This window comes from Streptomyces solitudinis (genome assembly GCF_036323765.1).
Classification (GTDB): domain Bacteria; phylum Actinomycetota; class Actinomycetes; order Streptomycetales; family Streptomycetaceae; genus Streptomyces.
This window is the reverse complement of sequence record NZ_JAZDCW010000002.1, coordinates 1-115,343: the sequence shown is the minus strand read 5'-3', so window position 1 is coordinate 115,343 and position 115,343 is coordinate 1. Positions and strand designations below refer to the sequence as shown.

Below are 115,343 nucleotides of genomic sequence, written 5' to 3'. Positions count from 1 at the left end.
TACCCGCCTGTGCAGCGCGGGAGACAGTGAACGGCCCCCATCTCGCACCGAGGTGGGGGCCGTTGCCGTACCCGGGCGTGACGAAGCGTCCCTGCCGGCCCGTCCCGCCGGGACGGGGCTGCGTACTCGGCCGCCACGTCGATGCTGGCGCGTAGGAGACACAGTGCCGAGGAGGAACATCCCCGCGTGTGCGGGGAGCAGAACGACAGGCCGTTCCAGCGGCCGATCACCCAGGGAACATCCCCGCGGGTGCGGGGAGCAGCAGCGTGCGGCTTCGACCGACGCGTGCGGCCAGGGAACATCCTCGCGGGTGCGGGGAGCAGGCGCTGTACCACTACGTCACCGCGCAGCGCCCGGGAACATCCCCGCGGGTGCGGGGAGCAGCCCATCATCACCGGCTCGCGCCGGCCACGGTCGGGAACATCCCCGCGGGTGCGGGGAGCAGAAGATCCCGTGGACGCGGCTGCCCGTTTACGGGGGAACATCCCCGCGGGTGCGGGGAGCAGTGGGCCGGTGTCTTCTGCGTCATGCGTGCATCCGGAACATCCCCGCGGGTGCGGGGAGCAGGAACTGAACGCCCTGCTGGAGGAGTGCGTCCAGGGAACATCCCCGCGGGTGCGGGGAGCAGGCAGTGCCAGCGGGTAGCGCGCACGGCGATCGGGGAACATTCCCGCGGGTGCGGGGAGCAGGCGCTGGCGAGGAGTTCGCCCAGCTCGGTGTCGGGAACATCCCCGCGGGTGCGGGGAGCAGTGGCGCTGCGTGCGGTCATGGTGCTCTCCATCGGGAACATCCCCGCGGGTGCGGGGAGCAGCGGTCGCGGCTTGGCGGTGTGTTGCCCGTGACGGGAACATCCCAGCGGGTGCGGGGAGCAGTCCAAGGCGCGGGCGTTGTCGTCCGGCCCGCCGGGAACATCCCCGCGGGTGCGGGGAGCAGTCGCCCGATGTGCGCTTCCATCACGAGGCGGTGGGAACATCCCCGCGGGTGCGGGGAGCAGCGAGTCTCTCCGGACCGGCCGGCCGTGGTCGTGGGAACATCCCCGCGGGTGCGGGGAGCAGGTCCCGCCGGGCTGGTACAAGCTGAACGTGCCGGGAACATCCCCACAGGCGTGGGGAGCAGCGTGCGGTGCTGGCCGCCGTAGAGCGTGCCCGTGGGAACACCCCCACAGGCGTGGGGAGCAGACGAGGTCTTTCCCTTTCGCTTGGGTGAGTCGAGGAACACCCCCACAGGCGTGGGGAGCAGCGCGACCCGTGGGACCTGTCCGAGGTGCGCACGGGAACACCCCCACAGGCGTGGGGAGCAGCGACCGACGAGCTGAAGTACCTCTACTGCACGGGAACACCCCCACAGGCGTGGGGAGCAGGACCTCAAAGACAACGCCGAGGACGGCGGCTGGGAACACCCCCACAGGCGTGGGGAGCAGACCGCCTGCCCCGGCACCGCGAGGATCACCCAGGGAACACCCCCACAGGCGTGGGGAGCAGGACCCGGACGACGTCGGGGGGTGCCTCGTGAAGGGAACACCCCCACAGGCGTGGGGAGCAGACCGCCAAGGCGCGCGCTGCCCACCTCGACCGGGGAACACCCCCACAGGCGTGGGGAGCAGTTGTAGATCCGCTTGTTCGCCACCCACGACGCGGGAACACCCCCACAGGCGTGGGGAGCAGGTCGACGTCGCGCCGGTAGTCGTCCCGGGTGCGGGAACACCCCCACAGGCGTGGGGAGCAGGCCATGCAGGCGAGGCAGTCCGACGACTTCAAGGGAACACCCCCACAGGCGTGGGGAGCAGCGCGAACCACTCCCACCTGGGGACCGCCGCCAAGGAACACCCCCACAGGCGTGGGGAGCAGTCTGCACGCCGGCCGGGGACGGGTCGGCGGTCGGGAACACCCCCACAGGCGTGGGGAGCAGGACGCTACTCCGACACTTTCAGCCACACAACAGGGAACACCCCCACAGGCGTGGGGAGCAGCCTCGTCGATGTCCTCCACCGCAAGGCCGAAGAGGAACACCCCCACAGGCGTGGGGAGCAGAGCGGGCGGCGACCCGCTCGTATTCCAGGTCGGGGAACACCCCCACAGGCGTGGGGAGCAGTGGATGCCCTGGTGCTGTGGTCCGCTGCTGCCGGGAACACCCCCACAGGCGTGGGGAGCAGGGCCTTCTCCTTCTCCAGGCGCATCGCGGCGCGGGAACACCCCCACAGGCGTGGGGAGCAGGGAACCCTCCAGTACGAGCTTCACCACGGCCTGGGAACACCCCCACAGGCGTGGGGAGCAGCACTCGCCCCCTGCCGGTCAGGCTCACGAGCCGGGAACACCCCCACAGGCGTGGGGAGCAGTCCAGCTCGGCATCTCCGGACCCCGCAAGGGCGGGAACACCCCCACAGGCGTGGGGAGCAGGGTGCCCGGGAATCTCTGCGTCTGCTTGAGGCTGGAACACCCCCACAGGCGTGGGGAGCAGGTCGCCACGACCGGGTTGTCGGCCTCGGCCGCGGGAACACCCCCACAGGCGTGGGGAGCAGTCGTCCGGCGGTTCCTGGTCCCGGCGGCTCACGGGAACACCCCCACAGGCGTGGGGAGCAGTACGAGTACGCCAGGGATCAGGCGCTTTTGGAGGGAACACCCCCACAGGCGTGGGGAGCAGCCTGCCGGAGGACGGGGGCGGGGCAGCATGAAGGGAACACCCCCACAGGCGTGGGGAGCAGACACTGGGACCCGGCTGAACGTCGGAGACAAGGGGAACACCCCCACAGGCGTGGGGAGCAGATCAGGTCCAGCGCTTCCTTGAGGGCGGTGCCGGGAACACCCCCACAGGCGTGGGGAGCAGAGCGAATCCGCAGGTCACAGGACCGAGATCCGGGGAACACCCCCACAGGCGTGGGGAGCAGCGCCGTCCCCGCTCCCTGGTGCAGCCGCCGCTGGGAACACCCCCACAGGCGTGGGGAGCAGTGAGCAACGTCTCCGGTTCTCGTGGTGTCGAGAGGAACACCCCCACAGGCGTGGGGAGCAGCTTCGCAAACGACTCCGGGGACACCTCGCGGGCGGAACACCCCCACAGGCGTGGGGAGCAGGTAGTTCGACAGGTCGCCGAACACCATCACGTAGGGAACACCCCCACAGGCGTGGGGAGCAGAGGGCGTGAGCTGGGGTTTTATCGGCGGGGGCGGCGGTTTTTACTTACTTCTTGAGAAACCGGCATTGCGTGCATATCGGGTGTTCCTGGAGTCGTGGCGTGGTGTCAGCGGTTGCCGAAGCGGCGGCGTTTCGAGGCTTTGCTCCAGCCCTGGCGTGGCAGCGCCGGGGGAGGGACGTCGCGGGGGGACGGGCGGTGGATGAGGGTAAGTCCTTCGTGGTCGGTGGGGTGCCAGGCGTGGTCGTGGGTGCGGAACGTGAAGCCCTGTTCGTTGTCGGTCTGGTAGACGAGCAGGGCGCGTCCCTGGCCCGCGTAGGTGCGGACCTCCTCCCACAGCAGGTCGCGGATGCGGGCCGAGGGGGCGCCGAGGAAGACGCCGGGGGAGATCTCCAGGAGCCAGCGGGTGAGGAAGCCGCGCAGGCCCGGCGGGCAGTTGGCGAGGACGATGACGGTCACCAGATCGGCTCGTCCCCGTAGTTCCGGCCGCCGGTGACGTGGGTGTCGTCGTCGGTCTGGAGCGTCACGCGGTCCTGGCCGTCGCCGGTGTCGCGGGTGCCGTCGTAGCGCAGGAGGTCCTTGATGTCCCGGACGCAGCGGTCGAGCAGTTTCGTCTGGCGGACGCGGTCCCGGACGGCCCGGCGGGTCCGTGAGGCCATGTCCTCCTCCCCCTCGGCGGCCGCGTCGAAGGCGGCGGGGATGCCGATCTCCGTCTTGTACAGGTCGGCTACGTCGTAGACGAAGGACCGTTCGTGGCCGGAGTGGACGAAGCCCAGGGCCGGGGAGCAGCCGAGGGCGGCGACGACGGCGTGCGCGATGCCGTACATGCACTGCCCGGCTGCCGTCACGCCCTGGTTCGGGGCGTCGGCGGCGAGGAAGTCGTCGGGCCGGTACTCGCGGCGCCGCCAGGGCACGCCGGTGCGGGCGGCCTCCCGCCGGTAGCAGTCCTTCACGCGGCGGCCCTCCATGGTCAGCAGGTCCTGGCGGGTGCGGCCCGCGGTGTCCTCGCCGGGGAACCGCATGCGGTACATGGCCCGCGCCACGTCCAGGCGGGTGCGGCGGTTCGCCCAGGCCGTGGCCTGGGCCTCGGCCAGTCCGGAGGAGCGGCTCAGGGCGCGCCCTCCCGCGTAGAAGCGCACGCCGTGCTCGCCCGTCCACACCACCGCGGCTCCGCACTCGCCGAGGACGGACATGGCCTGGTGCGTGACCCGGGTGCCGGGGCCGAGGAGGAGGGTGCCGATGGTGGCGGAGGGGATGTGGGTGGTCCCCTCCGCGTCCGTCGCGGTGATGGCGTTGTCCTCGCGGTGCACCGTGCACCGTTCCAGGTAGATGAAGGAGACTCGGTCACCGATGCGGCCGAGTTCGTGGGGCGAGGAGGCGCCCCGGCGGCTGACGGTGCTCATCGCGGCCCGGCCGGGGCGAGGGTGAGGAGGCCGCAGCCGTACGCCTTCGCCTTGCCCAGGCCGTGGGTGAGGACGCGGCGGAAGACGGCCGGGTCGGTGACGCGCAGCCGGCCGTCGAAGGTGACCCGGGTGAAGCGGACGTCGTTCCTGCCCCGCTCGGCGGGTGGGCGGCGGAACTGGAGCGGCACCTGGTCGCGGACGACCAGTTCGTACGCGTCGCCGTGTTCCGTCAGCCGGAGGTCGGCGGGTTTGCGCACGACCTCGAACCCGGACTTCTCCTGCCGGTCCAGCAGCCACTTCATCTGGTGGCGCGGCGTGCGGTGCGCGGCGCGCTTCGTGGGCGAGTCCGGGGCGTCCTGGGCCCGGCGGATGTTGTGCACCGGGTTGGCCGTGAGGCGGAAGGCCCAGGTGTCGCCTTCCGTGAGGGCGTCCAGGAACTCGGCGTAGGCGAACGTCGTCCACCCCGGTGTCTCCAGCGTCGGCCAGCCCGCCTGCTCCACGAGGTGGGTGAGGTCGGGACGGTCGGGGCTGACGATGTAGAGCGTGGTGTCGGCGTCGTGGTCGCGGTCGATCCGCCACAGCGCCCGCGGCCCCTGGCCCTCCCGGGGCTGGGGCCCGGGGAAGGACATGTTGACCGCGCCGTGCATGAGGTGCGGCGAGCCGATGAGCCGACGTGCCCCGGAGCGGGCGGTGTTGACGCGGAAGCGTGTCAGGTACATCAGGTGGTCCTCGAAGACGTGTCGGCCGCCTGCGCGTCCCCTCCCGGCCGGGCGGGCGGCGGGCCGGAGGGGACGGGCGCGAGCGCGGCCGTGGGATCGTGGGAGGGCGGCGGCGCGGTCCGGCCGGTGCGGACACCGCGCGGTCCGTAGCGGCGGTGGCGCGGGTCGAAGCTCAGCGGGGTGTCCCGGACCGAGAACTCCGGCGTCCCGCCGGGCGGGCAGTCGGTCAGCAGCTCCAGCGACGCGTGGTCCCCCGGGCCGCCGCGCTGCCCGGCCGCCTGCCGGGCGTGCCAGTCGGACGCCTGCCACTCGGCGTTCCGCAGCACCTCCTCCAGCGTCCCCTCCGCCGGTCCGCCCATGTCGAGCGGCCGGGACGGCGGGCAGGAGCGGCGGCCGAGGTAGGGCAGGAACTGCGGTTCGAGCACGGCCCGGTGGAGGCGTCCGAGGAGGTCCGCGTCGCCCTCCACGCCCGCCACGAAGACGGCGTCGGCCAGGTAGAACCGCTCCGAGACGGGCATCGACTTGCCGGAGTCGGCGTGGTGGGCGGTGTGGTAGTCGCGCAACCGCGAGCCGGGCTGGTCGATCCGCACGCCGAAGCGCAGCGCCGCCAGGTCGGAGAGGTCCGCGTCGCGCGGGCGGCCCTGCGCGGCGGCGAGCAGCCCGAGGACGCCGCTCTTCGTCGGCGCGTTCTCGGTGCCGCGCCGGGCGAACCGGGACGCGGAGCCCCACGCCTGGAGGGGCCCCGCGAGCCGCAGGAGCAGCACGCTCACGCTCCGGCTCCCAGCTGTGCGGCGACGGCCTCCCGCACGTCCGCCAGCAGCTCGGACAGCGTGACCTCGGTGCCGAGGGCGGCGAGCGGCTTGGTGTCGGCGCCCACCCGCATCACCCACGTGCGCGTGCTCTCCGGCTCGTCATACGCCCGCTCCAGCTCGGGGACGTGCTGGGCGAGGCGCTTGCAGCTCTCGGCGAGGAAGCCGCCCGACTCGCCCCGGCGCACGGGCTCCTCGAAGGCGTCGACGAAGCTGACGGGCCGCCGGGTGCGGAGCTTGACGATGACCGCCGCCGGGAGCGTGTGGTTGCCGAACGTGTTGATCTTGCCCGTCGGCAGGGAGTTGACGAAGGCTTCGACGAAGGCCGCCGTCGCCTTCTCGGCGGGTGTGGAGGGCGACTCCCCGTCACGCAGGCCGAGGCCGAGGTTGCGGTGCAGGGCGTCGACGTCCACGGCGGCGTAGCGGTAGAGCGTGGCGGAGTTGAAGTCGATGGAGCCGATCATGCCCGCGCCGGACTCGTCCTCGGTGTTCCGGTCGTCCACGGCGGTGTAGTAGTCGGACTCGATCTCCGTGCGGTGGACGCCGATCGCGTGGGCGACCTGGGTGGCCGCGTCCACGTTGAGGTCGGAGGAGTCCGCGACCATGCGGCCGAAGAGGGCGATGTCGACCGAATGCCGGGTGTCGACCGCCTGCCGGGCCCTGCTCTTGTTGTCCTTGTCCTTGAGGAACTTCTTCAGCGCCGGGAGGTCCCCACCGGGGCCGCCCTCCACCGCGAGGGCCGCGAGGGCGTCGAGCTGTCGCTTGCTCAGGAACATGAGGTACGCGGACTCGGGGGCCGCCGCCTTCTCCCCGTCCTCGTCACCGGCCTTCGCCTTCCGCTTCGGCACCTCGATCTTGGAGCCGGTGGCCGTCTGCATCATCTCGGCGGCCAGCTCCACGGCCAGCGACGCGTCGAGTGTGGAGTCCAGCGCGGTGATCCGCTCGGCCAGCGCCTCGGCCACCTTCTTCGTGCGCACCCCCAGTTCGGAGGCGGGCAGCAGGTCGTCGAACGCCTTGCGCGTCGCGCGCTTCCACGCCTGGCTGGACACCCGGGCGCGCCGCACGCCGCCGTAGGTGGCGGTCTTGGGCGTGCCGGTGTCGTCACGGTTGAGGTTGCTCGGCGGGACGGTCTGGAGGACGTGGACGTCGAGGATGGTGCGCGTCACGGGCGTGTTCCGTTCCTGTGCGTACTGGTGTCAGTGGGGTGTGCGGTGCCGTGCGGGGGCTGGTGCGGGACGGGCCGGGGCGGTCACTCGCCGGAGTCGTCGGCGTCGCCGTCGTAACCGGGGAGCGGGTCGTCCGGCGCCTGACCGGCTTCGGCGTCCCGGGGGCCGCGGGTGTAGGACAGGTGGAACTCGCGTCCCCAGGCGCGGCGGACGTCGGCCTGCCGCTCCTCGTCCTGCCACAGCCACAGCTGGTGGGCCAGCCGACCGTAGTCGAGCGGGATGCGCGCGCCGCGCAGCAGCAGCACCATCTCCCGCAGCCGCACGGCGAGCGAGTCGAAGGAGGACGAGGTCCCGATCCGCACGAAGCGCTTGCGGAGGGTGTCGTGGACGGTGTCCTCCGGGCGCGGCGCAGGCCGTCCGCCCCCGAGGGCGTCCGGGCCCGCGCCGTCGCCGGCGGCCCCCCGGCCGTGTTCCGCGAGACGCCGGACGGCCCGGCCCAGCGGCCAGTCGCGCACGTGCATGTCCGCGTCGTGCACGGACTGCTGGTGCAGCGCCCACAGCGTCACCGCGACGTGCACCGCCTCCTCCTCGCGGCTCTCGCGCGTCTCCGCCCGGCGCGCCTCCTCGCGGGAGAAGTGCCGCAGCGGTGCGGCTCCCGCCTCCTCCCGGAGTTCGGCCAGGTACTCCAGGCCGTCGATGCCCCAGCCCGCCGGGGCGTCGTGCGCGCGATGCCCGGCGCCGCGCCGCAGCCGTGCCAGGGCGGCCACCGCCGCCGGGTTGTCCCTGCGGTAGAGGGCCTGGAGCCGGCCGACGCAGCGGGCGGTGGCCAGCTCGGGGCGGCTGCGCTCCGGGGTCTGTGCGGTGTTCACGGGGTGGCCTCCGTCGGGGTGGCGTGGTCACGCGGGGCGGCCCGGGGCAGGACCCGGGCCAGCCGCTGGCGGAAGTGGAGCTGGGCCCAGGCGTCGTCGATCCAGCGCTTCCCGAGCCCGGGGACGTCCGCCTTCCGCCCCTCCGAGGCGGCCGAGCCCGCGGCGTCGAGCAGTTCGCCGCCGATGCGGACGATGTGACCGCGCGCGGTGTCCCGCCACTGCTGCCGGGCCGCTTCCGGGTCGGTGTGGCGGGCCAGCTCCGCCAGCCACCGGCGGTAGGGGCCGTCGAGCGCGCCGAAACCCCGGTCGCGGGCGGCGTTCACGGCGCCCTCGGGATCGGAACCGGCGGCGCGGGCCAGGTTCGCGGCGAGGTGCCCGAGGGCAGCGACGGCCTCGTCCGCGTCCTCCACGGCGTCGATGGCCGTCTCGCCGTACACCGAGTTCTCCTCGTGCAGCACGACGACGGGCATGAGGACGGAGTCGTCCACGACCTCGTCCACCACGGACTGCTGCGTGCCGTAGACGGCCCCGACCGTGCGGACCCGCAGTAGGGCACCGGGGTCCAGCTCGCCTTCCGTGGTGAGCATCGCCAGCCAGCGGACGATGCCGGAGGGCAGCTTCTCCGGGGGCTCCCCGCCCCTCTCGCGCGGGGTCCGGTCCGGGAGGAGGCTCGCGAGCCCCCGCCAGGCCGACCGGTTCGGATCGTGCTGCCGGGGCATGTAGACCAGCGCCCGGCCCTGCTTCTTCTCCTGCGCGGGGCTGCGCCGCCAGCCCGACATGGGCTCCAGCTTCCAGGGCGCGTGGAGGGCCAGCCGGTCGCCGTAGCCGAGGACGACGCCGGTGACCGCGCCGTCCTCGTGGTGCAGGCGCACGCGCCGGGACTGCCAGGTGTAGAGGTCGCGCAGGCCCTTCGGCGTGCGCGGCCCCGAGGCGTCCCCGGTGGCTCCGGGGCCGTAGGGCGGGTGCCGCCAGGCCGGGCGGTCGTCGGTGTGCGACCCGTCCCCGCCGGGCACCTCGATGATGTCCTCCTCCAGCGGGACGAGGTTGAGCAGCAGCGTCTCGCGCAGGGTGTTCCCCTCGGCGTAGACCCCGCCCAGGTCACCGGCCGAGCCCACGCCCAGCGGATACACCTTCCCGGCCTTCGCCCGCTCGTCGCCCGCCATGGCGGACTTGATGCCCGAGGGGTCGAAGGCGTGGGTGTGCACCAGCCAGCGGGCCGCCTCCGCGTAGGAGAGCCGCTCCACGCCGGGACGCCGCATGGCGAAGAACGGCTCGCCGTTGGGGACGTCGGCGACGATCCGGTTGAGCGAGGCCACCTCGTCCTTCGCCGTGCGCAGGTCCGCGACCTGGAAGAACGGCGTCTTCGGGTGCAGCAGGCCGAAGCGGTCCCGGTGGGCGTCGAGGTAGCCGGGGACAGCGTCGAAGGCCGTCTCCGGCGCCGCCCACAGGCTCCCCCAGTCCTCCAGCTCGGCGGGGCCGTCCAGCGCGTCGTACAGGACCGCCAGCAGCAGGCGCAGCAGGGCGAAGTCCTGGGTGGGGACGTCCCCCACCAGCCGCCGCACCTCACCGGCCCGGGCGAAGACGTCCCGCAGCGACAACTCCCCGGTGCGGCCGTCGAGGTACTCGACCGGCAGCCAGGGGGAGGTGACGAGGTCGAAGGAGGGCGGCCCCGCGGGAGCCGCCGGAGCGGAGGGCGCCGTCATGCCGCCTCCCCGGCGGCCGTCCGGCGCGGTGAGCGTGGCCCCGGACGCTCCGTCGGCCGGGATAACCGGTGCCCCACCGGCCGGGTCGTCGGCACGGGCGCCGTTGCCCGCTGGTCGTTCACGTTCGTCTTCCTCCTCGACATGCGCTGTGTTCTGCGGACGCGGCGAAGCCGTCGCGGACGCGTCGTCCGGCAGCACCCGCAGCCCGTCCACCGCGCTGTAGCGCAGCACGAACCCTGACAGACGGGTCTGACACTCCCCGTCCAGCACGAGGAACAGCTCTCCGGCGAGCCACGGACACTCCTTGACCTGCCAGGCCGGGACACCGAACCGCTCCAGCTCCGCGATGGTCGCGTCGATCACCCACGGCTTGCAGAACTGCCAGGGGAGCGTGAGGGCGCTCGCGGCGACCGCCTCCGCGGCCCGCCGGTCCGGGGCGAAGTCCGTGGGCAGCTCCAGCCCGCCCCGCCCGCCGTCGAGCCACGGCACGGTGGTCAGACGGCCGTCCCTCATCCGCTGGATGACCAGGACCTCCAGGCTCTCCTGGCTGTCACGCACCTGCGCCCGTCCGGTGCGGGTGTCGTCCACGTCCCCGGCACCGGCCCCCAGCCAGCCGAGGACCGGACGGCCCGCCCGGCGCACCGGCCCCAGCAGGAACGCACCGGCCCGCTCCTGCTTGCCCTTCAGCGCCCGTGCCTCCTCGGCACGGGCCGCCTCCAGGGCCTCGGCCCACGGCGCGGGCCCCACGTCGCCGTCCCCGTAGGCGGCCTGCACCAGCGGACTGATGCCGTCCGGCAGGATGAGCGGCGCACCGTCCAGGTGCGGTTCCAGCACGGCCAGCGCCCGCAGCAGGGCGTACCGCTGGTAGACGGCCTGCGAGCCCCGCACGGGCTCGGGCGGCACGGCCTGCCAGTCGGCCACACCCGTCACCAGGCAGCGGGCCCGCGCCAGCCGCGCGGGCCGGGGCCGCGGGTGCCGGTGCAGCCGTCCGATGCGCTGGAGCAGCAGGTCCACGGGGGCGAGGTCGGTGACCAGCAGGTCGAAGTCGACGTCGAGTGACTGCTCGACCACCTGGCTCGCCACGACGACGTGCGGCCCCGCGGGCCGGTCCCCGTCCGGCCCGAACCTCTCCCGCAGCGCGGCGTCGTTCGCCGCGCGGTCGGCGGCCAGGAAACGGGAGTGGGCGACGGTCACCGCCCCCTCCCCGAACCGCTGCCGCAGCACGTCCGCCACGTCCAGCACCCGCGCCACGGTGTTGCGCACGACGAGCGCGCAGCCGCCGCCGTCCAGTTCCTCCGCCAGCCGGTCGGCCAGGAGCGCCGGATCGTCGTCCAGCCGCTCCACGGCCACCAACGTGCGGCGCTCCGACGCGGTCCCGGGCCGCGCGGACAGACGCGGCGCGCCCGGCGCGACGGCGGTGATGAGCGGATAGGCGTCGTCCGCCGCGTCGTCCGCCGTGTCCGCCTCCCAGCCGTCCGGCCCCGCGTAGGCGGCGGCCAGGGAGCGGCGGCGCCCGGCCGGAAGCGTCGCGGAGAGCAGCACCACCGGCACCCGGTAGGCGGCGAGCCATTCCAGGACACGGTCGAGGTACCGGTTCATGTAGGCGTCGTACGCGTGCACCTCGTCGATGACGACGACCTTGCCCGCCACCGCCAGGTGCCGCAGCGCGAGGTGACGGCTCTTGAGCCCGGCGAACAGCACCTGGTCGATCGTACCGACGGCGAACGAGGCGAGCAGCGACTTCTTCCGGCCGCGCAGCCACTGGTGGGCGTGGAGCCCGGCCGGCTCACGGCCCTGCGAACGCCTCACCCCGGCCTCGTCGGGCAGGTCCGGTTCGACCGCGGCGATCGTCCGGCGCCCCTCCCGCATCAGCCCCGCCCACACGTCGTTGAGCGCGGCCTTGGCGTGCGCCAGGACGACGGACCGGGGGCCGTCGAGCGGCAGGTGGTCCAGCCAGGCCAGCAGGCGCGGGAACATGGCGTCGCCGGTGGCCCGCGTGGGCAGCGCGACGAGGCAGCCTCCCGCGCCCGTCCTGGCCGCGAGGATCTCCGCCGCGGCGAACGCCGCCTCCGTCTTGCCCTCGCCCATGGGGGCCTCGATCATCAGCAGCCCGGCGGCGGGCATGCGCCGCGCCATCCGCACGGCCTCCACCTGCACCGGCCTCGCCCGCGCCCCGCCGGGCAGGTCGAACCGCTCCGCGAACAGCTCGTCCGCCGCCTGCTCCGGCTCCTTCGGGGCCCACGGCTGCGGCAGGTCGAGCCCCCGCCACGCGGCGTCCAGCCGACGCGCCTCACCGACCGGCCCGGCGGGCCGCCACGAATCCGGGTCGTAGGGGAACAGCTCGGCCGCGCTCGCGATCCAGTCCGAGAGGATCACCACGGCCGTGAGCACCACCTGCGCGGGCTGCGGCAGCCGCACCTCCCGCCACGCAGGCAACCGCTCCGTCACCCCGGCCAGTTCGGCGCAGCCGTCCATCAACTCGCGCTGGAACCGCCGCCACCGGTCCGCGCTCTCCCCGGTGTGCCCCAGCAGCCTCGGCCGGAGCTGGAGGTCGTGGAGCTGCTGGTGCTCCGGCGGCGTGCCGTGGTGCCCCCCGGCCACGACGGCGAACTGCCCCGACGCCCGCCCGCTGAACCCGTGCCGCTCGGCCAGCCACTCCTGGAGCAGCACCTGCCCCGCGAGCCCGTGCGGCGCCCGCCGCCGGTCGGCCCCGAACTCCCGCTGGTACGGCATGTCGAGGCCCGCGTCCCGCATGTCCTGCGCCAAGGACTCCACCTGGCAGGCGAACGCGGGCGTGGCCTTGCCCGTGTCGTGAGACGCCGCCAGGAACACGACGAGCCGCCGCGCGTCCGCCTCGCCCTCCGGCAGCGCCTCGGCCACCAGCGCCCTGACGCTGCCGGGCACCCACGCGTCCCACAGCTTTCCCGCCACCGCCGCGCTGTCCGCCATGTGCCGCCACAACGGCAGCCACCCGTCGGTCTTCCGGTCGTGCTTGGCCCACGCCGTCCGCGCGGCGCGCGAGAGACGGGGGAAGGGAGCACTGTCTACGGAGACCATGAACGGAGCCTTCTTGTGGTTCTGCACCCAGGCGGTGTGCGGTCGGCCGGGGCCACCGCGGCAGAGGTGGCCCTGTGGTGGGCATCTACAGCGCGGCGGGGCCTCGCGTGGGGAACGCGGCATCCAGCGCCGGGTGCCGTTAGAGCGGACGTCGCGTCGGACTTTACTACTTTTCGCAGTGCCTCTGTCACTGCTTGACGCATCCCGAGCCGGGCCGCCCGCACCGGTGCACATCCAGGAGGGCGCGCGACGCTGTGTCCGCAGGAGGCGCGGCAGGTCAGGGAGAGCGCGTCCCGCCGCGTGCTGGAATGGCGGGCCTCACGTCGGCCGCTCGCGGAGCATTGTCGCCCGCCCCACAAACGACTGTGGCAATCCTGCCAGACCGAGACGACTCAACGTAGCCGTGTGTTTACATAGTCTGGGGCTCGCGGCACGTGAATCCCTTTCACGTGTAAGGGGAGTGACGGGCGGTGCGTGGGAGGTCAACGGCGTGACAACGGACGTGGAAGCAAGCTCCGCAGATCTGCGTGAACGCATGGTGCGAGGTCTCGTTGCACGTGGGACGATCGAGTCCCCAGATGTCGAAGCAGCGTTCCGGACGGTGCCCCGGCATCGCTTCGTCCCCGAGGTAATGGCGGCGGATGCGTACGAGGCGCCGGAGGCCGTCTTCACCAAGCACGCTACCGACGGCCGACCGGTCAGCTCCGTCTCCGCACCGTGGCTGCACGCGCGCATGCTGGAGGCGGCCCGCCTGGCTCGCGGGATGCGGGTCCTGGAGATCGGCTCAGGGGGGTGCAACGCCGCACTCCTGGCCGAGATGGTCGGCCCGGGCGGGTCCGTCACCAGCGTGGACATCGACCCGGACATCACCGGCCGGGCGCGTCGGCTGCTGGACGAGACGGGATACACCCGCGTTCGCGTCCACACCGGGGACGGCGCGAAGCCGTTGGCCGACGCACCGCCCGGAGGCTGGGACCGCATCATCGTCACCACAGGGTCCGCCGACCTACCCGACGCGTGGTTCAGCCAGTTGGCCGACGGGGGCCGCCTGGTCGTTCCGCTCCGCTTCCGCGGTCTTGCCCGCACCTTCGCCTTCGCCTGGGAAGGCGCACACCTGCGGAGCTACACCACCATCGTCTCCGGCTTCCTCGCGATGCAGGGGCAGAGCGCGCACGCGCCGCGTGTGGTGCAGCTGGCCGATGCCGAGGTGAGGCTCACGGTCGACGAGGGGCAGCCCGCTGACGACCTGGCCCTGCGAACAGCGTTCTCCGCTTCCCGGTGCGAGAAATGGAGCGGAGTGCACCTCACCGGCTCGGAAGGGCTGCTGCCGCGTCTGGACGTCTGGCTCGCCGGAACTCTGGCCCCGTACGGGCGACTCCGCGCCACGCAGGGCGCAGCCGAGCGCGGGCTCGTCGGATGGGTCCTGGGCACCGGCGCAGCCGCCGTCTGGAACGATGAGTCACTCGCCTATCTCGCCCTCCGCAACGCCCCCGCAAAACCGGGATACTTCGAACTCGGCGCCATTGGTCACGGCCTCGACCGGGAAGATTTGGCCGTAACCCTGACCGATGCCCTGGCCCGCTGGGACGCAACGGCGCGCGGCTGCGGGGAACCCGTCGTGCGCGCCTACCCCCGCCGAGGAACCGAGCATCCCGGCGGCGTCACGATCGAGAAGCCCAGCACCCGGCTGACGGTCTCTTGAACCAGTGCTCGGAAACCAGTGCTCGGACCGGCCCGCCCCGGACCAGCCCGTATGACGTCTCGGGAGCAAAATCCGGGGACCTATTCCAACAAGGAGAACGGAATGACGCTGCCCACGGCACCACCGCCACAGGAGTTGGCGGACGCTTTCGATCTCGACCTGCAACAACGCTCTATCGGTGAACAGTCCGTCTGGGTGGGCGGCGGTGAGGAGGAAGGCGACACCACGGGTGACGGCTGCGGCGAGTCCCCGCCCCAAGGCCCGACCACCGGCTGCTGAACCACTTTCAGTACCCATGGCCGGGTGCTCGTGCACCCGGCCATTCTCCTTGCCCTCTCGGGCCCCGCCCCGGACGACTGGTGGTGCGATGTCCCGCAGGCTCTTCTTCGCTCAGCCCCTCGCCATGGCCCGCGTGCCCCTCCGTCCTTACCAGGGGCCCAGCCCTTCGGGTGACGGCTTGCTGGCGGAAGGCCTGTTTCTCGCCAGCCGCAGTGCCGAGCAAGCCGCAGCCAACGACGGGAAACGCGCTCGAACCACGTTGAGGGCCTACGACATTCGCTCGCGTTCCCGCACAACACCGCACGGAGTTTTCACCGGTGTGGCCGTGGCGGCCCTGACCTCACGCACCACCACACTGCGACTCAAGCAGCCGCACCGAACCATCACCACGCCCAGCCCGGCATGGCTGACGGCAGTGGCCGAGCGACTGCTCGCGGAAGAACCCGCACTTCTCACGGCACTGACACTGACCACCACGAATCTAGCCAGTCGGCGCGGCGACCGGCTGGAAGCCGAGCACCCGGCACAGCACGGCGCCGAACTCGGAAGTGTCCGGGAGACCGAGGTCTCACGCTGGCTGATGCAGACGTGTACCAACGGAGCACGGGCCGATGACGTACTCGCCCAACTCACCGATCGCTATCCCACAGCAAAGCCAGCGGACATCTCCCGTGCCGTGCACGACATGATCGAGGCCGGGCTGCTGCTGTGCGACGTTCTCCCGGCTGACCTGCGTGACGACCCGCTCCAGCACCTGCTTGACCGCCTTCCCGCCGGGGCGTCCGCCTCCACGAACCTGGAACGGCTCCGCATGCTCATCTCCGAGGCTGACGCCCACCCTCCCGGAACATCACGTCGACGCGCTCTGCTGACAGCGGCACGCAAGCAGGCAGACGCCCTACACCTCACATCCCGCCCCTTGACCGCCGACACCTTGGTGAACGCCGAGATCGCCCTGCCCCCGTCCATTGGCGACAGCGCTGCCCTGGCCGCATCGGTGCTCTGGAGCATCGGCCACCGCAAGCCACCACTGACTGACTACCACCAGCGGTTCCGCGCCGCGTACGGCCAACACCGGCTCGTCCCGCTGCTGGAGGTCCTCGACCCCGTGACCGGGCTAGGACCACCCCTGCTGGACGACGCGATGGGCGCCGATGAGGAACTCGGTGCTGCCCGCACCGCCGCGCTGGCCGCTCTGCTGTCCGACGCCTTGTGCACGCAGGCCCACGAGATCGCCCTCCAGGATCACCACTTGGAGCAGCTCGCCCATGACTCGGCGCTGCCACCGCCACGGACCGCTGAAATCCACATCCAGCTCCTCAACGGTCCCGGCCAGGACCTGCGCATCGCTGTGTGTCCCGGTACCGGTTCCCAGGATGCCGGCGCCGCATTCGGACGCTGGGCACGCTGGCTGCCCGCCCTCACCCCTGCCGAGCCCCACGACGACGGAACCGGCCCGATGATCGCCGAGATTGTCTGCCGTACCCGCACCGCTGCCCCCGGCGCCCTCGCCACGGAAACCAAGGCCGCCCCCTGGCGCATCCCCCTGGGTGTTCCCACCCGGCCCGGTGACCTATTGCCCGAAGACCTCGCCGTCACCACCGCAGGTGAACATCTGCTGCTGTGGTCCACCCGGAACCACCGCCCTGTCGCACCAGTCCTTTATAGCCGCATCGCCCCGCGTCTGCTGCCTCCCGCAGGCCGCGCCTTGTACTTACTCGGCCACGCCGGGACCCGCCCGTGGCACCCGTGGAACTGGGGACCGCTGTCCAGCTTCCCCTTCACACCACGCGTGCGCTACCGGAACATCCTCCTCGCCCCGGCCCGCTGGCAGGTACCCGCTGCGCTGGCTGTCACTGCTGGCAACCGCCAAAGCTTCGCCGGTGAACTGGAAACGTGGTGTCGCCAGGCTCGCCCCACCCCACCTGACACCGTGGTCGCTGCGGAAAGCGACCGTCACCTCCCGCTCCTCCTGCGCGACCCAGATCAACGCGAGGTCCTGCGCCGCAGCATCCACCGAGGCACCCGCACCCTCCTCGAACCTCTCGGCCCGCCGGAAACGCTAGGCGTTCTCCCCGGGCCCAACGGCGAACGCCATCTCGTTGAACTTGTCGTAGCCCTCAACCGCCGCCGGGCACCACGAGCACCAGCCACCCCGCGTCGGGCCCTTCGCGCCCCGTACACCGGCCGCCATCTGCCCGGCAGCAGCTGGCTCTCGGCGGCACTTCCCGGACCCACCGACCTCCACGACGCAGCGCTGCACGAACTTGCCCCGTTGCTGCAACGCATCGCCGCCGAAGCCGGGGTGCACCGCTGGTTCTGGCTGCGCTACACCACCCCCGCGCTCGGCGCCCACGTGCGCCTACGTTTCCATGGTGACCCCGCCACTCTCACCTCATGTGTACAACCTCAGCTGGCCCACGCGGTAGCACGGTTACGCCGCCGCGGCCTGTGCAGGAGCATGCATTTGGAGCCCTACGATCAGGAGATCGAACGCTACGGCGGACCACAAGCCATCTCTGCCGCCGAGCGCTTGTTCTGCGCCGACAGTCACCTAGCGCTCCTCGCCCTCTCCCATACCGAGGACGAACGCCTTCTCATCGCTGCCGTTTCCGCAGCCGACATCGCCGCCACCCTAGCCCCCGACCAGCCCAGGCTTGCGCTCAGCCCCGGCCGCCTCACCTCCGCCGAGCGCCGCCACCGCGACATCCTCCGCCCCGCCGTACGCCAGGGCGCCAGCACCCCGCTGCCCCGGTCACTGACTACCGCTCATGAGGAGCGCCACGACACCCTCGTCGCCTACCGCGACACCCTTCCCCCACAGGCAGTCGCTCAGTGCGCCTTCGACGTCATCCACATGCACGCCAACCGGGTCCTCGCCGTCGATCCAGGCCGCGAACGCCTCGCCCGGACCCTGGCTGCCGACCTCCTCCACCGGCCATGAGCGCTGACATCCGCACGCGGGCCGCCGCCAAGGCCACAGCGATCGCCCAGAGCCTCCGCGAACCGGGAGCCGTCACCGCTGCCGTCTCCTCACGAGCCGCACATACCCTTTGCTACGGGCTCGCGGGCACCGCACTTCTCCACGCCTGCCTCCAGGACGCCGCAACCGCCGTGACGCACTGGAACGCCGCCTCCCGCGCCCTCGGTACCGCTCCACCCGACGGCATCCACACTGGACCGGGTTCCCTCGCCACCTCCTTGATCATCGGTACCGCCTATCTTCCCAAGCCCGGCCCTCACCACGAGTTCGTGCCTCGCGCCACCAGTTGGCTCTCCGCCCGTGCCCAGGCGCTCGCCCACCACCAGGAGGCCAGCCCGCACGGGTGGACATGCTGGGCCGTCTACGATGCGATCAAGGGACTCACCGGCATCGGACGTATCCTCCTCGCCGCCCACGCAGCGGGCCATCACGCCGAAGCCAACGACGGACTGCGCGCAGCCCTCACCACCCTCACGCGCATGATACTCACCAGTCAGGGCAACCGCCCGGGCTGGTGGCTCCCCGCGCACGCCCACCCCCCGACCGTCCGCGTACCTACCTCCGGCGCCGCCACCACCGGCCTTGCTCACGGCATTGCCGGGCCCCTGGCCCTCCTCGCCATCGCCCAACGTGCCGGCCACACCGTCTCCGGCCAACGAGAGGCCATTCGCGCCGCCGCCCACTGGCTCCTCACCTGGGCAGATCCGGGCTCTTCCTGGCCGCCCTACATCAGTGGAGCCGAACTTGACACTGGACCAGGGCCCGGCACCAGCGACGTACGCGGCCGGAAGACTGCCTGGTGCTACGGCATTGCCGGAACCGCGACAGCCCTCACACACGCATCCCGTGCTCTCAACGACTCCGACCTGTGGGATACCGCGAGGACCGCCCTGGCACACATCGCACCGTACCCCGGGCAGTGGGACACGGAAGGTACCGCCATATGCCACGGCAGCGCCGGAATACTCCTGGCTAGCAGCCGCTGCACTCCCCACCTCGCCGACACCGTTGCGAACGCCTCCTTGACGATGACCTCTGCCACACCCGGTTTCCTCAACGGTAACGGGGGATCTGCCCTGGCTCTGGCCGACTATGCCGGTCTTCTCGCGCATCCGCAGTCAGCCGCCTGGGACGCCATTCTGCTTCTGTCCTGACACCTCCCGCGTGCGGTGTAAGGACCGCAACTTTCCGTCACGATATGCGGGAACTCGGCACTTCGTGCTTACTGGGAAGGGCAGATCCGCGCCGAGTGGCATCCCCTGCACCGACGGGGGAACACCCCCGCAGGGTGCGGGGACGAGGCGAACATCAGCCCTTGGGCGGTCTGCTCCTCGGGAGCACCCCCGCAGGTGCGGGGACGAGGGGTTTGACGTGACGAATGACCGTTATAAACCGGGAACACTCCCGCAGGTGCGGGGACGAGCCCGAGGGCATGTCACCGCAATCCGTCGAGGCGGGAACACTTCCGCAGGTGCGGGGAGGAGCGCGCGAGCTTCGAGGTCGGCGACGACTGGGAGGGAACACCCCCGCAGGTGCGGGGAGGAGCAGCAGCAGGCCCGCGTGCTGGCCCCGGCGGCGGGAACACCCCCGCAGGTGCGGGGAGGAGGCTCAGCCCCCGTCCGCCGCGGGGATCTCGACGGGAACACCACCGCAGGTGCGGGGAGGAGGCCGTACTCCAGCACCCCACCGCCGGGCCGCTGGGAACACCCCCGCAGGTGCGGGGAGGAGAGCTGGTTTTGCGTCCCGCCGGGCCACGGCTCGGGAACACCCCCGCAGGTGCGGGAAGGAGCCGTTGTCGCGGACGGCGACGGCCGTGCTCACGGGAACACCCCCGCAGGTGCGGGGAGGAGCACAAGAAAACCGCAGGTCAAGAACCTGACCGTGGAACACCCCGCAGGTGCGGGGAGGAGATTTCAGGCGGGGACTGCGGCGGCGCGTCCCAGGGAACACCCCCGCAGGTGCGGGGAGGAGAATCTGACGATGGACGGTGCCCGCCTCGAGCGGGGAACACCCCCGCAGGTGCGGGGAGGAGTCAGCCCTCACCACCCTTCCGAGCCTCCAACAGGGAACACCCCCGCAGGTGCGGGGAGGAGAAGCCGTGCCGGTCTGCGAGGTCGGTCAAGGAGGGAACACCCCCGCAGGTGCGGGGAGGAGCCCAGGCCCGTCTCCAAGTCCGTCACGCGGGCGGGAACACCCCCGCAGGTGCGGGGAGGAGAAGACGGGCCGGGGACGGAAGTCCGTGACCCCGGGAACACCCCCGCAGGTGCGGGGAGGAGGTCGCCGGCATCCCCGGCGTCCGCGCCCGCTCGGGAACACCCCCGCTGGTGCGGGGAGGAGTCTCGTCGTCGACGCGGATCACGCGGCCCGGGGGGAACACCCCCCGCAGGTGCGGGGAGGAGACCTGCTCCAGCTCGACGATCGCGGACTGGATGGGAACACCCCCGCAGGTGCGGGGAGGAGCCACGGATCGCCGTGCCCGCGGGCTATCAGCCGGGAACACCCCCGCAGGTGCGGGGAGGAGCGCCTGTACCGGCACCGCGGTATCGACGCCCCGGGAACACCCCCGCAGGTGCGGGGAGGAGCCGCGCGGCCCCGGTCGGAGCGGTTCGCCGTCGGGAACACCCCCGCAGGTGCGGGGAGGAGGGGCGTGAGCTGGGGTTTTATCCGTAGGGGCAGCGGTTTTTACTTACTTTGAGGGAAACCGGCATAACGGGCCTTTCGGCTGGTGTTGGCGGTTGTCGAAGCGGACGGACGCGTCGATGACGCGCACCGGCCACCGGAGCACCCGCAGTGGCCCTTCCGGAGCTGGAGCCCGGCAAAGGGTTGTTCACCGTGCCGTGCATGAGGTGCGGTGAGCCGACGGGTCCGAAGCGGACGGTGTTGACGCGGAAGTGTGTCAGGTGCATCAGATGGTCCCCGAAGACGTGTCCGCTGCCTGCGAGTTCTCTCCAGCCCGGGAGAGTGCATGGCCGTCTCCCGGCTCCGCGACTCCCGGCCGAGGGTCCACGGTGACTGACAGCTTACCGAGAAGAACGGCCCGGCAACCTGCCTGTGCCGTGAAGGCGGAAGCCGAGGCAGCGGCCCGCCCACCGGCTGACGGGCCACGGGACGCCCATGCATATTGCGGGCTCGTGTATGGCGCCGCCGGGCGGCGTGCTTGAGGCACGTACCGCCTGGCGGCGCGGTGTGGATCACTTAGCTGACGGGGATTTCAGGTCGGTCCCGCTGATCCGGAACCACCTCGGCCCCGGCCCTGGCCGTCGGGCCAGGGCGGTTGAGTCGGCAGGCGCCGGACGCCAAGCCGCGAGGTGGGCGTTCCATCCTGTGCGCACGGCGGGCCATCAGGCGAAAACCCTGGTCAGGGTCTGTTCCGTCAGCACTCGATGATGTTGACGGCCAGCCCGCCGCGCGCGGTCTCTTTGTGCTTGACGCTCATGTCGGCGCCCGCGTCGCACATCGTTTTGATGGTGTTGTCGGGGGAGACGTGGTGGCGGCCGTCGCCGCGCAGGGGCATGCGGACGACCGCTAGAAGCACCTGCGTCCGGTCCGGCGGCCACCGCCCGTCTCACCTGACTGGAACAGCGTCCGGCGCCGGTTGTATTGGTGCCGGACACCGACCGCGTCAGCCGCTGCACCTCCGCGGCTTCGGCCACATCACCAGCACGGTGACGACGACCACGATCCACCACACGTGCGCCGCCTCGGGCGGTGCCGCTGAGCAGGCCGCGATGAGGGCCATCAACAGCCCGTACCGACCCTGCGTCTGCGGTAACCCGTCGTCTGGGCTGCTGTTCCCGTTCGTCATTGACGCGATCCTCCTGCTGAGAGTTGCACATTGGCGGGTGCCGTCCCTGGGAACGGGAGGGCGCCGGCCTCGGCTGTGTGCTGCGAGGCCCCGCGAGGCCGCCTGCCAGTGCGAGCAGCTTAGGAGACGAGACATTCTGTCGGCAAACGTTGTTGCGTCCTCCATGAACAGGGTAGACGCTTACAGTTTCAGAAGAAGGACCTCCTCGCGGGTACGGGCAGCCGCAGGACGACCCCCTCGGGGCCGATCGCTGGGAACATCCCCGCAGGCGTGGGGATCAATGTTGCTCGGTCAGTCAAGGTAGACGCTTACAGGGAACATCCCCGCGTACGCGGGGAGCAGGTATGGGTCGTCGGGGTGGGTGGTGGCGGTCCGGGAACCCTCCGCAGGAGTGGGGGAACGGGCCGTTGGCTGTTCCTGCACTCTTGCCCGCGTCGTCGGAACACGCGGCAGACCGAAGTACGGGAACCATCGTAGGTGTCTGCTGTACCGCCTCGCCGGAGCGGGTCAGCACTCGATGATGTTGACCGCCAGACCGCCGCGGGCGGTCTCCTTGTACTTCACGCTCATGTCGGCGCCGGTGTCGCGCATCGTCTTGATGGCCTTGTCGAGGGAGACGTGGTGGCGGCCGTCGCCGCGCAGGGACATGCGGGCGGCGGTGACGGCCTTGACCGCGGCCATGCCGTTGCGTTCGATGCACGGGATCTGGACGAGGCCGCCGACCGGGTCGCAGGTGAGGCCCAGGTTGTGCTCGATGCCGATCTCGGCCGCGTTCTCCATCTGTTCCGGGGAGGCGCCCAGGACCTCGGCGAGGCCGCCGGCGGCCATGGAGCAGGCCGAGCCGACCTCGCCCTGGCAGCCGACCTCGGCGCCGGAGATGGAGGCGTTCTCCTTGAACAGCATGCCGACGGCTCCGGCGGCGAGGAGGAAGCGGACCACGCCGTCCTCGTCGGCGCCGGGCACGAAGTTGACGTAGTAGTGCAGGACGGCCGGGATGATGCCGGCGGCGCCGTTGGTGGGGGCGGTGACGACGCGTCCGCCGGCGGCGTTCTCCTCGTTGACGGCCATGGCGTAGAGGGTGACCCACTCCATCGCGTGGGCCAGCGGGTCGCCTTCGGCGCGGAGCTGACGGGCGGTCATGGCGGCGCGGCGGCGCACCTTGAGGCCGCCGGGCAGGATGCCCTCCTGGGAGCTGCCGCGCGCGACGCAGTCCTGCATGACGCGCCAGATCTCCAGCAGCCCCGCGCGGATCTCGTCCTCCGTGCGCCACGCCTTCTCGTTCTCCAGCATGATCGCGGAGACGGACAGGCCGGTCTCGCGGGTGAGGCGCAGCAGTTCGTCGCCGGTGCGGAAGGGGTGGCGCAGCGGGGTGTCGTCGAGCTTGATGCGGTCCTCGCCGACGGCGTCCTCGTCGACGACGAAACCGCCGCCCACGGAGTAGTACGTCTTCTCCAGCACCGGGCGGCCGCCGTCGTCGTAGGCGAAGAGGGTCATGCCGTTGGCGTGGTAGGGCAGGGAGCGGCGGCGGTGCAGGACGAGGTCGGCGTCGGTGTCGAAGGCGATCTCGTGGGCGTCGCCGATGTCGGCGGCGAGCAGCCGCAGCCGCTTGTCCTCCTCGATGCGCCGCACCCAGGCGTCGGCCTGGGCGACGTCGACGGTGCGGGGCGAGTGGCCTTCGAGGCCGAGGAGGACGGCCTTGGGCGTGCCGTGGCCGTGGCCGGTGGCGCCGAGTGAGCCGAACAGTTCGGCGCGGACGGCGGCGGTCCGGGCGAGGAGGCCGTCGTTCTTCAGGCGGCGCGCGAACATGCGGGCGGCGCGCATGGGGCCGACGGTGTGGGAGCTGGAGGGTCCGATGCCGACGGAGAAGAGGTCGAAGACGGAAATGGCCACGGTGCGGACTCCCTCGTCTGCTCGTGGGTCTCAGCGAGCGCTGGGCGGGGCGGGGCGGGGTGCGGGGGTGGCCGGGACGCCGTCGCAGGGGTGGCGCGTGGCGTCCCGGCCGGTGCGGGCTACTTGGTCAGGCCCGGGTACAGCGGGTGCTTGTCGGCCAGGGCGGTGACGCGCGCCGACAGGTCCTTCGCCTTCGCGTCGTCGAAGCCGGGCAGCAGTGCCTCGGCGATGACGTCGGCGACCTCGCGGAAGTCGTCCTCGCCGAAGCCGCGGGTGGCGAGCGCCGGGGTGCCGATGCGCAGCCCGGAGGTGACCATCGGCGGGCGCGGGTCGTTCGGCACCGCGTTGCGGTTGACGGTGATGCCGATCTCGTGCAGGCGGTCCTCGGCCTGCTGGCCGTCCAGCTCGCTGTCGCGCAGGTCCACCAGGACCAGGTGCACGTCGGTGCCGCCGGACAGGACGGAGACGCCCGCCGCCTGGGCGTCGGGGCGGGTCAGCCGCTCGGCGAGCAGCTTGGCCCCGGCCAGGGTGCGGCGCTGGCGCTCGGTGAACTCCTCGGTGGCGGCGATCTTGAAGGAGACGGCCTTCGCCGCGATGACGTGCTCCAGGGGGCCGCCCTGCTGGCCGGGGAACACCGCCGAGTTGATCTTCTTGGCGTGCTCCTGCCGGGACAGGATGACGCCGCCGCGCGGGCCGCCGAGGGTCTTGTGCGTGGTGGTCGTGACGACGTCGGCGTGCGGCACCGGGTTCGGGTGCAGCCCGGCGGCGACGAGCCCGGCGAAGTGCGCCATGTCGACCATGAGCAGGGACCCGGCGGCGTCCGCGACGCGGCGGAACGCGGCGAAGTCGAGCTGGCGCGGGTAGGCGGACCAGCCCGCGATGATGAGCTGCGGCCGGTGCTCCTGGGCGAGGCGCTCGACCTCGTCCATGTCGACGAGGCCGGTCTCGGCGTCCACGTGGTAGGCGACGACGTTGTACAGCTTGCCGGAGAAGTTGATCCGCATGCCGTGGGTGAGGTGCCCGCCGTGGGCGAGGTCCAGGCCCATGATGGTGTCGCCGGGCTTGAGGAGGGCGAACATCGCCGCCGCGTTCGCGGAGGCGCCCGAGTGCGGCTGGACGTTCGCGGCCTCGGCGCCGAAGAGGGCCTTGACCCGCTCGCGGGCGATGTCCTCGATGACGTCGACGTGCTCGCAGCCGCCGTAGTAACGGCGGCCGGGGTAGCCCTCGGCGTACTTGTTGGTCAGTACCGAGCCCTGCGCCTCCAGCGCCGCGACCGGAGCGAAGTTCTCCGACGCGATCATCTCGAGGGTGGACTGCTGGCGGCGGAGCTCGGCGTCGACGGCGGCGGCGACGTCCGGGTCCACCTCGTGGAGTGAACTGTTCAGAAGCGACATGGGTCTGCGTTCCGTCCCTGGTCGGCCCGGCGGGTCAGGCGCCGGTGAAGTCGGTGTACTCGTCGGCGCTCAGGAGGTCGTCCGGCTCCTCGGTGACCTTGACCTTGAACAGCCAGCCGCCCTCGAAGGGGGCGGAGTTCACCAGGCTGGGGTCGTCCACGACGTCCTGGTTGGTCTCGGTGATCTCACCGGTGACGGGGGCGTAGAGGTCGCTGACCGACTTCGTCGACTCCAGCTCGCCGCAGGTCTCGCCCGCGGTGACGGCGTCGCCGACCTCCGGGAGCTGGACGTAGACGACGTCACCGAGCGCGTTCGCCGCGTGCTCGGTGATGCCGACCGTCGCGACGCCGTCCTCGGCGGCCGACAGCCACTCGTGCTCCTTGCTGTAACGAAGCTGCTGGGGGTTGCTCATGGTTCGGATTCTCCCGGATGAGGGGTGGTGGCGTGGGACGCGGGGCGGGACGGTCAGCGCTGGCGCTTGTAGAACGGCAGCGCCACGACCTCGTACGGCTCCAGGGAGCCGCGGATGTCCACGGCCACCCCGCTGGTGCCGGGCTCGGCGTGCGCGGCGTCCACGTAGGCCATGGCGATCGGCCTGGCCAGGGTGGGGGAGGGCGCGCCGGAGGTGACCTCGCCGACGGGCGTGCCATCGGCGGCGACGACGGGGAAGCCCGCGCGCGGCACCCGGCGGCCCTCGGCGACGAGCCCGACGAGCGTGCGCGGGGCGCTGGCGGCCGTGCGCTCGGCGGCGGCCTCCAGGGCCTCGCGGCCGACGAAGCGTCCGCCGTTGGCCGTCTTGCCGAACTTCACGACGCGCCCGAGCCCGGCGTCGAAGGGCGTGGTCGCGCGGGTCAGCTCGTGCCCGTACAGCGGCATGCCCGCCTCCAGGCGCAGGGTGTCGCGGCAGGAGAGCCCGCACGGGACGAGCCCGGCGTCCGCGCCCGCCTCCGTCAGCGCCTGCCACAGCCGTTCGGCGTCGCCCGGGGCGCTGAACAGCTCGAAGCCGTCCTCGCCGGTGTAGCCGGTGCGGGCGATGAGCGCGGAGACGCCGGCGACGGTGCCGGGCAGGCCCGCGTAGTACTTGAGCCCGTCCAGGTCGGCGTCGGTGAGGGAGGCGAGGACGCCGGCGGCCTCGGGGCCCTGCACGGCGAGCAGGGCGTAGGCGTCGCGGTCGTCGCGCACGGCGGCGTCGAACCCGGCCTGGCGCTCCCCGAGGGCGTCCAGCACCGTCTGGGCGTTGGCGGCGTTGGCGACGACCAGGTACTCCTGCTCGGCGAGCCGGTAGACGATCAGGTCGTCGAGGATGCCGCCGTCCGCGGCGCAGATCATCGTGTAGCGGGCGCGTCCGGGCGCGAGGGCGGAGAGGTGGCCGACCAGCGCGTAGTCCAGCAGTTCGCCCGCCTGCGGGCCGGTGACGGCGATCTCGCCCATGTGGGAGAGGTCGAACAGGCCGGCGCGGGTGCGCACGGCGTGGTGCTCGTCGCGCTCGCTGCCGTAGCGCAGCGGCATGTCCCAGCCGGCGAAGTCGGTCATGGTCGCGCCGAGCGCGCGGTGGACGGCGTCGAGGGCCGTGCGGCGGGGCACGGCGGTGTCGGGCGTGGCGTCAGGCATGAAGTGGCTCCCAGGCAGGGCGGACATGTCCTCCCCATCTGTCATCGGAACCTGAGAGGTTCGCCGCAGGCCCGTTCGGGCCATCGGCTTGCACCTTGGGTGGGACCGGCCCCGCTGTCGGGGCCCGCCCGCTTTTCAGATCTGCCTCGCTCGCGCGGTATCGGGGCCTGAGAGATTCAAGGGAGGACTTGCTCCTTCGGCGCCCCGCCCCCGGGGTGATCCGGGGCGTGGGACTCTCCCGCGCGGGCTCGAACGGCCGGTATGAAGTTCGCGGCCTCATCATTGCACGGCGACGTGCGCCAACGGCACCCCCGCCGGGCCGGACCGCCGTAGGGTAGCCGACGGGAACCGCGGTGTGGCGAACGGTCATCATAGAGGTGGCCGCGAGCGCGACGGCGGACGGCCGCCCGGGGAGGGAGCAGAACGGCATGATCCGGCACACCCAGGTCCCGGTCCCGCCAGCGGTCCCGTCTCCGGCACGCCCCCGGGGAGCCCCCGCGCCCCCGCCGGACGCCGCACCGGACGGCACCCCCGAGCGCGCCCCGGACCGCGTCCTGGACGGTCCGGCGCGGACGTGCCCGCCGCCCGTCCGGGACCTGCGCGCCACCGGGGAGCCCCCGGCGCTGTGCCTGGCCCCCGGGGACCGGGTCGTGGTCTCCGGGCTGCCCGGCAGCGGCAAGTCCACGCTCATCCAGGTGCTCACGGCCCGCCTCGGCGACGCCGCCCTGCCCATCGACTCGCAGGACGTGCGGGAGCACTGGGAGCGGCGGCTGCCCGGCCGCCTGCCGTACGCGCTGTACCGTCCCGCCGTGCGCGTCGAGCACTACCTGCGGCTGCGGCGCGCCCTGCGGACGGGGACGAGCGTCGTGGTGCACGACTGCGGGAACCTGCCGTGGGTGCGCCGCTGGCTGGCCCGCGACGCCCGGCGGCGCGGGCTGCGGCTGCACCTGGTCCTGCTGGACGTGGCGCCCGGCGTCGCCCTGGCCGGTCAGGCCGAGCGGGGCCGCACCGTCTCCCGCGCGGCCTTCGCCCGGCACCGGCGTGCGGTGGAGCGGCTGCTCGCGGAACTGGAGGCGGGACGGCTGCCCGCCGGCTGCGACGCCGCGGTCCTGCTGGACCGGGCCGCGGTGGACGGCCTCCGGCGCCGGACGGACGACTGACCGGCCCCCGGCCGGGGACGCGCCCCCGGCCGGGACGCGCCGCCGGGACGCCGGTCAGGAACGCTGCCGGGTGCCGGACGCGTCGCCGCCGGTGGTGCCGGTGCCTCCGGTTCCTCCGCCGAGCAGCGACCCGATCAGCTTCTGCAGGCGAGCCAGCAGCCCGTCCGCCTGCTCCGCGACCCGTCCCGCGTCGCCCGCCTCGGCGGCGGCGAAGAGGGTGGCCACCTGCTTGCGGACCTCCTCCAGCGTCGTGAGCGCCGCGGCGGTGCCCCGGTCGGGGACACCGGCCGGGGCCGGGCGGGCGCCGCCGGGCCCGGCGGAGGAGTCGCACGGGGGGATGGGCAGGGCGGGCAGCCCCGGAACGCCGGTCGGCAGCGTGATCGGCAGACAGGTGGGCGGCCCCGTCGGGATGTTCTCGGGCAGCCCGCTCGGCGGGCCGGTGGGCACACCGGTCGGGAGGTTCGATGGCACGCCCGTCGGCAGGTTGGTGGGCACGCCCGTCGGCACGGCGGGCGCCGCCACCGCGTCCGCCGGGCGCCCGTCGGCGCGGCCCAGGGCGGCCTCCAGACGGTGCAGTTCCTCCAGGACGTCCTCCCGGTGGTCGTCGGCCTCCTCGCGGGAGAGCCTGCCGTCCGGTGACCGCAGCACGTCCCCGACCAGCTCCGAGACGGAGGAGACGGCGTCGCCGAGGAGGTCGAGCTGCCGGGCCCGGTCGGCGAGCCGGTCACCGCCCGGCACGGCCGACGCGGCGGCGGGCCGCTCGGCGGCGGCTCCGGCACCGGAGGCTCCGGCGAGGGTGAGCGTGCCGGCTCCGGCGACGGCGAAGGCGAGGGCGATGGACGCGGTCCTGCGGGCGCTGGGCATCGGGACGATCCCTTCCGGGGGTGCGACGGAGGTACAGCGCCCACGCTGGAACCGTTCGTCGCGCTGCGCAACCGGAAAGGCGCCCAGCGTGGTCATGCGGGTGACGTGGACACCGCGCCGGCGCACGGCGGCGCCCCGTTAGGGTGCCGTCCATGACAGTGCCGCAGCAGCCCTCCGACCCCGCGTCGCCGCCCGGACACCCCGCCCCGCACGACCGGACGCACGGCGACGGCCGGCCCGGCACCGCGTCGGACCTGCCCGGCGACGGGCCGGACCGGCCCGGCAACGAACTGGAGGAGACGCTCGCCGCCTCCGTGGGCGTCGCCGGTGCGGGCGGGCGGCTGCTGGAGGTGCTGGGCCGCAGCAGCCTGTGGGTGCCCCTCCCCGAGGGGGGCGGCCCGCAGAGCCGGGACCTGGACCTGCCGACGGTCGAACTGGGCGGCGCGCCCTACGTGCCCGTCTACAGCTCCGAGCGGCAGTTCCGGGCGTGCGTGCGGATGGAGATGCCGTGCGGCGTCGTGCCCGCGCGGGAGTTCGCGCGCGGCCTGCCGCCGCAGGTGGGCATCGTGGTGAACCTGGAGGGCGCCGTCGCGGTGCCCCTCCCGCCCGAGGCCGTCGCGGAGCTGTGCCGGGAAGGGGGCGCCGAGCGGATACCCGGCGTGCCGAGCGGGGCGCGGGTGCGGCTGTTCGAACCGGACTGGCAGGACGATCCGGTCGACTTCCTGAACGCCGCGGCCGCCGGGTTCGCCGGGCTGCCGCAGGTACGTACCGCCCGGCGCGGGCTGGCCAGCGTGGAAGGCGGCGCGCCCGCCCTGTTCGTCGGCGTCGAGCTGGACCTGCTGGACCCCGAGGCGCGCCAGGCGGCCCACGACGCCCTCGCCGGGGCGCTGGCCGCGGTGCCGGTGCGGTGGCCGGTGCAGATGGTGCTGCTGGACGCCGCGCAGGACGCCGTCGTGGACTGGATGCGCCAGTGCGTGCGGCCCTTCTACGAGCGGACCTGAGCGCTCCCGTCCCGTGCGGGCCCCGGGACCGTCCCCGCGGGCGCGCCTGAGTACCGCGACGCCGTCGTGCTGAGTACCCGCGCGGGGTAGTCCTGAGTAGGGACGGCCATGCCGCCGCCGGCTCGTAAGCTGGTTGGATGTCGGGGGGCGCGGTCGTGCCCGGAGCAGGGGCCGAAGCGGGTCACAGCGAGGAAGGGCGGCGGACGTGAGCGCCGGTGGAAGCGTCGAGGAGCTGCTGCGCCAGGTGACGCCGGGACGGTACGACGCCTACGAGGCCCTGCTGCGGGGGCTCGCCGACGGCCAGGTCTGGCCGCTGCTGTGGCACGGCGGTGCCGAGGACCCGGCCGCGCAGTACGCGCGCATGGAGATGGCCGGCCACGGTTACGTGCCGTGCGTGACCTCGGCGCGGGAACTCGCCGCCTGCGGCTGGACCCGCGGCCACGAGGCGGCCACCGGGCGGCAGCTCGCCGCCGCCCTCTACCCCGAGCGCTACGGGCTGTGGCTCGACCCGCACGCCCGGGGCGGCGGCGTCGGCGTGCCCTGGCTCGACCTGCGCCGGGTCGCCGTCGGCCTCGACCGGCTCCCGGCGGGGCCGCTGCGGATCAGCGAGCCCACGGTCCGGGCCCCGCAGTTCTACGCGCGGCTGACCCACAACGCGCAGCGCACGCCCGTCGTGCGCAGCCTGCGCCGGGGCTGGGTGCAGCCCGCCCACGGCGCGGCGTTCCTGGCGATCGGGGTGGACCTCTACGATCCGGCGCCGCAGGCGTCGCACACGGCGCTGGACATGGTCCGGGACGCGGCGGGCGCGGTGCCGGAGGGGCTGCCCCTGGCCACCGTGGCGATGTCCGACGCGCACGACCCGGTGGCGATGTGGCTGCGGGCCCACGCCCGGCCGTTCTTCGACCGCGACGCACAGGCCACCGCGCCGGTGGCCGCCCCCGCCCCCGCCCCCGGCTACGGCTACCCGCGCCCGTACTGACCGGCCCGCGCGCCCGGCACCGCCGAGGGCGGATCCTGCACGAAACCCGCACGTCACAGCCTTGACGCGGGGGCGGCAAGGGACACCGTCCGCCCGGTCCGCACGTCCGATTGCGCGGTATCGCCCGGTACGGCGCGGCGCCTGGTCTCAGCTCGGTATCACCGACATGCGGACGGTTCACACCTCTATGGATGCACAGTAATGTGCGGGCGACCAAGACCTTCTGCACCACCACTGACCCCTGAGGTGGACCATGCGTAGAACCAGAACCAGGGTCGTCCGGGCGCTCGCGGCCACCCTCGCGGTCGGAGTGATCACGGCCGGCTGTGCCAGCGAACGCGGCGACGACGGCGGCGGTGGCGACACCTTCGTCTTCGGGGCCGCGGGCGACCCGGCCTCCCTGGACCCGGCCCTGGCCAGCGACGGCGAGACGTTCCGCGTCACCCGCCAGGCGTTCGAGGCGCTCATCGAGCACGAGCCGGGCGGCACCAAGCTCGTCGGCGGCCTCGCCGAGTCGTGGGACAGCGACGAGACCGGCACGCAGTGGACGTTCAACCTCCAGGACGGGGTGACGTTCCACGACGGCGAGAAGCTGACCGCCGAGGCCGTGTGCGCGAACTACGACTACTGGTTCAACTGGACGGGGACGTACCAGAACAAGGCGCTCTCCTACTACTGGCAGACCATATTCGGCGGCTTCGCGGACAACGAGAACGAGGACACGGCCGAGGCGAACTACGTCGGCTGCACCGCCCAGGACGAGCTGACCGCCGTCATCGAGGTCAAGGAGCCCTCCGCCAACCTGCCGGGCGGCTTCTCCCTCCAGGCGCTGGCCATCCACTCCCCGAAGGCCATCGAGGCGTACAAGAAGGACCAGGCCAGCGGCCAGGACGACGCCATCAACTACCCGAAGTACAGCCAGGAGGCGGGGACGCTCGCCGGGACGGGCCCCTTCGAGATCACCGAGTGGGACAAGGGCAACAAGGAGATCACCCTCAAGCGCTTCGACGACTACTGGGGTGAGAAGGCCGGGGTCGAGACGCTCGTCTTCCGCACCATCGACGAGGAGTCGGCCCGCCGCCAGGCGCTCCAGGCGGGCAACATCCACGGCTACGACCTGGTGGCCCCGCAGGACGTGAAGACGCTGGAGGACGAGGGCTTCCAGGTCCCCGTGCGCGGCGTGTTCAACATCTTCTACCTGGGCTTCTCGCAGGGCGCGAACGAGGCCCTGGAGGACCGGGACGTCCGCCAGGCGCTCAGCCACGCCATCGACCGGCAGAACGTCGTGGACACCCAGCTGCCCGAGGGCGGCGTCGTGGCCACCCAGTTCATGCCGGACACCGTGGACGGCCACTCCAAGGACGTCGCCACCTACGCCTACGACACCGACAAGGCCAAGCAGCTCCTGGCCGACGCGGGCCAGGAGAACCTGGCCGTCGACTTCTGCTACCCGACCGAGGTCACCCGCCCCTACATGCCCGCCCCGGCCGACATGTTCGAGCTGATGAAGACGGACCTGGAGCGGGCCGGCGTCACGGTCACCCCGCGCCCGATGAAGTGGGCGCCCGACTACCTGGACGCCACCGAGAACGGCTCCTGCGACCTGCACCTGCTGGGCTGGACCGGTGACTTCAACGACGCCTACAACTTCATCGGCACCTGGTTCGGCGGCTTCGACAAGCAGTGGGGCTTCCGTGACGACACCGTCTTCGGCGCGGTGAAGGCCGCCGAGGCCGAGCCGGACGTGGCCAAGCGGGTCGAGCTGTACAAGAAGGCGAACGAGGCCGTCATGGAGTACGTCCCCGGCGTCCCGATCTCCTCCTCCCCGCCGTCCATCGCGTTCTCCGCGGACGTCAACCCGCCGGAGGTCTCCCCGCTGACGCAGGAGAACTTCGCCGAGGTCACCTTCAAGTGACCGTCCACCACAACTAGCCGCACCACGCGCGAGGTCCGCCCGGCCACGGCAACCCGGTGGCCGGGCGGATGTGCGCGCGCGACAAGAAAGGGGAACAGCGGGGTGTTGCGTCTCGTCGTACGAAGAGTGCTACAGCTCATCCCCACCCTGCTCGGCCTGTCGGTCCTGCTGTTCATATGGCTCAACGCACTGCCCGGCGGTCCCGCCGCGGCGATGCTCGGGGAGCGGGCGACGGAGGGCGACAAGGCACGGATCGAGGAGGCACTCGGGCTCGACCAGCCCGTATGGGTGCAGTACGGGAAGTTCCTCACGCGGCTGGCCAGCCTGGACCTGGGCACCTCGACGCAGACCGGCCAGCCGGTGTGGGACGAGTTCACCCGCGCCTTCCCGGCCACCATGGAGCTGGGCCTCACGGCCATCATCATCGCCGTCGCCGTCGGCATCCCGCTCGGCTACTTCGCCGCCCGCCGCCGCGGCACCTGGCTGGACGTCAGCGCCGTGTCCGGTTCGCTGCTGGGCATCTGCATCCCGGTCTTCTTCCTCGCCTTCATCCTCAAGGCCGTCTTCGCCGTCAACCTCCAGTGGTTCCCCAGCTTCGGGCGGCAGACCACCGGCCTGGACGCCACCGAGGTGACCGGCTTCTACGTCCTGGACGGGCTCCTCACCGGCGAGTTCGACGCCGCCTTGGACGCCGTGCACCACCTGGTGCTGCCCGCGCTCGCGCTCTCCTCGATCCCGCTGGCGATCATCGTGCGCATGACGCGCGCCAGCGTGCTGGAGGTGCTGGGCGAGGACTACGTCCGCACCGCCGAGTCCAAGGGCCTCCAGCAGCGGGTCGTGCGCGGCCGGCACGTGCTGCGCAACGCGCTGCTGCCGGTCGTCACCGCCATCGGCCTGCTCACCGGCGGCCTGCTGTCGGGCGCCGTGCTCACCGAGTCCGTCTTCGCGTTCGGCGGCCTCGGCTCCTTCATCAGAACGGCGATCGACCACCGCGACTACCCGGTGCTGGTCGGCTTCATCATGTTCATCGCGCTGGCCTACGTCCTGATCAACCTGCTGGTCGATCTCGCGTACAGCCTCATCGATCCGAGAGTGCGGGTGCACTGATGAGCACCAAGACCGACAAGATCGACCGGCTCGCGGAGCTGACCGCGACGACCGAGACCGCGACGGGCGCCAGCCTGTGGGTCGTGGCGACGCGGCGGCTGCGCACCAGCAAGATGGCGCTCATCGGCGGCTCCATCATCGCGGTGTTCGTCGTGCTCGCCGTCCTCGGCCCGTGGATCGCCCCGCACGACCCGACGGCGCAGTTGTGGCGCGGCGAGGTCTTCCCCAACCAGAACATCTTCGTCGGGCCGCGCGCGGAGAACCTGCTCGGCCTGGACAACCTGGCCCGCGACGAACTGTCCCGGATGCTCGTCGGCGCGCGGCAGACCCTGCTCGTCGGCATCGTCGCCACCCTGCTCGGCTTCACCGTCGGCGCGCTGGTCGGCGGCGCCTCCGGAGCCGCGCTCACCCTCGGCGGCGCGGTCGGCCGCCGCATCGACAACGTCATCATGCGCGTCATCGACATGATGCTGGCGCTGCCCTCGCTGCTGCTCGCCGTCTCCGTCGCGGCGGTGCTCGGCCAGTCGCTGACCACCGTCATGATCGCCGTGGGCGTGGTGCAGATCCCCATCTTCGCCCGGCTGCTGCGCGGGGCGATGCTCGCCCAGGGCGGCTCCGACTACGTCGTGGCGGCCCAGGCGCTCGGCGTGCGCAAGCGGCGCATCGCGGTGGGCCACGTGCTGCCCAACTCGCTGAGCCCGGTCATCGTCCAGGCCACCCTGAGCCTGGCGACGGCGATCATCGAGGCGGCCGCGCTGTCCTACCTGGGGCTCGGCAACCCCGACGCCGCGCAGCCCGAGTGGGGCGTCATGCTCGCCCAGGCCCAGGAGTTCTTCGAGAGCGCGCCGATGCTGGCCGTCTACCCGGCGCTCGGCATCATCATCACCGCCCTCGGCTTCACCCTGCTGGGCGAGGCGATGCGCGAAGCCCTCGACCCGAAACTCCGGAGCTGATGACCATGCCACTGCTTTCCGTGGACGAACTGACGGTCACCTTCACCGGGCGCGGCCGGCGCGACGTGCAGGCCGTGGCCGGGGTCTCCTTCGACGTCGACCAGGGCCAGGTCGTCGGACTGGTGGGGGAGTCGGGGTGCGGCAAGTCCGTCACCTCGCTGGCACTCATGGGCCTGCTGCCCCAGCGCGGGGTGCGGGTGGGCGGCCGGGCCGCCTTCGACGGCACCGACCTGCTGGGCCTGCCGGCCGCGCGGATGCGGGACCTGCGCGGCTCCCAGCTCGCCATGATCTTCCAGGACCCGCTGTCCTCGCTGAACCCGGTCGTCCCCATCGGCGTCCAGGTCACCGAGATCCTGCGGCGGCACCGGGGGATGAAGGGCGAGGCCGCCCGCAAGGAGGCCGCGGACCTGCTGGACCGCGTCGGCATCCCCGATCCCGCCCGGCGCCTGAAGGAGTACCCGCACCAGCTCTCCGGCGGCATGCGCCAGCGCGCGCTCATCGCGATGGCCGTGGCCTGCGCGCCCCGGCTGCTCATCGCGGACGAGCCGACCACCGCGCTGGACGTCACCATCCAGGCGCAGATCCTGGAGCTGCTCAAGGATCTGGTGGACCAGGAGGGCACCGCCCTGCTGATGATCACCCACGACCTGGGCGTGGTGGCCGGGCTGTGCGACCAGGTCAACGTGCTGTACGCGGGCAAGGCCGTGGAGTCGGCCGCCCGCCGGGAGCTGTTCGCCCGCCCGACCCACCCGTACGCGCACGGGCTGCTCGGCTCCATCCCGCGCCTGGACCTGCCGCGCGGCGAGCCGCTGCGGCCGATCCGGGGTTCCATCAACGACCGCATCGACTGGGCGGACGGCTGCGCCTTCGCGCCGCGCTGCGACCGCTACACGCTGGAGTGCCTGTCCGGCACCCCCGCACTGACCGAGCCGCACACGCCGGGCCACCAGGCCCGGTGCGTGAACCCGGTGATGCCCGAGGGCGCCATCGGCCCTGAGAGGACGGAGGCCGGCCGATGAGCCTGCTCGAACTGGACGGGGTGAAGGTTCACTTCCCGGTGAAGAAGGGCGTGATCTTCGACCGCACGGTGGGACACGTCTACGCGGTGGACGGCGTCTCGCTGTCCGTCACGGCGGGCCAGACCTACGGCCTGGTGGGGGAGTCCGGCTGCGGCAAGACGACGCTGGGCCGGGCCGTCCTGCGGCTGGTGGACATCACCGAGGGCAGTGTCGTCTTCGACGGCACCGACCTGGCGAAGCTGCCGGGCGAGGAGATGCGCCGCCAGCGGCGCCGGCTCCAGATGGTCTTCCAGGACCCGCTCGGCAGCCTCAACCCCCGGCAGAACATCGAGTCGATCCTCGCCGAGGGCATGGCCGCGCACGGCATCGGCGCGGACGCGGCGGAGCGGCGCGAGCGCATCCTCGCCATCCTGGAGAAGGTGGGGCTGCCCGGCAACGCGCTGTCCCGGTACCCGCACGAGTTCTCCGGCGGGCAGCGGCAGCGCATCGGCATCGCCCGCGCGCTGGTGCTGGAGCCGGACGTCATCATCTGCGACGAGCCGGTCTCGGCGCTGGACGTCTCCATCCAGGCGCAGGTGCTCAACCTGCTGGAGGAGCTCCAGGAGTCCATGGGGCTCACCTACCTGGTCATCGCGCACGACCTGGCGGTGGTGCGGCACATCTCCGACGTCATCGGGGTGATGTACCTGGGTTCGCTGGTGGAGGAGGCGCCCAGCGACCTGCTGTACGCCGAGCCCCGGCACCCCTACACCCGGGCGCTGATGTCGGCCGTTCCCGTGCCCGACCCGGTGGTGGAGGACGCCCGGGAGCGCATCCTGCTCACCGGTGACCTGCCCTCGCCGGCGAACCCGCCGGCCGGGTGCCGTTTCCACACCCGCTGCCCGTGGAAGCAGGAGGAGCGGTGCGCCACCGAGCGTCCGGCGCTGCGCGACCTCGGCGACGGGCACAAGGTGGCCTGCCACTACGCGGAGCAGATCGCCGACGGCACGATCACCCTGCCGGACGCGGAGCGGGCCCCGGCCCGGCTGCCGTCCTGAGCCCCGCCCGCGCGCGCTCCTCAGCCCCGCCCGTACGCGTCGTCCGCGCGCGGGCGGGGCAGGTGCAGGCCGAAGTACATCGCGCCGATGCGCAGCGCGAACACCAGCGCGGCCGAGACGGCGGCGGCGGGCGTCGGCGCCACCTCCAGCCAGTCCAGGAGCAGGTAGCACAGCGCGCCCGCGAACGCGGCGGTGGCGTAGACGTCCTCGCGCAGCAGCAGCGGCGGCAGTTCGCCGCACAGGACGTCCCGCACCACCTCGCCGGTGACGCCGGTGAGCACCGCCAGGATCAGCACGGCCGGCGGCGTGACGCCGGACTCGATGGCCGCGCGGGCGCCGATCACGGTCACCACGGCGAGCCCGACGGCGTCCACCAGCAGCAGGGTGCGGTGCGGCAGCGTGCGGAACCGCAGGTAGACGATGGCGGCCACGCCCACGGAGGCGACGACGGTGAGCAGGACCCAGTCCTGCGTCCAGTACAGCGGGTTCCGGTTCAGGATGACGTCGCGCAGGGTGCCGCCGGAGACGGCCGCGGCGAAGGCGAGCACGAGACCCCCGAAGGGGTCCATGTTGGCGCGGTGCGCGGCGAGCACGCCGCTGGCCGCGAAGGCGCCGACACCCACCAGGTAGAGCACGTGGAGCATGGGACGATGATCGCACCACGACTGGCTACCGATGAGTAATAAAAAGTTGTACGGTGCCGCCATGACGCAGGCACCACAGGCCCCCGGCGCCCTCCGGGCGACGAGCAGGGCGACGATCGGCGACAGCGAGTTCGACCGGGACACCCGCGTGGAGCGGCGGGAGGCGGGCCACTACGCCGCCGACCTGCCCGCGGGCTGGGCGATCGGCGACGCCCTCAACGGCGGCTACCTCCTCGCCGTCGTGGGACGCGCGCTCGGGGACGCCCTCGCGCACCCCGACCCGTTCACGGTCACCGCCCACTACCTCACCGCCACCCGGCCCGGGCCCGCCCTCGTGCGCACCGACGCCGCGCCGCCCGGACGCACCCTGTCCGCCGGTTCGGCCACGCTGGTGCAGCGCGAGCCCGACGGCACCGAGACCGAGCGGCTGCGCGTCCTGGCCACCTACGGCGACCTCGCCGCCCTCCCCGGCGACGTCCGCACCAGCGCCGAACCGCCCGTGCTGCCGCCCTTCGAGCAGTGCCCGGGGGCCAAGGACCACCCCGGCGGACCGGAAGCGGGACCGCCCATCGCCGGACGCCTGGACCTCCGGCTCGACCCGGCCACCGCCGGCTGGGCCCTGGGCGCGCCCAGCGGCCGCGGCGAGATCCGGGCCTGGTTCGCCCTCGCCGACGGCCGCGACCTCGACCCGCTCGCGCTGCTGCTCGCGGTGGACGCCCTGCCCCCGACCGCCTTCGAGCTGGGCCTCAGCGGCTGGGTGCCCACCGTCGAACTGACCGCGCACGTCCGCTGCCACCCGGCGCCCGGCCCCGTCCGCGTCGCCATCACCACCCGGAACCTGGCGGGCGGCTTCCTGGAGGAGGACGCCGAGGTCTGGGACAGCGCGGGCCGCCTGTGCGCCCAGTCCCGCCAGCTCGCCCGGGTGCTGACCCGCTGAGGCGGCGCCGGGAGCGGGCAGCGGCGCCCGGGGCCGGGGCGCGGCCGTCAGCCGGTGACGCGCTCCGCGCGGGCGGCGCGCGCCGTCGCCGCGATCGTCGCCGAACCGACGACGCGGGTGCCGTCGTACAGCACGATCGCCTGCCCCGGCGCCACCCCCCGCACCGGCTCCGCGAACCGCACCCGCAGCTCCCCGTCCGCCAGCTCCGCCGTGACCGGCGTCTCCCCGCCGTGCGCGCGGAGCTGCGCGGTGTAGGTGCCCGGGCCCGACGGCGCGGTCCCGCACCAGCGCGGGCGGACGGCCGTCAGCCCGGTGACGTCCAGGGCCTCGGCCGGGCCGACCGTGACGGTGTTGTCCACCGGCGAGATGTCCAGCACGTAGCGCGGCTTCCCGTCGGGAGCCGGATGGCCGATGCGCAGCCCCTTGCGCTGCCCGACCGTGAAGCCGTACGCGCCGCTGTGCGTGCCGAGCCTGCGGCCGTCCTCGTCCAGGATGTCGCCCTCGGACGCGCCCAGGCGGCGGGCCAGGAAGCCCTGGGTGTCGCCGTCGGCGATGAAGCAGATGTCGTGGCTGTCCGGCTTCTTCGCCACCGCGAGCCCCCGGCGCGCGGCCTCGGCGCGGATCTCGTCCTTCGTCGCCCGGGTGTCCCCGAGGGGGAACATGGCGTGCGCGAGCTGCCGCTCGTCCAGCACCCCGAGCACGTAGGACTGGTCCTTGGCCGCGTCACCGGCCCGGTGCAGCTCGCGGGTGCCGTCCCCGCGCACGACGACGGTGGCGTAGTGCCCGGTGCACACCGCGTCGAAGCCCAGCGCCAGCGCCTTGTCGAGCAGCGCCGCGAACTTGATCTTCTCGTTGCAGCGCAGGCACGGGTTGGGCGTGCGCCCCGCCTCGTACTCCGCGACGAAGTCCTCCACGACGTCCTCGCGGAACCGCTCGGCCAGATCCCACACGTAGAACGGGATGCCGATCACGTCGGCGGCGCGGCGGGCGTCGCGGGAGTCCTCCAGGGTGCAGCAGCCGCGCGCCCCGGTGCGGAAGGACTGCGGGTTGGCCGACAGCGCCAGGTGGACGCCCGTCACCTCGTGTCCGGCCTCCGCGGCGCGGGCGGCGGCGACGGCGGAGTCCACCCCGCCGGACATGGCGGCCAGCACCCGCAGCCGTCCGTCCGGCGGGGTGCCGCCGGAGGGGCCGGCGGGCGTGCTGGGGGCGGGGGCGGCGTCGGGGGAGTCAGTCATAACCCCTCCAGGGTACGGGCACGCCCGCGCGGCCCGCGGGGAACCACCCGGACGGCGGCAGCGTTGTGCGGGGACGTGGACCCACCGCGGCGCGGCGCCGCCCGGCGGGGGCAGGGAAGCGGGACGGCACAGGGGGAATCGATGACCGCAGCACCACCCGACCGGAGCAGGCGGGGCGGGCGCCGCGTCAGCCGGCGGGCGCTGCTCCTGGGCGGCACCGCCGCCGTGCTCGGCGGCGTCGGGCTGTCGCAGCGCGACGAGCTGGCCAAGCTGTGGTACCAGGTGCCGGGCAACGAGGTGCCCAGGAAACCGGGCGAGGTCGACTACCCCGGCGCCGACTGGGTGGCCGCCTCGTCGCAGAACTGGCGGCTCGCCAGCCGCCCGCTGGACTTCGCCATCGACCGGGTCGTCGTCCACGTCATCCAGGGCAGCTACGCCACCGCCCTGGACGTCTTCCAGAACCCGCTGCACCGGGCCGCGACCCACTACGTCGTGCGCACCTCGGACGGGCGGGTGGCGCAGACCGTCCGCGAACTCGACGTCGCCTACCACGCGGGCAACCGCAGCTACAACGAGCGCAGCATCGGCATCGAGCACGAGGGGTTCGTCGACCGCCCCGAGGACTTCACCGACGGCATGTACCGGGCCTCCGCCCGGCTGACCGCCGACATCTGCGACCGCTACTCCATACCGAAGGACCGCGAGCACATCGTCGGGCACAACGAGGTGCCGGGCGCCGACCACACCGACCCCGGCCCGCACTGGGACTGGGAGCGCTACCTGCGCATGGTGCGCGACGCCCGGCCGGTGCCCCGCACCGGGGCGAGCGCCGTCAGGGCTGGTACTGCTCGTTGAACTCCTGCTCGCAGTCGCTGATCTCCGACTGCGTGTCGGCCTTGTCGATGCACTCGCGGAAGTTGGTGAACTCGTCGGAGTTGAAGAACGCCACACCCGCCGCGATCATCACGGCCGAACCGATCAGGGCGAGGACGCCCAGGATCAGGCCGATCATCGCCATCGCGCCGTTCGTCGCCTCGCCCCGCTTCTTCCTGCGGTACCCGAGGATGCCGAAGACCAGCGCGAGCAGGCCGAGCAGCAGACCGCCGATGACCGTCCAGAACAGCACGACGGCGGCGATGCCCAGGATCAGCGCGGCGATACCGAGCCCGTTGCGCGGGCTGGGCGGCGGGGAGCCCTGGTGCCCGCCGCCGGGGTAGCCGCCGGAGTCGCCCCCCGGGTACCCGCCGGGATGTCCGCCGTGGCTGCCCTGGCCACCGTACGGCCCTCCGGGGCCCGGGTCCTGCGGGGGCGGGGGGTAGGAAGTCACTGCGGCATCCCTTCGCGTCGGCTCCGTGAGGTCAAGTCGTGATCACGTACCGACTACCCCGCCCCGCCGCCTCCGTAACGGAACACCGCCCGGACCGCTGAGGGCCCGCCGGGACGGCCCGGCCCGCCGCCGTCCGCCCCGGGGCGGCCCAGCGCCGGGTCAGGTCAGCCCCGCCGAACGGGCGCGCTCGACGGCCGGGCCGATGGCGCCCGCGACGTCCGCGACGTCCGCCTCCGTGGAGGTGTGGCCGAGCGAGAACCGCAGCGTGCCGCGGGCCAGGTCGGGATCGGCCCCGGTGGCCAGCACGACGTGGCTGGGCTGCGCGATGCCCGCCGTGCAGGCCGAACCGGTGGAGCACTCGATGCCCTGGGCGTCCAGCAGCAGCAGCAGCGAATCGCCCTCGCAGCCGGGGAAGGCGAAGTGCGCGTTGGCCGGGAGCCGCCCCGCCGGATCGGGGTCACCGCCGAGCACGGCGTCCGGCACGGCCGCCAGGACCGCGGCCACCAGCGCGTCCCGCAGCGCGCCCACCCCCCGGGCGAACGCGGCCCGCCGCGCGGCGGCCAGCTCGGCCGCCACCGCGAAGGCGGCGACCGCCGGGACGTCCAGCGTCCCCGACCGCACGTCCCGCTCCTGGCCGCCGCCGTGCAGCAGCGGCTCGGGGCTGTGCTCCCGCCCCAGCACCAGCGCCCCGACGCCGTAGGGGCCGCCCGCCTTGTGGCCGCTGACGGCCATCGCGGCGAGCCGGGAGGCGGCGAAGTCCACCTCGCACTGCCCGAGCGCCTGCACGGCGTCACTGTGCAGGGGTATACCGGCCTCGGCGGCCACCTCGGCCAGCTCGTGCACCGGCTGGAGGGTGCCGATCTCGTTGTTGGCCCACATCACGGTGGCCAGCGCCACGTCCTGCGGGTCGCGGGCGACGGCCTCGCGCAGCGCGTCGGGACGCACCCGCCCCACGCCGTCCACGGGCAGCCACTCGACGCGGGCGCCCTCGTGGTCGGCCAGCCACCGCACGGCGTCCAGCACCGCGTGGTGCTCGACGGGGCTGGCCAGCACCCGGGTGCGCCGTGGGTCGGCGGCGCGGCGGGACCAGAACAGGCCCTTGACGGCCAGGTTGTCCGCCTCGGTGCCGCCGGAGGTGAAGACGACCTCGCTGGGCCGGGCGCCGAGCGCCCCGGCCAGCCGCTCCCTGGCCTCCTCGACGGTTCGGCGGGCCCGGCGCCCCGACCCGTGCAGGGACGAGGCGTTACCGGTGACGGTGAGCTGCGCCGTCAGCTCCTGGACCGCCTCCGGCAGCATGGGCGTCGTGGCGGCGTGATCGAGATAGGCCATGGTGCGGCAAGTCTACGAGCCCGCCGGGGGCGCACGGCGGTCGCGCGGCAGCGGCCCTCCGCGCCCCGCCTCACCCGGGCCGGGGCAGCGCGTGGGCGTGCCCGGGGTCCAGCAGCGCGGCGAACAGGTCGCCGTGCCGCTCGACGCGCGCGGGCAGCTCCCGGACGCCGAAGGCCAGCGGCTCCCCCTCCTCGGCCCCGGCCACCTCCTCCCAGGTGACCGGCGCCGAGACGGACGGCGTGTGCCCGGCCCGCACGGTGTAGGGCGCGGCGGTGGTCTTGGCCGCGTTGTTCTGGCTGTGGTCGATGAAAACCTTCCCCCTGCGCAGGCCGCGGTCCATCCGGTGCAGCGCGAGCCCGGGCAGCTCGCGCTCGGCCCGCGCCGCCAGCCGCTTCGCGTACGCGCCGACCTCCTCCGAAGGGGTGCGCTCCAGCGCCACCATCAGGTGCAGGCCCTTGCCGCCGGACGTCTTCGGCCACGCCCGCAGCCCGTCGGCGGCCAGCCGCTCGCGCAGCCACCGGGCGACCGCGCAGCACTGCGCGACCGTGGCCGGGGGTCCGGGGTCGAGATCGAGGACGAGCCGGTCGGCCAGCGCGGGCGCGTCCGACCGCCACTGCGGCACGTGCAGCTCGGTGACGAGGTTCGCGGCCCACATCAGCGAGGGCAGGTCGTCGATGACCACCTGCCGCCCGCCCATCCGGCGCGAGCGCGGCACGTCGGCCACCGTCACCCACTCAGGCGTGCCCGGCGGGACGTTCTTGGCGAAGAACCGCTCGCCCTGCGCGCCGTCGGGGTAGCGCAGGAAGCTCAGCGGGCGTCCGGCCAGGTGGGGCAGGAGGACGGGCGCGCACGTCGCGTAGTAGTGCAGCAGCTCGCCCTTGGTGGTGCCGTCCGGGTAGAGCACCTTCTCCAGGTTGCTGAGGACCAGGCGCCGGCCCTCCACGTTCGTCGTCGGCGGCATACCCTGAGAATCCCATGAAAAGCACAGGAACGGGCGGAAAGCGGCAGGTGGCCCGGGCAGTGCCCGGGCCGGTGAGGGGTTGAGGACGTGCGCTCCATCTGGAAGGGCTCGATCTCGTTCGGGCTGGTCAGCATCCCCATCCAGCTCTACGGCGCCACCGAGAACCACTCGGTCGGCTTCCACCAGATCCACACCGCCCACGACTGCGGCGGCCGCATCCGCTACCGCAAGGTGTGCGAGATCGAAGAGGTCGAGGTGCCCTCCGACGAGATCGGCAAGGGCTTCACCGCCGAGGACGGCAGGACGGTCGTGCTCACGGACGAGGACATGGCCTCCCTGCCGCTGCCCACCGCCAGGACGATCGAGATCCTCTCCTTCCTGCCCGCCGAGGACATCGACCCCATCCAGCTCGACCGCGCCTACTACATGGGCGCCGAGACGGCCGCCGCCGCCAAGCCCTACGTGCTGCTGCGCGAGGCCCTCCAGCGCAGCGGCAAGGCGGCCGTCGCCAAGTTCGCCCTGCGCGGCCGGGAGTCGCTCGGGCTGCTGCGGGCGCTGGAGGACACCCTCGTGCTGCACACGATGCTCTGGCCGGACGAGGTCCGCTCGGCCGGGGGCCTCGCACCCGCCGAGGACGTCTCGGTGCGGGACGCCGAACTCGACATGGCGACGACGCTGATGGACTCGCTCGGCGACCTCGACTGGGACGACCTGCACGACGAGTACCGGCACGCCGTCGAGGAACTGGTCGACGCGAAGCTGGAGGGCCGCGAACCGGCCGAGGTCGCCGCCGCGCCCGGCGGCGGCAAGGTCATCGACCTCATGGCCGCGCTGGAGAACAGCGTCGCCGCGGCCCGCGAGGCCCGCGACGGGAAGGACGGCGCGGCGCAGGACGGCGCCGGGCGCGGCGGGGCGGGCGGGGACGGCGGAGGCGGCGGAGGCGAGGAGGCCGCGACCGCAGAGGCCACCGTCCACTCCATCGAACGTCCGGCCAAGAAGGCCCCGGCGAAGAAGACCAGCGGGCGGAAGACGGCGGCGAAGGAGCAGCCCGCGCGGAAGAAGGCGGCCGGGAAGAAGGCGGCGGCACCGAAGGCGGCGGGCCGGGCGGCGTCGGACGGGCGGACCGCGGGGGGCGGGGCGGCGAAGAAGAGCGGCGGGACGAAGAAGGCGGCGCAGGGGAAGAAGACCACCGCGAAGAAGGCGGCCCCGCGCAAACGCGCCTCCTGAGCACCCCGCGCCCGCGGACCGCGGCCCATGCCCGCGGCTCGCACCGTCCGGCCGTCGGCCCCGTACGGGACCTCAGCGCCGCTTGGACGTCACGCGCCGCCCGGACGACACGCGCGCCCGGACGTCAGCACTGCCACAGGAAGGCGGCCCGCGCGCAGGGCCCGCAGACGAAGGCGTAAGCGCAGCCTCCGCCGCCGAAGTTCGCCGCCGTGGTGTGGTCGCGCCCCTCCTCCAGCTGTGCGACGAAGCCCATCGGCTCCCCGCACCCCGGGCAGGCGGGCGTCTCCTCGCCCTGCAGCCACTCGGGCTCCCCGCCCCACTGCCCGAGCACACCCCGCCGCGTCCGGCCCTCTACCTCGGCCCACTCCTCGGAGGCATCGAAGTACGTGGGTGCGTCCACCCGCTCGTACCGCACGCCGCTGACGGCGCCCAGCCGGGTGACCCCGGTGTCCGGCGGCACGGCGGGCGCCACCCCGTCGGCCGGGAGCAGTACCGCCCGGTTGCCCCCGTCCCACGGGTCCCACTGCTCGCACAGGCCCGGCTGCGCGTCGCACATGAAGAGTGCGAGCACGCCGTTCCCGTCGCCGACCGGAGCGTCGAGCCGCAGCTGGGCGAGGAACTGCATCGGTTCACCGCAGTTCGCGCACGGCGGCCACCGGAACCCGTCCGGCACCAGCGGCACGCCGCCGGTCCGCGTCTCCGCCGTGTCCGCCGCCACCGCACCGCCGTACGTCATCAACGTGATCACGCACCCAGGTTAGTCCCCGCGCGTGGCGGCACAGCCCGCCGGTCCGCGGCGGTTCAGGCCGCCTCCCACACATCCGGCCCCGCGCCGCGCCACTCGATGAGGGACCGGTCGTCCAGGGCGAAGTCGTCCTCCGCGAGCCCGGCCCGGCGCAGGAACTCCAACAGGTCCTGCGGGCCGTAGGCGACGCCGAGCCGGTCACCGCTGCGGGTGGTGACCGCCCGGCCGCCGGCGGGAGCGGGGGCGTGCACGATCACGGGCGCTGCCATGCGTCCAGGCTGCGCCGCCCCGCCGCCCGCCGCATCCCCGGGCGGACTATCCGGCCTCGGGCGGGGTGCAGCTCACGTCGTACAGCCTGAGCGGCTGCCCGCCGTCGAGCAGCACGTAGGCCGTGAACGTGGACACCGCCTGGCCCCCGCCCCAGCCCAGCCGGACCGGGGCCCAGCCGACGCCCGCCGACTGCGCGGCCGTCACCTCCCCGACCGCGATGTCGCGCGGAGTGTTCTGGGCGCACAGCAGCAGGTCGTAGCCGGTCGTCCCGGCGGCCCGGCGCTTGAGGCCGTCGGCCACCAGGTTCTTCCGCTCCCACGGGCGCGGGCCGGTGTTGCCGTAGAAGCCCTCGAGGAAGTGGTGGATCTCCTCCGCCGTGTACCGGCCGGCGGACTCCGCCGGGCTGACGGGCGCGGCCGAGGCCGCCCGGTCGGCCCGGCCGGTCCGGTCGGACCCGTCGGCCCGGCCGGCGATGAGGGCGGCGGTGGCGGGGACGGCGGTGGTCAGGGCGAGGGCGGCGGCACATCCCGCGGCGGCGAGCGCGCGCCGTGAGAACGGACGGCCGGGACGGTCGGGTGAACGGAACATACGTCTACTCCGTTTCTGGCAGAGCGCCGGATATGGGCGCTTCGCCGGAGAAGACCCGTTCCGCGCGACGAGGGTTGTGCGGCGGCCCCCGATTCACCCGGACGGGGCCCCTGCCCCGGTACGGCCAGCCCTCCGGCGCGCATGAGCCATGAGCGGCCGTGCCGTGACGACGAGGCCGGGCGCCGTGTCCGGGCCACCGCAGCAGCGGCCGTGGCCGTGCGCTCCCAGCGGCCCGTGCCGGAGTGTGTTTCCCGCACGGGCCGCCGGTGGGGCGGTCAGCCGTCCACCTCGTACCGGCCGGTCTCCAGGAAGTACCGCAGCTCCTCCGGGGTGCCTTCGATGGTCTCCAGGGCGAGCGCGCGGAGGGCGTCGCTGATGGCCGGGTCGGCCAGGAGCCGGAAGACGGCGACGCGGTCGTCCTCGGCCTGGGCGAGGCGGTGGCCGGTTTCGAGGTAGGCGCGCAGGGCTTCGGGGGTGTTGGTGTCGAGGACTTCGTTGATCTCGCGGACGACGGCCTTCCCGGAGTCCGGGTCGGCCAGGAGCCGGAAGACGGCGACGCGGTCGTCCTCGGCCTGCGCGAGCCGGTAGCCCGTGGTCAGGAAGGCGCGCAGGTCCTCCACGGTGCCGTCGAGCGCCTCGCTCCCCTCCCGGTCCACCCCCCTTCCGGCCTCCTCGCGGGCCATCAGGCGCAGGACCGCGATGCGGAGTTCCTCCTCCGACATCTCGTCCACCGGCGTTCCGGACGAAGACGTCACGCTCGCGGACGTGGCCGCCGGGCTTGCGGCGAACGCCGGAGTGCTGAACACCAGGGCGGGCGTCAGGGCGACGGCCGTGACGAGCAGGGCGGCGCGGTGCGTTCTCATGGGTGTGTGCCTCCGTGGCCGGTTTTGTCAGTACGAAGATCATCACAGAGGAGGGCCACGGTGGACGTCGCCGGGACCAGGCAGTCTTCCCCCGGCCTTCGTTGCCGCCCGCCCACCGGTCCGTTGCTAGGCTGCGCCGGTGCCCGTCCTCACCGCCCACGACGCCCGGCTCCTGCACGAGAGGCACGCGCCGGACCCGCTGGCACTGGCCCTCGTCCACACCCACTGCGAGATCGTGGCCCGCATCGCCCGGCAGCTCGCGGAGCGCTCCCCGGTGCCGGTCGACACCGAACTCGTCGAGACCGGCGCCCTGGTGCACGACATCGGCGTGTACCGGCTCAAGGGCGCCGCCTACATCCGGCACGGCATCGAGGGGTACGCGCTGCTGCGCGCCGAAGGGCTGCCCGAGGAGGTGTGCCGTTTCGCCTCCCGGCACACCGGTGTGGGGCTGACGCGCGACGACATCCGCCGCCAGGGCCTGCCGCTCCCGCCCAGGGACTACGTCGCGGAGACGGCCGAGGAGCGCCTGGTGATGTACGCCGACAAGTTCCACTCCAAGAGCAGCCCGCCCAGGTTCGTGGACGCCGCCGCCTACGCCGCCCACGTCGCCCGTTTCGGAACGGGGAAGGCCGCCGCGTTCGCCGCGCTGACCGAGGAGTTCGGCGAACCGGGCCTGGCCCCGCTCATCATCGAATACGGTCACGCCCACGAAACCGCCGCAGACACCACGCAGCCGTGATCCCCGGCCTGGGCGCGCCCCCGTCACCCGCGTGACGCGGTCCGGGGTGCGGGGGGCACACTCGCTCGCGGTCGTGAGACGACGAGCGGGGGCGCCTCCTCCTGAAGGGGCCAGCCGAAGGCGTGCGTGCGACGGTCAGGAGCGTCTGGCCGCGCCCTCGGGCCACACGACGTCCGCCGGCAGCCCCGCCGCGCGTGCGGCCATCACGACGTCCGCCGTGCCGCCCCCCTTGCCGCCCGGCGGCTTCCCGTCCCACACGGCGACGAGCCGTTCGCCCCGCGTCAGCAGGACCGAGTTCGCCGACTCGTACGCCGACCGGTCCGCCGTCGCGTGCGGCATCACCAGTACCTCGGCCGCCGTTCCCACCAGTCGGTCGAACGTGGCAGCGTGGTCCGGCTTCACCTTCCGCTCTCGGTAGTCCTCCGACGGGACGACCGCGACAAGCTGCCCACCGGCTTCGAGAACCGCCTCCGCGAACAGGGAGTCGGAGCCCTTCGCGATACAGGAGAGCCCTACCAGTTCCGCGCCGTGGTATTCGGCGAGCAGCGTCCGCAGCGCCTCCCTGACAAGTGGCACGCTGTCGTCGGTCAGGTCCATGTGGCCAGTTACCGCAAGGGTGGTCACCGGGATCAACTCCTCAGCTCGACAGCAAATCGCGGATACTATCCCGCGCCTGGGCGATGCCCGGCGAGGCGCCGTGGCCCACCTTGTACGGGTAGAGGTCCGCCAGTTGTGCGCGGACCCGGCCGGACTGGGTACGGCGCGCGGCCTCTACTGCCTGCTCCGTGCGCAGTGCGGAATTCCGGTCGAACCGGAGCAATGTAAGACCTTCCCAAGAGCGAGTGGATGGACCGGTACGTGGAGGGCTTGCGGAAGAGCGACGAGAAGGGCCGTGACGCCCTGCAAGATTTCATCGACCAAGGCGCTGCAGAACAGCCGTAGACCGCTCGCAGGAAGTGGAGGGGGAAAGTGCCCGGGGCCTGCCGCCATGGTGGCCTGGGCGCGCGCCACACCAGCGGCCGCCTCCCCCGCCCTGACAGCAGTCCGCAGTGTCACAAGCGGGCAACAGCTGCCGCGATCCGTACACGCACGGTGACAGAAACTCGCACGGTTCCTGCATGCGAAGACTTACCACCGCCACGGCGGCCCTGGCACTTGCTGGGCTGCTCCTCACCGGCTGCACCGATGAAGAGGCTCCCGTCCCCGACCAGACCCCTGCGTCCCGGGAGTCAGCACCCGCTGAGTCTGCCCCTGCCGAAGAGGCCCCTGCTGAGGACGAGGAGGCCGAGACGGCGACGCTCCCCGACATGGTCGGCAAGGGCCTGCAAGCCGCTCAGGACGCCGCTCAGGAAGCGGGCTTCTACGCCCTCACCTCACACGACGCCCTGGGCCGCGACCGCATGCAGGCCATGGACCGCAACTGGAAGGTCTGCTTCCAGACCCCCGGGGCTGGAGAGCACCCGGCGGACACAGAAGTCGACTTCGCTGCCGTCAAGCTGGAGGAGAAGTGCCCCGCCCAGGATGACGTCAGCGCACCGGGCGAGGCCGCCCAGGCGGGCACGATGCCCGATCTCGTCGGCGAGTCCGCAAAGGCTGCTCGCGGAACGCTGCCGACGAACGCCAGCATCATCGTCACCGACGTCTCCGGGCAGGACCGCATGGTCCTCATGGAATCCAACTGGCAGATATGCGCCCAAGCACCGGCCGCTGGTGACCCGTTCGACGGGGATCCGGTCACGCTGGATGTCGTGAAGTTCGAAGAGACCTGCCCCTGACCTATCCCATCGATCTGGAGGGCCCGCGCTCAGCGCCGGTCCCTCCAGGCACGTTCGGGGGTGAGTGCGAGGAGGAGCCCGTGAGCCGCCGCCGTGGCATACGCACCTGCCCGACCCCCGGGCGTCCCGCACTCACCCCCGGGGGCGCTGCACCGGCCTGCGCCGCTCGCGCCCGGGGGAGTGCACGGGGGCGGGGCTACGACACCCGGTGGCCACCCTCGTCTGGCGGGTGATGCGCATGCTCGTGCGCGGCGCGAAGGCGTTGGACGACCTGGTGACGTTCTCCAGGGCACGCATCGAGGCCGGGCGTACCGGCCAGGGCTGGGGCGCTGGCGCGGCTGGCCGCGATTGAGGGGCAGACCCAGGAGACCGCAGACTGCCTGCGGACGGTGGATGCCCGGGTCAACCGCATCGAGCATGAGCTGCATCCCAATGGGGGGGCGTCGGCGCGGGATGCGTTGGACCGGGTGGATCGGCGGATCGCGCAACTCGCCCCGGACCCTGCGCCGGGATCACCGCCCGGTACTGAATGACCTGTGCCCCCGTCTGGCCGTCTGGCCAACAGTGTCGGTCGAGGCCGGGTGGGGGCGCTGTCCTGCCCGAGGGTTAGCCGAAGCTGAGCGCTTCGCTGGGCTCCCACTGGCAGGCGTCGCACACCTGGCCGGTGAGCTCAGCGGCGTCGGTGCGGGGGTGGATGCCGGGCCGCTCGTCGCACTGGCCGCAGAGTGCTGCGCCCGGTGCCTGGGCGGGGGTGGGGCGGCGGGGGAGTGTTCATGCTCGACAGGATGCCCGGTGGCGTGACGACTCGTAGACACAAAGCGGGCCTTGCCCCATAGCCTGGTCAGTGACGAGCTGCACAGGAAAGGGGCAAGGCCGCCATGTCCTCTGATGCTACCCCGCAGAACTCTGCGACCCCCGCAATCGAGCCGATCGCGTTCGGACAGCGACTCCAGATCCTCCGCACCCGACGCGGTATCACCCGCGAAGTCCTGGCCGGGCTCCTCAGCATGTCGCCCTCGTGGGTGAAGCGCGTGGAGAACGGCTCCCTCCAGCCCCCGAAGCTTCCCATGATCCTCCGCATTGCTGAGGTCCTGCGCGTGCGCGACCTTTCAGACCTGACCGGTGTCGAGGACGCTGTATCACTCCCTACGGAGCTCTTCATCGGGCCTGGGCACCAGCGGCTGCCTGCGGTGCGGGCCGCGCTGGACTCCTACCCCTTGACGACCTCCCGCCAGGCACCGCCCATCGACCACCTGCGGGCCCGCCTGTCCAGGGCCTGGTCGTCCCGGCACTCGGCCCCCGAGCACCGCGAGGTGATCGGCGCCCTTCTGCCGGACCTCATCCGGGACGCGCAGCTGACGGCCCGGCAGACAGAGCGGACTGCCGACCGGCGGACCGCGCAGGCGCTCCTGGCGGAGGTGTACGCCCTCGGTCAGTTCTTCCTCGCCTACCAACCGGACTCCAGCTTGCTGTGGCGGGTCGCCGATCGCGGCATGGTCGCCGCCCAGGAGTCCGAGGACCCGCACGCCATCGGTGTCGCCGCGTGGCTGATGGCCGAGGCCCACCGGGACGCGGCCGGGTACGACGCCGCCGACGCGGTCACCACCGAGACACTGCGGTACCTGACACGACACCGGCCGGACGGCGGCGACGACGTGCGCGCGATCGCCGGAGCCCTGGAGGTGGCTGCCGGGTATACGGCGGCCCGCCGGGGAGACACCGGTACGGCGTGGGGGTGGTGGGACAAGGCTCGCGCCTCGGCCAAGGGGCTGGACAAGGGCTACTACCACCCGATCACCTCGTTCTCCCGGACCATCATGGGTGCGCACGCCGTCACCGTCGCCGTGGAGCTGCACGCGGGCGGGGAGTCGGTGCGTCAGGCACGGCGTGCGGACGTGCTGACGATCCCGTCGCGTCCACGGCGTGCCCGGCACCGGATTGAGGAGGCGCGCGGCTACCAGCTGGCTGGACAGGTTGAGACGGCACTCACCACGCTGGAGAAAGCCTTTGCGACTGCGCCGGAGACGGTCCGGTGGAACGGCTACGCGCGGCGGATACTGCTGGAGGAGGCTGAATCACGGGTGCCTGCCCTGCGGCGCCAGGCGTGCGAGTTGGCGGTTCAGGTAGGGGTGCTCGCGGCGTGAGGTAGGGGGCACAATCTGTGCCCCTCCTCTTCGCTCCGGGGTTCTACGGTCGGCGTGACCGTGATCACCCACCCTGGAGTTGTCGTGCAGCCTCTTGCTTCCTGGTCCCCTCCGCCCGGTCCGGACGCGGCCTTCCAGCCGGTAGGCCGCTGGTGGGATGCCGTTCGCGTTCCGGAGACCCTGGCCCGAGCCACACTCGACGAGCTGGGGGACGAATCCGGGGCCGTGATTGAGGATGCTGCCGACCGTATCTGGACGTGGCTCATCGCTCCGGGCGCGGGACTGGCCTGGCCGCGCATCGAGGGCGTGCAGGTGTTCACCGCTGGGCTGGGCCTGTCGATCGAGATCCCGCCGACGGGCGGCCAGCGGGGCGTGCTGTTCTGGCGGTTACTGCCGGACCGCCCCCTGACTGACCCTGACCGGCTCGAAGGGGCGCTGCAGGAGGCGTCCGCTCGCCTGTACGGGCCGCGGACGGTCCGGGCCGTGCGCTGCGGCGGCTGCGGCCGGGACACCGCCGTCCCGGTGCTCGTCGCGGCGGCACCGGCCGCGTCCGGACCGGACCACAGCACCTACGCCTGCCCGGACTGCGCCCCCGCGCTGCCGCCCGGCGTCGGACCGGCCGAGGTGACCGCCCCGTGAGCGGACGCTGCGACGGCTGCGGAACCGATGAGGGCGTGGTGGTCAGCCATGTCGCGGCCCCTTCGGGCCCCGGGTGGGAGCGGACTCTGTGCCCGGCGTGTCTGGCCGCCGAGGGCGAACCGCCGGCCCACTGCAGCACCTGCGGTGCGGCCTGCGACGACCTGCAGCTCTGCAGCGCCCGTATCAGATCCGGGGCGCCGGTGGAATCGGTGTGGGAGTGCCCGCCGTGCTGGTACGGGACGGCCGCCGCGTGAGCGCGGTGGCCCCGCCGGTGAGCCGCGCGCTGCGGCGTCTGGTGGTCACGGGCCGGGTCGTGTGCGTGTGCCGCCCGGCTCCGCCCCGCACCGCCGCGGCCGACGACACCGGCCTCGCGCTGGTGCGGCCGTACGTCGCCCGGGTGCCCCGGCTCGGCGGCGCACCGCCGGCGCCCGAAGGGTGCGGGCCGTGGTGACGCGCCGGGCGGCGGCCGCGGAACCGCTGACTGCCGGGCAGCGGGCGGCGGACCGGGCGTGGGGGGATCTGCTGCGGCACGGCCGTGGCTGTCCGGCGTGCCGCCGCCCCGGCAGCGGGTACCTGTCCGGACGGGCATGCGGCCTACGAGGCGTGGCGGGCCGCCCGGGTACACGGTGCGCCGCCGCCGGGTGGGCCGCCGTACGAGCGGATCGCCCGGGACGGCCTGAGCGACGCGCAGGTGCGGGCGGAGGCGTGCGTGCACTGCGGTGTGCTGCTGGGGGCCGACGCGGTCGATGCGCCGCCGCAGCGGTGGCGGTGGCACGGCGACATCAGCTTCTGGTTCCCCCGCGCCTGCCCCGGATGCCGACCCAGCGCCCCCTAGGCCGGGTCGTCGGCGGGCGGACCGCTCGGCGGCTGGCGGAACACGAGCCCGATATCCGCTTGCAGGGCATCAGCGAGCCGGATCAGGGTGTCGAGGCGTGGGGCCTGGTGGCCCTGTTCGATGCGGTTGACGGACTGGCGGTCGACCTCAGCAAGCTCCCCTAGCGCCTCTTGGGTCAGGTTCGCCTGCAGGCGGGCGGCGCGCAGCTGGTCGCCGAGGGCCCGGCGCCGGTCGAGTACCCAGGGTGGCGGTCGATCATGAGACACCAGATGCACGCTGCGCCGCACCTGGGGAGATGTCTGTATCGCTGGTAATACATTTTGTGATCTTGACGCTTGGTAGCTCACACTGTGCGAGATAGGTGCAGAACTCACGCATCGCCTGCTGCCCCCACAGCGCGACCGCCGGGCATTTGCCTGCGCGTGCCCGAGCTGGCGGCTGCTGGAGACGGCTTCTCGTGCAAGGGCCGTCCCGTCCAGATGGCGGGGACTCCGAGGTCGCCAGGAGAGCCCCCCGGCGCGATTGCCGGGGGGCTCTTCCTTACTCGTGGATTACTCGTCTTACGCCTGAATTACGCAATCTCACGTAACCCAGTGAACGTAACGAACGAAGCGAAGCATCAAGTACGCGCAGGTCAGCGCACCATGACGCTCTCACCTCACTGCTTGTGTTCGGCCTGGAACATCCAGTGGTGCTTCTCCAGTTCGCCGGTGAGGCCGATGAAGATGTCCTCGGTGACCGGGTCGGCCTTGCCGGTGGCCGACATCCGCTCGCGCATGCGGGCGACGACCGCGCCGAGGGCCTCGGTCATGGCGGCCACGGCGTCGATGTCCTGCTGCCAGCCCTCGGTGACGCGGGCGATGCCGCTGCCCTGGGCGACCGTGGCGGCGCGCCCGTCGGGGGCGATGCCGAGCGCGGAGGCGCGTTCGGCCACGGTGTCCGAGTACTGGCGCGCGGTGTCCACGACGTCGTCGAGCTGGAGGTGGATCGTCCGGAAGCGCGGGCCGACGACGGTCCAGTGGATCTGCTTGGCGACCAGCGAGAGGTCGACGAGATCGACCAGCGCGCCCTGCAGCGCCTCACCGACCACCTTGAGGTCCTGCTCCGGCAGTGTGCTCTTCACGGCGTACATCCGTTGACCTCGCTCCTTCGGTTCCCTTGGGGAGGGTGGTGTGCTTCATGCGCCCTGACGTGCGGGATCGTCCGCTTTCGCCGGGCACGTCACTGCGCGTACCCCGCGATCGGCCCGTCACGCCACCGCGGCGGGCGGGGTGAAGCGGGTCTCCAGTCGGGAGAAGTCCTCCAGGCAGCGGCCCGTGCCGAGGGCGACGCAGCTGGCGGGTTCGTCCGCGACGATGACCGGCATGCCGGTCGCCCGGGAGAGCCGCTCGTCCAGGCCGTGCAGGAGGGCGCCGCCGCCGGTGAGGACGATGCCGCGTTCCATGATGTCGCCGTACAGTTCGGCCGGGCAGGCGTCGAAGGTGGCGTTCACCGCGTCGGCGATGGCCTGTACGGGCGTGTCCAGGGCTTCGAGGACGGTCTCGGTGCCGAGCTGGACGCTCTTGGGCATCCCGGTGACCTTGTCGCGGCCCCGCACCATGAGCTGGGTGTCCTTGCCGATCGCCGTCTTGATCTGCTCGGCGGTGCGGGCGCCCACCGATATCGTGTGCTTCTTCTCGATGTACGCCGAGATCGCCGCGTCCAGCGCGTCGCCGGCGACGCGGGAGGAGCGGGCGGCGACGACGCCGCCGAGGGAGATGAGGGCGACCTCCGTGGAGCCCGCGCCGATGTTGACGACCATCGAGCCGCACGGCTCGTAGACGGGCAGCCCGGCGCCGATGGCGGCGGCCATCGGCGCCTCGATGAGGTGCACCGAGCGGGCGCCCGCCCGGGAGGTGGCTTCCAGGACGGCGCGCCGTTCGACGCCGGTCACGCCGCTGGGGGTGCAGACGATCACGCGCGGTGCCCGGTTGCGGCTGCGCCTGGTCTTGTTGATGAACAGCCGGAGCATGCCCTCGGCCGCCTCGTAGTCGGAGACGACGCCGCCCTTGAGCGGGCGGGTGGTGATGATGGAGCCCGGCGTGCGGCCCACGGCCTCGCGGGCCTCGTGGCCGACGGCGAGCACGTTGCCCGTGCGCGTGTCGACGGCCACGACGGACGGCTCGTTCAGGACGATGCCGCGCCCGCGGGCGTACACGAGGGTGTTTGCGGTACCGAGGTCTATGCCGAGGTCACGGGTGCTGAAGGACGTCGTGTTGGCCATGGACGCGACTCCACTGTGAGCGGGGTGGGCTGGGGCTGGGCGGGTGCTGGGGATGCGGGCTGACGGGCGGGCCGGCGGGGGAGCGGCGGTACGTGAAGCCTTGTCTGAATTGTCGCCCTCGTGCCGCGTCGTGCCACCGGACGGGCCGGACCGCTACGGCAATAGGGTGTCGGCATGGCTACGCATCTGATCACCGGAGCAGGTTCGGGTATCGGGGCTTCGGTCACCCGGGCGCTGCTGGAACGCGGCGACGAGGTGTGGCTGCTGGCCCGTGACGCCGGGCGGGCCCGGCAGCTCGCCGGGGCGTTCGCGGACGCCCCGGGCACCGTCCGCACCCTCGTCGGGGACCTGGCCGAGCCCGAGCGGCTGTCCTGGGCCTTCGGCCACCAGGGACTGCCGGGCGAACTGGACTCCCTGCTGCACGTGGCGGGCGTGTGCGAACTGGGGGCCGTCGGGGAGCTGACCCCGAAGGTCTGGCAGGCCACCCTCGCGGCCAATCTCGTCGCCCCGGCCGAGCTGACCCGGCTGCTCCTGCCGCAGGTGCGGCAGGCGCGCGGCCAGGTGGTGTTCGTCAACTCCGGCGCCGGGCTGCACGCGCACCCGCAGTGGAGCGCGTACGCCGCCAGCAAGCACGGGCTGAAGGCGCTCGCGGACTCGCTGCGCGGCGAGGAGCGCGGCAACGGCGTGCGGGTGACGAGTGTCTACCCCGGCCGCACCGCCACGCCGATGCAGGAGAAGGTGCACCGCCAGGAGGGCAAGGCGTACCGCCCGGAGGACTGGATCACGCCCGAGTCCGTGACGCGGACGGTGCTGGCCGCGCTGGACCTGCCGCGCGACGCGGAGGTCACCGACCTGACCGTCCGCCCCGGCGGCTGACGCCGGACGTCTCCCGGCCGTGCGGGACCCGCGCGCGGCACGCCCGCACGCCCCGGGCCCGGTCCGGGCGCCGGACCCGTGCCGCGCACCGGGCCCGGCGTCCGTAGGCTGCAGGCGTGAGTGACACCGTGAGCAACAAGTCGAGGTTCAGCTGGGGTCCGGGCGCGGCGAGCGGCATCGGATCGATGCCCGGGGAGGACGCGCGCGAGACCGCGAGGACGGTCGTGGGGACGCTGGAGGCCCCGCCCCACCTGCCGTTCCTGCCGGAGCTGCCCGCCCGCGGCCCCGGCGCCGACATGATCGGCCGCACCACGGGCCTGCTCGTGGAGCTGTACGCCCGCGTGGAGCCCAGCGGCTGGCGGCTCGGCGACCGGCCCGGGCGCGACACCCGCCGGGCCCGCGCCTGGCTGCGCGAGGACCTGGACGCCCTGGAGGAGCACGCACAGGGCTTCACCGGCCCGCTCAAGCTGTCCGTCACCGGCCCGTGGACGCTGGCCGCCGCGCTGGAGCGGCGCAACGGTGAGGCCGTGCTCGGTGACGCGGGGGCCCGCCGGGACCTGGTGGCGTCGCTGAGCGAGGGGGTGCGCGACCACCTCGCGGACGTGCGGCGCCGCGTCCCCGGGGCGCGGCCCGTGCTGCAACTGGACGAGCCGTCCCTCACCCCGGTGCTGACCGGCCGGGTGCCGACGGCCAGCGGCTACCGCACCCACCGGGCGGTCGACCGGGCCGTGGTGCGCGACGCGCTGGCCGAGCTGGTCGCCGCCGCCGGGGACAGCCCGGTGGTGGTGCACTCGTGCGCCCCGGACGTGCCGTTCGCGCTGCTGCGCCGGGCGGGGGCCGCCGGCGTCTCCTTCGACGCCGCGCTGCTCACCGAGCGTGATGACGAGGCGATCGGGGAGGCCGTCGAGGGCGGCACCGCGCTCTTCGCCGGGATCGTTCCCGCCGCCGGGGGTGTCGTTTCCGGCGCGGTGCCCGCCGCCGGGGCATTGTCGGACCCGGGCGGTAGCGTCATGGGTGTCAGGTCGTTGTGGCGCAGGCTGGGGCTGTCGCCCGGTCTCCTCGCGGAGTCCGTGGTGATCACTCCGGCGTGCGGTCTCGCGGGGGCCGCGCCGGGGTACGCCCGTGAGGCGCTGGCGCACTGCGTCCGGGCGGCGCGTTCACTCGCCCATGACCCTGAGTGAACGGATCTGGGTGACGGGCCGGGGCTGACCGGGCCGAGCAACGGGAGGACGAGACGGTGGCTGCCGAAGAGGCCGTGAGCGTGCCCGCCGAGGTGCGGGAGCAGCACAAGCGCCTGGCGGAGGAGGTCGACGAGCACCGCTTCCGGTACTACGTGAAGGACGCGCCGGTCGTCTCGGACGCCGAGTTCGACCGGCTGCTGCGCGAGCTGGAGGCGGTGGAGGAGCGGTACACCGAGCTGCGCACGCCCGAGTCGCCCACCCAGCAGGTCGCGGGCCACTACGAGACCGAGTTCACGGCCGTGGCCCACCGGCAGCGGATGCTCTCGCTCGACAACGCCTTCGACGAGGAGGAGCTGGCCGCCTGGGCCGAGCGCGTCGCCCGCGAACTGGGCGAGGTGCCGTACCACTTCCTGTGCGAGCTGAAGATCGACGGGCTCGCGGTCAACCTCACCTACGAGCACGGCCGCCTCACCCGGGCCGCCACTCGCGGCGACGGCCGCACCGGCGAGGACATCACGCCCAACGTGCGCACCATCGCCGACATCCCCGAGCGGCTGCGCGGGCAGGACGTCCCGGCGCTGGTGGAGATCCGCGGCGAGGTGTTCTTCCCCATGGAGCGCTTCGAGGAGCTGAACGCCCGGCTCGTCGCCGAGGGCAAGCCGCCGTTCGCCAACCCGCGCAACGCCGCCGCCGGATCGCTGCGCCAGAAGGACCCGCGGGTCACCGCGGGCCGCCCGCTGCACATGCTCGTGCACGGCATCGGCGCCCTGGAGGGCACGCGTCCGGCCAGCCTCTCCGCGGCGTACGGCCTGCTGCGCGACTGGGGCCTGCCCACCTCGTCGCACAACCGCGTGGTGGGATCCCTCGAAGGGGTGCGGGAGTTCATCGCGGAGTCCGGCCGCCGCCGGCACGCGCTCGGGCACGAGATCGACGGCGCCGTCGTCAAGCTGGACGAGATCCCGCTCCAGGGGCGGCTCGGCTCCACCTCGCGCGCGCCGCGCTGGGCCATCGCCTGGAAGTTCCCGCCCGAGGAGGTCAACACCAAACTGGCCGACATCCGGGTGGGGGTCGGACGCACCGGGCGCGTCACCCCCTACGCCGTGGTGGAGCCGGTCACGGTGGCGGGCAGCGAGGTGGAGTTCGCCACCCTGCACAACCAGGACGTCGTCAAGGCCAAGGGCGTCCTCATCGGGGACACCGTGGTGCTCCGCAAGGCCGGTGACGTCATCCCCGAGATCCTCGGGCCCGTGGCGGACCTGCGGGACGGCAGCGAGCGCGAGTTCACCATGCCCGCCGCCTGCCCCGAGTGCGGCACCGCGCTGAAGCCGATGAGGGAGGGGGACGTGGACATGCGCTGTCCGAACGCCCGTTCCTGTCCGGCGCAGTTGCGGGAGCGGCTGTTCTACCTGGCGAGCCGCAAGTGCCTGGACATCGAGCACTTCGGCTACGTCGTCGCCACGGCGCTGACCCAGCCGCTGGAGCCCGCCGAGCCCCCGCTGCGGGACGAGGGCGGCGTCTTCGACCTGACGGTGGAGCAGCTCCTGCCCATCAAGTCGCACGTCCTGGACCCCGACACCGGGCTTCCCAAGCGCGATCCGGAGACGGGCGAGGCGAAGGTCGTCACGCTCTTCGCCAACCTCAAGGGGGAGCCGCGCAAGAACACGGTCGCCATGCTGGAGAACATCGCGGCCGCCCGGCAGCGGCCTCTGGCGCGCGTCATCACCGGGCTGTCGATCCGGCACGTCGGCCCGGTCGCGGCGGAGGCGCTGGCCCGGGAGTTCCGCTCGATCGACCGGATCGCCGAGGCCAGCGAGGAGGAGCTGGCGGCCACCGAGGGCGTCGGCCCGACGATCGCCGCCTCGCTCAAGGACTGGTTCGCCGAGGAGTGGCACCGCGAGATCGTGGAGCGCTGGCGCGCCGCGGGCGTCCGGATGGCGGAGGAGGGCGGGGCGGACAGCGGCCCGCGTCCGCTGGACGGCCTCACCGTCGTCGTCACCGGCACGCTGGCCACCCACACCCGCGACGAGGCCAAGGAGGCGTTGCAGAGCCGCGGCGCCAAGGTCACGGGTTCGGTCTCGAAAAAGACGGGATTCGTCATTGTGGGTGATAATCCGGGATCAAAATATGACAAGGCAGTGCAGTTGAAGGTACCCGTTCTCGACGACGCGGGGCTCGCCGTCCTGCTGGAGCAGGGGCCCGAAGCGGCCCGCGCGGTGGCCCTCGCCCCGCCCGGCGAGGAAGCCGCTGAGCAGGCCGGGGAGCAGCCCGGTGAACCGGTCGGCGAACCGGCCGGGGGAGCAGCCTGACACCCCGTCATGAGACACCCCGTCACCCCGGCCGCCCGGCGCCGCCCGGCCGCCGCGCGTCCGCGCAACACCCTTGCGTCGGCTGGAATGTGACGGACAATTAGCCCGCCGCGGGCGAGTTGCCGCGGCCGATCGGTGCCCCTGACACCCGTCTGGCGCCTACTGTGGGAGACGTGCGCCCGCCGTGGCGCGGTGCACCGACGGCCGTGAGAGGGACGCGCATGCAGCAGACACCTGAGGAGCGTGGAGAGGGCAGCCCCCGCCCGTCACTCCCGTACCGCTCGCCAGCCGGTCCCGCCCCGCGCGCGCCGCGCGGCACCCGCACCGACCGTTCCCGCCCGCCCGGCCCCGGTCCCGTGCCCGCCACCGCCGGGGCCGGAGTGCCGCCCGCGCCGCCCCCGCCCGCCCCGGACGGCACCCGGGACGGACGCGGGGACGGGCCGCGCGGGGGCGGGCCGCGCGGGGGCGGGCCGCGCGGGGACGGCGGGAGCGCCGGACCGCGGCTGCGGCGCGCCCTGTTCGCCGCCGTGCCGCACCTGCCGGCGCTCGTCCTCGCGGCGGCGGGCGGTGTGCTGCTCGCGGGCGTCTACCGGGTGCTCGACCAGGGCCGCGCCCTGTTCCCCTCGGGCCCCGCGGGCTGGGCCCTCGCCCTGCTGACCGGCGTCGTGGTCGGCCACCTCGTCGCGCTGGGCCGGGACCGCTGGCGGTGCGGCACCGGTTCGGGCGCCGCCCTCACCCTGGCCATCCTGCTGCTCTACGGCTGGGTGCCCGCCACGCTTGTCAGCGTGGCCGTCGTCGCCCTCGCCGGCGCCGCACGGCACCGCCGCAAGATCCACCAGGCCCTCGTGCACGGTGCCGTGGACGTCCTCGGCATCGGCGCGGCGGCGCTCACCATGGCCGTCTTCGGCACCCACCCCTCCGTCGAGGTGCCGTGGGCACCGGAGATCTGGCGCTGGGCTGCCGTGCCCGAGGTGCTCGCGGTGGCGTGCACCTACCTCGTCGTCACCCGGGTCCTGCTGTGGTACTGCCTCAGCCCGTGCGCCGCGCTGCCCACCGCGACGCGCGCCGCGCTGATCCGGCAGGGCCTGGTGTGCCTGGCGCTGCTGGGCATCTCGCCGCTGATCGTGGTCGTCGCCGTGGCCATGCCGGTCGTGCTGCCCCTGTTCGCGGTCCCCTTAATCGCGCTCGACACGGCGCTGTGGATCTCCAGTGCCCGCGCCGAGGAGCAGCTCCGCGACCCGCTCACCGGCCTGCCGAACCGGCTGTGGCTGATGGAGCGCACCTGGACCGCCCTGGACACCGCCGAGCGGCACGGCACCAGGGCGGCGCTCGTCCTCATCGACCTCGACCGCTTCCGGTCCGTCAACGACACCCTCGGCCACCTTGCCGGGGACCGGCTGCTGCTCCAGACCGCCGACCGGCTGCGCGCGGCCCTGCCGCGCGGCGCGGAGGCCGCCCGGCTCGGCGGCGACGAGTTCGCGGTGCTGCTGCCCGACGCGGTGTCCACCACGAGCGCGCAGCGCGTGGCGCGCGCCCTGGTCACCGCCCTCAGCTCCCCGCTCGACCTGGAGGGCCTCACCCTCGTCCTGGAGGCCAGCGCGGGCGTCGCCGTCTACCCCGACCACGCCCGCGAGGCCGAAGGGCTGCTGCGGCGCGCGGACGTGGCGATGTACGAGGCCAAGCGGGACCGCAGCGGCGTGGAGGTCTACGACGCCGCCCGCGACGGCAACACCCCCGACCGCCTCGGCCTCCTCGCCGACCTCCGGCGCGCCCTGGACGCGGGCGAGGTGGCGCTCCACTACCAGCCCAAGGTCCGCTTCGACGGCGAGGTCGCCGGGCTGGAGGCCCTGGTGCGCTGGGAGCACCCCGAGCGCGGCCGGGTCCCCCCGGACACCTTCATCGCCATCGCCGAGACCTCCGGGCTCATGCCCCGGCTCACCGAGTACGTGCTGGAGACGGCCCTGCGCCAGGTCGCGGCCTGGCGCAGGGCGGGGCTGACGGTGCCCGTGGCCGTCAACGTCTCGCCGCGGGACGTCCACACCCCCGGCTTCGCCGGAGCGGTGGCCGCGCGGCTGGCCCGGCACGGCGTCCCCCCGGGCGCGCTCCAGCTGGAGATCACAGAGCACGTCCTGCTGGAGGACCCGCAGCAGGCCGCCGACACCCTCGCCGGGCTCACCGGGCACGGCGTGAAGATGTCGCTGGACGACTTCGGCACCGGCTACTCCTCCCTGGTGCACCTGCGCAGGCTGCCGGTGAGCGAGCTGAAGATCGACCGCTCCTTCGTGGCCCGGCTCGCCGTGGACAGCCAGGACGCCGAGATCGTCCGCTGCACGGTGGACCTCGCCCACTCCCTCGGGCTGCTCGTCGTCGCGGAGGGCGTGGAGGACGACGAGACGTGGGAACGCCTGCGGGACCTGCACTGCGACGCCGTCCAGGGCTGGCTCGTCGCCGCGGCGATGCCCCCGGCCGAGGCGACGGCGTGGCTGCGGGCGCGCGGCGTGCCGACGGCCCGGGGCGCCGCCGCGCTGAAGGGCGCCCGGGTGCTGCCCCCCGGCGTCCCCGCACCGCTGAAGGGCAGTGGCGGCTAGAAGCCGGGGGCGCGGGACGGGGACGTCCGCGTGCGCCTGCCCGCGCGGCCGCACCGGGTCAGCGCCACGCACGTCACTCACGCGACTAGGATTGGCCCGCATACCCGGACCGCAAAGCCACAGAACCCCTAAGGACCGCCGCATGCCTGGCATCACGCGCGAGGAGGTCGCGCACCTCGCGAAGCTGGCACGCCTGGAGCTGAAGGACGAAGAGCTCGACCACTTCGCCGGACAGCTCGACGACATCATCGGAGCGGTCGCCACCGTCTCCGAGGTCGCCACCGAGGACGTGCCGCCGACCTCCCACCCGCTGCCGCTGACCAACGTCATGCGCCCGGACGAGGTCCGTCCGAGCCTGACGCCCGAGCAGGCGCTCTCCGGCGCGCCCGCCCAGGAGCAGCAGCGTTTCAAGGTGCCGCAGATCCTGGGGGAGGAGTGACGGGCATGACCGATCTGACCAGGCTCACCGCGGCCCAGACCGCCGAGCGCATCGCCCGCGGCGAGACGTCCGCCACCGAGGTCGCCGAGGCGCACCTCGCCCGCATCGAGGCCGTCGACGAGAAGGTCAACGCCTTCCTGCACGTCGACCGCGAGGGCGCGCTCGCCGCGGCCCGCCGCGTGGACGACAAGCGCGCCGCCGGCCGGGAGCTCGGCCCGCTGGCCGGGGTGCCGCTGGCGCTCAAGGACATCTTCACCACCGAGGGCGTGCCCACCACCGTCGGCTCCCGCATCCTCGAAGGCTGGGTGCCGCCGTACGACGCCACGGTGACGCGGCGGCTCAAGGACGCCGACGTCGTCCTGCTCGGCAAGACGAACCTGGACGAGTTCGCCATGGGCTCCTCCACCGAGAACAGCGCCTACGGGCCCACCGGCAACCCCTGGGACCTCACCCGCACCCCCGGCGGCTCGGGCGGCGGCTCCTCCGCCGCGCTCGCCTCCTTCCAGGCACCGCTGGCCATCGGCACCGACACCGGCGGCTCGATCCGCCAGCCCGCGGCGCTCACCGCCACCGTCGGCGTGAAGCCGACCTACGGCGGGGTGTCCCGCTACGGCATGGTCGCCTTCTCCTCCTCGCTCGACCAGGGCGGCCCGTGCGCCCGCACCGTGCTGGACGCGGCGCTGCTGCACGAGGTCATCGCCGGCCACGACCCGCTGGACTCCACCTCCATCGACGCGCCGGTGCCCGACGTCGTCGCGGCGGCCAGGAACGGCGACGTGCGCGGTCTGCGCGTCGGCGTCGTCCGGGAGTTCTCCGGCGAGGGCTACCAGGACGGCGTCATGCAGCGGTTCACCGAGTCCGTGGACCTGCTGCGGGAACTGGGCGCCGAGGTCACCGAGATCTCCTGCCCGTCCTTCACCAGGGCGCTCGCCGCCTACTACCTGATCGCGCCGAGCGAGTGCTCCTCGAACCTGGCCCGCTTCGACGCCATGCGCTACGGCCTGCGCGTCGGCGACGACGGCAGCCGCTCCGCCGAGGAGGTCACCGCGCTCACCCGCGAGGCCGGGTTCGGGGCCGAGGTCAAGCGCCGCGTCATGCTGGGCACCTACGCGCTCAGCTCCGGCTACTACGACGCGTACTACGGGTCGGCGCAGAAGGTGCGCACCCTGATCACCCGCGACTTCCAGCGGGCCTTCGACTCCGTGGACGTGCTGGTCTCCCCGACGTCGCCCACCACCGCGTTCCCCATCGGCGAGCGCGCCGACGACCCGATGGCCATGTACCTGGCCGACCTGTGCACCATCCCGTCCAACCTGGCCGGCAACGCCGCCATGTCGCTGCCCTGCGGCCTCGCGCCGGAGGACGGGCTGCCGGTGGGGCTGCAGATCATCGCCCCCGCCATGGCTGACGACCGGCTCTACCGGGTAGGCGCGGCCGTCGAAGCCGCCTTCCACACCCGGTGGGGGCATCCGCTGCTTGAGGAGGCACCGTCGCTGTGAGCAAGTCCAGCACCTTCAGCAAGGCCAAGGGGTTCAAGAAGTCCAAGGCCGGCACCTACCTGTCCATCGGCACCTCGCTGTTCGGCGCGGTCAGCGTCGTCAAGCAGGCCAAGCAGGCCCGGCACGACGGCGACCGGCTCCAGCTCGTCGACGCCGCGATCTCGGCCGCCGCCATCACCACCGGTGTGCTGCTCCTGGTCCGCGAACTGCGGCGCATGTCCAGCGACGACATCCTCGCCGGCGACTGACGCAGGCTGATCGGAAGGCAATCCCTCGTGACCGTCATCGACCTGGTGTCGTACGAGGACGCGCTGGCGTCCTACGACCCCGTCATGGGCCTGGAGGTCCATGTCGAGCTCGGCACCAAGACCAAGATGTTCTGCGGCTGCGCCACCGTGCCCGGCGCGCCGGCCAACGCGCAGACCTGCCCCACCTGCCTCGGCATGCCCGGTTCCCTGCCGGTCGTCAACGCGACCGGCGTGGAGTCGGCCGTCAAGATCGGCCTGGCGCTGAACTGCTCCATCGCCGAGTGGTGCCGCTTCGCCCGGAAGAACTACTTCTATCCGGACATGCCGAAGAACTTCCAGACCTCCCAGTACGACGAGCCCATCGCCTTCGACGGTTACCTCGACGTCCAGCTGGAGGACGGCGAGGTCTTCCGCGTCGAGATCGAGCGGGCGCACATGGAGGAGGACACGGGGAAGTCGACGCACATCGGCGGTGCCACCGGCCGCATCCACGGCGCCTCCCACTCGCTGCTCGACTACAACCGGGCGGGCATCCCGCTCATCGAGATCGTCACCAAGCCGATCACCGGCGCGGGTGAGCGCGCCCCCGAGGTGGCCCGCGCCTACGTCGCCGAGCTGCGCGAGCTGATCCGGGCGCTCGGGGTCTCCGAGGCCCGCATGGAGATGGGCCAGATGCGCTGCGACGTGAACCTGTCGCTGATGCCCAAGGGCACCACCGCCTTCGGTACCCGCAGCGAGACCAAGAACGTCAACTCGCTGCGCAGCGTGGAACGCGCGGCCCGCTTCGAGATCCAGCGGCACGCCGCCGTGCTCGGCGGCGGCGGCACGATCGTGCAGGAGACGCGGCACTTCCACGAGGAGGACGGCTCCACCACCGCGGGCCGGATCAAGGAGGAGGCGGAGGACTACCGCTACTTCCCCGAGCCCGACCTCGTGCCCGTCGCGCCCTCGCGCGCCTGGGTCGAGGAGCTGCGCGCCGCCCTCCCCGAGCTGCCGCGGCTGCGCCGCAACCGGCTGCGCGAGGAGTGGGGCATCTCGGAGCACGAGATGCAGTCCGTGCTGAACGCCGGGGCGCTGGACCTGATCATCGCCACGACCGACGCGGGCGCCCCGGCCGACCAGGCCCGCAAGTGGTGGATGGGCGAACTGGCCCGCCGCGCCAACGAGGAGGGCACCGAACCCGCCGCGCTGCCCATCACCCCGCAGCAGGTGGCGCGGGTCTGCGCGCTGGTCGCCGAGGGCTCGCTCAACGACAAGCTGGCGCGCCAGACGATCGAGGGCGTGCTCGCGGGCGAGGGCTCGCCCGACGAGGTCGTGGAGCGGCGCGGCCTGAAGGTCGTCTCGGACGAGGGCGCGCTCGGCACGGCCGTGGACGAGGCCATCGCGGGCAACGCGGCCATCGCGGACAAGATCCGCGGCGGTAAGGTCGCGGCGGCCGGCGCGCTGGTCGGTGCCGTCATGAAGGCCACCCGAGGCCAGGCCGACGCGGCCCGGGTGCGCGAACTGATCCTGGAGAAGCTGGGCGTGTCCGGCTAGGGACGCACCGCGCACGGCGGGCCCCGGAACGCGCCCGCACGCTCCCCGCGCCGGGGAGGGCTTCGGCGAAGCCCTCCCCGGCTTCGCGCGTGGTGTGGGAAAACAGGTTGCGCGCCATGCCCTAAGGCGGCTCCCGCGGCCGTCTAAGGCCCTTTCGCCGAAGGGATCAGGCAGGCGCCCGATGCGGGCGCGGCTCCTCAGGAAGCACGCTGGGAGGAGCTTCACCAGGCGGTGGAGCCTCGCAGCAACCGCATCCGGGAGCACCCGTGTACCAGGACATCATCGCCCACCAGGCCCGCATCGCCGAGCTGCGCGCGCAGGCCGAGCAGGAGCGGCTCGTCGCCTTCGTACGGCGGCGCCAGCGGGACGCCGCGCGGGAACAGGAGGCCACCCGGCGCCGGGCCCGCTGGGCCAAGGCCGCCTGACCGCCCGGCAGAAAATGCCTGCCGCCGCGTCAGCCCCCTGTGCGATGCTCGGCGACGTGTACGCCTCCAGCATCAGCCCGGTCTTCGTCGGCCGTGGCGCCGAACAGTCCCAGCTCACCGATGCGCTCGCCCGCGCCGCCGCGGGCGAGCCGCAGGTGCTGGTGGTGGGCGGCGAGGCCGGCGTCGGCAAGACGCGGCTGCTGGAGGAGTTCCTGGCCGCCGCCCGCAGCTCCGGCGCGGTCACCTGCGTCGGCGGCTGCATCGAGATCGGCGCCGACGGCCTGCCCTTCGCCCCCGTCTCCACGGTGCTGCGCTCCCTGCACCGGCAGCTCGGGGACGAACTGCGGGCCGCCGCCGCGGGCCAGGAGGGCGAGCTGGCCCGGCTGCTGCCCGAACTGGGCGAGCCCACCCACGGCTTCCGCGACGAGGACGGGCGCGCCCGTCTCTTCGAACTGACCGCCCGGCTGCTGGAGTCCCTCTCCCGGGAGCGCACCCTGGTCCTGGCCGTGGAGGACCTGCACTGGGCGGACCGCTCCACCCGCGAACTGCTCGCCTACCTCTTCCGCTCCCTGCACCACGCCCGGCTGGTGCTGGTGGCGAGCTACCGCTCGGACGACATCCACCGCCGCCACCCGCTGCGGCCCTTCCTCGCCGAGCTGGACCGGCTGCGCACCGTCCAGCGCATCGAGCTGCCCCGGCTGAGCCGGGACGAGGTGCGGGCGCAGATCGCGGGCATCCAGGGCGTCCCCGAACCGGCCCACGAGCTGGTCGAGCAGGTGTACCAGCGCTCCGAGGGCAACCCGTTCTTCGTCGAGGAGCTGACCGCGAGCGGCGCCAGCGCCTGCTGCGACATCAGCGACTCCCTGCGCGACCTGCTGCTCGTGCGGGTCGAGACGCTGCCGGAGTCCGTGCAGCACGTGGTGCGGATCGCCGCCGAGGGCGGCACGACGGTGGAGTTCGGGCTGCTGGCGGCCGTCGTCGGGGGCGCGGAGGGCGAGCTGCTGGCCGCCCTGCGCGCCGCCGTCGGCGCCCACGTGCTGGCCCCCACCGAGGACGGCGACGGGTACCGCTTCCGGCACGCCCTGGTCCGCGAGGCCGTCAGCGACGACCTGCTGCCGGGCGAGCGCAGCGCCCTCAACCGCCGTTACGCCGAGGCCGTGGAGGCCGATCCCGCCCTCATCCGCGCCGAGCACTGCGCGGCCCGCCTGGCCAGTTACTGGTACCACGCCCACGACGTGGCCAAGGCCCTGCCCGCCGTGCTGGACGCCGCGGTCGAGGCCCGGCGCCGCTACGCCTACGCCGAGCAGCTGCGCCTGCTGGACCGCGCCCTGGAGCTGTGGGAGGCCGCGGCCCCCGCGACGCGCCGCGCGCTGCGCCCCTTCGACCAGGCCGAGGGGTACCCCGCCTGCGGCTGCGACGACGACGCCCTGCGCTACCTGGACCTGCTCGCCGAGACGGTCTCCACCGCGCTGCTCGCCGGTGAGCGCAAGCGGGCGCTGACGGCCATCAAGCAGGGCCTGCGGCTCCTGGAGGACGGCGGTGACGGGGACGACCCGCTGCGCGCCGCCTGGTTCTGGACGCAGAAGTCCAAGCTCACCGAGCTGACGAGCCAGGGCGACGGCTGGGCGGAGCTGGCCAGGGCCCAGGAGCTGGTGCGCGGCCTGCCGCCCTCGCCCGTGCACGCCGAGGTGCTGGCCTTCGTCGCGGGCTGGTCCGCCATGCACGCACCCTCGCCCGAGGCGCTGACCACCGCGCAGCGGGCCGTCGGGCTGGCCCGGGTCGTCGGCGCCGAGGGCATCGAACTGCACGCGCGCACCACGCTGGGCCACCTGCTCATCGCGGCCGGGGACGCGCGGGAGGGCGTGGCGGAGATGTGCTCGGCGGCCCGCCGGGTCGCCGAGCAGGGCGTCGTCTCCGCCATGAGCCGCGCCCACGTCAACCTCGGTTCCGCGCTGCACGGCCTCGGGCGGTACACCGAGGCCCTCGACGTGCTGGTGGAGGGGCTGGAGCTGGCCAGGCGGTACGGCCAGCAGCGCGTCAAGGCGTGGCTGTACGGGAACCGCGGGGACGCGCTGTTCGCCCTGGGCCGCTGGGAGGAGACCGAGCAGGCGGTCGCCGACGCCCGGCAGCACGCGCTGGACTCCCGCCCCCTGGGCACCGCGGCGATGCTCAGCGGGCAGCTCGCCGTGCTCCGCGGCCACACCGGGCTGGCCGCCCGGGAGCTGGCGGAGGCGCACCGGCACTACGGCACGCACGACCCGCAGCCGCAGTACACGATCCCGCTGACCGCGCTGGAGATGGACATCGAGGCCGCCAGGGGCCGCGTCGACGAGGTGCGCGGCCTGCTCGCGCGCGCCGTCGGGGAGGGTTTCCCCATGGGCACCGAGCGGTACGCGTGGCCGCTGCTGTTCGCCGCGGCCTCGGCCGAGTCGGAGTCGCGCGGGCTGCCCGCCGCCGAGGCCGGCCGGTCCCGCACGCTCGCCACCGTGCGCAGCGCGAGCCGGTCACTGCCCCGCCTCTCCTGCGTCCCGGCGGCGTACGGGCTCATGGTGGACGCCGAACTGCTGCGCGCCGAGGGCCGGGCGTGCCCGCGGCGCTGGGCGGAGGCCGTCGCGGCGGTGGAGGGGCTCGGGATGCCGCACCTGCTGGCGCTGGCCCGGTTCCGCCGGGCGGAGTCGCTGCTCGACGCGGGAGCGGGGCAGGCCGGCCGGCAGCAGGCCGGTGATCTGCTGGCCCAGGCGCACGCCGTCGCGGTGACGCTGGGCGCCGCCCCGCTGGGCGAGGCGGTGGAGCGGCTGGCCGCGCGGGCCAGGATCGCGCTGGCGGCCCACCGCCCGGCCCCGGAGGAGAAGGCGGACGGGGGGCCGGCGGACCCGGGGGAAAGCTTCGGGCTCACCCGGCGCGAACGGGACGTGCTGACCCTGGTGGCCGGCGGTCGCAGCAACCGGCAGATCGCCGAGGAGCTGTTCATCTCGCCGAAGACGGCGAGCGTGCACGTCTCCAACATCCTGGCGAAGCTGACGGTCGGCAGCCGCGGCGAGGCGGCGGCGCTGGCCCACCGGCTCGGCATGGTCGCGGCCGTTCAGCCCGCCGGGGCGGGCTGAACGGCCGTGGTGCGCCCGGTGGCGCGGGGCGTCACAGCGTGACGCCCCGCGGCTCCTCCTCGTCGGACTCCTCGACCCTGGGGCGGGCCGGCAGGACGACGCCCTCCTCCTCCGCCAGCCCCATGAGCACCCGGCCGGAGTCGAGGTCGATGGGGCCCTTGCCCGGGGCGTGCGCGTTCTCCTGGAAGCGGCTGTGCTCCAGCCGCTGCCGCTCGTCCTCGGCGTACTGGGCGCCGGGATGGAACACTTCCTCGGCGGCACCGAACATGCCGGCCTCCTTCTCCCCGCCCCCGCGGGCGGTTCGCGTGGTCATTCGACCGTCAGTTCCAGGATACGGTCGTCGCCGTCGGCCGGGTCGCCGCGCCCGTCGGTGTTGCTGGTAACCAGCCACAGCCCGTTCCCGTCCGCGGCGGCGACGGTCCGCAGCCGTCCGTACTCGCCCTGGAGGAACGCCTGCGGTTCGGCCACCAGCTCCGTGCCGTCGAGCGGAATGCGCCACAGCCGCTCCCCGCGCAGCCCGGCCAGCCACAGGGAGCCCTCCGCCCAGGCCAGCCCGCTGGGTGAGGCCTCCTCGGGCCGCCACTGGGCGACGGGGTCGGTGAACCCCTCCTCGCCCGCCTCGCCCTCCACCTCGGGCCAGCCGTAGTTGCCGCCCGGTTCGATGAGGTTCACCTCGTCCCAGGTGTTCTGGCCGAACTCCGACGCCCACAGCCGCCCCGCGCCGTCGAAGGCGAGGCCCTGCACGTTGCGGTGGCCGAGCGAGTAGACGAGCGAGCCGTCGCCGACGTTGCCGTCCTGCGGCGGGCTGCCGTCCGGCTGCACCCGCAGGATCTTGCCGGCCAGCGAGTCCGGGTCCTGGGCGTCACCGCCGGTGCCCGCGTCGCCGGTGCCCACGTACAGCATGCCGTCGGGGCCGAAGACCATGCGCCCGCCGTTGTGGGTCTGGGCCTTGGGGATGTCCCGCACGACGGCGTCCGGCGCGCCGAGCTGCTGGCCCTCGGGCCGCTGCGGCTGGTAGTTCATGCGCACCACGCGGTTGTCCGAGGCGCTGGTGAAGTAGGCGTAGAGCTGGCCGGAGCCGGCGCCCGGCCCCAGGGCGATGCCCAGCAGCCCGCCCTCGCCGCCGGGCTGCACGCCGGGGACCTCGCCCACCCGCGTCGTCGCGCCGCTCTCCCCGTCGACGCGCAGGATCGTCGCCTCGTCCCTGGAGGACACCAGGAAGTCGCCGTCGGGCAGCGGCGCCAGCCCCCAGGGCGAAGGCAGACCGGTGGCGACGGTGCGGGTCACGTCCACCGAGCCCTCGGCGGGCGGCGGGGGGACCGGCCGGTCGGTCGCCGCACCGGCGGTGGGCGGGGCGGACGCCGCGCCGGAGGGGCCGGGCGCGGGCGAGGCGGTGTCGTCGCCGCCCTGCGCCGCGGGTCCTCCGGCGCAGGCGGCGGTGAGCAGCACGGTGGCGGCTGCCGTGGCGGTCAGACCGGTGCGTCGCACGGTGGGTTCCTCTCGTCGGCCGGGCACCCAGCACACCACATCGCGGCGGCGCCCCGCGGCCCCCTGGCGGAGGGGGAGCCCGGCGTGGCGCCGCCCCGGCTCCGTCCCTCCGCCAGCGGCCCTCACCGCCCGGCGGCCGCCTCCCGCCGCCACAGCGCGGGCACCGACGGCGGCTCCCAGCCGGGGTGCGCGGTGTGCGCCTGGAGGCAGCGGTATCCGCTGCCCGCGTAGGTGACGCGGTCCCCGGCCCGGTAGGCGGTGCCCGCCCGCCAGGCGCCGCCCGGCTCACCCGGGTCGCCGGGGTCGCCGGGATCGCCGGGGGACTGGTCGAGGTCCAGGACGACGTCGAAGCTGGCCTCGCGCACGCTGCCGTTCTGCCGCACCTGCATCAGCAGCGCCGGGTCGTAGAGGGCGTCGGTGTTGTTGCGCGGCTCGCCGGGGAAGTAGAGCTGCGTGGTCAGCACCGGGCGTCCGGGGGCCTGCACCTTGACGTGCAGGTGCCGGGTGCGGCCCGGGTAGAGGCCGGGCACGATCGTCTCCAGCGTGAAGGCGCCGCGCGCGGTGCTGAACTGGTGACCCCGGAAGCGGTACCCGGTGTTGTCGTAGGCGCCGTTCGCGTCCGCCTGCCAGAAGTCGAGCAGGACGTCGGGGACGGGCCGGCAGGAGCGGCCGAAGACGTAGCCGCTCACCGTGAGCCGGGTGCCCACGGTGCCCGGTTGCAGCAGGGAGGTGCGGCGCGGTGAGTCGGGCCGGAAGTAGGGGCCCTCCATCTGCTCGGGGGTGGGGTCGTCGCCGTCGTCGCACATCGGTGTCGGGGTCAGCAGCCCCTGGCCCGCGGTGTCCGGCCGGGCGTCGCGGGCCAGGGCGGTCGAGCCCACCAGCGCCGGTACGGGCAGCGCCACCAGGGCCGCCCTGAGCACGTTCTTGCGGCTGATGCCGCCCGGCGCCCGCTCCGCGGGCGTCGTCGTGTCCTCCATCGCGCACTCCTTCACGCCGTCGTGTGGTCGCGGACGACGCTAGGACGGGCGGCACCGGCGGGCGATGGACCGGCCACGGGGAACGTGGTGACTTTCCCGGGCGGCCTGCCGGGAGGGGCGCGCCGCGCCGGTCGGGTCAGACCGTGACGCGGCGCAGACCCGTCGGGGGACCGGTGCGCGCGTACTGCCCCGGGCTGATGCCCAGGATGCGCTTGAAGTGGCGGGTGAAGTGCGACTGGTCGTAGAAACCGGCGGACGCGGCCACCGCGCGCGGCGCCATCCCGGCGAGCAGCAGCCCGCGTGCCAGGTCCACCCGGCGGCCCGTCAGGTACTGGTGCGGGCCCATGCCGAACTCCTGGCTGAAGACCCTGACGAGGTGGGCCGGGTGGGCGTGGAGCTGCTCGGACGCCTCCCGGAGGGTGACGCCCTCCACGAAGCACTCGTCGAGGAGTTCGCGTAACCGGTGGGCCAGCCCCGGGTCCGCCGCGGGCTCCTTCGGTTCGCACCGCCGCTCCAGGTGGGCGCGCAGCCGCTCGGCGACGAAGGCCAGCCTGCTGTCCGCTTCCAGTTCGTCGCCGGGATGTGTCAGGGCGTTGTGCAACTGGTGAATTCTCTCCCGCAACACGGGATCGTCGCAGGCGGGGTTGCCGACGGCCAGGCCGATCAGATGGTCGCCGAGCTGAGAGGAGTCGAGATAGATGACGCGCTTCCGGAATCCGGTCGGCTTGACCGAACACCCGTTGTGGGGTACATGCGGCGGCAGGAGGGTGACGAGCTGCTCCAGGGCACCGTACTCGTGCCGGTCGAGGTCGTACCTGACCACTCCGTCATCGACGATAAGCAAAGTCCACGAGTCGTGGGTGTGCATCGGATAGACGTGCTCGGTGATGCGGGCGTGGAGGACTTCCGCGATCCCGTCCACCTGCGGGCGCCATGCCTTGATGTCCGGGCGAGCAACCATGCAAAGATCGTACAAGACTTGGGTGGCCGGACCACGAAACAATCCACTCCATGGATTCCGCAAACCCGCCCGTCCGGTTCGACACGAAGATCGCGGTGCTCCTCCGCGAGGACCTCCAGACCTGGCAGCGACTCAACGTCACGGCCTTCCTCGTCAGCGGCATCAGCAGCCGGGTCCCGGAGGTCATCGGCGAGCCGTACGCCGACGCCGACGCCACCGACTACCTGCCGATGTTCCGTCAGCCCGTGCTCGTCTTCGAGGGCACGAAGGAGGCGCTGACCACGTCGCACAGCCGTGCCCTGAGCCGGGTCGTCCCCATGTCCGTCTTCACGTCGGACCTGTTCAGCACGAACAACGACCGGGACAACCGGGCGGCGGTGGCGGCGGTCCCGCAGAGCCAGCTCGACCTCGTGGGCCTGGCCGTCTACGGCCCGCGCAACGCCGTGGACAAGATCCTCAAGGGTGCCCGCATGCACCCGTGAGGTGCGTCCCCCTCCGGCCCTGAGGCCACCGGTTCGCCGCACAGGCGCCCCCGGTCGGCCCCCGGCCGTGCAGAACCGTTTCCGTCACCGTCCGTGTCCACTATCCCGAGGAGAACCCGATGCCGGAAGGAGCCGGACGACGGAGCCAGTCGGTCGACGCCCACCTGTACCTGCTGGTGACCATGGCCCTGTTCGGCAGCGCTTTCGCCAGTTCCAAGGCCGTCGTCGGACACATGCCGCACCAGGTCGCCGCATTTCTCCGGTTCGGCGGCGGGGCCGTCATTCTGCTCGTCATCCTGGCCTTCATCACGAGCAGGTCGGCGAGGGGCGGAAAACTCACCGGAAAACAGATAGCCAGGGCCGCCGCCGTGGGGCTCATCGGAGTATTCGCTTACAATCTCTTCTTCTTCTGGGGACTTTCTCTCGCTCCTTCGGCGGACGGCAGCATCATCGTTCCCGTCCTCAGTCCGGTACTCACCACCCTTTTCCTCCTCATAACCCGTCGGGAAACCGCGTCGGCCCGCCGCATGTGCGGTCTGGGAATCGGCCTCGCCGGAGCGGTGGTGTTCTTCCTGGGAGCCGGGGGCGTGGGTTCCGACGTCGATTCCACCCGCCTCGCCGGAGATTTCGTCTTCCTCCTCGGCGCGGCATCCTGGGCGACCTACAGCATCGCTTCCAAAAAGGTCCTGGTCGGAATGGACCCGCTCCGTGCGACCACCTACGGAACGGCCGCGGGAGCGCTCGGACTGCTGCTGCTGGCCCTGCCCTTCCTCCCCGACGTGGAGTGGTCCGGCACGCCCGGCCACACCTGGGCCAACGTCGTGTACCTCGCCGTGGGCCCCACCGCAGTGGCCTACCTCTTCTACTACCGCGGGCTGCGCGTGGTGAGCCCGTCGACCGCCACGGTCGTCATGTTCACCGTGCCCGTGTTCGGCGTCACGTGCGCCGTGGTGTTCCTGGGGGAGTCCATCACCGGCCTCCAACTCGTCGGCGCCGTCGTCATGCTGGCCGGGGCACTGCTCGCGGTGACCCAGAAGCGGCTGCCGGAAAATGCCAGGGGAAAGGCTGCTCCGGACGCGGACGCCGCACACCCGAACGATGAGCCGCAGTCCCTGACCAAGGGCTGAGCTCGGTCGTCCAACCGACGACACCGGCTGCGACATCGCCACAGGGGGCAAAGCGATGTCCACGCGGCCCGGCCCGTCCCCACCGGCCGCACACGGTACCGGGGGACGAGCCGACAGCGGCGGGACGGCAATGAGGCCGTCCGGTGCCGCTCCGCTCCCTTCACGTGAGTCACGGGCCACCGCGTCACGAGGGTCACGCGGCGGCAGAAGGGATATCCACGTCGTGTCCAAGGTCGAACTTCGCATACTGGGTCCGCTGGAACTCGAAGTGGACGGGCGGCGTGTGCCGCTGCGGGGCACCAAGCACCAGATCGTGCTCGGTGCCCTGCTCACCGCGGAATGCCGGCGGGTGTCCGTCAGCCGCCTCATCGACGCCGTCTGGGGCGAGGCACCTCCCAGCACCGGCGGCAAGCAGATACGCAACGCGGTATCCGATCTCCGCAACCTCCTCGGGGCGAGCGGGGCCACCATCCGGGCGGTCACCGACAGCTACCAACTGGACGTCGTGGACGCCGACGTGGACGCCGACCGCTTCCACCGCCTGCTCGCCGGAGCCCGGGACCACCAGCGCGCCGGGGACACGGCCCGCGCCGTGGAAGCGTTCCGCGCCGCGCTCGCGCTGTGGACGGGGCCGGCGCTCTCCGGACTCGACACCGCCGTCCTCCAGGCCCAGGCGGCCGCGCTGAACGAGAAGCGGCTCACCGCGCTGGAGGACTGCGCCCAGCTCGAACTGGAACTCGGCCGCCACCAGAGCCTGGCCGGTGAACTCTCCGCGTGGGCCGCCGAACACCCGCTGCGGGAGCGGATCGTGGCCCCCTACGTTCTCGCCCTCTACCGCGCCGGCGCCCGCGCCCAGGCGTTCGCCGTGTACGAGCGCACCCGGCGCACCCTGGCCGAATCCCTCGGGCTGAGCCCGGGACCCGAACTGCTCGACGCCCACCGGCAGATGCTCCGCGAGGACACCGACACGCCGCCCCCGCGCCCGGCCCCGGCCGGTCCGCCCCGGCCGGTCCGCGACACCCTGCCGCCCGACCTGCCGTACTTCGTCGGCCGCACCCGCGAACTGGCCGAACTGCTCGACGCCGCCGCGGGCGGCCAGGAGACGGGCACCACCACGGCCGGAACCGCCGGCCGCCGGGTGATCGCCATCGACGGCATGGGCGGCGTCGGCAAGTCGGTGCTCGCCGTGCGCGCGGCGCACCGCCTCGCCCCGCACTACCCGGACGGCCGGTACTTCCTCGACCTGCGCGGCCACGCCGCCGACCACGACCCCCTCACCGCCGTGGAGGGCCTGGGGCGGCTGCTGCGCGCCGACGGCGTGCCCGAGGCGGAGATCCCCCCGTCCGCCGAGGACCGGACCGTGCTCTGGCGGCAGCGGCTCGCCGGACGCCGCGTCCTGCTCGTCCTGGACAACGCCGCCTTCCCCGAGCACATCTCGCCGCTCCTCGCGGACGGCCCCGACTGCCTCACGCTCGTCACCAGCCGCCGCCGGCTGCCCCTGACGGTGCTCTGCCCGGCCAGGATCATCTCGCTGGACATGCTCGCCCCCGACGAGGCACGCAGGCTGTTCCGCGCCCTGGTGGGCGACCGGCACCCCGCCCCGGAACCGCACCTGCTGGACGCCGTCCTGCGGCACTGCGGACACCTGCCGCTCGCCGTCTCCGCGGCCGCGGCGCGGCTGCGGCACCGGCCGAGCTGGCCGCTGGCCCACCTGGCGGCCCGGCTCGCCGACCCCGAACGCCGCCTGGCGGAACTCCAGACGGAGCACGGCGGCCTGGCCGGCTGCTTCGAGGCGTCCTACCGCCACCTGTGCGTCGAACAGCAGCGCCTCCTGCGGCTGCTGGGCACCTCACCCGACCGGTGGACGGACGCGGAGTCGGCCGCCGCGCTGCTCGGACGCACGATGGCCGTCGCCGAACGGCTGCTGGAGACCCTGGTGGACGAACACCTGCTGGAGCTGCACGGGCCGGGCCGGTACCGCATGCACGAACTGGTCAAGGTGTACTGCGCGGGCATGCCGGAACTGCTCGGCCCGCCCGGACGCAGGGAGGGCGCACACCGCCGGGCGCGGGACCGGGCTCCCAGGACGCTCACCGCCGCGCGCCTGGCCACGGTGCCCGTCCAACCGCCGCCGTACAGCCCGCACCCGCCGCACCCGTCCGCCGCCTGAGCGCCGGAGCCGCCCGCGCCCCCCTGCGACCACCGCGTCCGCCCGCTTCCGTCCGCACGTCCTGAGTAGGGACGGAAGCGGGCGGACGGGCGCCGCAGCGGCCCGCCGTCCTCGCCGTGTCCCCGCCGTCCGCCTGCGCCGTCGCCGCCGCGCGCACCTCGCCCCACGCCTCCCGCCCCCGCCTCCTGAGCGGGCGGCGCCCCGGCCCGCCCCGGCCCGCCCCGCGCATGCCCGCGGACGCCGCCCCGCGCCCGTCCCGCCGCCGTGACGGCCGCCCGCCCCTCACCTCTCACCTGCCCCCACTCCCGCTCCCGCCTGCCTGCCTGCCTGCTCGCCCGCGCCCGCAACGGGAGCGGCGGGCCGGGCCGGTGGCCGGGCGGGGCCACCCGGACCGCCTGTAGCCCTCCACCTCACGGAGCCCCACATGACCGGAAGTCCCCTGGTGGATTTCTTCCTCGCCCTCGCGGTCGCCCTCGGCGGCGCGAAGGCGTTCGGCGCCCTCGCCCGCCGCGTCGGCCAGCCCGCCGTGGTCGGCGAGATCACCGTCGGCCTGCTCATCGGACCCATGGCACTGTCCGGCATGACGGACGGCGCGCTGCTGCCCGCGAGTGCGCAGCCCCTGCTGACCGCCCTCGCCGACGTGGGTCTCGCCCTCTTCATGCTCGTCATCGGCTACGAGATGGACGCCTCGTTCCTGCGCGGCCGCGGCCGCGCCGCCGGGGGACTGGCGGCGGGCTCGGTACTCGTGCCGCTCGCCGGGGGCGTGGCGCTCGCCGTGCCGCTGTCCGGCACGTACGCCGGAGGGGAGCGGCTGCCGTTCGTCCTGTTCGTGGGCGTCGCCCTGTCGGTCACGGCCTTCCCCGTCCTCGCGCGCATCCTCGCGGACCGCGGCCTGAACCGGCATCCCGTCGGCGGGATGTCGCTGGCCGCCGCGGCGGTCGGCGACCTCGTGGCGTGGCTCCTGCTCGCGGGGATCACCGCGTACGCCGGCGCGGCCGGGCAGTGGCGCATGGCGCTGCTGCCGGTCTACCTGGTGCTGATGGCCTGCGTGGTACGGCCGCTGCTGGCCCGTGCGCTGGCCCGCGCCGAGCGGCGCGGCATCCCGGCGCCCAGGCTGCTGCCCGCCCTCGTCGCCGGTCTCATGCTGTCCTGCGCGGCGACCGAGTGGCTGGGCGTCCACTTCATCTTCGGCGCCTTCGCGTTCGGCGCCGTCATGCCCCGTTCCCTGGGGCCCACGCTGCGGACCGGGCTCATCGAGAACATCGAACTGGCGGGGTGCCTGCTGCTGCCGCTCTACTTCGTCCTGGCCGGAACGAAGGTGGACGTCTCCGGTTTCGGCCCGGCGGCGCTCGGGGCGCTGGCCGCCGTCCTCGCGGTCGCGGTGCTGACGAAGGCGGGCGGTGCCTACGCGGGTGCCCGGCTGGCCGGAGTCGGGCACGGCGAGGCGCTGCCCGCCGCCGTGCTGATGAACACCCGGGGGCTGACCGAGATCGTCATCGTGGCGGTGGGCCTGGAGCTGGGCCTCATCACCGAGGACCTCTACTCGATCATGATCGTGATGGCCGTCCTCACCACCGCGATGACCGGACCGCTGCTCCGGCTCACCGGATTCGGCCCCGGGGACGCGGCCACCGCCGGGAAGGCCGCCACCCCGTCCCCGGACGGTCCCCGGCCCGCTGCGGACGGCCCCCGCCCCGCCGCGGCGCCCGCGCTCCGGGCTCCGGCCGGTGAGCGTCCCGAGCCCGCGAAGACCGCGTAGTGCCCGCGGGAGGACCGGGCGATGACGCGGTGAGGACGCCGCTTCCTAGATTGCCGCCATCACCGGTTGCCCCACGAATCCGCAGCCAGCGGCCACCCGCTGGACGTCCAGGGAGACAGGTATGGCCCAGATGCCCACGTCGCTGCACACGCCGTCCCGCATCACCACACCGGACGGAGCCCGCACCGGCCAGCCGTGGTGGAACCCGCAGCGCGGGTCGTCCATGCCCTTCCACCGGTACGAGCGCGGCGGGCCGAGACTGCCCCAGGAACTGTCCGACCGCACCTGGCCCTCGAAGTCGCTGACCCGCGCGCCGCTGTGGGCGTCGGTGGACCTGCGCGACGGCAACCAGGCCCTGGCCAACCCGATGGACACCCGGCGCAAGAGCATGATGTTCGACCTGCTGGTGCGCATGGGCTTCAAGGACATCGAGGTCGGCTACCCCTCGGCGAGCGACGCCGACTTCTCCTTCGTCCGCGACCTGATCACGCAGGACCGCATCCCGGACGACGTGACCATCTCCGTCTTCACCCCGGCGCGCCCGGAGCTCATCGACCGCACCTTCGAGGCCATCCAGGGCGCCGACCGGGCCATGGTGCACCTGTGCAACGCCACCGCCTGCCTGTGGCGCGAGGTCGTCTTCGGCATGACCGCCGAGGAGGTCGAGACGATGGCCGTCCGCTCCGCCGAACGGGTGGCGCGGCTGGCCGGCACCACGCGCGGCACCGAACTGCGCTTCGAGTACTCGCCGGAGACCTTCAACGTCACCGAACCGGAGTTCGCGCTGCGGGTCTCCGACACCATCGCCGGACTGTGGGACGCCAGCCCGGACCGGCCCGTGACGCTGAACCTGCCGACGACCGTCGAGACGGACTCGCCGCACGTCTTCGCCGACCAGGTCGAGTGGATGGACCGCAACCTCGGGCACCGCGCGGGCATCATCCTGTCCGTGCACCCGCACAACGACCGCGGCACCGCCGTCGCCTCGGCCGAACTGGCCGTCCTCGCGGGCGCCGACCGCATCGAGGGCACCCTGTTCGGCAACGGGGAGCGTACCGGCAACGTCTGCCTGGCGACCCTGGCGCTGAACCTCTTCGGGCAGGGCGTCGACCCCCAGCTCGACTTCTCCGACATCGACGAGATCCGCCGCACCGTGGAGAGCGCCAACCAGCTCCCCGTCCACCCGCGCCACCCGTACGCGGGCGACCTCGTCTACACCGCCTTCTCCGGCACCCACCAGGACGCCATCTCCAAGGGCCTGGCCGCGCTCGCCCGCCAGGCCGAGGAGCGAGGGGGCCAGTCGGCCGACGTGCCCTGGGACGTGCCGTACCTGCCGATCGACCCCAAGGACGTGGGCCGGACCTACGAGTCCGTGGTCCGCGTCAACAGCCAGTCCGGCAAGGGCGGCATCGCCCACGTCCTCAACAGCGCCTACGGCCTGGACCTGCCCCGGGCGCTGCGGGTGGAGCTGGCCCGGCTCGTCCAGACGGTCGCCGACGGCGACGGCACCGAGCTGACCTCCCGCCGGCTGTGGGAGGTCTTCGACGCCGAGTACCTGAACCCGGCCCGGCCGCACCTGCTGCTCAAGGAGCACCAGGTCACCCGGGAGGAGGACGGGCGCACGTCCGTCCACGCGCTCCTGGTGCGGCCCGGCGGGCAGGAGGCCACGGTGCGCGGGCACGGCCCCGGTGCCGCCGCCGCGTTCACCGCCGCCCTGTCAGCCGACGGGCTCCCCGTGGCACTGGAGGAGCTGACCCACCACCCGCTCCCCGACGGCCTGGGCGGGCGCACGGCCGCCTACGCGCGGGTCACCGTGGACGGAACGGCCTGGCACGGCGCGGGACTGGACGCCGACGCGGACACGGCGCTCCTGAACGCGGTGCTCTCCGCCGTCAACCGCGCCCGCCGCTGACGCCCGTCCCCCACCGTCCTTCACCGACCCTGCGAGCGGAGCGATGGAGTTCACCTTCACCGAGAGCAAGAAGGACCCCGAGCGCGACTGCTTCATCTACACGGCCCACGACGACCTGGACCTCCTCGGCATCGCCGCCCTGCGGCGCCGGGTGCCGCGCGACCTCTTCGGCCGCCCGGCCCCCGTGCCCGACGGCGGGCGGGGCGGCACCGACCCCTTCGCCCCGCACACCACCCACCTCGCCGTCATGGTGGACGGCGAGATCGTGGCGGGCGCCGAACTGGTCGCGTACTCGCCGCTGGGACTGCCGCTGCGGTCCTGGAAGGCGGCCAGCGCCGTCCTGACCGGTCACCACCGGCTCGTGCAGTGCCGCCGCCCCCTGACGCTGACCGCCCACGCCCGCGCGGCGCGGCCGGAGATGCCGTTCGGCGCGGTGGGCGGCCTGGTGAAGGGCTGCCTCCAGTGGGCCGTCCTGCACGACGTGCGCTACGTCGTCGCGGAGGTCGCGGACGAGGCGGCGGCCGCCGCCCTCGGACAGCTCGGCTTCGAACCCGTCCCCGGCCTGCCGCCGTCGCCGGGCGCCCAGGCGGTGCAGCTCGCCGTGAGCCAGCTCGTCTCCCGGTCCTTCCGCTCCACCAGCGCCTTCTACCGCTACCTCCTCGAGTACGACGAGGGCGTGCTGGTCCAGCAGCGCGTCGCCATCCCCGCCTAGCCGCCCGGCCGTCCCCACCGGCCACTCCCGGAGGAACCCCGATGTCTCTCACAGGCACCCGCGTGCCGCTGCCCCAGGACCTGCTCGTGCACCGGGCCGTCGAGGCGCACGCCCACCGGCACCCGGAACGCACCGCCGTCACCTGCGGACGGCAGTCCCTCACCTTCGCCGAGCTGAACGCACGGGCCAACCGGACGGCACACCTGCTCGCGGCCCGGGGCGTGGGCCGCGGCTCCGTCGTCGGCGTCTGCCTGGACCGCACGCCCGAACTGATGACCACCATCCTCGGCGTGCTGAAGGCCGGGGCCGCCTACGTGCCGCTCGACCCGTCCTACCCGGCCGAACGGCTGGAGCTGATGCTCGGCCAGCTCGACCGCGTCAAGGTCAACGTCGCCTCCGCCGAGACCCGCGGCCTGGTGGCCGGGGCGTTCGCCGACACGCTCGTGCTGGAGGACGAGACGGACGCCCTCGCCTCGGCGCCCGCCACCGACCCCGGCGTGGAGATGGCGAACGACGACCTGTGCTACGTCGTGTTCACCTCCGGCTCCACCGGCACGCCCAAGGCGACGGCCGTGCGCCACGACGGCTGGTACAACCTGCTCGAATGGCTGCGCCTGGCCTACCGCCTGGACCACGACTCCAGCGGCCTGAGCGTCAGCTCCTTCGGCTTTGACATCAGCCAGCGCGGCCTGATGGCCCCCCTGTTCACCGGCGCCGCCATCCACCTCCTGCCCAGCCGCAGCTTCGACCCCGGCATGGCCTACCGGCTCATCGCCGAGCACGGCGTGAAGACGCTGCACTGCGCGCCCAGCACCCTCTACCTGCTCACCGACCTGGAACTGATGCGCGGCACCGACGCGCTCATGGCGGTGGACTACGTCTTCATCGGCGGCGAGCCGCTGAACACCGCACGCGTCGAGGAGTGGGCCACCCGCGAGGGCAACGGCTGCACCCTGCTGCACCAGTACGGCGTCGCCGAGTGCACCGACGTGGCCACCTCCCACGTCCTCGCCGACTACCCCCGCTACCGCACCGGCCCCACACCCGTCGGCACACCGGTGTACAACACCGAGATCCGGCTGCTGGACGACCGTCTGCGCGAGGTGCCGGACGGGGAGACCGGCGAGATCTGCATCTCGGGCCGCAGCGTCAGCGCCGGGTACCTCAACGGCTCGCCCGAGGACGCCCGGCGCTTCACCGAGACGGAGACCGGGACCGACGGCCGCCGCGAGCGGATCTACCGGACGGGCGACCTCGGCCGGATCACCCCGGAGGGCGAACTGGTCGTCGTCGGCCGGGCCGACACCCAGGTGAAGATCCGCGGCATGCGCATCGACCTCGGGGACGTCGAGCACCGGGTGCGCGCCCATCCGGCCGTGCGCGACGCCGTCGTCCTCGCCCTCCCCGACCCGGCGGGGGAGACGAGCCTGGTGGCGTTCGTCCTGGCCGCCGGGGACGCGGTCGAACCCCGCACGCTGCGCGCCGACCTGCTCGCGGCCCTGCCGCGCAACATGGTGCCGCAGGAGTTCGTGCCGCTGCCGTCGTTCCCGCTGAACCCCAACGGCAAGACGGACCGCCGGGCGCTGGCCGCCGCGGCCCGCCCCGCCCCGCACCCCGCCGGCGCCTGAGCCCGCGGCCCACCCACCGCCCCCAGCAGGCGCGGCGGACCTCCCGCCCGCCGAACCACCCCACCCAAGGAGACGCAGCACCATGACGCAGACCCAGCGACCGGTCCCCGCCGCCCAGATCTCCTCCAACGCCGTCGTGCCCGACGACATCAAGGGCGACATCGAGCAGTTCAGCCAGGACGGGTTCACCGGCCCGATCAAGCTGTACGAGCCCGAGGAGGCCGCCGAGCTGATCCGCGAGATCCGCATCAACAACCAGAACACCTCGCGGGCCCTGTACCAGAACAGCGTCAACTACGACCGGCACTTCGACATCCCCGAGCTGAGCCGGCACATCGCCCACCCGACGATCGTCAAGTACCTGACGGCCATCCTCGGCCCGGACGTGCTGTGCTGGCGCACCGAGTGGTTCCCGAAGTTCCCCGGGGCCAAGGCGACCGAGTGGCACCAGGTGCGCGACTACAGCTACGCCAACGGCAAGCCGCAGCTCCTGCCCACCGAGTCCGAGTGGAACGCCTACATCGACATCACGGTGTGGACGACCTTCACCCCCGCCACCCACGACACCGCCTGCATGAAGTTCGTGCGCGGCTCGCAGCGCGACTGGATCTTCGACGAGCACAAGAAGACCGACCAGGGCCGCAGCACCGACTACGACGTCGCGCACGCCAAGACCGGCTTCTTCGGCTACGACTTCTCCGACTTCGCCGTCGACCCGAACTGGGAGCCCCGTCCCGAGGACGTCGTCGAGATGGAGATGAAGCCCGGCGAGGCCGTCATCTTCACCGCCTCCTGCGTCCACGGTTCGACGCCGAACAACACCGAGCGCGAGACCCGCTTCGCCATCGCCAGCCGCTACGTGCCCACCCACGTGCGCGTCTACCCCGACCAGGACTCCTTCAGCGCCCACGGCGCGACGTTCGACCTGGCCGAGTACGGCAGCGTGCTCGTCTCCGGTGAGAACACCTACGGCCACAACCGGCTGCGCACCGACAACAACCACGGCGAGAAGTTCGCCCACCGCTCCGTGCGGTGACGCGGACAGCGCAGTGACCGGGGCCGCCCGGTGACCCGGGCCGCCGGCGCCGTCCGGCGTGCCGTCCCTTCCCCGCCCCTTGCCACCCCATCCGAACGGAGCAGGACATGACCGCGCAGCAGAAGATCCACGCCATCTGGGCCCGGGAGCTGAAGCTGGAGGAGTTCTCCGACACGGACGACTTCTTCGCCCTGGGCGGCCACTCCCTGATCATGACCCGCATCCAGCAGTCGATCCTGGACGAGCTGGGCGTCGAGGTGCCGATGGACCAGCTCTTCCGCAAGTCCACGGTCCAGGACATCGCCGCCCACATCGACTCCTCGCTCACCGTCTCCTGACGGGCCACGGCGGCCCGCGCGGCACCGCAGGGGGCACCGCCCCCTGCGGCCGCCGCCCGCCACCGCCCGCACCCCACCATCGATAGGACCCTTCCGTGCAGCTATCGGCTTGGGGCGCGCAGATGTCGCGCCTGTCGGGCATCCGCACCATCATGGAGGACATCGCCCTCGCCGGCCGCGCGGGAGCCGGCGGCGAGTGGCTCAACCTCAGCCCGGGGAACCCGGCCCTCATCCCCGAGGTCGTGGAGACCTGGCGGGAGCTGACCCGCGAGGCGCTGGACGAGCGCTTCGTGGAGGCCAGTTGCCGCTACGGCCCCTCCCGCGGCTCGGACACGCTGGTCGACGCCATCGTGCAGTACTTCAACACCACCTACGGGTGGTCCATCGGCCCGGAGAACGTCCTCGTCGGCCCCGGCAGCCAGATGCTGTGCTTCCTGGCCACCACGCTGTTCACCGGCCCGCACACGTCGGGGAACCGGCCGCTGGTACTGCCGCGGCTGCCCGACTACACCGGCTACCAGGGGCTCGGCCTCCAGGACGGCGGCGTGGTCGGCATCGAACCGCTGGTCGTCCGCGAGGGCGAGCGCGCGTTCTCCTACGCGGTGGACGTCGAGGCGCTGCGGCGGCACGGGGACGCGGGCATGCTGCTGCTGTCCAACCCGGCCAACCCCACCGGTTGCAGCATCAGCGCCGAGGAACTGCGCGCCCTGGTGGACACCGCCACCGAACTGGACGCGCCTTTGGTGGTCGACAACGCCTACGGGGAGCCGTTCCCCGGCGTCGTCGAGACCCGCCTCGCCCCGCTGCTGCACCCGCAGGTCATCAACTGCTTCACCTTCTCCAAGGCCGGACTGCCCGGGGAACGCGTCGGCTTCGCCATCGGCTCCGCCGAACACATCGGCCCCATGGTGTCGTTCATGGCGAACGCGGCCCTGCACGCGCCCCAGCTCGTGCAGGCGGTCGTGGAACGGGCGCTCACGACCCGCCGCATCGACGTCCTGACCACGAAGGTCGTCAAACCGTACTACCGGGCCAAGCGGCACATGGCCGAGTCGCTGCTGCACGACGCCCTCCCGTCGGACGTCGACTGGCGGCTGCACAGTAGCGACGGCGGCATGTTCTGCTGGCTGTGGATCGACCACGACTGGTTCGACGACCTGCGGCTGTACGAACTGCTCAAGCGCAAGCGGATGTTCGTCGTCCCCGGCCGACACTTCTTCATCGGCCCGCTCACCACCCCGTTCCTGGCCGGGCACGGCACCCGGTGCGTCCGGCTGAGCCTCAGCTCCGACGAGTGGGCCATCGCCGAGGGCATCGCCCGGCTCGCCGAGGCCCTCGAGGAACTGCGGCGCACTTCCTGACGGCCCGCGGCGCGCGCGGCCGGGACGAGAGACGAAGGAGAGCGACATGGGAACGTGGCTGCGGCCGCACCCGGTCAGGGGCGGCACCCCGGCGACCGCACGCCTGGTCTGCCTGCCGCACGCGGGCGGCACGGCGAGCGCGTTCGCCGGGTGGCCCGCCCGGCTGCCGCCGGGTGTGGAGATGCTCGCCGTGCAGTACCCGGGCCGGCAGGACCGGCTCGCCGAACCGGTGGTCACCGACATGCATGAGATGGCCGACCGGCTCGCGGCGGAGCTGCGCGGGCTGCTGGACCTGCCGATGACGCTGTTCGGACACAGCATGGGCTCCGGCCTCGCCTACGAGGTGGCCGGGCGGCTGGAACGGGAGAGCGGCTTCGTGATGAACCGCCTCTTCGTCTCCGCCCGCACCGCGCCGCACCGCATCGACGGGGAGCACCGCCACCGGCTGACCGACGAGGAACTGGTCGCGGCCATGCGGCACCTGGGCGGGCCGGACGCGGCGGTGTACGACCACCCGCAGCTCCTGCCGCTGATCCTGCCGCCGCTGCGCTCGGACCTGCGGCTGCTCGACGCCTACCTGCCGGACGACGTCACCCCGCTCAAGGCACCCGTCACCGCGTTCGGCGGTGACCGGGACGACACGTGCCCGGTCGCCGGGCTGTCCGCGTGGCAGGACGCCACCGCCGAGACGCTGGAGGTGCGCTCCTTTCCCGGCGGTCACCACTACCTGCGTGAGAACGAGGAAGCGGTCGTGGAGGCCGTTTCCCCCGCCTTGCTCCCGCATCGCTGAGGTGCGGCTGTGCCGGGCCGGGGCGGCCGGGGGAAACGGCCGGGAAAGGCGCCCGGAGCGGCGGTACGGCACCGGGCGCCGCGTCTTTGGGAAATGACCGTGGGGCGGGTCGTTAATGCCGGTGGAAAAGTGTCCGGGCGGGCTGGTAAGTGCCGGGGGGAAAAGCCCGGGAAGAGCGGCCGGAAACATCCGGGCCCCGGGCCGCTCCCGCGGTCCGGGGCCCGGCGGAGATCAGGTGAGGTGGTGCCCGGTGGTCGCGTCGACGTAGTCGGGCACCTCGTCGTGGCGGTCGCCGACCGTCAGCGTCCCGGTCGGCTCGATCATGAGGATGGAGGCCCCCGTGGCGGCCACCGGCTTGTGCTCCACACCACGTGGCACGACGAACACCCCGCCGCGCGGCAGGTGCACCGCGCGCTCCGTCCCGTCGTCGTCGCGGAGCTGGATGGTGAGCTGCCCCTCGATCACCATGAAGAACTCGTCCGTGTGCGCGTGGGAATGCCAGATGTATTCGCCGTCGAACTTGGCGACGCGCACGTCGTAGTCGTTGAACTGCCCGACAATTCGAGGGCTCCACAGCTCCTCGAACGTGTCGAGAACCTGCTGGAGACGCACCGGTTCGCTCATCATGCATGCATAGTGCCCGACGCCGGTGCTTTCGACAAGGGAGTCCCTGTGCGGCCTTTTTCGGAATGCGCTTCCCGTACGGTGCCAGCCGCCCGGGAAATCACCGCAGGGAAGAGGACATGAACAGGAACGTCGCCATCGTGGGCGCGGGGGCCACGGCCGTCGGCGTCTTCGCCCGCCTCGCCGGGGCGGACGGCCTGTCCCAGGTGTGCCTCATCGACCCCCGTCCGGCCGGACTCGGCGTGGCGTTCGGCACGAGTGACCCGGCACTGCTGTGCAACACCTCCGCCGACGTCACCTCGCTCGATCCGGACGGCGAGTCCGGCCTGCTGCGCCACCTGTCCGCCCGGGGCTGGCCGGTGCGGCGCGAGGACTTCGTCCCCCGCCACCTCGTCGGCCAGTACCTGCGCGAGGAGTTCCTCGCCCGCCGCGCGCAGGCCCGTGCCCGGGGCGTGCGGGTGCGGCAGGCCGCCGACCGGGCCACCGCCGTCCGCCGGGCGGGGGGCGGCTACGCCGTCGAACTGGCCGGCGGCGGCCGGGTGACCGCCACCGACGTCCTGCTCTGCCCCGGCCTGGAACAGCCCCGCCTCCCCGCCGTCCTGGCACGGCACGCCGGACGGCCGCGGCTGCTGACCTCGCCCTACCCCGTCGAACGCCTGCGCGCGCTGCCCCCGTCGGCCCGGGTGCTGGTGCTCGGCAGCAAACTGTCCGCGATCGACGCCGCCCTGGTGCTGTGCCGCGACGGGCGCACCGTCACGATGGCCTCGCCCAGCGGGCGGCTGCCCGCCGTCCGCACCCGGCTCACCCGCCAGGACACGCCCCGCCTGGACCACGCCGCCTGGGCCGCCCACCACCCGGACGACCCGGACCTGGACGGGCTCGTCCTGCGCGGCGTCCTGCGGGCCATGGCCGCCGCGGGGGGCGGCCGGCCCCGCTGGCGGGCCCCGCGGGACGAGGCGGGCGCCCTCCAGCGGCTCGACGGCGACCTCGCGCGCGCCGAGGCGGGCGCACTGCCCTGGCAGGACCTCGTCGCCGAGATCATCGACCTCGTCAACGAGACCACCGCGGGCTGGGACCCGGCCCACCGCTCCGCCGTCCTCGCCCGGCACGCCGAACCGGTCTCCCGCTACATCTCCGCGATCCCCCTGGCCAACGCCCGCCTGCTCGCCGGACACCTGGCCAAGGGCACCCTCACGGTGACCGCGGGCATCCCGGAGACCGTGACCGCACGGCCCGACGGCTTCACCGTCCGCTGGCCGGACGGCACCCAGGGCGTCGTCGACCACATCGTGTGCGCCACCGGCTTCGGCAAGCCCGCCCTGCACACCACCCCCGGCCGCGACGGCGTCCTGCTCGGCGACGGACCGGACGGACCCGGCGGCCGCGCGCCGCGGGAGGCGCCCGAGCTGACGGAACGGCTGCGGCTGCGTTTCGCGCCCGGCGCCCCCGAGGAGCGGGTCTGGGTCCTCGGTGCCGCCTCGCACCCCCGCGCCGCGATCGTCAACTACCTGCGCACGGCCGCCCTCCAGGCCCGGCTGGTCGGCGACCAGCTCGCCCGGCGGCCCGCGCCCGCCCGCACGTCCCGCCCGCCCCGCACCTCCCGCCCGACCGACGGAAGGCCACCCGCGTGATCGTCCTCGTCAACCCGCTCTCCTCCGGCACCGACCTCGCCCAGGCACTCCGCGAGGAGGGCGCCGACTGCCTGCACCTGTACGACGGCGCCCACCGCGCCGCCCACGACGCCGACACCGCGGCGCCGGCCCGCCTGCTGCACCGGGACGTGGACGCCACCGTGCGGCGGCTGCGGGAACTCGGCTGCACCCGCGTCGTCGCGGCCAGCGAGTACGGCGTCGCCCTCGCCGACACCCTCGCCGGACGCCTCGGGCTCGAGCACCACCGGCCCGAGCTGGCCGCGGCCCGCCAGGACAAGCAGCGCATGCTCGCGGCCGTCGCGGAAGCGGGCCTTCCGGTGGCCGCCAGCAGCGTCGCGCACGCCCCGGAGGAGGTGGAGAAGATCCTCGCGGACCGGGGCCGCTACCCGGTCGTCGTCAAGCCCCGGCACAGCGCGGGCAGCGACGGCTGCCACATCTGCCACTCGCCCCGGGAGGCGCTGCGGGCGTACGCCGCGATCGCGGGCGCCCGCAACCTCCTGGGCCGGGTCAACGACGACGGCGTCCTGGTGCAGGAGCACCTGGACGGCGTCCTCTACATCGTCAACACCGTCAGCATGGCCGGACGGCACCTGCTCGGCGAGCTGTACGAGAAGCGCGTCGACCGGCGGGACGGGGCGCCCCTGCTGCGGCACGTCGTCTCCCGCACCGAGCCGACCGCGGCCGAACGCGGCCTCGTCGCCTACGCCTTCGGCTGCCTGGACGCGCTCGGCATCCGCGAGGGCGCCGCCCACACCGAGGTGATGCTCACCGCGGACGGCCCCCGGCTGGTCGAGGTCAACTCCCGCGTCATGGGGCCCTGCCTCGCGCCCGACCCCTTCTTCGCCGCCTTCGGCTACAGCCAGCAGCACCTGGTGGCCGAACGCTTCCTGCGCCCGGAGGAGTTCGCCGCCCGGTTCGCCCTCCCCTACCGGCCGGCCCGGTACCTGGCCCGCGTCTTCCTGCGCGCCCTGCGGCCCGGGGTGCTGAGCGCCGCCGACGGGCTGCGCACGGTCCGGCGGCTGCCGGGCTTCCACCGCCTCACCCGGCTGCCCGCCCCGGGCGCCCGCGTCGCCGGGCCCCACCTGACCACCGGCGCGGGCGGCATCGCCTACTTCGTCTCGGAGGACGAACCGCTGCTGCGCCACTCGCTGGACGTCGTGCACGCCATGGAGGAAGCGGGCACCCTCTTCCAGCTCGACGCCCGTTAGGAGCACCGCGTGTACCTGGCCCTCATCGCCCTGTCCACGGTGCTCCAGGACGGCGCCAAGGGATACCTGAGCGGACGCGTCGACGTGGGGGACAGCCTGCTGTTCTCCGCCGGCTCCTTCTTCGTGGCCGCCGTGCTGTTCGGCGCCGCGCACCTGCTGACCGCCCGCTCCCGCCCGGCCGCCGCCCGGCGCGCGCCGGGCGAGCGGCGCGCGGTGCTGCGGCTGTGCGCCGCGATGAACGTGCTGACCGCCGTCTGCTTCCTCAGCGTCTACACCGCGCTGACCTGGATACCGGCGGCGCTGACGAACGGGGTGACCGCCGCCGTCGGGCCGCTGGTCGTCGCCTGCGCCGGGCTGCGCGGCAGGACCCGCCCGGCAGCGGCCACCTGGGCGTTCGCCGGGGCCCTGCTCGCCGCGGGGCTGGTGCTGGCGGTGCGCATGGGCGGCGGCCCGGGCGGCCTGACCGGACCGGGCAGCCGCTACGGACTGCTGCTCGCCGCGGTCGCCGGTGTGGCCGTCGCGCTGCTGGCCGTGGTCTCCCGGCGGCTGGCCGACCTGGGGGTGGGCACCACACAGGTGATGGCCGTGCGGTTCCACCTCACGTACGTGCTCGCCGCCGCGCTCATCGCCCTGCGCGGCGGCCCCGGAGCGGGCTGGACGGCCGACCTCCCGCGCCTGGCCCTGCTCGGCGTCGTGGCCGTCGTCCTCCCGCTGTACCTGTTGCAGATCGGGCTCCAGCGCACCGACCCGCTGCCCGCCGTGGTGGTGCTGGCCACCTCGCCCGCCGTCGCCTACGCGGCGCAGGTGGCGTTCGGTGCCGCCTTCGACGCGGTGACGGCCGTGCTCATCGGGGTCCTCATCGCGCTCGCCGCCGCCGGTTCCGCGCACGGCGCGCGCGCCGCGCGGAGCCGTCGGGCCGCCGCGCCCGCGCCCGGGGACGCGCCCCGTCCGCCGGGCCCCGCACCGGCGGAGCGTCCCGCGCGGGCGCTGACCGGCCGGTCCGCCGGGAGCAGCCGGTAGCCGCCGCTCCGGCCCGTCACCGGACCGGGGCGGCGGGTCAGCCGTCCGGGCGCGGCACCGGGCGGCCCGTCCGGACGGCGCGCCGGAAGTCGCCGGGGCTCAGGCCCGTCTCGCGGCGGAAGAACCGGCAGAAGTAGGCCGGGTCGGTGAACCCGGCCGCCAGCGCCACCTGGCCGATCGTCAGGCCGGACGCGGTCAGCAGCCGTTTGGCCTCCAGCGTGCGCGCGTCCCGCAGCAGCCGCCCGGGCGGCACCCCGGTGGCGCGCTTGACGACGTCCGCGAGGTGCCCGGGGGAGACGCCGAGCCGGTCGGCCAGCTCCGCGACCGAGGCCCGCACGCCGTCCGGCTCCTCCAGCATGCGGGAGAACGCGCGGGCCACGTCACCGCCCCGCCCGGCTCCCGGCCCGGCGGGCGCGGGGCCCGGCAGCCGCACGGCCTTCGCCAGCAGGACGTGCAGCAGGGACTGGAGCACGGAGACGTGCCCCTCGGCCCGCGCGGTGAACTCCCGCCGCATCTCCAGCACCACGGCCGCCAGGGAGGCCGCGTCGTCCCCGTCCAGGTGCGGCCACAGCCGGGTACCGAGGCGGTCCAGCAGGTCCCGGTCCCCGGGGTGGACGAGCAGGAAGTCGGGGTTGAACAGCACCACCCACCCCCGCAGCCGGCTGACGCCCTCCCAGTGGTGGACCTGCCCGGGGGCGACGACCCCCAGGTGCGGCGGCAGCAGCGGCAGCGGCACGCCGTCCACGACGTGGTGCCCGGTGCCCCCGGTCACGTACACGATCTCGTAGAAGGTGTGCCGGTGCGGGAAGGCGGCGCGGGACAGCGGTCCGATGGTGTCGAACGAGCCGACGGCGAACGGGAGGACGGCGGGCGCGGGCACGTCCAGCCGGTGCAGTGGCACGCCGTCGCCCTCCGGGGGCCGGGCGCCGGCGCGTGGGGTCACCGTTCCACGATAGGCACGCCCGCGCCGTCCCGTGGCGCCTTCCGCGGTATTGGTCCAGACCAGCCCGCTAGTCCCAGGAGCCCTGGGCCGGGGGCAGGCCGGCGATCTCGGCCAGGTCGGCGGGGGTCAGCCGCAGGCCGGCCGCGCGGGCGTTCTCCACCGCCCAGCGCTCCTTCTTGGTGCCCGGCACGGGGATCACCTGCGGCCCCTGCGCGAGCAGCCAGGCGAGGGCCACCTGTGCGGGCGTGACCTCACCGTGCCGGGCGGCGACGCGGCGCAGCCCGGCCACGATGGGCTGGTTGGCCGCCATCATCTCCGCGGTGAACCGGGGGTGCCGGGCCCGGACGTCGTCCGGCTCGAAGCCGCTGCCCGGCGTCAGGGTGCCGCTGAGGAAGCCGTGCCCGAGCGGCATCGCGGCGAGCAGTCCGACGCCGCGCGCGGCGCACCACGGCAGCAGTCCGGCCAGCGCCTCCGGGGACCACACCGACAGCTCCGCCTGCACGGCGCTGACCGGGAACACCTGCTGCACCCGGCGGAGCTGCTCCAGCGTGGCCCCGTGCAACGAGGCGCCCGGCGCGCGCCGGTGCGCGCGAGCGCCCACGGCGCACAGGCCGAGCGCGCGCACCTTCCCGGCCGCGACCAGCTCCGCCATCGCACCCCACGTCTCCTCGACGGGCACCTCGGGGTCGGCGCGGTGGAGCTGGTACAGGTCGATGACGTCCGTCTGGAGCCGGCGCAGCGAGGCGTCGCAGGCCCGGCGCACGTACCCGGGGCGCCCGTTGGCCACGATGTGCTGATCGCCCACCAGCAGACCGGCCTTCGTCGAGACGACCGCGTCGGCACGGCGGTTCTTCAGCACCCGCCCCACCAGCAGCTCGTTGGTGAAGGGCCCGTACATGTCGGCGGTGTCCAGCAGCGTGCTCCCGTGGTCCAGCGCCGCGTGCAGAGCGCGCACGGACTCCTCACCGACCCGCTGCGACGCGGTGTAGGCCCAGCTCATCGGCATGCAGCCGAGACCGATCGCGCCCACGCGCAGGGCCGACGCGCCGATTGTCCTGCGCTCCACCTAACGTGCTCCCCTCCTCACGCTCTTCACCCGCCGTCACACCCGGCCCAACCTAACCGCTGCCCCCGCCCGCCCCGCGTGCTGGTCCCGGCTCCGGCGCCGGCCGGCGCCCCGGGCCGGGGCGGGAAGCGCCGGGGCCGGGCCGGGGTCGGCCCGCACGGCCGCCTAACCTGGAGCGCCATGGACCCTGCTGACGTGTGGCTGCCCTTCCCGCCCGCCGGACTCGGCGGACTGCCCGACGCGCTGACCTACCACCACTGGGACGGCGCGCCGGAGTTCCCCGCCGATCCGGCCCGGTGCGCCTTCTACGCCGTGCCGTACCTCAAGCCCCCCGCCGTCGTCCTCGAACCGCTGCGGCGCATGACCGCGGTGCGCGTCGTGCAGACGCTGACCGCGGGCGTCGAGCACATGCGGCCCGCGCTGCCCGGCCTGCCCGCGGGCGCGGTGCTGTGCAACGCGGCCGGGGTGCACGACGCCAGCACCGCCGAGCTGGCGCTCACGCTGATCCTCGCCGCGCTGCGGGACGTCCCCGGGTTCGTCCGCGCGCAGGACGCCGCCCGGTGGAGTTCCGGGTTCCGCCCGGCGCTCGCCGACAAGCGGGTCCTGATCGTCGGGTACGGCGGCATCGGGCAGGCCGTCGAGGAGCGTCTGCTCCCGTTCGAGGTGGCGGGCGTGGACCGGGTCGCCCGCACCGCCCGCAGCGCGGCCCGGGGCCCGGTGCACGCACTCGCCGACCTGCCCCGGCTGCTCCCGTCAGCCGACGTCGTCGTGCTGGCCGTACCGCTCACCGACGAGACCCGTCACCTGGCGGACGCCGCCTTCCTCGCCCGGATGCGGGACGGCGCCCTGCTGGTCAACGTGGCCCGCGGCGCCGTGGTGGACACCGGGGCGCTGCTCGCCGAACTGGAGGCCGGACGGCTGCGCGCGGCGCTGGACGTGACCGACCCCGAGCCGCTGCCGGCCAAGCACCCCCTGTGGCGCGCCCCGGGCGCGCTGATCACCCCGCACGTGGGCGGGCCCACCTCGGCGTTCCGGCCGCGCGCCGAACGGCTCCTGCGCGCCCAGCTCGCCCGGTTCGCCGCCGGGGAGCGCCCGGCGCACGTCGTGCACCCTGCGCCGGGCGCCTGAGGCGACGGGCGGGGTGTGCGCGGGCGGGGTCAGCGGGGCCTGAGGCCGTGCAGCAGGTGGTGGATCAGGTCCTCGGTCATGCCGAGGGCCGCCGTCGCGTCGAGCATGCCGCCCGCCGTGAAACTGGCGATGCCGTGGAGGGCGGCGCCCGTGAAGAGGGTGAGGCGTTCCGGATCGGCCTCGATGATCTCGCCGCGCCGCTGTGCGTCCGCGATGACCCGCTCGAAGGAGCCCACCGTCCGGTCGACCCCGGCGGCCATCTGTTCGGCGGCCTCGGGTTCGTGCTTGCGGGCGTACATGAGCGCCAGGAGTTCGGGGTTCTGCGTGGCGAAGGCGAGGTAGGCGCGGGAGAGGGCGGTCAGGCGGGGCTGGAGCGGGAGCGCGGGTTCGTCGGCGGTCTCCAGCGCCCGGGCCAGCCGGTCGTAGCCGACCAGGGCCAGGGCGTCGAGCAGGGCCTGCTTGTCCTTGAAGTGGCGGCCGGGCGCGGCGTGGCTGACGCCGGCCTCGCGGGCCAGCTCGCGCAGCGACAGGGAACCGGCGCCCTTCTCCCGCAGGGTGCGCTCGGCGCTTTCCAGCAGCGCGGCGCGCAGGTCGCCGTGGTGGTAGGGGCGGCTCTGGGACATGCGGGTCATCGTATCCCAATGTTGACGTCGCCACCTTTGTAGTCATTGACATCATTGTTGACGCCGTCTACTTTCGGGTGATGGCAACCGAAGAGAACAAGCGCGGCAACGAGACTTCCCGCCCCGGCCTCCCCGGCCTCCCCGACCTCACCGGCCGCACCGCCCTCGTCACGGGCGCCAACAGCGGCATCGGGCTCACCACGGCGCACGCCCTGGCCCGGGCCGGTGCGCACGTGGTGTTCGCCGTGCGGGACGTGGAGCGGGGGCGCAAGGCGGCGGCGACGGTGACCGGCGCGACGGAGGTGCGCCGCCTGGACCTGGCGGACCTGTCCTCCGTCCGCGACTTCGGGGACGCCTGGCAGGGCCGCCCGCTGGACCTGCTGATCAACAACGCCGGCGTGATGATGATCCCCCGGCAGCGCACGCGGGACGGCTTCGAGGCGCAGCTCGGCACGAACCACCTCGGTCACTTCGCGCTGACGAACCTGCTCCTGCCGTACGTCACCGACCGCGTCGTCACCGTCTCCTCGACCGCGCACCGCTGGGGCGGCGCACGGATCCGCTTCGAGGACCTGAACCTGGACGCGGGCTACTCCCCGCGGGGGGCCTACGCCCAGTCCAAGCTGGCGAACCTGCTCTTCACCCTGGAGCTCCAGCGCCGCCTGACGGAGTCGGGCTCCCCGGTCCGCGCCCTGGCCGCCCATCCCGGCTACGCGGCCACCAGCCTCCAGAGCCACGCGGCGAGCCCCGTCGCCCGCGCCCTCATGCGGCTCGGCAACAGGTTCCTCGCCCAGGACGACCGGGCGGGCGCCCTGCCGACCCTGTGTGCGGCGACGGCGGACCTCCCCGGTGCGAGCTACGTCGGACCGGACGGGGTGGCGGAGATGCGGGGCGGGCCGACACTGGTGGGGCGTACCGCCGCGGCGAGCGATCCGGTGGCGGCGCGGCGGCTGTGGACGGTGTCGGAGGAACTGACGAAGGCCGGCTTCCCCGCCGCGCTTCCCTCCGTGCCGCCCCTCCTCGCCCCGCGGGGGCAGCGCTGAGGGAGGCGCGGCGGCCCGTCCGGCCGCTCCCTCCGGCGCCCGTCGAGCGCCCCGCGCGGGCGCTGGGCGCTGAGCCGGGCGCCCCCGAGCGGGTGAGGCTTCGTCCCGGTGGCTCACCGCAGCCACACGCGCCACGCAGCGGATGCGTTCGAATGCGCTGCGTGTCGACAAACCCGTAGATCGTCACCCTGTGTAGACTGGCTATGTCGCTGAGTGACGACCTGGTGTATCGTCCGCTGCGGGGAGATACCAGGACACCGAGGGGGGCGACGGGCGAATGCACGGCCAATGGACGAACTGCCTGATCATGGACGGTCACCGCGGCCCGGGGTGGTGTGATGACCGCTAACGGAACGACTCTCACCGGCGCCCCCGCGGCGCCCAGGACGACGGCGCCGCGGCCCACGCGTTCGAAGTGCCCCATCCGGGCGGCCATCAGTGCGGCGGCGCTGCCGCAGCTCGTGCTGGCCGGGGTCTGCCTGGCCTACGCCGGCGGCGCCGCCCTCGGCTGGGGCTCACGCGAGGTCGCCCTGATCATGGGGGACTTCGGACTGGCGGCGGCCGCCTTCCTGGCCGCCGCCTCCTGCTTCTGGTACGCGCGCACCCGACGGGGTGACTTCCGCCCCGCCTGGTACCTGTTCGGGCTCTCCTCCGCGATGCTGGGCCTGGGCAACGCCACGTGGGGCTGGTACGAGGTCGTGCTCGACCGGCCCGTGCCCGCCACGTCCTTCGCGGATTTCTGCTTCCTGCTCTTCGCGCCGCCCGCCATCATCGGGCTGCTGTTCCTCGCCAAGCGCCCGGTGAGCCGTGCCGGGTGGATCTGCCTGGGCCTGGACGCCTGGCTGATAGGCGGTTCGCTGCTCACGCTCTCCTGGAGCGTGGCGCTGGAGCACACCGGCACCTGGCAGCAGGTCTCGGTCGCCCGCGCGGCGTTGCAGCTGGCCTACCCGCTGCTGGACATCGTCCTGGTGAGCATGGTGCTCGTCCTGCACCTGCGGCGCTCGTGCGCCCAGCGCTCCGCGATCAACACGGCCGTCGGCGCGCTCGCCCTGACCGTGCTGTGCGACGCGCTGTTCACCTCGCCGCTGCTCCAGGAGCAGTACCGCTCGGGCCAGCTCCTGGACGCCGGCTGGTTCGCCGGCTCGCTGCTCCTCGCCTACGCCCCGTGGGCCAGCGACGGCAGCCGGCGCTGCGACGAACCCCTCACGGCGGGCGTCGCGGGCCGCCCGGTGGCCGGTTCGCTGGCGGCGCTCACCCCGTACCTGGCCGGAGCCGTGTGCACCCTGGGCGTGCTCTACCACCTGAGCGACGGGCGGCCGCCGGACCACGTCGTGCTCGTCACCGCCTGCGTCGTCGTGCTGGCCCTGGTGGTGCGCCAGGGCATCATGCTCATGGACAACGTCCGGCTCACCCGCGAACTGGCGCACAAGGAGAACCACTTCCGCTCGCTCGTGCAGGGATCGAGCGACGTCATCATGATCACCTCGCCGGGCGGTCTGCTGCGCTACGTCAGCCCCGCCGCCGTCGGCGTCTACGGGCGCGAGGCGGACGCGCTGGTCGGCTCCGAGCTGACCGACCTCCTCCACCCCGACGACCTGGGCCGGGTCCACCACGAGCTGCGCCGCTTCCTGGCCGCGCCGCCCGACCGCGAACCGGCCACCCGGATCGAGTGCCGGTTCCGGCACGGCGGCGGTGAGTGGCTCAACGTGGAGTCCACCGTCAACCGCTACCAGGGCGGCCTCATCTTCAACAGCCGCGACGTCACCGAACGGGTGCGCCTCCAGGCCCAGCTCCAGCACAGCGCCTCGCACGACCCGCTCACCGACCTGCCCAACCGCGCCCTGTTCACCGACCGGGTGCGCCAGGCCCTCACCGGGCGCCGCCACGGCGACGCCCCCGACCGGGACGCGGCCGTCCTCTACATCGACCTCGACGGCTTCAAGGGCGTCAACGACCGGCTCGGCCACCAGGCGGGCGACGAACTGCTGATCCAGGCCGGGCGGCGGCTGCTGGACTCCGTCCGGGCGGGGGACACCGCGGCCCGGCTCGGCGGGGACGAGTTCGCCGCCCTCGTGGTGGGCGACGGCTCCGGCGGCCCGGCCGAGCGCGAGGTACGGGTCCTGGAGATCGCCGACCGGCTCCGCGTCCGGCTGTCCGAGCCCTACCGCGTCGAGGCGGACAACCCCGGACACGAGGTGCGCGTCGCCGCGTCCATCGGCGTCGCCTTCGCCGAGAAGGGCATCTCGCCGACGGCCCTCATGCGCAACGCCGACCTCGCCATGTACCGGGCGAAGCGCCTGGGGAAGGGCCGGGTGGAGCTGTACACGCCCGAGCTGCGCGAGGAGACGCCGTCCCCCAGCCCCCACGGCTCCCGCACGGCGCACGCGCCCCGCACCGTCCACGTGCCCCGCACCACCCGCGCGGCCCTGCACGTCTGGGAACACGGGCCGGGCGGACCGGGGCCGCGGCAGCCGCGCACCGACGCGCTCACCGCAGCCGTGGCCGCGCCCGGACGGGACGGCGCCGCGGGGGAGCCCGCGCTCCTGCACCAGCCCGTCGTCGAGCTGGAGACGGGGGAGATCACCGCCGTCGCCGCCGTGCCCCGGCGCCGCTGTGCGCACAGCCGGCCGGAGCCGGGCGGAGGGGAGCCGGTGACGCGCGGCGCGGAGGAACGGCGCGAGCCGGAGGGCCGGCACGAGTCGGGCGCGCTCCGCCAGGCGGTGGCGCTGGCCGCCGAACGGCACCGCGCCGGGTTCCCCCACCCCGTCGCCGTACGGGTGTGCGCGCACCACGTGGCCGTCGAGTCCGGCCGCCCCGGCAGCGTCGAGGCGCTGCTGGGGCGGCACGGGCTGCCCACACACGGGCTCATCGTGGAGCTGGGCGGCCTCGGCGGCTACGGGACGTGCACCTGCCGCGCGTTCCCGGACGCCTCCCTCGCCCCCGCGGGGGGACCGGGCGGCACACGGGTGCCGGAGGGGGCGCGGGCCCCGGGCGGCGGCTCCGTCGCGTCGGCCCTGTCCCTCGACGAACTGGCCGGCCGCCTCGCCGTGCTGCGCCGCGAGGGCGTGGCCGTCGCGCTGGACGGCTTCGGGGGCGGCCTGGACACCATCGCCGCCCTGCGCACCCTGCCGGTGGACGTCCTGCGGCTGGACGGTGCCCTGACGGAGGCCATCGTCGAATCACCCCGGCTGCACGCCATCACAGCCGGGCTGCTGCGCATCGCCACGGACCTGGGCCTGGCCTCCCTCGCGGACGGCGTGGAGAGCCCGGAACAGGCCGCCGTGCTGCGCAGTCTCGGCTGCACCCACGCCCGCGGCACGCTGTTCGCCGGCCCGCTGGACGAGCACCGGCTGCGCCGGGCGCTGGCCTGCGGCACCTACCCCGTCCCCGGACGTACCGTCCCCGTCCCGGCCGCGCGGCCCGGGGCGCGATCCGTCGTGGTGGCCGGGGTGCTGCCCGCCGCAAGGACCACGGGCGCCGGGCCGGGGGGCGTCGTCCGTCCGGCGCTGCGCTCACATAGTGAGACGTCCGTCCCACCCGCTTGACACTGTGCGCGTCGCCGGAGGAAGGTCAGTGCCATGCGCACCCGAATTCTCGTACTTGGACAGCGCGTCGGCTGACCCGGGGTCACACACCACCCCGCGATCCTCAGCGACGCGCTCCCCTCGCTTGCCACCCGGCACGAGGGGTTTTTTGTTGCACGGGGGCGCCGAAGGACCCGCGCGCACCCGGACGCCCGGCCGCGGACCGCGAGGCCCACGCCGGACGACGCCACCCCAGCCCACCGCACCATCCGTATCCGTGCCACCAGCCGCCAACCAGGCACCACCGCCCGGACGTCCCGGACCTCGCCGACGCCGGCCGGGCGGCACCACCCTCACCTCGCCGAGAAGAGAAAGCCGATGACCGAGCAGGCCCCCGGGACACCCCGGCCGCAGCCGCGGCCCCGTCACAGCGGAGCGCCCGCGCCCGCCACCGTCGAGCACGTCACGGGTGCGCAGTCCCTCATCCGTGCGCTGGAGGAGGTCGGGGCCGACACCGTGTTCGGCATCCCCGGCGGCGCGATCCTGCCCGCTTACGACCCGATGATGGACTCCGGACGGGTCCGCCACATCCTCGTGCGGCACGAGCAGGGCGCGGGACACGCCGCGACCGGCTACGCCCAGGCCACGGGGAAGGTCGGCGTCTGCATGGCCACCTCGGGCCCCGGCGCCACCAACCTGGTCACCCCGATCGCCGACGCCCACATGGACTCGGTCCCGCTGGTGGCGATCACCGGCCAGGTTGCCTCCAAGGCCATCGGCACCGACGCCTTCCAGGAAGCGGACATCTGCGGCATCACGATGCCGGTCACCAAGCACAACTTCCTGGTCACCGACGCCGCCGACATCCCGCGCACCATCGCCGAGGCGTTCCACATCGCCAGCACCGGCCGCCCCGGCCCGGTGCTGGTGGACATCGCCAAGGACGCGCTCCAGGCGCAGACGACGTTCTCCTGGCCGCCCACCCCGGACCTGCCCGGCTACCGCCCGGTCACCAAGCCGCACGCCAAGCAGATCCGCGAGGCCGCCCGGCTCGTCGCGGAGGCCCGGCGCCCCGTGCTGTACGTCGGCGGCGGCGTCCTCAAGGCCCGCGCCACCGCGGAGCTGAAGGTCCTCGCGGAGCTGACCGGAGCGCCCGTCGTCACGACGCTGATGGCGCTCGGCGCCTTCCCCGACAGCCACCCGCAGCACCTGGGCATGCCCGGCATGCACGGCACCGTGGCCGCCGTCACCGCCCTCCAGAAGGCGGACCTGATCGTCGCGCTCGGCGCCCGGTTCGACGACCGCGTGACGGGGAAGCTCGACTCCTTCGCGCCGCACGCCAAGGTGGTCCACGCCGACATCGACCCGGCCGAGATCGGCAAGAACCGCGCCGCCGACGTGCCGATCGTGGGGGACGCCCGCGAGGTCATCGCCGACCTCGTCGTCGCGGTCCAGGCCGAGCACGAGGCGGGCCGCCGGGGCGACTACACCACCTGGTGGCAGTCGCTGAGCCGCTGGCAGGACACCTACCCGCTGGGCTACGACCTCCCGGAGGACGGCTCGCTCTCGCCGCAGCAGGTCATCCAGCGCATCGGCGAGCTGGCCCCCGACGACACCGTCTACGCGGCGGGCGTCGGCCAGCACCAGATGTGGGCCGCGCACTTCATCCGCTACGAGCAGCCCGCCACCTGGCTGAACTCCGGCGGCCTGGGCACGATGGGCTACGCCGTCCCCGCCGCGCTCGGCGCGAAGGCCGGCGCCCCGGAGCGCACGGTCTGGGCCATCGACGGCGACGGCTGCTTCCAGATGACCAACCAGGAACTCGTCACGGCGGCGCTGAACAACATCCCGATCAAGGTCGCCATCATCAACAACGGCGCCCTCGGCATGGTCCGCCAGTGGCAGACGCTGTTCTACAACCAGCGCTACTCCAACACCGTGCTGCACTCCGGGCCGCAGGGCGCGCCCGCCATCGTCGCCGAGGGCGAGGAGGGGGCGCCGAAGCGGCCCTCGCTGGGCACCCGCTGCCCCGACTTCGTCAAGCTGGCCGAGGCCATGGGCTGCGTGGGCATCCGCTGCGAGGACCCGGCGGACCTGGACGCGGTGATCGAGAAGGCCAACGCCATCAACGACCGGCCCGTCGTCGTGGACTTCGTCGTCCACGAGGACGCGATGGTGTGGCCGATGGTCGCGGCCGGCACCTCCAACGACGAGGTCATGGCGGCGCGCGGCGTCCGCCCCGACTTCGGCGACAGCGACGACTGACCGTCCGGCGCGAGCGACCGCGACCCACGAGGAAGACCACCCGCCATGTCCAAGCACACCCTCTCCGTCCTGGTGGAGAACAAGCCCGGCGTCCTGGCCCGGATCACCGCGCTGTTCTCCCGCCGGGGATTCAACATCGATTCGCTGGCCGTCGGCACGACCGAGCACCCCGACATCTCCCGCATCACCATCGTGGTGAACGTCGAGGACCTCCCGCTGGAGCAGGTCACCAAGCAGCTGAACAAGCTCGTCAACGTGCTCAAGATCGTCGAGCTGGAGCCCGCGGCGGCCGTGCAGCGTGAACTCGTTCTGGTGAAGGTGCGGGCCGACAACGAGACCCGTTCCCAGATCGTGGAGATCGTCCAGCTCTTCCGCGCGAAGACCGTGGACGTCTCCCCGGACGCCGTCACGATCGAGGCCACCGGCAGCAGCGACAAGCTGGAGGCCATGCTCAAGATGCTGGAGCCCTTCGGCGTCAAGGAGCTGGTGCAGTCCGGCACCATCGCCATCGGGCGCGGCGCGCGGTCCATCACGGACCGCTCCCTGCGCGCGCTGGAGCGCAGCGCCTGACGCGCCCGGGCGGGGCAGGGGCGCGGCGCCGGCCGCGCCGCCGCCCCGCTGAGACCGCATGGCGAGACCCGGCAGTACACCCCCGCCCCACCGGCATACGGTGGGGCCCGACGCGGCGGTACCCGGCCCGGCCGGAGGCGCCGCCCCGCTAGGCAACACAACGAGGAGATGTCCGAAGTGGCCGAGCTGTTCTACGACGACGACGCCGACCTGTCCATCATCCAGGGCCGCAAGGTGGCCGTGCTCGGCTACGGCAGCCAGGGCCACGCCCACGCGCTCTCCCTGCGCGACTCGGGCGTGGACGTGCGCGTCGGTCTGCCCGAGGGGTCGAAGTCCAAGGCCAAGGCCGAGGAGCAGGGCCTCACGGTGGTGACCCCGGACCAGGCGGCGGCCGAAGCCGACGTGATCATGATCCTGGTGCCGGACCCGGTGCAGGGCCAGGTCTACGAGGAGTCCGTCAAGGGCAACCTCAAGGACGGCGACGCGCTGTTCTTCGGCCACGGCTTCAACATCCGGTTCGGCTTCATCCAACCCCCGGCCGGCGTGGACGTGTGCATGGTCGCCCCCAAGGGCCCCGGCCACCTGGTGCGCCGCCAGTTCGAGGAGGGCCGCGGCGTGCCGTGCATCGTGGCCGTGGAGCAGGACGCCACCGGCAAGGCGTTCGACCTGGCCCTCTCCTACGCGAAGGGCATCGGCGGCACCCGCGCCGGCGTCATCAAGACGACCTTCACCGAGGAGACGGAGACCGACCTCTTCGGCGAGCAGGCCGTGCTGTGCGGCGGCGCCTCGGCGCTGGTGAAGGCGGGCTTCGAGACGCTGGTCGAGGCGGGCTACCAGCCGGAGATCGCCTACTTCGAGTGCCTGCACGAGCTGAAGCTCATCGTGGACCTCATGTACGAGGGCGGCCTGTCCAAGATGCGCTGGTCGGTCTCCGAGACGGCCGAGTGGGGCGACTACGTCACCGGCCCGCGCATCATCACCGACCAGACCAAGGCGGAGATGAAGAAGGTCCTCGGCGAGATCCAGGACGGCACGTTCGCCAAGAACTGGATGGCCGAGTACAAGGCCGGCATGCCGAAGTACCACGAGTACAAGCAGGCCGACGCCGACCACACGCTGGAGACCACGGGCAAGGAGCTGCGCAAGCTCATGAGCTGGGTCGACGACGAGGCGTGACGCGGCGGGGCGCGGCCGCTCGCGCGGCCGCGCCCACCGGCCGGACCGGGTGCGGGGCCCCGGGGCGCGCGTGCCGCCCCGGTCCGGGTGGAAGGCGGCGCGCCACCCGTCGGGCCTCCCTTCCCGAAGTCGCCCGAGCGCGCCCCGCTTCCCGGATAGACTGCGGAGCAGATACGCGTCACAGGCTCACAGCGTCGTGCGTCTCCACGCGGCTGCCAACCTCCACCGCCTTCGGCCGTCGGGACGCGGCCGTCCGCAACGGACTAGTGAGGACTGAGACCGAAGTGAGCAAGCCCGTAGTACTCATCGCCGAGGAGCTGTCCCCGGCCACCATCGACGCACTCGGCCCCGACTTCGAGATCCGCCACTGCAACGGGGCCGACCGCGGCGAGCTGCTGAGCGCGATCGCCGACGTGGACGCCATCCTGGTCCGCAGCGCCACCAAGGTGGACGCCGAGGCGGTCGGGGCGGCCCGCAGGCTGCGGGTCGTGGCCCGTGCGGGCGTGGGCCTGGACAACGTGGACGTCGCCGCCGCCACCAAGGCGGGCGTGATGGTCGTCAACGCGCCGACGTCGAACATCGTCACCGCCGCCGAGCTGGCCTGCGGCCTGCTGGTGGCCACCGCCCGGAACATCCCGCAGGCCAACGCCGCGCTCAAGCAGGGCGAGTGGAAGCGCAGCAAGTACACCGGCGTGGAGCTGTCCGAGAAGACGCTCGGCGTCGTGGGGCTGGGCCGCATCGGCGTGCTCGTCGCCCAGCGCATGTCCGCCTTCGGGATGAAGGTCGTGGCCTACGACCCGTACGTGCAGCCCGCCAGGGCCGCGCAGATGGGCGTCAGGCTGCTGTCGCTGGACGAGCTGCTGGAGGTCTCCGACTTCATCACCGTCCACCTGCCCAAGACCCCCGAGACGCTCGGCCTCATCGGTGACGAGGCGCTGCACAAGGTCAAGCCCTCGGTGCGGATCGTCAACGCCGCGCGCGGCGGCATCGTGGACGAGGACGCGCTGTACTCGGCGCTCAAGGAGGGCCGCGTCGCGGGCGCGGGCCTCGACGTGTACGCCACCGAGCCCTGCACCGACTCGCCGCTGTTCGCCTTCGACCAGGTCGTGTGCACCCCGCACCTGGGCGCCTCCACCGGCGAGGCCCAGGAGAAGGCGGGCGTGGCCGTCGCCCGCTCGGTGCGGCTCGCGCTCGCCGGTGAGCTGGTGCCCGACGCCGTCAACGTGCAGGGCGGTGTCATCGCCGAGGACGTCCGCCCCGGGCTGCCGCTGGCCGAGCGCCTGGGCCGCATCTTCACCGCGCTGGCCGGCGAGGTCGCGGTGCGGCTCGACGTGGAGGTCTACGGCGAGATCACCCAGCACGACGTGAAGGTCCTCGAACTCTCCGCGCTCAAGGGCGTCTTCGAGGACGTCGTGGACGAGACGGTGTCCTACGTGAACGCCCCGCTGTTCGCGCAGGAGCGCGGTGTCGAGGTGCGCCTGACCACCTCCAGCGACTCCCCGGACCACCGCAACCTGGTGACCGTGCGCGGCACCCTCGCGGGCGGCGAGGAGGTGGCCGTCTCCGGCACGCTGGCCGGTCCCAAGCACCTCCAGAAGGTCGTGGGCGTCGGGCAGCACGACATCGAGCTGTCGCTCGCCGACCACATGGCGTTCCTGCGCTACGCCGACCGCCCCGGTGTCGTCGGCACCGTGGGACGCGTCCTGGGCGAGGCGGGCATCAACATCGCCGGCATGCAGGTCTCGCGGGCCGAGGAGGGCGGTGAGGCGCTCGTCGCCCTGACCGTCGACGACACCATCCCGCAGTCCGTGCTCACCGAGATCGCCCACGAGATCGGCGCCACCTCCGCCCGCGCGGTCAACCTCACCTCCTGACGCCGTCCGGCGGCGGGCCCGCCCGCCGTCACAGGCGCAGGGCCTTGAGGGACATGTGGAGCAGCAGGCGGGCCTCGCCGTCGTTCAGGTCGAGGCCCGTGAGCTGCTCCACCCGGGAGAGCCGGTAGTAGAGCGTCTGCCGGTGGATGCCCAGGGCGGCGGCGGTGCGCCCCGCCTGGCCCGCGCAGTCGAGGAACACCTCGGCGGTGCGGGCCATCTCGCGCTGGGCGGGCTCCAGCAGGCGGCGGACGGCCGGATCGGCCGGGGCGCCGGGCGGCAGCGCGGTGAGCAGCCGGTACGGGCCGAGCGCGGCCCACTGGGCGACGGGCCCGAGCCGGGGTTCGGCACGGGCGGCACGGGCCGCGGCGAGGGCCTGCCGCCACGCGGGCGCCGGTTCCGCCAGTCCCGGCAGGGGCGCGCTCACCCCCGCCGCTCCCGCCCCGCCCGTCCGGGGCGAGCGCAGGAACCGGTCAGCCGCGGCGAGGGCCGGCTCCAGCGCGCCGGGGGCGCGGAGCCGGACGAGCGCCGCCAGCGCCCCCGTCCCCGGGCCGCCCGCCCCCGCAGGACCCGCACCCGCAACCGCTCCTGTCCCCGCCTCCGCGGGCGGCAGGGCGCAGGCCACCGGGACCTGCGGCAGCCGCGCGGGCACGCCGTCCCCGCCGGACGCTCCGGCGCCCTCCTGCCACGGTGTCACGGCCACCACCGCCAGCGGGCCCCCGGCGGCGGCGCCCAGCGCCTCGCGCAGTTCCTCCGCCGCGGCCCGCCGGGCGGCCGCCGTCGCGGTGAGGGCGGTGCGCAGCAGCTCACCGAGGCGGGCTCCGGCGCGGGCGTCGGCCGCGAGCAGGGCGCCGATGCGCGCGGCGGTGGCCAGGGACTCCGTCAGCCGGGCATCGGTCAGTTCCAGCGTTCCGTCGTCCAGCAGCCAGATGTAGCCGTAGGCGATCCCGCCGTGCCGCACCGGCAGGCAGATGCGGCCCCTGACCACGCCCGCCGCCGGGTCCGGCGGGATGCGCACCGGGCCGGTCGCGCGGGCGATGCCGAACCGTTCGAACCAGGCGCGCACGGCCGCCGACGAGCGGCGCTGCATGATCGAACGCGTGCGGACCGGGTCGAGCACCAGCTCCTCGTCGTCGCTGTCGCTGCCGTGCGCGCCGAAGGCGATGAGTCCGAAGTCCCGGTCCTCCAGGGTCGCCGGCGCGCCGAGCAGCGCCGACACCTCGTCGATCAGTGCCTGGTAGTCCTCCCGCATGCCCTGCCTGCCGCCTCTCCGGTCGCGTACCGCCGCGCTTGGCCCCCACCATTCTCATACAGCTGTCTGAGGTGGCGACCACTGAAGCGTGACAGCTGTCGATGGCCGGGAACCCGGAAGGTCCATAAGTTTTCCGGTGGCTCACCCTGCCGTAGGAAAGATTTCGTTGGAGGTGCCCGTGCTGGGTCCCGTGCTCCTCGCCGCCGCGCGCAGCGACAGCATCCGCCGCGCCGTCTCGGCCACCCCGGTCACCCGCCCCGTCGTGCACCGCTTCGTGGCCGGCGAACAGCTGGACGAGGCGCTGACCGGCGTGCGCGACCTGGCCCGGCGCGGTCTGGAGGTGACCCTCGACCACCTCGGCGAGGACGTCACCGACCGCACCGAGGCGCTGCGCGCCCGTGACGCCTACCTCGCCCTCGCCGACGCGCTGCGGGGCGAGGGCCTGGGGGAGCGGGCCGAGATGTCGGTCAAGCTCTCCGCCTTCGGACAGGCGCTGCCGGGCGGCCACGACGTCGCCCTGGCCAACGTCCTGCCCGTCGTCGAGGCCGCCGCCGAGGCGGGCACCACGGTCACCCTCGACATGGAGGACCACACCACCGTCGACTCCACCCTCGCCGTCCTCGCCGAGCTGCGCCGCCGCTTCCCGCAGACGGGCGCCGTCCTCCAGTCCTACCTGTTCCGCACCGAGGAGGACTGCCGGGCGCTGGCCGGGGAAGGCTCCCGGGTGCGCCTGGTGAAGGGCGCGTACAAGGAACCCGCCGAGGTCGCGTACCAGGACAAGCGCGAGGTGGACCGGGCCTACGTCCGGTGCCTGCGGATCCTGCTGGCGGGCGAGGGCTACCCCATGATCGGCTCGCACGACCCGCGGATGGTGTCGATCACCCAGGAGCTGGCCCGCCGCTTCGGCCGCAAGCCCGACGAGTACGAGTTCCAGATGCTCTACGGCATCCGCGCCGCCGAGCAGGACAGGCTCGTGGCCGCCGGACACCGCATGCGCGTCTACGTCCCGTACGGCACCGACTGGTACGGCTACTTCATGCGCCGCCTCGCCGAGCGCCCCGCGAACCTGGCCTTCTTCCTGCGCTCGCTCGCCACCCGCGGCTGACCGCCGCGGATTCCGCCCCGACCCGACCGTCTTCCCCGACCCGATGAAGGAGACATGGCCGCCATGGACGCCGTGACCCAGGTCCCCGCCCCCTACAACGAGCCGGTGCACGGCTACGCCCCGGGCAGCCCCGAGCGGGCCCGCCTGGAGCGCAAGCTGAAGGAGCTGGCCGACAACCCGGTCGACCTCCCCATGACCATCAACGGGGAGAAGCGGATGGGCGGCGGCGAGCGCTTCGACGTCGTGCAGCCGCACCGCCACGCCGCGCGGCTGGGCACCTACGCCAACGCCACCCGCGCCGACGCCAGGGACGCGATCGACGCCGCGCTGGCCGCCGCCCCCGCCTGGCGGGCCCTGTCCTTCGACGAGCGCGCCGCCGTCATCCTCAAGGCCGCCGAGCTGCTGGCCGGGCCCTGGCGCGAGACGATCGCCGCCTCCACGATGCTCGGGCAGTCCAAGACGGCCCAGCAGGCCGAGATCGACGCCCCCTGCGAGCTGGTGGACTTCTGGCGCTTCAACGTCCACTTCGCGCGGGAGCTGCTGACCGAGCAGCCGCCGATCCAGCCCGGCGGCGTGTGGAACCGCATGGACCACCGCCCGCTGGAGGGCTTCGTCTACGCGGTCACCCCGTTCAACTTCACCGCCATCGCGGGCAACCTGCCCACGGCTCCGGCGCTGATGGGCAACGTCGTGGTGTGGAAGCCGTCGCCCACGCAGACGCACTCGGCGGTGCTGCTCATGGAGCTGCTGGAGGAGGCCGGACTGCCCAAGGGCGTCATCAACCTCGTCACCGGTGACGGCAAGGAGGTCTCCGAGGTCGCCCTGCCGCACCCGGAGCTGGCCGGGGTCCACTTCACCGGCTCCACGGCCACGTTCCAGCACCTGTGGCGCGAGGTCGGCAGCAACCTGCCCGGGTACCGCGCCTACCCGCGCGTCGTCGGCGAGACCGGCGGCAAGGACTTCATCGTCGCGCACCCGACCGCCGACCCGGCCATCCTGAAGACGGCCGTCACGCGCGGCGCCTTCGAGTACCAGGGCCAGAAGTGCTCGGCCGCCTCGCGCGCCTACATCCCGCGCTCCCTGTGGGACGGCGGGCTGCGCGACGCGCTGGTGGCGGAGACGGAGTCCCTGACGATGGGCGACGTCACCGACCTGTCGAACTTCATGGGCGCCGTCATCGACGAGCGGGCGTTCGCGAAGAACAAGGCCGCCATCGACCGGGCGCGCCAGGACCCGAGCTGCGAGATCATCGCGGGCGGCACCTACGACGACTCGGTGGGCTACTTCGTCCGCCCGACCGTCATCGAGTGCTCCGACCCGGAGAACGAGGTGTTCACCACCGAGTACTTCGGCCCGATCATCGCCGTCCACGTCTACGCGGACGACGACTTCGACGCGATGCTGCACCAGATGGAGTCGGTCGCGGCGTACGCCCTGACCGGCGCCGTGTTCGCCCGGGACCGCCAGGTGCTGGCTGCCGCCTCGGAGAAGCTCCGGTTCGCCGCGGGCAACTTCTACCTCAACGACCGCCCCACCGGTTCGATCGTGGGCCAGCAGCCGTTCGGCGGCGGGCGCGCCTCGGGCACGAACGACAAGGCGGGTTCGAAGTTCAACCTGATCCGCTGGACGTCGCCCCGGGCGATCAAGGAGACCCTGGTGGCGCCCACCGACTACCGCTACCCCCACATGGGCTGACCCCCGGCCCCCGCCCTTGGGGCCCGCCCCGGCCGGGGCGGGCCCCAAGGGCGTGCCGTCGCCGTCCGTCAGGGCCGCACCCGCAGCGCGGTGACGTACTCCTCGTCCTCGTAGTCGCCGGTGGGGACGAAGCCCAGGGACGTGTAGAGGGCGGCCGCCGCCGTGTTCGCCGGGTGGCAGGAGAGCCGGATCTCCCGGCAGTCCTGGTGGTCGGCCAGCCAGCGCACCAGCGTGCGGACCGCCGCGCGGCCGGTGCCGTGGCCCTGGTGGTCGGCGTCCACGATCATGCCGCCCAGCCAGTGGGCGCCGTCCGTCTCGTCGAGCGCCCACATCACGTGCCCGGTGACCCGGTCGCCGGTGCGGACGGCCAGCGAGTGCCACACGTCCTCGCGCAGCGACAGCAGGAGGTAGCGGGCGGCCAGGGCGGCGACGAAGGCGCGCTGCTCGTCGCGCGGCGCCACGTCGGCGACGGCGCGCCAGTTGTCGTCCGTCACCGGCCGCAGGGTCACCGGCAGTCCGCGCCGGTCGCGGTGTCCGTAGTCGATGGAGTCCACAACGGGGCATCCGACCATGGACGGAGCGATGGCGCATCCTGGAAGGACCGCACGGGGCGGGGCGACGAGAGACGCGGAGGTGCGCAGATGCCGGTCCGGGCCATTCTGTGGGACGTGGACGACACGCTGTTCGACTACACCGGATCGGACCGCGCCGCGGCGCTGCGGCACCTGCGCGAGGAGGGGCTGCTCGACGCGTTCGACACCCCCGAGGCGGCGTGGGAGCGGTGGCGCGCGGTGATGGAGGAGCAGTTCGCCCGCTTCCTGGCGGGCGAGCTGGACTTCCACGAGCACCGGCGCGGGCGGGCCCGCGACTTCCTGGGGCGGCCGCTCACCGACGCGGAGGCGGACGCCTGGTTCGGGCGGTACGTCGCGCACTACGAGGCGGCGTGGTGCCTGTTCCCCGACGCGCTGCCCGCGCTCGACGCCCTGCGGGACGGGTACCGGCACGGCGTCCTGTCCAACTCCTCGGCCGCCAACCAGGACCGCAAGCTGCGCGCCCTCGGCATCCGCGACCGCTTCGAGGTGCTGGTGTGCGCCGACGAGCTCGGCTGCGCCAAACCGGCCCCCGAGGCGTTCACCGCGGCGTGCGCGGCGCTGGGCCTGCCGCCGAAGGAGGTGGCGTACGTGGGCGACCGGCTCGACATCGACGCGCTCGCCGCGCAGGCGGCCGGGCTGACCGGCATCTGGCTGGACCGCTCGTGCAGCGGCACCTCCGAGGCGGTCGCCTGCATCACGGGCCTCGGGGACCTCCAGGCGCTGCTCACGTCACCCTGACCCCACCCGTCACGGCGCGGGCGGGGGCGGCCGTCTCAGATAGTAGGAAGACCAACTACTTGGCGGGACATCACAGCCCCGGGCCCGTACCGTGGTGGGAGCCGGACGTATCGCTCCATCAGCGAACGGCGGACGAGCGCGGTGCATGCCGCAGGCCACCCCTGCCGCACCGGACGCCCCGCCCCTCACGGCGCTTTCCTTCCTCTCGGGGTATGCCTGCTAAGGAGCCTTGACCATGGACGACACCGCCCGCCGCCGCACCCGCCGCCCGGCCGCCACCGACGCGGCCCGCAAGAACGCCGCCGCCGCGCTGCAGCGCGCGCTGGACCGCCGTGACAACGGCGGGGCCACCGGGCACTGAGCCGCCGGACCCTCCCCGGCCGTCCGCATGATGGACGGGATGTGCTCAATCGCTGGGACGGGGAGTAGGGTCCGCGGCATGGCGCGCAGCATCAATCTCGCAGTGATTCCCGGCGACGGCATCGGCCCCGAGGTCGTGTCACAGGGCCTGAAGGTCCTGTCCGCGGTGCTCCCGCAGGACGTCAAGCTGGAGACCAAGGAGTACGACCTCGGGGCCGGGCGCTGGCACGCCACCGGGGAGACGTTGCCCGACGCCGAGCTGGAGCAGCTGCGGCAGCACGACGCGATCCTGCTGGGCGCCATCGGCGACCCGAGCGTCCCCTCCGGCGTGCTGGAGCGCGGCCTGCTCCTCAAGCTCCGCTTCGCCTTCGACCACTTCGTCAACCTCCGGCCCTCCAAGCTGTTCCCGAACACCGCCACGCCGCTGGCCGGGCGCCCGGACATCGACTTCGTCGTCGTCCGGGAGGGCACCGAGGGCCCCTACACCGGCAACGGCGGCAGCCTGCGCACGGACACGCCGGCCGAGGTGGCCACCGAGGTCAGCGTCAACACCGCCTACGGCGTCGAGCGCGTCGTCCGCGACGCCTTCGAGCGGGCCAAGGCCCGCCCGCGCCGCAAGCTGACGCTGGTGCACAAGAACAACGTCCTGGTGTACGCGGGCAGCCTGTGGACGCGCGTCGTCGAGCGCGTCGGGCAGGAGTACCCCGAGGTCACCGTGGACTACCTGCACGTCGACGCGGCGACGATCTTCCTGGTGAACGACCCCGCCCGCTTCGACGTCATCGTCACCGACAACCTGTTCGGCGACATCATCACCGACCTGGCCGCCGCCGTCACCGGCGGCATCGGCCTGGCCGCGTCGGGCAACGTCAACCCGACCGGCGCCTTCCCCTCGATGTTCGAGCCGGTGCACGGCTCCGCGCCGGACATCGCGGGCAGTGGCAAGGCGGACCCCACGGCGACGATCCTGTCGGTCGCCCTGCTGCTGCGCCACCTCGGCCTCACCGCCGAAGCCGTCCGGATCGAGGAGGCCGTCACCGCGGACCTCGCCGGACGCGACGGCGCCGCCGCGCGCTCGACCGACCAGATCGGCGACGCCCTCTCCGTGCGAGTAGCCGGCTAGCCCGGCGCCGTCCACAGCCGCCGGGCCACGCGCCCGGCGGCTGTGCGACGCGGCGGCCAGGTGCGACCATCTCACCCAGGGCCGCCACCCGTCTCCCCGGCACGGACACCCACGCGCGATAATCGGACGTGGGGCTGCCGCACGGGGAGGAACCGGGACGTCCACGTACGTGCGCGGTCCGCCACACCATCTCAGTGAAGGACGCGCACATGACCACGCCCCGTATCGAATTCGGCCTCAAGCCCTCCGCCCAGCCGCTGCCGGACGCGGAACGGGAGGCGGTGCTGTCCGCGCCCGGGTTCGGCCGCCACTTCACCGACCACATGGTCACCATCCGCTGGACCGAGGGCCGCGGCTGGCACGACGCGCAGCTCGAACCGTACGCACCGCTCCAGATGGACCCGGCGAACATGACGCTGCACTACGCGCAGACCATCTTCGAAGGGCTCAAGGCGTACCGGCAGGCCGACGGCTCGGTGGCCACCTTCCGGCCCGAGGAGAACGCCCGGCGCTTCCAGCGCTCCGCCCGCCGCCTGGCCATGCCGGAACTGCCGGTGGAGACGTTCGTCGAGGCGTGTGACCTGCTCGTCCAGCAGGACGTCGCCTGGGTGCCCGGAGCCGGCGAGGAGTCGCTGTACCTGCGGCCCTTCATGTTCGCCAGCGAGGTCGGTCTCGGCGTGCGCCCGGCCGGCGAGTACCTGTTCATGGTCATCGCCTCCCCGGCCGGCCCCTACTTCCCGCGCGGCGTCAAGCCCGTCTCCGTCTGGCTCTCTGAGGAGTACGTGCGCGCCGCCCCCGGCGGCATGGGCGAGGCGAAGACCGGCGGCAACTACGCCGCCTCCCTGGTCGCCCAGGCGGAGGCCGCCGCGCACGGCTGCGACCAGGTCGTCTGGCTGGACGCCACCGAACGCCGCTACATTGAGGAGATGGGCGGCATGAACCTGTACTTCGTGCGGGGCAGCGGCGCGGACGCCACCGTCGTCACCCCCGAGCTGACCGGCACCCTCCTGCCCGGCATCACCCGGGACTCCCTGCTGACCATCGCCGCCGACCTCGGACACGGCACGCGCGAGGCCCGCATCTCCACCGACGAGTGGCGCGAGGGCAACGCCGACGGCAGCATCACTGAGGTCTTCGCCTGCGGCACCGCGGCCGTCATCACCCCCGTCGGCTCGGTGAAGTCGGCCCGGGGGGAGTGGACGGTCGGCGACGGGCAGCCCGGGGAGATCACGATGAGGCTCCGCGAGGCCCTGCTCGCCGTCCAGACCGGCCGCGCCGCCGACCCGCACGGCTGGATGCACCGCCTGGCGTGAGACGCCGCCCGCGGGCGCGGGGCAGGCACGCCGCGAGGCGGCCGCGCACCCCGCGCCCGCGCAGGCGCCCGCATCGTGAGACACGCGCGGACGCCGGGGTGGACTGTGCCAGACTTCTCCCGTGCTCTCGTTCGCCATGATTATTGGTGACAGCGCGCCGGTCCGCAGTGATCACTGACCGCACGACCCGATGGCGGCAGTGGACACCGTGTCCCAGACCCGCGCGCCGACCTCTCGCACCCGCGAGGGGTTTTTTCGTTTTCCGGTCCCACCGGGCCGGGAGCCGGGGCGCGCGGGAGCACGGGGACAGGTGGCAACCGGGTGACAGCAGGACACCGGTCCACTCATCACTCCCTAGGAGTTCGAAGCAGCATGACCACGGCAGCCCCCGACGACTCGTTTCACGTGTTCGACACCACCCTGCGGGACGGCGCCCAGCGGGAGGGCATCAACCTCACCGTGGCCGACAAGCTCGCCATCGCGCGTCACCTGGACGACTTCGGCGTGGGCTTCATCGAGGGCGGGTGGCCCGGCGCCAATCCGCGCGACACCGAGTTCTTCGCCCGCGCCCGCACGGAACTGGATCTGCGCCACGCCCGGCTCGTCGCGTTCGGCGCCACCCGCAAGCCCGGCGTCCGGGCCGGGGACGACCCGCAGGTGCGGGCGCTGGCCGACTCCGGGGCCCCCGTCGTCACGCTCGTCGCCAAGTCGCACGACCGCCACGTGGAGCTGGCCCTGCGCACCTCGCTGGAGGAGAACCTGGCGATGGTGCGGGACACCGTGGCCCACCTGCGCGGACTCGGCCGCCGGGTCTTCGTGGACTGCGAGCACTTCTTCGACGGCTACCGGGCGAACGCCGGATACGCCAAGCAGGTCGTGCGGGCGGCCCACGAGGCGGGCGCCGACGTCGTCGTGCTGTGCGACACCAACGGCGGGATGCTCCCGGCCCAGGTGCAGGCCGTCGTCCGCACGGTGCGGGAGGAGACCGGGGCGCGGATCGGCATCCACGCCCAGGACGACACCGGGTGCGCGGTCGCCAACACCCTGGCCGCCGTGGACGCCGGCGCCACCCACGTGCAGTGCACCGCGAACGGCTACGGCGAGCGCGTGGGCAACGCCAACCTCTTCCCCGTCGTGGCCGCGCTCCAGCTCAAGTACGGCATGACGGTGGTGCCTGAGGCGGCGCTGCCGGAGATGACCCGCATTTCCCACGCCATCGCCGAGGTCGTCAACCTCACGCCCTCCACCCACCAGCCGTACGTGGGAGTCTCCGCCTTCGCGCACAAGGCCGGGCTGCACGCCTCCGCCATCAAGGTCGACCCGGACCTGTACCAGCACATCGACCCCGACCGCGTCGGCAACTCGATGCGCATGCTCGTCTCCGACATGGCGGGCCGGGCCTCCGTCGAGCTGAAGGGCAAGGAGCTGGGCTACGACCTGAGCGCCGACCGCGACGTCGTCGGCCGGGTCGTGGCGCGGGTCAAGGAGCAGGAACTGCGCGGCTACACCTACGAGGCCGCCGACGCGTCGTTCGAGCTGCTGCTGCGCGACGAGGTCCACCGCGGCGCGTCCGGCGGCGAGGCCGCCACCGCGGGGGGCGCCCCCCGCTTCTTCCGGGTGGAGTCCTGGCGGGCGATCGTCGAGGACCGCCCCGACGGGTCGCACTCGGCCGAGGGCACCGTACGGCTGTGGGCCAAGGGCGAGCGGGTCGTGGCCACTGGCGAGGGCAACGGCCCGGTCAACGCGCTGGACCGGGCGCTGCGGATCGCTCTGGAACGCGTCTACCCGGAGCTGGCCCGGCTGGAGCTGGTGGACTACAAGGTGCGCACCCTCGCCGGGACGCACGGCACCGAGTCCACCACCCGGGTGCTGATCTCCACCAGCGACGGACGCACCGAGTGGTCCACCGTGGGCGTCGCGCCCAACGTCATCGCCGCGTCCTGGCAGGCCCTGGACGACGCCTACACCTACGGGCTGCTGCGCGCGGGGGTGGAGCCGACGGAGTGAGGCGGCGCCGGGCCGCGCACCGCGGCCCGGCACGCCCGGGGCGGGCGCCCCGGGGCGCCAGGACGACCGCCGCACTGTAGGACCTCCACAGGACGGGGCGGTCGGCCTCTGTGGGGAAGCAGCTCGACGTCCCCGGAAGTCAGTGGTTCTGTCCAGCGCAGCCATGAAACGGCGGCGGAGACTGTACGAATCCAACGAGGGAAAACCGGCCTGCCCCTTCGTAGGGTCTATACATGACCGATCTGCCTCCGGCCCCCGAGGCCGCCGCCCCGACGGACTCCCGCGGCCGCACGGCCGAGTTGCACGCCATCCGCGAGCAGGCCAGGCGAGGCCCGAGTGAGCGCGCGACGCAGGCGCAGCACGCGAAGGGCAAGCTGACCGCCCGGGAGCGGATCGGCCTGCTGCTGGACGCCGGGACCTTCCGCGAGG

96 protein-coding genes, 2 pseudogenes, 1 CRISPR repeat array and 1 riboswitch are annotated in these 115,343 nt (G+C 73.5%); of the genes and pseudogenes, 60 read left to right on the top strand and 38 right to left on the bottom strand.

The window, feature by feature from the left end; all coding sequences use genetic code 11:
* Positions 1–903: 903 nt before the first annotated feature.
* A CRISPR array of direct repeats spans positions 904–3,129; the repeat unit is 29 nt; unit sequence GGGAACACCCCCACAGGCGTGGGGAGCAG.
* A 105-nt stretch (positions 3,130–3,234) separates the two neighbouring features.
* From cas2e to casA, 7 genes are all read right to left on the bottom strand, one after another.
* On the bottom strand, positions 3,235–3,585 hold the full coding sequence (gene cas2e, locus V1J52_RS04240) for a type I-E CRISPR-associated endoribonuclease Cas2e (protein ID WP_330138216.1): 351 nt from the start codon (positions 3,583–3,585) through the stop codon (positions 3,235–3,237).
* Positions 3,582–4,529 carry a type I-E CRISPR-associated endonuclease Cas1e gene (gene cas1e, locus V1J52_RS04235; protein ID WP_330138215.1) on the bottom strand — a complete coding sequence of 316 codons (948 nt, stop codon included), beginning with the start codon at positions 4,527–4,529 and terminating at the stop codon, positions 3,582–3,584. Before cas1e ends, cas2e begins: the two co-directional genes overlap by 4 nt.
* Positions 4,526–5,248, bottom strand: a complete 723-nt coding sequence (cas6e, locus tag V1J52_RS04230) for a type I-E CRISPR-associated protein Cas6/Cse3/CasE (protein ID WP_330138214.1) — start codon at positions 5,246–5,248, stop codon at positions 4,526–4,528. Before cas6e ends, cas1e begins: the two co-directional genes overlap by 4 nt.
* The gene (gene cas5e / locus V1J52_RS04225; RefSeq protein WP_330138213.1) at positions 5,248–6,018 is read right to left on the bottom strand and encodes a type I-E CRISPR-associated protein Cas5/CasD; all 771 of its coding nucleotides are present in this window, start codon (positions 6,016–6,018) and stop codon (positions 5,248–5,250) included. Before cas5e ends, cas6e begins: the two co-directional genes overlap by 1 nt.
* Entirely contained in the window at positions 6,015–7,223 is a 1,209-nt protein-coding gene (cas7e, locus tag V1J52_RS04220; protein ID WP_330138212.1) for a type I-E CRISPR-associated protein Cas7/Cse4/CasC, read from the bottom strand. Before cas7e ends, cas5e begins: the two co-directional genes overlap by 4 nt.
* Positions 7,224–7,306: 83 nt before the next feature.
* A complete protein-coding gene (gene casB, locus V1J52_RS04215; protein ID WP_330138211.1) occupies positions 7,307–8,092 on the bottom strand; it encodes a type I-E CRISPR-associated protein Cse2/CasB in 786 nt (261 codons plus the stop codon).
* Positions 8,089–12,852 (bottom strand): type I-E CRISPR-associated protein Cse1/CasA, encoded by a 4,764-nt coding sequence (gene casA, locus V1J52_RS04210; protein WP_330138210.1) that lies wholly within the window; start codon positions 12,850–12,852, stop codon positions 8,089–8,091. The genes casB and casA overlap by 4 nt, the downstream gene beginning before the upstream one ends.
* A gap of 490 nt (positions 12,853–13,342) precedes the next feature.
* On the opposite strand from casA, the gene fxlM reads away from it, so the two are divergent.
* The 4 genes from fxlM to V1J52_RS04190 all read left to right on the top strand — a co-directional run bounded on the left by fxlM (position 13,343) and on the right by V1J52_RS04190 (position 18,970).
* Entirely contained in the window at positions 13,343–14,554 is a 1,212-nt protein-coding gene (gene fxlM, locus V1J52_RS04205) for a methyltransferase, FxLD system (protein WP_330138209.1), read from the top strand.
* 102 nt (positions 14,555–14,656) lie between these two features.
* A complete protein-coding gene (locus tag V1J52_RS04200; RefSeq protein WP_330138208.1) occupies positions 14,657–14,833 on the top strand; it encodes a hypothetical protein in 177 nt (58 codons plus the stop codon).
* Positions 14,834–15,011: 178 nt separating this feature from the next.
* A complete protein-coding gene (locus tag V1J52_RS04195; protein WP_330138207.1) occupies positions 15,012–17,777 on the top strand; it encodes a lantibiotic dehydratase in 2,766 nt (921 codons plus the stop codon).
* A 257-nt stretch (positions 17,778–18,034) separates the two neighbouring features.
* Positions 18,035–18,970 (top strand): lanthionine synthetase LanC family protein, encoded by a 936-nt coding sequence (locus V1J52_RS04190; protein ID WP_330138206.1) that lies wholly within the window; start codon positions 18,035–18,037, stop codon positions 18,968–18,970.
* Between the two features lie 2,219 nt (positions 18,971–21,189).
* Here V1J52_RS04190 and V1J52_RS04185 read toward each other — a convergent pair.
* From V1J52_RS04185 to gcvT, 6 genes and pseudogenes are all read right to left on the bottom strand, one after another.
* Positions 21,190–21,333 (bottom strand): annotated as a pseudogene (locus V1J52_RS04185) (L-serine ammonia-lyase, iron-sulfur-dependent, subunit alpha); the annotation flags it as partial.
* A 105-nt stretch (positions 21,334–21,438) separates the two neighbouring features.
* Positions 21,439–21,621 (bottom strand): hypothetical protein, encoded by a 183-nt coding sequence (locus tag V1J52_RS04180; RefSeq protein WP_330138205.1) that lies wholly within the window; start codon positions 21,619–21,621, stop codon positions 21,439–21,441.
* A gap of 507 nt (positions 21,622–22,128) precedes the next feature.
* Positions 22,129–23,511: an L-serine ammonia-lyase gene (locus V1J52_RS04175; protein WP_330138204.1), complete on the bottom strand. Its 1,383-nt coding sequence runs from the start codon at positions 23,509–23,511 to the stop codon at positions 22,129–22,131.
* Between the two features lie 119 nt (positions 23,512–23,630).
* Positions 23,631–24,905, bottom strand: coding sequence for a serine hydroxymethyltransferase (glyA, locus tag V1J52_RS04170; RefSeq protein ID WP_330138203.1), 1,275 nt, complete (start codon positions 24,903–24,905; stop codon positions 23,631–23,633).
* A 34-nt stretch (positions 24,906–24,939) separates the two neighbouring features.
* Complete coding sequence (gene gcvH / locus V1J52_RS04165; protein ID WP_330138202.1) at positions 24,940–25,317, bottom strand: glycine cleavage system protein GcvH; 378 nt, start codon at positions 25,315–25,317, stop codon at positions 24,940–24,942.
* Between the two features lie 53 nt (positions 25,318–25,370).
* A complete protein-coding gene (gene gcvT / locus V1J52_RS04160) occupies positions 25,371–26,516 on the bottom strand; it encodes a glycine cleavage system aminomethyltransferase GcvT (protein WP_330138201.1) in 1,146 nt (381 codons plus the stop codon).
* 145 nt (positions 26,517–26,661) lie between these two features.
* Positions 26,662–26,767: riboswitch (glycine riboswitch) on the bottom strand.
* A 177-nt stretch (positions 26,768–26,944) separates the two neighbouring features.
* Between gcvT and V1J52_RS04155 the strand changes: the two genes are divergently transcribed.
* Positions 26,945–27,676, top strand: a complete 732-nt coding sequence (locus V1J52_RS04155; RefSeq protein ID WP_330138200.1) for an AAA family ATPase — start codon at positions 26,945–26,947, stop codon at positions 27,674–27,676.
* A 54-nt stretch (positions 27,677–27,730) separates the two neighbouring features.
* Here V1J52_RS04155 and V1J52_RS04150 read toward each other — a convergent pair whose 3' ends face one another.
* Entirely contained in the window at positions 27,731–28,540 is an 810-nt protein-coding gene (locus tag V1J52_RS04150; RefSeq protein WP_330138199.1) for a hypothetical protein, read from the bottom strand.
* A gap of 152 nt (positions 28,541–28,692) precedes the next feature.
* Here V1J52_RS04150 and V1J52_RS04145 point away from each other — a divergent pair, with 152 nt between their 5' ends.
* From V1J52_RS04145 to V1J52_RS04115, 7 genes are all read left to right on the top strand, one after another.
* A complete protein-coding gene (locus V1J52_RS04145; RefSeq protein ID WP_330138198.1) occupies positions 28,693–29,541 on the top strand; it encodes an enhanced serine sensitivity protein SseB in 849 nt (282 codons plus the stop codon).
* A 205-nt stretch (positions 29,542–29,746) separates the two neighbouring features.
* Positions 29,747–30,520, top strand: a complete 774-nt coding sequence (locus tag V1J52_RS04140) for an enhanced serine sensitivity protein SseB C-terminal domain-containing protein (protein WP_330138197.1) — start codon at positions 29,747–29,749, stop codon at positions 30,518–30,520.
* Positions 30,521–30,773: 253 nt separating this feature from the next.
* The gene (locus tag V1J52_RS04135; RefSeq protein ID WP_330138196.1) at positions 30,774–32,435 is read left to right on the top strand and encodes an ABC transporter substrate-binding protein; all 1,662 of its coding nucleotides are present in this window, start codon (positions 30,774–30,776) and stop codon (positions 32,433–32,435) included.
* 102 nt (positions 32,436–32,537) lie between these two features.
* Positions 32,538–33,542: an ABC transporter permease gene (locus V1J52_RS04130; protein WP_330138195.1), complete on the top strand. Its 1,005-nt coding sequence runs from the start codon at positions 32,538–32,540 to the stop codon at positions 33,540–33,542.
* A complete protein-coding gene (locus V1J52_RS04125; RefSeq protein ID WP_330138194.1) occupies positions 33,542–34,495 on the top strand; it encodes an ABC transporter permease in 954 nt (317 codons plus the stop codon). The genes V1J52_RS04130 and V1J52_RS04125 overlap by 1 nt, the downstream gene beginning before the upstream one ends.
* A 5-nt stretch (positions 34,496–34,500) precedes the next feature.
* On the top strand, positions 34,501–35,514 hold the full coding sequence (locus V1J52_RS04120; RefSeq protein WP_330138193.1) for an ABC transporter ATP-binding protein: 1,014 nt from the start codon (positions 34,501–34,503) through the stop codon (positions 35,512–35,514).
* Positions 35,511–36,551 (top strand): ABC transporter ATP-binding protein, encoded by a 1,041-nt coding sequence (locus V1J52_RS04115; RefSeq protein ID WP_330138192.1) that lies wholly within the window; start codon positions 35,511–35,513, stop codon positions 36,549–36,551. Before V1J52_RS04120 ends, V1J52_RS04115 begins: the two co-directional genes overlap by 4 nt.
* 20 nt (positions 36,552–36,571) lie before the next feature.
* On the opposite strand, the gene V1J52_RS04110 is transcribed toward V1J52_RS04115, so the two are convergent.
* Positions 36,572–37,195, bottom strand: coding sequence for a trimeric intracellular cation channel family protein (locus tag V1J52_RS04110; RefSeq protein ID WP_330138191.1), 624 nt, complete (start codon positions 37,193–37,195; stop codon positions 36,572–36,574).
* 61 nt (positions 37,196–37,256) lie between these two features.
* On the opposite strand from V1J52_RS04110, the gene V1J52_RS04105 reads away from it, so the two are divergent.
* Positions 37,257–38,132 carry a thioesterase family protein gene (locus tag V1J52_RS04105; RefSeq protein ID WP_330138190.1) on the top strand — a complete coding sequence of 292 codons (876 nt, stop codon included), beginning with the start codon at positions 37,257–37,259 and terminating at the stop codon, positions 38,130–38,132.
* 47 nt (positions 38,133–38,179) lie between these two features.
* Here the strand turns inward: V1J52_RS04105 and mnmA are convergent, their stop codons facing one another.
* Entirely contained in the window at positions 38,180–39,367 is a 1,188-nt protein-coding gene (gene mnmA, locus V1J52_RS04100) for a tRNA 2-thiouridine(34) synthase MnmA (protein WP_330138189.1), read from the bottom strand.
* 141 nt (positions 39,368–39,508) lie between these two features.
* On the opposite strand from mnmA, the gene V1J52_RS04095 reads away from it, so the two are divergent.
* Positions 39,509–40,222 (top strand): N-acetylmuramoyl-L-alanine amidase, encoded by a 714-nt coding sequence (locus tag V1J52_RS04095; protein WP_330138188.1) that lies wholly within the window; start codon positions 39,509–39,511, stop codon positions 40,220–40,222.
* Here the strand turns inward: V1J52_RS04095 and V1J52_RS04090 are convergent.
* The 3 genes from V1J52_RS04090 to ligD form a co-directional block, all read right to left on the bottom strand.
* On the bottom strand, positions 40,200–40,694 hold the full coding sequence (locus tag V1J52_RS04090; RefSeq protein WP_330138187.1) for a DUF4190 domain-containing protein: 495 nt from the start codon (positions 40,692–40,694) through the stop codon (positions 40,200–40,202). The genes V1J52_RS04095 and V1J52_RS04090 overlap by 23 nt on opposite strands.
* Before the next feature lie 159 nt (positions 40,695–40,853).
* The gene (locus V1J52_RS04085; protein ID WP_330138186.1) at positions 40,854–42,023 is read right to left on the bottom strand and encodes a cysteine desulfurase family protein; all 1,170 of its coding nucleotides are present in this window, start codon (positions 42,021–42,023) and stop codon (positions 40,854–40,856) included.
* 70 nt (positions 42,024–42,093) lie between these two features.
* The gene (gene ligD, locus V1J52_RS04080) at positions 42,094–42,984 is read right to left on the bottom strand and encodes a non-homologous end-joining DNA ligase (RefSeq protein WP_330138185.1); all 891 of its coding nucleotides are present in this window, start codon (positions 42,982–42,984) and stop codon (positions 42,094–42,096) included.
* 87 nt (positions 42,985–43,071) lie between these two features.
* Here ligD and ku point away from each other — a divergent pair, with 87 nt between their 5' ends.
* Positions 43,072–44,211, top strand: a complete 1,140-nt coding sequence (gene ku, locus V1J52_RS04075; RefSeq protein WP_330138184.1) for a non-homologous end joining protein Ku — start codon at positions 43,072–43,074, stop codon at positions 44,209–44,211.
* A 124-nt stretch (positions 44,212–44,335) separates the two neighbouring features.
* Here the strand turns inward: ku and V1J52_RS04070 are convergent, their stop codons facing one another.
* The 4 genes from V1J52_RS04070 to V1J52_RS04055 form a co-directional block, all read right to left on the bottom strand.
* Positions 44,336–44,959 carry a DUF1963 domain-containing protein gene (locus V1J52_RS04070; protein WP_330138183.1) on the bottom strand — a complete coding sequence of 208 codons (624 nt, stop codon included), beginning with the start codon at positions 44,957–44,959 and terminating at the stop codon, positions 44,336–44,338.
* Positions 44,960–45,012: 53 nt separating this feature from the next.
* A complete protein-coding gene (locus tag V1J52_RS04065) occupies positions 45,013–45,225 on the bottom strand; it encodes a hypothetical protein (protein ID WP_330138182.1) in 213 nt (70 codons plus the stop codon).
* A 46-nt stretch (positions 45,226–45,271) separates the two neighbouring features.
* Positions 45,272–45,814: a hypothetical protein gene (locus tag V1J52_RS04060; protein WP_330138181.1), complete on the bottom strand. Its 543-nt coding sequence runs from the start codon at positions 45,812–45,814 to the stop codon at positions 45,272–45,274.
* Between the two features lie 275 nt (positions 45,815–46,089).
* Positions 46,090–46,677, bottom strand: coding sequence for an ALF repeat-containing protein (locus V1J52_RS04055; RefSeq protein WP_330138180.1), 588 nt, complete (start codon positions 46,675–46,677; stop codon positions 46,090–46,092).
* A 139-nt stretch (positions 46,678–46,816) separates the two neighbouring features.
* Here V1J52_RS04055 and V1J52_RS04050 point away from each other — a divergent pair, with 139 nt between their 5' ends.
* Complete coding sequence (locus V1J52_RS04050) at positions 46,817–47,416, top strand: HD domain-containing protein (protein ID WP_330138179.1); 600 nt, start codon at positions 46,817–46,819, stop codon at positions 47,414–47,416.
* Between the two features lie 135 nt (positions 47,417–47,551).
* Here V1J52_RS04050 and V1J52_RS04045 read toward each other — a convergent pair whose 3' ends face one another.
* Positions 47,552–48,040, bottom strand: coding sequence for a hypothetical protein (locus V1J52_RS04045; RefSeq protein ID WP_330138178.1), 489 nt, complete (start codon positions 48,038–48,040; stop codon positions 47,552–47,554).
* Positions 48,041–48,053: 13 nt separating this feature from the next.
* The gene (locus V1J52_RS04040; RefSeq protein ID WP_330138177.1) at positions 48,054–48,236 is read right to left on the bottom strand and encodes a hypothetical protein; all 183 of its coding nucleotides are present in this window, start codon (positions 48,234–48,236) and stop codon (positions 48,054–48,056) included.
* Positions 48,237–48,534: 298 nt separating this feature from the next.
* On the opposite strand from V1J52_RS04040, the gene V1J52_RS04035 reads away from it, so the two are divergent.
* From V1J52_RS04035 to V1J52_RS04015, 5 genes are all read left to right on the top strand, one after another.
* Entirely contained in the window at positions 48,535–49,191 is a 657-nt protein-coding gene (locus V1J52_RS04035; RefSeq protein ID WP_330138176.1) for a PASTA domain-containing protein, read from the top strand.
* A gap of 208 nt (positions 49,192–49,399) precedes the next feature.
* Entirely contained in the window at positions 49,400–49,543 is a 144-nt protein-coding gene (locus V1J52_RS04030) for a hypothetical protein (RefSeq protein WP_330138175.1), read from the top strand.
* Between the two features lie 526 nt (positions 49,544–50,069).
* Complete coding sequence (locus tag V1J52_RS04025; RefSeq protein WP_330138174.1) at positions 50,070–51,335, top strand: helix-turn-helix domain-containing protein; 1,266 nt, start codon at positions 50,070–50,072, stop codon at positions 51,333–51,335.
* A 225-nt stretch (positions 51,336–51,560) separates the two neighbouring features.
* The gene (locus tag V1J52_RS04020; RefSeq protein WP_330138173.1) at positions 51,561–51,974 is read left to right on the top strand and encodes a hypothetical protein; all 414 of its coding nucleotides are present in this window, start codon (positions 51,561–51,563) and stop codon (positions 51,972–51,974) included.
* Positions 51,975–52,185: 211 nt separating this feature from the next.
* Positions 52,186–52,425: a hypothetical protein gene (locus V1J52_RS04015; protein ID WP_330138172.1), complete on the top strand. Its 240-nt coding sequence runs from the start codon at positions 52,186–52,188 to the stop codon at positions 52,423–52,425.
* Between the two features lie 380 nt (positions 52,426–52,805).
* Here V1J52_RS04015 and V1J52_RS04010 read toward each other — a convergent pair whose 3' ends face one another.
* From V1J52_RS04010 to V1J52_RS04000, 3 genes are all read right to left on the bottom strand, one after another.
* Positions 52,806–53,084: a helix-turn-helix transcriptional regulator gene (locus V1J52_RS04010; RefSeq protein WP_330138171.1), complete on the bottom strand. Its 279-nt coding sequence runs from the start codon at positions 53,082–53,084 to the stop codon at positions 52,806–52,808.
* A 383-nt stretch (positions 53,085–53,467) separates the two neighbouring features.
* Entirely contained in the window at positions 53,468–53,941 is a 474-nt protein-coding gene (locus V1J52_RS04005) for a Dps family protein (RefSeq protein ID WP_330138170.1), read from the bottom strand.
* Positions 53,942–54,058: 117 nt separating this feature from the next.
* A complete protein-coding gene (locus V1J52_RS04000) occupies positions 54,059–55,072 on the bottom strand; it encodes a rod shape-determining protein (RefSeq protein ID WP_330138169.1) in 1,014 nt (337 codons plus the stop codon).
* 174 nt (positions 55,073–55,246) lie between these two features.
* Between V1J52_RS04000 and V1J52_RS03995 the strand changes: the two genes are divergently transcribed.
* From V1J52_RS03995 to V1J52_RS03950, 10 genes are all read left to right on the top strand, one after another.
* Positions 55,247–55,948, top strand: coding sequence for an SDR family oxidoreductase (locus V1J52_RS03995; protein WP_330138168.1), 702 nt, complete (start codon positions 55,247–55,249; stop codon positions 55,946–55,948).
* 128 nt (positions 55,949–56,076) lie between these two features.
* A complete protein-coding gene (locus V1J52_RS03990; protein WP_330138816.1) occupies positions 56,077–57,129 on the top strand; it encodes a methionine synthase in 1,053 nt (350 codons plus the stop codon).
* A 56-nt stretch (positions 57,130–57,185) separates the two neighbouring features.
* On the top strand, positions 57,186–59,435 hold the full coding sequence (gene ligA, locus V1J52_RS03985) for an NAD-dependent DNA ligase LigA (RefSeq protein ID WP_330138167.1): 2,250 nt from the start codon (positions 57,186–57,188) through the stop codon (positions 59,433–59,435).
* 221 nt (positions 59,436–59,656) lie between these two features.
* Positions 59,657–62,023, top strand: coding sequence for a putative bifunctional diguanylate cyclase/phosphodiesterase (locus V1J52_RS03980; protein WP_330138166.1), 2,367 nt, complete (start codon positions 59,657–59,659; stop codon positions 62,021–62,023).
* A 142-nt stretch (positions 62,024–62,165) separates the two neighbouring features.
* Complete coding sequence (gatC, locus tag V1J52_RS03975; protein ID WP_330138165.1) at positions 62,166–62,462, top strand: Asp-tRNA(Asn)/Glu-tRNA(Gln) amidotransferase subunit GatC; 297 nt, start codon at positions 62,166–62,168, stop codon at positions 62,460–62,462.
* Positions 62,463–62,467: 5 nt separating this feature from the next.
* On the top strand, positions 62,468–63,961 hold the full coding sequence (gatA, locus tag V1J52_RS03970; protein WP_330138164.1) for an Asp-tRNA(Asn)/Glu-tRNA(Gln) amidotransferase subunit GatA: 1,494 nt from the start codon (positions 62,468–62,470) through the stop codon (positions 63,959–63,961).
* Positions 63,958–64,209: a hypothetical protein gene (locus tag V1J52_RS03965; RefSeq protein WP_330138163.1), complete on the top strand. Its 252-nt coding sequence runs from the start codon at positions 63,958–63,960 to the stop codon at positions 64,207–64,209. The genes gatA and V1J52_RS03965 overlap by 4 nt, the downstream gene beginning before the upstream one ends.
* A 27-nt stretch (positions 64,210–64,236) precedes the next feature.
* Complete coding sequence (gene gatB / locus V1J52_RS03960; protein ID WP_330138162.1) at positions 64,237–65,745, top strand: Asp-tRNA(Asn)/Glu-tRNA(Gln) amidotransferase subunit GatB; 1,509 nt, start codon at positions 64,237–64,239, stop codon at positions 65,743–65,745.
* A 266-nt stretch (positions 65,746–66,011) separates the two neighbouring features.
* Positions 66,012–66,170: a hypothetical protein gene (locus V1J52_RS03955; RefSeq protein ID WP_330138161.1), complete on the top strand. Its 159-nt coding sequence runs from the start codon at positions 66,012–66,014 to the stop codon at positions 66,168–66,170.
* 44 nt (positions 66,171–66,214) lie between these two features.
* Positions 66,215–69,274: a helix-turn-helix transcriptional regulator gene (locus V1J52_RS03950; protein WP_330138160.1), complete on the top strand. Its 3,060-nt coding sequence runs from the start codon at positions 66,215–66,217 to the stop codon at positions 69,272–69,274.
* A gap of 31 nt (positions 69,275–69,305) precedes the next feature.
* Here the strand turns inward: V1J52_RS03950 and V1J52_RS03945 are convergent, their stop codons facing one another.
* The 4 genes from V1J52_RS03945 to V1J52_RS03930 form a co-directional block, all read right to left on the bottom strand.
* Complete coding sequence (locus V1J52_RS03945; protein ID WP_330138159.1) at positions 69,306–69,587, bottom strand: DUF6191 domain-containing protein; 282 nt, start codon at positions 69,585–69,587, stop codon at positions 69,306–69,308.
* Positions 69,584–70,762 carry a PQQ-dependent sugar dehydrogenase gene (locus V1J52_RS03940; RefSeq protein WP_330138158.1) on the bottom strand — a complete coding sequence of 393 codons (1,179 nt, stop codon included), beginning with the start codon at positions 70,760–70,762 and terminating at the stop codon, positions 69,584–69,586. The genes V1J52_RS03945 and V1J52_RS03940 overlap by 4 nt, the downstream gene beginning before the upstream one ends.
* 122 nt (positions 70,763–70,884) lie before the next feature.
* Complete coding sequence (locus tag V1J52_RS03935; RefSeq protein WP_330138157.1) at positions 70,885–71,739, bottom strand: carbohydrate-binding protein; 855 nt, start codon at positions 71,737–71,739, stop codon at positions 70,885–70,887.
* Positions 71,740–71,875: 136 nt separating this feature from the next.
* A complete protein-coding gene (locus V1J52_RS03930; RefSeq protein WP_330138156.1) occupies positions 71,876–72,700 on the bottom strand; it encodes an AraC family transcriptional regulator in 825 nt (274 codons plus the stop codon).
* A gap of 50 nt (positions 72,701–72,750) precedes the next feature.
* On the opposite strand from V1J52_RS03930, the gene V1J52_RS03925 reads away from it, so the two are divergent.
* From V1J52_RS03925 to V1J52_RS03875, 11 genes are all read left to right on the top strand, one after another.
* A complete protein-coding gene (locus V1J52_RS03925; RefSeq protein ID WP_330138155.1) occupies positions 72,751–73,182 on the top strand; it encodes a DUF2000 family protein in 432 nt (143 codons plus the stop codon).
* 119 nt (positions 73,183–73,301) lie between these two features.
* Positions 73,302–74,309, top strand: coding sequence for a DMT family transporter (locus V1J52_RS03920; RefSeq protein ID WP_330138154.1), 1,008 nt, complete (start codon positions 73,302–73,304; stop codon positions 74,307–74,309).
* A gap of 223 nt (positions 74,310–74,532) precedes the next feature.
* Positions 74,533–76,479 (top strand): AfsR/SARP family transcriptional regulator, encoded by a 1,947-nt coding sequence (locus V1J52_RS03915; protein ID WP_330138153.1) that lies wholly within the window; start codon positions 74,533–74,535, stop codon positions 76,477–76,479.
* A gap of 424 nt (positions 76,480–76,903) precedes the next feature.
* On the top strand, positions 76,904–78,238 hold the full coding sequence (locus tag V1J52_RS03910) for a cation:proton antiporter (RefSeq protein WP_330138152.1): 1,335 nt from the start codon (positions 76,904–76,906) through the stop codon (positions 78,236–78,238).
* A 121-nt stretch (positions 78,239–78,359) separates the two neighbouring features.
* On the top strand, positions 78,360–80,150 hold the full coding sequence (locus V1J52_RS03905) for a 2-isopropylmalate synthase (RefSeq protein WP_330138151.1): 1,791 nt from the start codon (positions 78,360–78,362) through the stop codon (positions 80,148–80,150).
* Between the two features lie 43 nt (positions 80,151–80,193).
* Positions 80,194–80,862, top strand: a complete 669-nt coding sequence (locus V1J52_RS03900; protein WP_330138150.1) for a hypothetical protein — start codon at positions 80,194–80,196, stop codon at positions 80,860–80,862.
* 41 nt (positions 80,863–80,903) lie between these two features.
* Positions 80,904–82,490: an amino acid adenylation domain-containing protein gene (locus V1J52_RS03895; protein ID WP_330138149.1), complete on the top strand. Its 1,587-nt coding sequence runs from the start codon at positions 80,904–80,906 to the stop codon at positions 82,488–82,490.
* A gap of 82 nt (positions 82,491–82,572) precedes the next feature.
* A complete protein-coding gene (locus V1J52_RS03890; RefSeq protein ID WP_330138148.1) occupies positions 82,573–83,526 on the top strand; it encodes a chlorinating enzyme in 954 nt (317 codons plus the stop codon).
* Between the two features lie 107 nt (positions 83,527–83,633).
* The gene (locus V1J52_RS03885; protein ID WP_330138147.1) at positions 83,634–83,864 is read left to right on the top strand and encodes a phosphopantetheine-binding protein; all 231 of its coding nucleotides are present in this window, start codon (positions 83,634–83,636) and stop codon (positions 83,862–83,864) included.
* 95 nt (positions 83,865–83,959) lie between these two features.
* Complete coding sequence (locus V1J52_RS03880; protein ID WP_330138146.1) at positions 83,960–85,225, top strand: valine--pyruvate transaminase; 1,266 nt, start codon at positions 83,960–83,962, stop codon at positions 85,223–85,225.
* A gap of 46 nt (positions 85,226–85,271) precedes the next feature.
* Positions 85,272–86,015, top strand: a complete 744-nt coding sequence (locus V1J52_RS03875) for a thioesterase II family protein (protein ID WP_330138145.1) — start codon at positions 85,272–85,274, stop codon at positions 86,013–86,015.
* Positions 86,016–86,246: 231 nt separating this feature from the next.
* Here V1J52_RS03875 and V1J52_RS03870 read toward each other — a convergent pair whose 3' ends face one another.
* A complete protein-coding gene (locus V1J52_RS03870) occupies positions 86,247–86,642 on the bottom strand; it encodes a cupin domain-containing protein (protein ID WP_330138144.1) in 396 nt (131 codons plus the stop codon).
* A gap of 116 nt (positions 86,643–86,758) precedes the next feature.
* Between V1J52_RS03870 and V1J52_RS03865 the strand changes: the two genes are divergently transcribed.
* Genes V1J52_RS03865 through V1J52_RS03855 form a run of 3 tightly spaced genes read left to right on the top strand, consistent with a single transcriptional unit; the run spans position 86,759 to position 90,519 of the window.
* Positions 86,759–88,270, top strand: coding sequence for an FAD/NAD(P)-binding protein (locus V1J52_RS03865; protein WP_330138143.1), 1,512 nt, complete (start codon positions 86,759–86,761; stop codon positions 88,268–88,270).
* A complete protein-coding gene (locus V1J52_RS03860; protein ID WP_330138142.1) occupies positions 88,267–89,499 on the top strand; it encodes an ATP-grasp domain-containing protein in 1,233 nt (410 codons plus the stop codon). The genes V1J52_RS03865 and V1J52_RS03860 overlap by 4 nt, the downstream gene beginning before the upstream one ends.
* 9 nt (positions 89,500–89,508) lie before the next feature.
* A complete protein-coding gene (locus V1J52_RS03855) occupies positions 89,509–90,519 on the top strand; it encodes an EamA family transporter (protein ID WP_330138141.1) in 1,011 nt (336 codons plus the stop codon).
* A 37-nt stretch (positions 90,520–90,556) separates the two neighbouring features.
* Here the strand turns inward: V1J52_RS03855 and V1J52_RS03850 are convergent, their stop codons facing one another.
* Positions 90,557–91,462: an AraC family transcriptional regulator gene (locus V1J52_RS03850; RefSeq protein ID WP_330138140.1), complete on the bottom strand. Its 906-nt coding sequence runs from the start codon at positions 91,460–91,462 to the stop codon at positions 90,557–90,559.
* Between the two features lie 67 nt (positions 91,463–91,529).
* The gene (locus V1J52_RS03845) at positions 91,530–92,528 is read right to left on the bottom strand and encodes an aldo/keto reductase (RefSeq protein ID WP_330138139.1); all 999 of its coding nucleotides are present in this window, start codon (positions 92,526–92,528) and stop codon (positions 91,530–91,532) included.
* A gap of 180 nt (positions 92,529–92,708) precedes the next feature.
* Here V1J52_RS03845 and V1J52_RS03840 point away from each other — a divergent pair, with 180 nt between their 5' ends.
* Positions 92,709–93,656 carry a 2-hydroxyacid dehydrogenase gene (locus V1J52_RS03840; protein ID WP_330138138.1) on the top strand — a complete coding sequence of 316 codons (948 nt, stop codon included), beginning with the start codon at positions 92,709–92,711 and terminating at the stop codon, positions 93,654–93,656.
* A 29-nt stretch (positions 93,657–93,685) separates the two neighbouring features.
* Here V1J52_RS03840 and V1J52_RS03835 read toward each other — a convergent pair whose 3' ends face one another.
* Positions 93,686–94,288 (bottom strand): TetR/AcrR family transcriptional regulator, encoded by a 603-nt coding sequence (locus V1J52_RS03835; RefSeq protein ID WP_330138137.1) that lies wholly within the window; start codon positions 94,286–94,288, stop codon positions 93,686–93,688.
* A 71-nt stretch (positions 94,289–94,359) separates the two neighbouring features.
* Between V1J52_RS03835 and V1J52_RS03830 the strand changes: the two genes are divergently transcribed.
* From V1J52_RS03830 to serA, 6 genes are all read left to right on the top strand, one after another.
* A complete protein-coding gene (locus V1J52_RS03830; RefSeq protein WP_330138136.1) occupies positions 94,360–95,322 on the top strand; it encodes an oxidoreductase in 963 nt (320 codons plus the stop codon).
* A gap of 338 nt (positions 95,323–95,660) precedes the next feature.
* On the top strand, positions 95,661–98,867 hold the full coding sequence (locus V1J52_RS03825) for a putative bifunctional diguanylate cyclase/phosphodiesterase (RefSeq protein ID WP_330138135.1): 3,207 nt from the start codon (positions 95,661–95,663) through the stop codon (positions 98,865–98,867).
* A gap of 357 nt (positions 98,868–99,224) precedes the next feature.
* Positions 99,225–101,111: an acetolactate synthase large subunit gene (locus V1J52_RS03820; RefSeq protein ID WP_330138134.1), complete on the top strand. Its 1,887-nt coding sequence runs from the start codon at positions 99,225–99,227 to the stop codon at positions 101,109–101,111.
* A gap of 45 nt (positions 101,112–101,156) precedes the next feature.
* Positions 101,157–101,681, top strand: a complete 525-nt coding sequence (ilvN, locus tag V1J52_RS03815; RefSeq protein ID WP_330138133.1) for an acetolactate synthase small subunit — start codon at positions 101,157–101,159, stop codon at positions 101,679–101,681.
* Positions 101,682–101,858: 177 nt separating this feature from the next.
* Positions 101,859–102,857: a ketol-acid reductoisomerase gene (ilvC, locus tag V1J52_RS03810; RefSeq protein ID WP_330138815.1), complete on the top strand. Its 999-nt coding sequence runs from the start codon at positions 101,859–101,861 to the stop codon at positions 102,855–102,857.
* 284 nt (positions 102,858–103,141) lie between these two features.
* On the top strand, positions 103,142–104,731 hold the full coding sequence (gene serA, locus V1J52_RS03805) for a phosphoglycerate dehydrogenase (RefSeq protein ID WP_330138132.1): 1,590 nt from the start codon (positions 103,142–103,144) through the stop codon (positions 104,729–104,731).
* 28 nt (positions 104,732–104,759) lie between these two features.
* Here serA and V1J52_RS03800 read toward each other — a convergent pair whose 3' ends face one another.
* Complete coding sequence (locus tag V1J52_RS03800; protein WP_330138131.1) at positions 104,760–105,980, bottom strand: PucR family transcriptional regulator; 1,221 nt, start codon at positions 105,978–105,980, stop codon at positions 104,760–104,762.
* Positions 105,981–106,158: 178 nt separating this feature from the next.
* Between V1J52_RS03800 and V1J52_RS03795 the strand changes: the two genes are divergently transcribed.
* Together V1J52_RS03795 and pruA are read left to right on the top strand one after the other, a co-directional pair.
* Complete coding sequence (locus tag V1J52_RS03795; RefSeq protein ID WP_330138130.1) at positions 106,159–107,085, top strand: proline dehydrogenase family protein; 927 nt, start codon at positions 106,159–106,161, stop codon at positions 107,083–107,085.
* Positions 107,086–107,148: 63 nt separating this feature from the next.
* On the top strand, positions 107,149–108,780 hold the full coding sequence (gene pruA / locus V1J52_RS03790; protein WP_330138129.1) for an L-glutamate gamma-semialdehyde dehydrogenase: 1,632 nt from the start codon (positions 107,149–107,151) through the stop codon (positions 108,778–108,780).
* Positions 108,781–108,848: 68 nt separating this feature from the next.
* Here pruA and V1J52_RS03785 read toward each other — a convergent pair whose 3' ends face one another.
* On the bottom strand, positions 108,849–109,334 hold the full coding sequence (locus V1J52_RS03785) for a GNAT family N-acetyltransferase (protein WP_330138128.1): 486 nt from the start codon (positions 109,332–109,334) through the stop codon (positions 108,849–108,851).
* Between the two features lie 87 nt (positions 109,335–109,421).
* Between V1J52_RS03785 and V1J52_RS03780 the strand changes: the two genes are divergently transcribed.
* The 6 genes and pseudogenes from V1J52_RS03780 to V1J52_RS03755 form a co-directional block, all read left to right on the top strand.
* Positions 109,422–110,111, top strand: a complete 690-nt coding sequence (locus V1J52_RS03780) for an HAD family hydrolase (RefSeq protein ID WP_330138127.1) — start codon at positions 109,422–109,424, stop codon at positions 110,109–110,111.
* Between the two features lie 235 nt (positions 110,112–110,346).
* Positions 110,347–110,472 carry a hypothetical protein gene (locus V1J52_RS03775; protein ID WP_330138126.1) on the top strand — a complete coding sequence of 42 codons (126 nt, stop codon included), beginning with the start codon at positions 110,347–110,349 and terminating at the stop codon, positions 110,470–110,472.
* 78 nt (positions 110,473–110,550) lie between these two features.
* Positions 110,551–111,594, top strand: coding sequence for a 3-isopropylmalate dehydrogenase (locus V1J52_RS03770; RefSeq protein ID WP_330138125.1), 1,044 nt, complete (start codon positions 110,551–110,553; stop codon positions 111,592–111,594).
* Positions 111,595–111,803: 209 nt separating this feature from the next.
* Positions 111,804–112,907: a branched-chain amino acid aminotransferase gene (locus V1J52_RS03765; RefSeq protein WP_330138124.1), complete on the top strand. Its 1,104-nt coding sequence runs from the start codon at positions 111,804–111,806 to the stop codon at positions 112,905–112,907.
* 372 nt (positions 112,908–113,279) lie between these two features.
* On the top strand, positions 113,280–114,914 hold the full coding sequence (cimA, locus tag V1J52_RS03760) for a citramalate synthase (protein ID WP_330138123.1): 1,635 nt from the start codon (positions 113,280–113,282) through the stop codon (positions 114,912–114,914).
* 233 nt (positions 114,915–115,147) lie between these two features.
* Positions 115,148–115,343, top strand: a pseudogene (locus tag V1J52_RS03755) (methylmalonyl-CoA carboxyltransferase); the annotation flags it as partial.

Bases quoted from the DNA above. Each gene is read 5' to 3' on its own strand.
- gatA (WP_330138164.1), top strand. From the start codon at position 62,468: ATGACCGATCTGACCAGGCTCACCGCGGCCCAGACCGCCGAGCGCATC.
- V1J52_RS03840 (WP_330138138.1), top strand. From the start codon at position 92,709: ATGGACCCTGCTGACGTGTGGCTGCCCTTCCCGCCCGCCGGACTCGGC.
- V1J52_RS03875 (WP_330138145.1), top strand. From the start codon at position 85,272: ATGGGAACGTGGCTGCGGCCGCACCCGGTCAGGGGCGGCACCCCGGCG.
- V1J52_RS03830 (WP_330138136.1), top strand. From the start codon at position 94,360: ATGGCAACCGAAGAGAACAAGCGCGGCAACGAGACTTCCCGCCCCGGC.
- V1J52_RS03920 (WP_330138154.1), top strand. From the start codon at position 73,302: ATGCCGGAAGGAGCCGGACGACGGAGCCAGTCGGTCGACGCCCACCTG.
- V1J52_RS03885 (WP_330138147.1), top strand. From the start codon at position 83,634: ATGACCGCGCAGCAGAAGATCCACGCCATCTGGGCCCGGGAGCTGAAG.
- V1J52_RS04060 (WP_330138181.1), bottom strand. From the start codon at position 45,814: ATGTTCCGTTCACCCGACCGTCCCGGCCGTCCGTTCTCACGGCGCGCG.
- glyA (WP_330138203.1), bottom strand. From the start codon at position 24,905: ATGTCGCTTCTGAACAGTTCACTCCACGAGGTGGACCCGGACGTCGCC.
- V1J52_RS04150 (WP_330138199.1), bottom strand. From the start codon at position 28,540: ATGCCCAGCGCCCGCAGGACCGCGTCCATCGCCCTCGCCTTCGCCGTC.
- V1J52_RS04000 (WP_330138169.1), bottom strand. From the start codon at position 55,072: ATGGCCAACACGACGTCCTTCAGCACCCGTGACCTCGGCATAGACCTC.
- V1J52_RS03950 (WP_330138160.1), top strand. From the start codon at position 66,215: ATGCTCGGCGACGTGTACGCCTCCAGCATCAGCCCGGTCTTCGTCGGC.
- V1J52_RS04105 (WP_330138190.1), top strand. From the start codon at position 37,257: ATGACGCAGGCACCACAGGCCCCCGGCGCCCTCCGGGCGACGAGCAGG.
- V1J52_RS04085 (WP_330138186.1), bottom strand. From the start codon at position 42,023: ATGGCCTATCTCGATCACGCCGCCACGACGCCCATGCTGCCGGAGGCG.
- cas1e (WP_330138215.1), bottom strand. From the start codon at position 4,529: ATGAGCACCGTCAGCCGCCGGGGCGCCTCCTCGCCCCACGAACTCGGC.
- V1J52_RS04145 (WP_330138198.1), top strand. From the start codon at position 28,693: ATGACAGTGCCGCAGCAGCCCTCCGACCCCGCGTCGCCGCCCGGACAC.
- gcvT (WP_330138201.1), bottom strand. From the start codon at position 26,516: ATGCCTGACGCCACGCCCGACACCGCCGTGCCCCGCCGCACGGCCCTC.
- pruA (WP_330138129.1), top strand. From the start codon at position 107,149: ATGGACGCCGTGACCCAGGTCCCCGCCCCCTACAACGAGCCGGTGCAC.
- V1J52_RS03900 (WP_330138150.1), top strand. From the start codon at position 80,194: ATGGAGTTCACCTTCACCGAGAGCAAGAAGGACCCCGAGCGCGACTGC.
- V1J52_RS03765 (WP_330138124.1), top strand. From the start codon at position 111,804: ATGACCACGCCCCGTATCGAATTCGGCCTCAAGCCCTCCGCCCAGCCG.
- V1J52_RS04180 (WP_330138205.1), bottom strand. From the start codon at position 21,621: ATGACGAACGGGAACAGCAGCCCAGACGACGGGTTACCGCAGACGCAG.
- V1J52_RS03895 (WP_330138149.1), top strand. From the start codon at position 80,904: ATGTCTCTCACAGGCACCCGCGTGCCGCTGCCCCAGGACCTGCTCGTG.
- gcvH (WP_330138202.1), bottom strand. From the start codon at position 25,317: ATGAGCAACCCCCAGCAGCTTCGTTACAGCAAGGAGCACGAGTGGCTG.
- V1J52_RS03820 (WP_330138134.1), top strand. From the start codon at position 99,225: ATGACCGAGCAGGCCCCCGGGACACCCCGGCCGCAGCCGCGGCCCCGT.
- ligD (WP_330138185.1), bottom strand. From the start codon at position 42,984: ATGCCGCCGACGACGAACGTGGAGGGCCGGCGCCTGGTCCTCAGCAAC.
- V1J52_RS04200 (WP_330138208.1), top strand. From the start codon at position 14,657: ATGACGCTGCCCACGGCACCACCGCCACAGGAGTTGGCGGACGCTTTC.
- V1J52_RS04095 (WP_330138188.1), top strand. From the start codon at position 39,509: ATGACCGCAGCACCACCCGACCGGAGCAGGCGGGGCGGGCGCCGCGTC.
- V1J52_RS04155 (WP_330138200.1), top strand. From the start codon at position 26,945: ATGATCCGGCACACCCAGGTCCCGGTCCCGCCAGCGGTCCCGTCTCCG.
- V1J52_RS03780 (WP_330138127.1), top strand. From the start codon at position 109,422: ATGCCGGTCCGGGCCATTCTGTGGGACGTGGACGACACGCTGTTCGAC.
- V1J52_RS03770 (WP_330138125.1), top strand. From the start codon at position 110,551: ATGGCGCGCAGCATCAATCTCGCAGTGATTCCCGGCGACGGCATCGGC.
- V1J52_RS03995 (WP_330138168.1), top strand. From the start codon at position 55,247: ATGGCTACGCATCTGATCACCGGAGCAGGTTCGGGTATCGGGGCTTCG.
- V1J52_RS04135 (WP_330138196.1), top strand. From the start codon at position 30,774: ATGCGTAGAACCAGAACCAGGGTCGTCCGGGCGCTCGCGGCCACCCTC.
- V1J52_RS04115 (WP_330138192.1), top strand. From the start codon at position 35,511: ATGAGCCTGCTCGAACTGGACGGGGTGAAGGTTCACTTCCCGGTGAAG.
- mnmA (WP_330138189.1), bottom strand. From the start codon at position 39,367: ATGACTGACTCCCCCGACGCCGCCCCCGCCCCCAGCACGCCCGCCGGC.
- V1J52_RS03935 (WP_330138157.1), bottom strand. From the start codon at position 71,739: ATGGAGGACACGACGACGCCCGCGGAGCGGGCGCCGGGCGGCATCAGC.
- V1J52_RS03890 (WP_330138148.1), top strand. From the start codon at position 82,573: ATGACGCAGACCCAGCGACCGGTCCCCGCCGCCCAGATCTCCTCCAAC.
- casA (WP_330138210.1), bottom strand. From the start codon at position 12,852: ATGGTCTCCGTAGACAGTGCTCCCTTCCCCCGTCTCTCGCGCGCCGCG.
- V1J52_RS03870 (WP_330138144.1), bottom strand. From the start codon at position 86,642: ATGATGAGCGAACCGGTGCGTCTCCAGCAGGTTCTCGACACGTTCGAG.
- V1J52_RS03945 (WP_330138159.1), bottom strand. From the start codon at position 69,587: ATGACCACGCGAACCGCCCGCGGGGGCGGGGAGAAGGAGGCCGGCATG.
- V1J52_RS04120 (WP_330138193.1), top strand. From the start codon at position 34,501: ATGCCACTGCTTTCCGTGGACGAACTGACGGTCACCTTCACCGGGCGC.
- V1J52_RS04055 (WP_330138180.1), bottom strand. From the start codon at position 46,677: ATGAGAACGCACCGCGCCGCCCTGCTCGTCACGGCCGTCGCCCTGACG.
- V1J52_RS03825 (WP_330138135.1), top strand. From the start codon at position 95,661: ATGACCGCTAACGGAACGACTCTCACCGGCGCCCCCGCGGCGCCCAGG.
- V1J52_RS04065 (WP_330138182.1), bottom strand. From the start codon at position 45,225: ATGGCAGCGCCCGTGATCGTGCACGCCCCCGCTCCCGCCGGCGGCCGG.
- V1J52_RS03865 (WP_330138143.1), top strand. From the start codon at position 86,759: ATGAACAGGAACGTCGCCATCGTGGGCGCGGGGGCCACGGCCGTCGGC.
- V1J52_RS04110 (WP_330138191.1), bottom strand. From the start codon at position 37,195: ATGCTCCACGTGCTCTACCTGGTGGGTGTCGGCGCCTTCGCGGCCAGC.
- V1J52_RS04025 (WP_330138174.1), top strand. From the start codon at position 50,070: ATGTCCTCTGATGCTACCCCGCAGAACTCTGCGACCCCCGCAATCGAG.
- V1J52_RS03930 (WP_330138156.1), bottom strand. From the start codon at position 72,700: ATGGTTGCTCGCCCGGACATCAAGGCATGGCGCCCGCAGGTGGACGGG.
- V1J52_RS03980 (WP_330138166.1), top strand. From the start codon at position 59,657: ATGCAGCAGACACCTGAGGAGCGTGGAGAGGGCAGCCCCCGCCCGTCA.
- gatC (WP_330138165.1), top strand. From the start codon at position 62,166: ATGCCTGGCATCACGCGCGAGGAGGTCGCGCACCTCGCGAAGCTGGCA.
- V1J52_RS03905 (WP_330138151.1), top strand. From the start codon at position 78,360: ATGGCCCAGATGCCCACGTCGCTGCACACGCCGTCCCGCATCACCACA.
- V1J52_RS03910 (WP_330138152.1), top strand. From the start codon at position 76,904: ATGACCGGAAGTCCCCTGGTGGATTTCTTCCTCGCCCTCGCGGTCGCC.
- V1J52_RS04005 (WP_330138170.1), bottom strand. From the start codon at position 53,941: ATGTACGCCGTGAAGAGCACACTGCCGGAGCAGGACCTCAAGGTGGTC.
- V1J52_RS03775 (WP_330138126.1), top strand. From the start codon at position 110,347: ATGGACGACACCGCCCGCCGCCGCACCCGCCGCCCGGCCGCCACCGAC.
- cas6e (WP_330138214.1), bottom strand. From the start codon at position 5,248: ATGTACCTGACACGCTTCCGCGTCAACACCGCCCGCTCCGGGGCACGT.
- V1J52_RS03835 (WP_330138137.1), bottom strand. From the start codon at position 94,288: ATGACCCGCATGTCCCAGAGCCGCCCCTACCACCACGGCGACCTGCGC.
- cimA (WP_330138123.1), top strand. From the start codon at position 113,280: ATGACCACGGCAGCCCCCGACGACTCGTTTCACGTGTTCGACACCACC.
- V1J52_RS03925 (WP_330138155.1), top strand. From the start codon at position 72,751: ATGGATTCCGCAAACCCGCCCGTCCGGTTCGACACGAAGATCGCGGTG.
- V1J52_RS03800 (WP_330138131.1), bottom strand. From the start codon at position 105,980: ATGCGGGAGGACTACCAGGCACTGATCGACGAGGTGTCGGCGCTGCTC.
- V1J52_RS04035 (WP_330138176.1), top strand. From the start codon at position 48,535: ATGCGAAGACTTACCACCGCCACGGCGGCCCTGGCACTTGCTGGGCTG.
- ilvN (WP_330138133.1), top strand. From the start codon at position 101,157: ATGTCCAAGCACACCCTCTCCGTCCTGGTGGAGAACAAGCCCGGCGTC.
- V1J52_RS04125 (WP_330138194.1), top strand. From the start codon at position 33,542: ATGAGCACCAAGACCGACAAGATCGACCGGCTCGCGGAGCTGACCGCG.